100 protein-coding genes and 5 tRNA genes (2 of these 105 cut by a window edge) are annotated in these 115343 nt (G+C 34.1%); 57 read left to right on the forward strand and 48 right to left on the reverse strand.

The genetic code is table 11. From position 1 onward, the window contains the following. From RM51_RS02215 to RM51_RS02230, 5 genes are all read right to left on the reverse strand, one after another. Nucleotides 1–335 carry the beginning of an aldo/keto reductase gene (locus tag RM51_RS02215; protein WP_039364689.1) on the reverse strand. The gene continues 649 nt to the left of window position 1, outside the view, so 335 of the gene's 984 nt are visible here — the first part of the coding sequence; it begins with the start codon at nucleotides 333–335; its stop codon lies beyond the left edge, outside the window. Nucleotides 336–353: 18 nt separating this feature from the next. Next, complete coding sequence (locus tag RM51_RS19435) at nucleotides 354–512, reverse strand: hypothetical protein (protein WP_165584977.1); 159 nt, start codon at nucleotides 510–512, stop codon at nucleotides 354–356. A gap of 28 nt (nucleotides 513–540) precedes the next feature. Then, a complete protein-coding gene (locus RM51_RS02220) occupies nucleotides 541–1293 on the reverse strand; it encodes a type 1 glutamine amidotransferase domain-containing protein (protein WP_228375764.1) in 753 nt (250 codons plus the stop codon). 164 nt (nucleotides 1294–1457) lie between these two features. Further along, on the reverse strand, nucleotides 1458–1745 hold the full coding sequence (locus RM51_RS02225) for a putative quinol monooxygenase (RefSeq protein ID WP_039364691.1): 288 nt from the start codon (nucleotides 1743–1745) through the stop codon (nucleotides 1458–1460). Next, nucleotides 1745–2359, reverse strand: coding sequence for an NAD(P)H-dependent oxidoreductase (locus RM51_RS02230; RefSeq protein WP_039364693.1), 615 nt, complete (start codon nucleotides 2357–2359; stop codon nucleotides 1745–1747). The genes RM51_RS02225 and RM51_RS02230 overlap by 1 nt, the downstream gene beginning before the upstream one ends. 154 nt (nucleotides 2360–2513) lie before the next feature. Here RM51_RS02230 and RM51_RS02235 point away from each other — a divergent pair, with 154 nt between their 5' ends. Then, nucleotides 2514–3443: a bifunctional helix-turn-helix transcriptional regulator/GNAT family N-acetyltransferase gene (locus RM51_RS02235; protein ID WP_039364695.1), complete on the forward strand. Its 930-nt coding sequence runs from the start codon at nucleotides 2514–2516 to the stop codon at nucleotides 3441–3443. 97 nt (nucleotides 3444–3540) lie between these two features. Then, entirely contained in the window at nucleotides 3541–4458 is a 918-nt protein-coding gene (locus tag RM51_RS02240) for a LysR family transcriptional regulator (protein ID WP_039364697.1), read from the forward strand. A 96-nt stretch (nucleotides 4459–4554) separates the two neighbouring features. On the opposite strand, the gene RM51_RS02245 is transcribed toward RM51_RS02240, so the two are convergent. Beyond that, a complete protein-coding gene (locus RM51_RS02245) occupies nucleotides 4555–4989 on the reverse strand; it encodes a GNAT family N-acetyltransferase (RefSeq protein ID WP_039364699.1) in 435 nt (144 codons plus the stop codon). Between the two features lie 114 nt (nucleotides 4990–5103). Between RM51_RS02245 and RM51_RS02250 the strand changes: the two genes are divergently transcribed. Further along, a complete protein-coding gene (locus RM51_RS02250; RefSeq protein WP_039364701.1) occupies nucleotides 5104–5979 on the forward strand; it encodes an aldo/keto reductase in 876 nt (291 codons plus the stop codon). A 41-nt stretch (nucleotides 5980–6020) separates the two neighbouring features. Here RM51_RS02250 and RM51_RS02255 read toward each other — a convergent pair whose 3' ends face one another. The 8 genes from RM51_RS02255 to RM51_RS02290 all read right to left on the reverse strand — a co-directional run bounded on the left by RM51_RS02255 (nucleotide 6021) and on the right by RM51_RS02290 (nucleotide 12854). After that, nucleotides 6021–7358: a UDP-N-acetylmuramate--L-alanine ligase gene (locus tag RM51_RS02255; protein ID WP_039364703.1), complete on the reverse strand. Its 1338-nt coding sequence runs from the start codon at nucleotides 7356–7358 to the stop codon at nucleotides 6021–6023. 6 nt (nucleotides 7359–7364) lie between these two features. Then, entirely contained in the window at nucleotides 7365–7802 is a 438-nt protein-coding gene (locus tag RM51_RS02260; protein ID WP_039364705.1) for a hypothetical protein, read from the reverse strand. An 11-nt stretch (nucleotides 7803–7813) separates the two neighbouring features. Beyond that, on the reverse strand, nucleotides 7814–8620 hold the full coding sequence (locus tag RM51_RS02265) for a lysophospholipid acyltransferase family protein (protein ID WP_039364707.1): 807 nt from the start codon (nucleotides 8618–8620) through the stop codon (nucleotides 7814–7816). Nucleotides 8621–8647: 27 nt separating this feature from the next. Further along, entirely contained in the window at nucleotides 8648–9274 is a 627-nt protein-coding gene (locus tag RM51_RS02270; protein WP_039364709.1) for an NUDIX hydrolase, read from the reverse strand. Between the two features lie 83 nt (nucleotides 9275–9357). Further along, nucleotides 9358–9828: an OsmC family protein gene (locus RM51_RS02275; protein ID WP_039364711.1), complete on the reverse strand. Its 471-nt coding sequence runs from the start codon at nucleotides 9826–9828 to the stop codon at nucleotides 9358–9360. A gap of 66 nt (nucleotides 9829–9894) precedes the next feature. Further along, nucleotides 9895–11454, reverse strand: coding sequence for an Rne/Rng family ribonuclease (locus tag RM51_RS02280; protein ID WP_039364713.1), 1560 nt, complete (start codon nucleotides 11452–11454; stop codon nucleotides 9895–9897). 368 nt (nucleotides 11455–11822) lie between these two features. Further along, nucleotides 11823–12113 (reverse strand): HU family DNA-binding protein, encoded by a 291-nt coding sequence (locus RM51_RS02285; protein WP_002984212.1) that lies wholly within the window; start codon nucleotides 12111–12113, stop codon nucleotides 11823–11825. A gap of 138 nt (nucleotides 12114–12251) precedes the next feature. Beyond that, nucleotides 12252–12854, reverse strand: a complete 603-nt coding sequence (locus tag RM51_RS02290; RefSeq protein ID WP_228375765.1) for a response regulator transcription factor — start codon at nucleotides 12852–12854, stop codon at nucleotides 12252–12254. A gap of 239 nt (nucleotides 12855–13093) precedes the next feature. On the opposite strand from RM51_RS02290, the gene tssO reads away from it, so the two are divergent. The 18 genes from tssO to polA all read left to right on the forward strand — a co-directional run bounded on the left by tssO (nucleotide 13094) and on the right by polA (nucleotide 36559). Further along, the gene (gene tssO, locus RM51_RS02295; protein WP_039364725.1) at nucleotides 13094–13630 is read left to right on the forward strand and encodes a type VI secretion system TssO; all 537 of its coding nucleotides are present in this window, start codon (nucleotides 13094–13096) and stop codon (nucleotides 13628–13630) included. Between the two features lie 10 nt (nucleotides 13631–13640). After that, the gene (locus RM51_RS02300) at nucleotides 13641–14171 is read left to right on the forward strand and encodes a type VI secretion system transmembrane protein TssO (RefSeq protein ID WP_039364728.1); all 531 of its coding nucleotides are present in this window, start codon (nucleotides 13641–13643) and stop codon (nucleotides 14169–14171) included. A 56-nt stretch (nucleotides 14172–14227) separates the two neighbouring features. After that, nucleotides 14228–15136 carry a PKD domain-containing protein gene (locus tag RM51_RS02305; protein WP_039364729.1) on the forward strand — a complete coding sequence of 303 codons (909 nt, stop codon included), beginning with the start codon at nucleotides 14228–14230 and terminating at the stop codon, nucleotides 15134–15136. Nucleotides 15137–15186: 50 nt separating this feature from the next. Then, complete coding sequence (tssR, locus tag RM51_RS02310) at nucleotides 15187–17586, forward strand: type VI secretion system protein TssR domain-containing protein (protein WP_039364731.1); 2400 nt, start codon at nucleotides 15187–15189, stop codon at nucleotides 17584–17586. Nucleotides 17587–17810: 224 nt separating this feature from the next. Continuing rightward, nucleotides 17811–18215, forward strand: a complete 405-nt coding sequence (gene tssD, locus RM51_RS02315) for a type VI secretion system tube protein TssD (protein WP_039364733.1) — start codon at nucleotides 17811–17813, stop codon at nucleotides 18213–18215. A 160-nt stretch (nucleotides 18216–18375) separates the two neighbouring features. After that, complete coding sequence (locus RM51_RS02320; protein WP_039364734.1) at nucleotides 18376–20310, forward strand: type VI secretion system Vgr family protein; 1935 nt, start codon at nucleotides 18376–18378, stop codon at nucleotides 20308–20310. A 2-nt stretch (nucleotides 20311–20312) separates the two neighbouring features. Then, entirely contained in the window at nucleotides 20313–21989 is a 1677-nt protein-coding gene (locus tag RM51_RS02325) for a T6SS phospholipase effector Tle1-like catalytic domain-containing protein (protein ID WP_052248357.1), read from the forward strand. Nucleotides 21990–22050: 61 nt separating this feature from the next. Then, the gene (locus RM51_RS02330; RefSeq protein WP_228375766.1) at nucleotides 22051–23043 is read left to right on the forward strand and encodes a DUF2931 family protein; all 993 of its coding nucleotides are present in this window, start codon (nucleotides 22051–22053) and stop codon (nucleotides 23041–23043) included. 119 nt (nucleotides 23044–23162) lie between these two features. Beyond that, nucleotides 23163–25658 (forward strand): ATP-dependent Clp protease ATP-binding subunit, encoded by a 2496-nt coding sequence (locus RM51_RS02335; protein ID WP_039364738.1) that lies wholly within the window; start codon nucleotides 23163–23165, stop codon nucleotides 25656–25658. 46 nt (nucleotides 25659–25704) lie between these two features. Beyond that, a complete protein-coding gene (locus RM51_RS02340) occupies nucleotides 25705–26559 on the forward strand; it encodes a lytic transglycosylase domain-containing protein (protein WP_039364740.1) in 855 nt (284 codons plus the stop codon). Nucleotides 26560–26747: 188 nt separating this feature from the next. Then, on the forward strand, nucleotides 26748–27152 hold the full coding sequence (gene tssD, locus RM51_RS02345) for a type VI secretion system tube protein TssD (RefSeq protein ID WP_039364742.1): 405 nt from the start codon (nucleotides 26748–26750) through the stop codon (nucleotides 27150–27152). A 410-nt stretch (nucleotides 27153–27562) separates the two neighbouring features. Then, nucleotides 27563–29476, forward strand: coding sequence for a type VI secretion system Vgr family protein (locus tag RM51_RS02350; RefSeq protein ID WP_394330993.1), 1914 nt, complete (start codon nucleotides 27563–27565; stop codon nucleotides 29474–29476). Nucleotides 29477–29496: 20 nt separating this feature from the next. Further along, nucleotides 29497–30546 carry a hypothetical protein gene (locus RM51_RS02355; RefSeq protein ID WP_039364744.1) on the forward strand — a complete coding sequence of 350 codons (1050 nt, stop codon included), beginning with the start codon at nucleotides 29497–29499 and terminating at the stop codon, nucleotides 30544–30546. A gap of 4 nt (nucleotides 30547–30550) precedes the next feature. Then, on the forward strand, nucleotides 30551–31894 hold the full coding sequence (locus tag RM51_RS02360; protein WP_039364746.1) for a PAAR-like protein: 1344 nt from the start codon (nucleotides 30551–30553) through the stop codon (nucleotides 31892–31894). A gap of 6 nt (nucleotides 31895–31900) precedes the next feature. Continuing rightward, nucleotides 31901–32539 carry a hypothetical protein gene (locus RM51_RS02365; protein ID WP_039364749.1) on the forward strand — a complete coding sequence of 213 codons (639 nt, stop codon included), beginning with the start codon at nucleotides 31901–31903 and terminating at the stop codon, nucleotides 32537–32539. A 2-nt stretch (nucleotides 32540–32541) separates the two neighbouring features. Then, on the forward strand, nucleotides 32542–32994 hold the full coding sequence (locus RM51_RS02370) for a tetratricopeptide repeat protein (RefSeq protein WP_039364750.1): 453 nt from the start codon (nucleotides 32542–32544) through the stop codon (nucleotides 32992–32994). Nucleotides 32995–33020: 26 nt separating this feature from the next. Further along, nucleotides 33021–33602 (forward strand): hypothetical protein, encoded by a 582-nt coding sequence (locus tag RM51_RS02375; protein ID WP_131667039.1) that lies wholly within the window; start codon nucleotides 33021–33023, stop codon nucleotides 33600–33602. Nucleotides 33603–33718: 116 nt separating this feature from the next. After that, the gene (gene polA / locus RM51_RS02380; protein ID WP_039364879.1) at nucleotides 33719–36559 is read left to right on the forward strand and encodes a DNA polymerase I; all 2841 of its coding nucleotides are present in this window, start codon (nucleotides 33719–33721) and stop codon (nucleotides 36557–36559) included. A 71-nt stretch (nucleotides 36560–36630) separates the two neighbouring features. Here the strand turns inward: polA and RM51_RS02385 are convergent, their stop codons facing one another. The 5 genes from RM51_RS02385 to RM51_RS02405 all read right to left on the reverse strand — a co-directional run bounded on the left by RM51_RS02385 (nucleotide 36631) and on the right by RM51_RS02405 (nucleotide 39762). Next, the gene (locus RM51_RS02385) at nucleotides 36631–37452 is read right to left on the reverse strand and encodes a GLPGLI family protein (protein WP_039364754.1); all 822 of its coding nucleotides are present in this window, start codon (nucleotides 37450–37452) and stop codon (nucleotides 36631–36633) included. Between the two features lie 24 nt (nucleotides 37453–37476). Then, entirely contained in the window at nucleotides 37477–37875 is a 399-nt protein-coding gene (locus RM51_RS02390; RefSeq protein WP_039364756.1) for an immunity 22 family protein, read from the reverse strand. An 88-nt stretch (nucleotides 37876–37963) separates the two neighbouring features. After that, nucleotides 37964–38677 (reverse strand): hypothetical protein, encoded by a 714-nt coding sequence (locus tag RM51_RS02395; protein WP_039364758.1) that lies wholly within the window; start codon nucleotides 38675–38677, stop codon nucleotides 37964–37966. Next, nucleotides 38677–39234, reverse strand: a complete 558-nt coding sequence (locus tag RM51_RS02400; protein ID WP_039364759.1) for a YdeI/OmpD-associated family protein — start codon at nucleotides 39232–39234, stop codon at nucleotides 38677–38679. Before RM51_RS02400 ends, RM51_RS02395 begins: the two co-directional genes overlap by 1 nt. 48 nt (nucleotides 39235–39282) lie before the next feature. Then, nucleotides 39283–39762: a hypothetical protein gene (locus RM51_RS02405; RefSeq protein ID WP_039364761.1), complete on the reverse strand. Its 480-nt coding sequence runs from the start codon at nucleotides 39760–39762 to the stop codon at nucleotides 39283–39285. A 189-nt stretch (nucleotides 39763–39951) separates the two neighbouring features. Here RM51_RS02405 and RM51_RS02410 point away from each other — a divergent pair, with 189 nt between their 5' ends. Then, nucleotides 39952–42819 (forward strand): M16 family metallopeptidase, encoded by a 2868-nt coding sequence (locus RM51_RS02410; protein WP_039364763.1) that lies wholly within the window; start codon nucleotides 39952–39954, stop codon nucleotides 42817–42819. A 58-nt stretch (nucleotides 42820–42877) separates the two neighbouring features. Here the strand turns inward: RM51_RS02410 and RM51_RS02415 are convergent, their stop codons facing one another. The 4 genes from RM51_RS02415 to ligA all read right to left on the reverse strand — a co-directional run bounded on the left by RM51_RS02415 (nucleotide 42878) and on the right by ligA (nucleotide 48443). After that, complete coding sequence (locus RM51_RS02415) at nucleotides 42878–45019, reverse strand: S46 family peptidase (protein ID WP_039364765.1); 2142 nt, start codon at nucleotides 45017–45019, stop codon at nucleotides 42878–42880. Between the two features lie 89 nt (nucleotides 45020–45108). After that, nucleotides 45109–45756 carry an MgtC/SapB family protein gene (locus tag RM51_RS02420; protein ID WP_084110900.1) on the reverse strand — a complete coding sequence of 216 codons (648 nt, stop codon included), beginning with the start codon at nucleotides 45754–45756 and terminating at the stop codon, nucleotides 45109–45111. Between the two features lie 113 nt (nucleotides 45757–45869). Continuing rightward, nucleotides 45870–46331: a nuclear transport factor 2 family protein gene (locus RM51_RS02425; protein ID WP_039364766.1), complete on the reverse strand. Its 462-nt coding sequence runs from the start codon at nucleotides 46329–46331 to the stop codon at nucleotides 45870–45872. A gap of 108 nt (nucleotides 46332–46439) precedes the next feature. Then, complete coding sequence (gene ligA, locus RM51_RS02430; protein WP_039364768.1) at nucleotides 46440–48443, reverse strand: NAD-dependent DNA ligase LigA; 2004 nt, start codon at nucleotides 48441–48443, stop codon at nucleotides 46440–46442. Nucleotides 48444–48683: 240 nt separating this feature from the next. On the opposite strand from ligA, the gene RM51_RS02435 reads away from it, so the two are divergent. The 10 genes from RM51_RS02435 (at nucleotide 48684) to RM51_RS02480 (ending at nucleotide 63058) form a co-directional block, all read left to right on the forward strand. Next, nucleotides 48684–51788, forward strand: coding sequence for a TonB-dependent receptor (locus tag RM51_RS02435; protein WP_039364769.1), 3105 nt, complete (start codon nucleotides 48684–48686; stop codon nucleotides 51786–51788). A 63-nt stretch (nucleotides 51789–51851) separates the two neighbouring features. After that, nucleotides 51852–52598 carry a glycerophosphodiester phosphodiesterase family protein gene (locus RM51_RS02440; RefSeq protein ID WP_039364771.1) on the forward strand — a complete coding sequence of 249 codons (747 nt, stop codon included), beginning with the start codon at nucleotides 51852–51854 and terminating at the stop codon, nucleotides 52596–52598. A gap of 315 nt (nucleotides 52599–52913) precedes the next feature. Further along, the gene (locus RM51_RS02445) at nucleotides 52914–55886 is read left to right on the forward strand and encodes a SusC/RagA family TonB-linked outer membrane protein (RefSeq protein ID WP_039364773.1); all 2973 of its coding nucleotides are present in this window, start codon (nucleotides 52914–52916) and stop codon (nucleotides 55884–55886) included. A 44-nt stretch (nucleotides 55887–55930) separates the two neighbouring features. Then, nucleotides 55931–57394 carry a SusD/RagB family nutrient-binding outer membrane lipoprotein gene (locus tag RM51_RS02450; protein WP_039364775.1) on the forward strand — a complete coding sequence of 488 codons (1464 nt, stop codon included), beginning with the start codon at nucleotides 55931–55933 and terminating at the stop codon, nucleotides 57392–57394. A gap of 17 nt (nucleotides 57395–57411) precedes the next feature. Next, entirely contained in the window at nucleotides 57412–58995 is a 1584-nt protein-coding gene (locus RM51_RS02455; protein WP_084110903.1) for a calcineurin-like phosphoesterase C-terminal domain-containing protein, read from the forward strand. A 168-nt stretch (nucleotides 58996–59163) separates the two neighbouring features. Continuing rightward, the gene (locus RM51_RS02460) at nucleotides 59164–59877 is read left to right on the forward strand and encodes a 3-ketoacyl-ACP reductase (RefSeq protein WP_039364777.1); all 714 of its coding nucleotides are present in this window, start codon (nucleotides 59164–59166) and stop codon (nucleotides 59875–59877) included. Between the two features lie 591 nt (nucleotides 59878–60468). Next, nucleotides 60469–61296, forward strand: coding sequence for a 50S ribosomal protein L11 methyltransferase (gene prmA / locus RM51_RS02465; RefSeq protein WP_039364779.1), 828 nt, complete (start codon nucleotides 60469–60471; stop codon nucleotides 61294–61296). 16 nt (nucleotides 61297–61312) lie between these two features. Further along, nucleotides 61313–62155 carry an SH3 domain-containing protein gene (locus RM51_RS02470; RefSeq protein ID WP_039364781.1) on the forward strand — a complete coding sequence of 281 codons (843 nt, stop codon included), beginning with the start codon at nucleotides 61313–61315 and terminating at the stop codon, nucleotides 62153–62155. Nucleotides 62156–62228: 73 nt separating this feature from the next. Continuing rightward, the gene (locus RM51_RS02475; RefSeq protein WP_039364783.1) at nucleotides 62229–62510 is read left to right on the forward strand and encodes a hypothetical protein; all 282 of its coding nucleotides are present in this window, start codon (nucleotides 62229–62231) and stop codon (nucleotides 62508–62510) included. 140 nt (nucleotides 62511–62650) lie between these two features. After that, nucleotides 62651–63058, forward strand: a complete 408-nt coding sequence (locus RM51_RS02480; protein ID WP_131667040.1) for a hypothetical protein — start codon at nucleotides 62651–62653, stop codon at nucleotides 63056–63058. Between the two features lie 92 nt (nucleotides 63059–63150). Here RM51_RS02480 and RM51_RS02485 read toward each other — a convergent pair. The 7 genes from RM51_RS02485 to RM51_RS02515 form a co-directional block, all read right to left on the reverse strand. Continuing rightward, nucleotides 63151–63224, reverse strand: a tRNA-Arg gene (locus RM51_RS02485). A 30-nt stretch (nucleotides 63225–63254) separates the two neighbouring features. After that, nucleotides 63255–63329: transfer RNA gene (locus RM51_RS02490), tRNA-Pro, on the reverse strand. Nucleotides 63330–63579: 250 nt separating this feature from the next. Continuing rightward, complete coding sequence (locus RM51_RS02495; RefSeq protein WP_039364786.1) at nucleotides 63580–64440, reverse strand: thiopeptide-type bacteriocin biosynthesis protein; 861 nt, start codon at nucleotides 64438–64440, stop codon at nucleotides 63580–63582. A 12-nt stretch (nucleotides 64441–64452) separates the two neighbouring features. Then, nucleotides 64453–66657, reverse strand: a complete 2205-nt coding sequence (locus RM51_RS02500) for a lantibiotic dehydratase family protein (RefSeq protein WP_039364789.1) — start codon at nucleotides 66655–66657, stop codon at nucleotides 64453–64455. After that, the gene (locus RM51_RS02505) at nucleotides 66658–68892 is read right to left on the reverse strand and encodes a CocE/NonD family hydrolase (RefSeq protein WP_052248358.1); all 2235 of its coding nucleotides are present in this window, start codon (nucleotides 68890–68892) and stop codon (nucleotides 66658–66660) included. Between the two features lie 34 nt (nucleotides 68893–68926). Beyond that, entirely contained in the window at nucleotides 68927–69154 is a 228-nt protein-coding gene (locus RM51_RS02510) for a hypothetical protein (protein ID WP_131667041.1), read from the reverse strand. 114 nt (nucleotides 69155–69268) lie between these two features. After that, nucleotides 69269–71020: a helix-turn-helix domain-containing protein gene (locus RM51_RS02515; protein ID WP_039364791.1), complete on the reverse strand. Its 1752-nt coding sequence runs from the start codon at nucleotides 71018–71020 to the stop codon at nucleotides 69269–69271. A 303-nt stretch (nucleotides 71021–71323) separates the two neighbouring features. Here RM51_RS02515 and RM51_RS02520 point away from each other — a divergent pair, with 303 nt between their 5' ends. The 3 genes from RM51_RS02520 to RM51_RS02530 all read left to right on the forward strand — a co-directional run bounded on the left by RM51_RS02520 (nucleotide 71324) and on the right by RM51_RS02530 (nucleotide 75288). Further along, complete coding sequence (locus tag RM51_RS02520; protein WP_039364792.1) at nucleotides 71324–71731, forward strand: hypothetical protein; 408 nt, start codon at nucleotides 71324–71326, stop codon at nucleotides 71729–71731. Nucleotides 71732–71813: 82 nt separating this feature from the next. Continuing rightward, entirely contained in the window at nucleotides 71814–72632 is an 819-nt protein-coding gene (locus RM51_RS18985; protein WP_052248359.1) for a GLPGLI family protein, read from the forward strand. Next, the gene (locus RM51_RS02530; RefSeq protein ID WP_131667042.1) at nucleotides 72622–75288 is read left to right on the forward strand and encodes a TonB-dependent receptor; all 2667 of its coding nucleotides are present in this window, start codon (nucleotides 72622–72624) and stop codon (nucleotides 75286–75288) included. Before RM51_RS18985 ends, RM51_RS02530 begins: the two co-directional genes overlap by 11 nt. A gap of 240 nt (nucleotides 75289–75528) precedes the next feature. On the opposite strand, the gene RM51_RS02535 is transcribed toward RM51_RS02530, so the two are convergent. The 3 genes from RM51_RS02535 to RM51_RS02545 all read right to left on the reverse strand — a co-directional run bounded on the left by RM51_RS02535 (nucleotide 75529) and on the right by RM51_RS02545 (nucleotide 75810). Next, a tRNA-Arg gene (locus tag RM51_RS02535) sits at nucleotides 75529–75602 on the reverse strand. A 32-nt stretch (nucleotides 75603–75634) separates the two neighbouring features. Continuing rightward, nucleotides 75635–75709 (reverse strand) — tRNA-Pro (locus RM51_RS02540). A 16-nt stretch (nucleotides 75710–75725) separates the two neighbouring features. Continuing rightward, nucleotides 75726–75810 (reverse strand) — tRNA-Ser (locus RM51_RS02545). 137 nt (nucleotides 75811–75947) lie between these two features. On the opposite strand from RM51_RS02545, the gene RM51_RS02550 reads away from it, so the two are divergent. The 4 genes from RM51_RS02550 (at nucleotide 75948) to RM51_RS02565 (ending at nucleotide 80440) form a co-directional block, all read left to right on the forward strand. Continuing rightward, nucleotides 75948–76973 (forward strand): N-acetylmuramoyl-L-alanine amidase, encoded by a 1026-nt coding sequence (locus RM51_RS02550; protein WP_039364796.1) that lies wholly within the window; start codon nucleotides 75948–75950, stop codon nucleotides 76971–76973. A 71-nt stretch (nucleotides 76974–77044) separates the two neighbouring features. After that, nucleotides 77045–78445 (forward strand): aspartate ammonia-lyase, encoded by a 1401-nt coding sequence (gene aspA / locus RM51_RS02555; RefSeq protein ID WP_039364797.1) that lies wholly within the window; start codon nucleotides 77045–77047, stop codon nucleotides 78443–78445. A 76-nt stretch (nucleotides 78446–78521) separates the two neighbouring features. Continuing rightward, nucleotides 78522–79376, forward strand: coding sequence for a glycosyltransferase (locus RM51_RS02560; protein ID WP_039364799.1), 855 nt, complete (start codon nucleotides 78522–78524; stop codon nucleotides 79374–79376). Next, nucleotides 79373–80440, forward strand: coding sequence for a hypothetical protein (locus tag RM51_RS02565; protein WP_039364885.1), 1068 nt, complete (start codon nucleotides 79373–79375; stop codon nucleotides 80438–80440). The genes RM51_RS02560 and RM51_RS02565 overlap by 4 nt, the downstream gene beginning before the upstream one ends. Here RM51_RS02565 and RM51_RS02570 read toward each other — a convergent pair. The 7 genes from RM51_RS02570 to RM51_RS02600 form a co-directional block, all read right to left on the reverse strand. Then, nucleotides 80433–81911, reverse strand: coding sequence for a lipopolysaccharide biosynthesis protein (locus RM51_RS02570; RefSeq protein ID WP_039364801.1), 1479 nt, complete (start codon nucleotides 81909–81911; stop codon nucleotides 80433–80435). The two genes, RM51_RS02565 and RM51_RS02570, sit on opposite strands and share 8 nt — an antisense overlap. Before the next feature lie 8 nt (nucleotides 81912–81919). Continuing rightward, nucleotides 81920–82714, reverse strand: a complete 795-nt coding sequence (locus RM51_RS02575) for an FkbM family methyltransferase (RefSeq protein WP_039364802.1) — start codon at nucleotides 82712–82714, stop codon at nucleotides 81920–81922. A gap of 118 nt (nucleotides 82715–82832) precedes the next feature. Continuing rightward, nucleotides 82833–83495, reverse strand: a complete 663-nt coding sequence (locus RM51_RS02580; protein ID WP_039364804.1) for a DUF2461 domain-containing protein — start codon at nucleotides 83493–83495, stop codon at nucleotides 82833–82835. An 81-nt stretch (nucleotides 83496–83576) separates the two neighbouring features. Continuing rightward, nucleotides 83577–84806 (reverse strand): ABC transporter permease, encoded by a 1230-nt coding sequence (locus RM51_RS02585; RefSeq protein WP_039364806.1) that lies wholly within the window; start codon nucleotides 84804–84806, stop codon nucleotides 83577–83579. Between the two features lie 25 nt (nucleotides 84807–84831). After that, nucleotides 84832–85581, reverse strand: a complete 750-nt coding sequence (locus RM51_RS02590; protein WP_039364808.1) for an ABC transporter ATP-binding protein — start codon at nucleotides 85579–85581, stop codon at nucleotides 84832–84834. A gap of 73 nt (nucleotides 85582–85654) precedes the next feature. Continuing rightward, nucleotides 85655–86923, reverse strand: a complete 1269-nt coding sequence (locus tag RM51_RS02595; protein ID WP_039364810.1) for an efflux RND transporter periplasmic adaptor subunit — start codon at nucleotides 86921–86923, stop codon at nucleotides 85655–85657. 3 nt (nucleotides 86924–86926) lie between these two features. Then, nucleotides 86927–88237 carry a TolC family protein gene (locus RM51_RS02600; RefSeq protein WP_039364812.1) on the reverse strand — a complete coding sequence of 437 codons (1311 nt, stop codon included), beginning with the start codon at nucleotides 88235–88237 and terminating at the stop codon, nucleotides 86927–86929. Between the two features lie 230 nt (nucleotides 88238–88467). Between RM51_RS02600 and RM51_RS02605 the strand changes: the two genes are divergently transcribed. The 8 genes from RM51_RS02605 (at nucleotide 88468) to RM51_RS02640 (ending at nucleotide 96709) form a co-directional block, all read left to right on the forward strand. Continuing rightward, a complete protein-coding gene (locus RM51_RS02605) occupies nucleotides 88468–90171 on the forward strand; it encodes a DEAD/DEAH box helicase (protein WP_039364886.1) in 1704 nt (567 codons plus the stop codon). A gap of 150 nt (nucleotides 90172–90321) precedes the next feature. Beyond that, a complete protein-coding gene (locus RM51_RS02610; RefSeq protein WP_039364813.1) occupies nucleotides 90322–90960 on the forward strand; it encodes a DUF47 domain-containing protein in 639 nt (212 codons plus the stop codon). 20 nt (nucleotides 90961–90980) lie between these two features. After that, complete coding sequence (locus RM51_RS02615) at nucleotides 90981–92123, forward strand: inorganic phosphate transporter (RefSeq protein WP_039364815.1); 1143 nt, start codon at nucleotides 90981–90983, stop codon at nucleotides 92121–92123. 102 nt (nucleotides 92124–92225) lie between these two features. Beyond that, a complete protein-coding gene (locus tag RM51_RS02620) occupies nucleotides 92226–93197 on the forward strand; it encodes a polyprenyl synthetase family protein (protein ID WP_039364817.1) in 972 nt (323 codons plus the stop codon). Between the two features lie 94 nt (nucleotides 93198–93291). Further along, nucleotides 93292–94251 carry a GSCFA domain-containing protein gene (locus tag RM51_RS02625; RefSeq protein ID WP_039364819.1) on the forward strand — a complete coding sequence of 320 codons (960 nt, stop codon included), beginning with the start codon at nucleotides 93292–93294 and terminating at the stop codon, nucleotides 94249–94251. Continuing rightward, on the forward strand, nucleotides 94244–94771 hold the full coding sequence (locus tag RM51_RS02630) for a DUF4269 domain-containing protein (RefSeq protein WP_039364821.1): 528 nt from the start codon (nucleotides 94244–94246) through the stop codon (nucleotides 94769–94771). The genes RM51_RS02625 and RM51_RS02630 overlap by 8 nt, the downstream gene beginning before the upstream one ends. A gap of 5 nt (nucleotides 94772–94776) precedes the next feature. Then, nucleotides 94777–95541: a TatD family hydrolase gene (locus RM51_RS02635; protein WP_039364823.1), complete on the forward strand. Its 765-nt coding sequence runs from the start codon at nucleotides 94777–94779 to the stop codon at nucleotides 95539–95541. A 265-nt stretch (nucleotides 95542–95806) separates the two neighbouring features. After that, nucleotides 95807–96709 (forward strand): hypothetical protein, encoded by a 903-nt coding sequence (locus RM51_RS02640; protein ID WP_165584978.1) that lies wholly within the window; start codon nucleotides 95807–95809, stop codon nucleotides 96707–96709. Nucleotides 96710–96751: 42 nt separating this feature from the next. Here the strand turns inward: RM51_RS02640 and RM51_RS02645 are convergent, their stop codons facing one another. Then, nucleotides 96752–98062, reverse strand: a complete 1311-nt coding sequence (locus tag RM51_RS02645; protein WP_039364888.1) for a DEAD/DEAH box helicase — start codon at nucleotides 98060–98062, stop codon at nucleotides 96752–96754. 85 nt (nucleotides 98063–98147) lie between these two features. After that, nucleotides 98148–98639, reverse strand: coding sequence for a DUF6438 domain-containing protein (locus RM51_RS02650; RefSeq protein ID WP_039364827.1), 492 nt, complete (start codon nucleotides 98637–98639; stop codon nucleotides 98148–98150). A gap of 348 nt (nucleotides 98640–98987) precedes the next feature. Between RM51_RS02650 and RM51_RS02655 the strand changes: the two genes are divergently transcribed. Then, nucleotides 98988–100490, forward strand: coding sequence for a T9SS type A sorting domain-containing protein (locus tag RM51_RS02655; protein ID WP_039364828.1), 1503 nt, complete (start codon nucleotides 98988–98990; stop codon nucleotides 100488–100490). Nucleotides 100491–100567: 77 nt separating this feature from the next. On the opposite strand, the gene obgE is transcribed toward RM51_RS02655, so the two are convergent. From obgE to RM51_RS02670, 3 genes are all read right to left on the reverse strand, one after another. Then, on the reverse strand, nucleotides 100568–101551 hold the full coding sequence (gene obgE, locus RM51_RS02660) for a GTPase ObgE (protein ID WP_039364829.1): 984 nt from the start codon (nucleotides 101549–101551) through the stop codon (nucleotides 100568–100570). A gap of 80 nt (nucleotides 101552–101631) precedes the next feature. Continuing rightward, nucleotides 101632–102210 (reverse strand): adenylate kinase, encoded by a 579-nt coding sequence (locus tag RM51_RS02665; protein ID WP_039364831.1) that lies wholly within the window; start codon nucleotides 102208–102210, stop codon nucleotides 101632–101634. Between the two features lie 122 nt (nucleotides 102211–102332). Further along, nucleotides 102333–102887, reverse strand: a complete 555-nt coding sequence (locus RM51_RS02670) for a phosphoribosyltransferase (protein WP_039364833.1) — start codon at nucleotides 102885–102887, stop codon at nucleotides 102333–102335. A 668-nt stretch (nucleotides 102888–103555) separates the two neighbouring features. Between RM51_RS02670 and RM51_RS02675 the strand changes: the two genes are divergently transcribed. Then, a complete protein-coding gene (locus tag RM51_RS02675) occupies nucleotides 103556–105145 on the forward strand; it encodes an ABC-F family ATP-binding cassette domain-containing protein (RefSeq protein WP_039364835.1) in 1590 nt (529 codons plus the stop codon). A 79-nt stretch (nucleotides 105146–105224) separates the two neighbouring features. Here the strand turns inward: RM51_RS02675 and RM51_RS02680 are convergent, their stop codons facing one another. The 3 genes from RM51_RS02680 to RM51_RS02695 all read right to left on the reverse strand — a co-directional run bounded on the left by RM51_RS02680 (nucleotide 105225) and on the right by RM51_RS02695 (nucleotide 107687). After that, nucleotides 105225–106187: an alpha/beta fold hydrolase gene (locus tag RM51_RS02680; protein ID WP_039364837.1), complete on the reverse strand. Its 963-nt coding sequence runs from the start codon at nucleotides 106185–106187 to the stop codon at nucleotides 105225–105227. Nucleotides 106188–106429: 242 nt separating this feature from the next. Then, nucleotides 106430–106915, reverse strand: coding sequence for a type II toxin-antitoxin system VapC family toxin (locus tag RM51_RS02690; RefSeq protein WP_039364841.1), 486 nt, complete (start codon nucleotides 106913–106915; stop codon nucleotides 106430–106432). Beyond that, the gene (locus RM51_RS02695; RefSeq protein ID WP_039364842.1) at nucleotides 106905–107687 is read right to left on the reverse strand and encodes a hypothetical protein; all 783 of its coding nucleotides are present in this window, start codon (nucleotides 107685–107687) and stop codon (nucleotides 106905–106907) included. The genes RM51_RS02690 and RM51_RS02695 overlap by 11 nt, the downstream gene beginning before the upstream one ends. A gap of 183 nt (nucleotides 107688–107870) precedes the next feature. On the opposite strand from RM51_RS02695, the gene RM51_RS02700 reads away from it, so the two are divergent. From RM51_RS02700 to RM51_RS02735, 8 genes are all read left to right on the forward strand, one after another. Continuing rightward, on the forward strand, nucleotides 107871–109157 hold the full coding sequence (locus tag RM51_RS02700; protein ID WP_039364844.1) for an adenylosuccinate synthase: 1287 nt from the start codon (nucleotides 107871–107873) through the stop codon (nucleotides 109155–109157). A gap of 227 nt (nucleotides 109158–109384) precedes the next feature. Continuing rightward, entirely contained in the window at nucleotides 109385–110230 is an 846-nt protein-coding gene (locus RM51_RS02705; protein ID WP_039364846.1) for an energy transducer TonB, read from the forward strand. Nucleotides 110231–110394: 164 nt separating this feature from the next. Continuing rightward, nucleotides 110395–111168: a ParA family protein gene (locus tag RM51_RS02710; protein WP_039364847.1), complete on the forward strand. Its 774-nt coding sequence runs from the start codon at nucleotides 110395–110397 to the stop codon at nucleotides 111166–111168. 32 nt (nucleotides 111169–111200) lie between these two features. Then, nucleotides 111201–112091, forward strand: a complete 891-nt coding sequence (locus RM51_RS02715) for a ParB/RepB/Spo0J family partition protein (RefSeq protein ID WP_039364849.1) — start codon at nucleotides 111201–111203, stop codon at nucleotides 112089–112091. Then, nucleotides 112092–112739, forward strand: coding sequence for a DUF5683 domain-containing protein (locus RM51_RS02720; RefSeq protein WP_039364851.1), 648 nt, complete (start codon nucleotides 112092–112094; stop codon nucleotides 112737–112739). Nucleotides 112740–112790: 51 nt separating this feature from the next. Further along, the gene (dapB, locus tag RM51_RS02725; RefSeq protein WP_039364853.1) at nucleotides 112791–113492 is read left to right on the forward strand and encodes a 4-hydroxy-tetrahydrodipicolinate reductase; all 702 of its coding nucleotides are present in this window, start codon (nucleotides 112791–112793) and stop codon (nucleotides 113490–113492) included. A 113-nt stretch (nucleotides 113493–113605) separates the two neighbouring features. Then, on the forward strand, nucleotides 113606–115267 hold the full coding sequence (lepB, locus tag RM51_RS02730) for a signal peptidase I (protein WP_039364856.1): 1662 nt from the start codon (nucleotides 113606–113608) through the stop codon (nucleotides 115265–115267). Nucleotides 115268–115320: 53 nt separating this feature from the next. Next, nucleotides 115321–115343 carry the 5' portion of a WbqC family protein gene (locus tag RM51_RS02735; RefSeq protein ID WP_185094992.1) on the forward strand. 601 nt of this gene lie beyond the right edge of the window, so the window shows 23 of its 624 coding nt (coding positions 1–23); it begins with the start codon at nucleotides 115321–115323; its stop codon lies beyond the right edge, outside the window.

Raw genomic sequence — 115343 nt, forward strand, 5'->3', positions numbered from 1 at the left:
TATACAGGGATTTTTTTACCGTCTTCTTCCGCATCGAAGAAAAATTCTCCTTTTCCGTTGTTGCTTCCGTCCCAAACCAATCCGAATTTTGTCAATAACTGAATTTTCGAACGGTCTTTTCCTTTGATCGCTTCTCCAATCATTTCTTCGCTCAAGCCGAAACCGTAAAAAGGTGCGGTATCAATTGAAGTGACTCCATGATCCAAAGAAGCGTGGATTGAATGTATGGAATCTTGTTTTTCATTTCCGCCCCACATATTTCCACCGATGGCAAACGCTCCGTGAGTAATCACTGAAAGTTCCAGATCAGTGTTTCCTAATTTTCTATATTCCATTTCTTATCTTAATTTTGATTATATATAAAGGTTTTCAACTTTAAAATGATTGAAAATATTCTCAGTTTTGTCGTTTTGACGAAGAAAGAATCCAGGCTGTTTTATCGGAGATTCTTCACTTCGCTTTGCTCCGTTCAGAATGACAGGAAAAGTCATTGTACTAACTGATAATTTCAAACGATTTAATTAAAAAACTTTAATGATTTTATTTTTTTAGTTCTTTTAAAATAGCTTCACCAACACTTTTTGCAGACTGAGGATTTTGTCCTGTAATCACTCGTTGATCACTTACTACATGGTTCTGCCAAAGTCCTGATTTTTCAAATTTTGCGCCTCTTTCTTTCAGTTTATCTTCCAAAAGGAAAGGAACTACATTGATCAATTTTACTTCTGATTCCTCTTCGTTGGTAAAGGCATTGATTTTTTTACCGTCAACTAAATATTTACCGTTGTTCAGTTTGATATTCACCAAACCAGCAGGCCCGTGACAAACTCCGGCTACAATTCCTCCGTTTTCATAGATTTTTGAGGCAATTGAGGCGAGCTCTGTGTTGTCTGCAAAATCCCACATCGCACCATGTCCTCCTGCATAAAAGATGGTAGAGTAGTCATTCGGATTTACCTGTGAAGGCTGCAAAGAATGATCGATTTTGTTTTTGTATTCTTTATTTTCCCAGAATTCTTTGTTTACCGAATCTTTCAGATCAAATCCGTCAACAGGAGGAGTCCCGCCTTTCGGACTTACAAAATCGATTTCGTATCCTGCTTTGTGAAGAACTTCCCAAGGATGAGAAACCTCACCAAGATAATATCCCGTTTCCTGACCTGTATCTCCTTTTTTGTCATGACTGGTAACGACAAATAAAATTTTCTTTTTCATATTTTTAGATTTTTTGGTTTGCGCCTGAATGAATACTATAGTGAAAATAGAAAGGATGAGTAATGCTAATTTTTTCATAAATGCTGATTTGATCTTTTAAATTTAAACATTAAGTTTTCTTATAAGAAGTTTAGACTGTTAAGATTTAGTTTTGCTTTAACATATAGATAGTAAAATCTACAGTTTGCTTAATGAATCTTAATACCTAAATTTCCTTAATGGTTTAAATATTATTGTAATCATTAAATAATTTCAGTTAAATAAATCTGTGGTTTTTCCTGTAATTTTTCATCAACCAAAGCTCCGAAAGCCTGAATATACGGTTGCTGATTATGTTGGGCTAAACCTTCTTCACTTTTCCAGATTTCGTAGAAAACAAACTGGTTTTTATCTTCAATTCCCTGATGAAGCGTGTACAATTCATTAGCTTCCTCTTTTACGGTTTCTTTTACCATATTTTGAAGAGTTTCCAGTACTTCATTTCTGTGCTCTTCTTTTGCTTTAATAACGGCGGTTAAATAGATTTTCATTAGGCTAATTCTGGTTTTAATTCTTTTTCAAAAACTGTAGTAAGATGTTCTCTGTACAACTTCATATCACGATCGATATTGGCATTTTTTTCCACATCATGAAAGTGAAAACTTTCCATTTTTTCCAATGAGACAAAAGCGTTCATTCTATGGAATCCAAATAATGGTCCGTTATCCACACTTGTTTCGTTAAAGAATTCTCCGGGAAGCGTGAAAGCTGTTTCAGGAGCATTCCAACTTGTAGTCAGCATATATTTTCTTCCTTTCAGCATTCCGCCTGTTCCGTAGTTGATTTTCGGATTGTCGGCAGTTCTTCCGTCGCTCATATAAATTCCTTTAGCGTGACCTGCTGTGAAGACTTCATCAATATATTTCTTCAAACCGTTCGGTAACTGAAACCACCAGATTGGAGTATGATAAATAATATAATCTGCCCAGACGAATTTTTCTACCTCTTCATTTTTATCATAATTTTCGCTCACATTGGTAATTTTTACCTCTATATTTCCAAAGTTTTTCAGAACTTCCAATGTGTTGTCTGCGATTGTCTGATTATATTTTCCTCCAGAATGTCCGAAGTTTTGTCCACCGTTAATGATTAATACTTTTTTCATTGTTTTATGATTGTTTAAATTTTATGATGCAAAGTTAGGATGGACTATTGTATAATAAAAATAATATGAATTATAGTTAAGTATTATAAAAATAATAGGAGTTAAAATTGAATTAAATTAGTTGATTTTGTCAACTAATTTTTAATTTTGCTTCATGGAAAATATAATTCAACAAATCAGAGGCTTTAACAGATTTTACACATCGCATATCGGGATGTTGAAAAATAATTTTTTGGATAGTCCGTACTCATTGGCAGAAGTGAGGCTTTTATATGAAATAGGAGCGCATTTAACGATTACATCACAACAGCTGACAGAGCTTTTAAATCTTGATAAAGGGTATGTGAGTCGTGTTGTAAAGTTGTTTTTAAAAGATGGTATTGTAGAAAAAATGCAATCTGAAGAGGATAAAAGAGTTTTTTTTATCAAACTAACCGAAACAGGAAGTCATTTATTAAAGGCTCTGCATTCAAAATCAGATCAACAAATTGAAGATATTGTGAAACAACTTAATGGTGATGAAAAAGAGATGTTGGTCAATTCTATGCAGAGTATCAAAAATTTGTTGGTAGAAAATTATGACAAAGAAAATCTTGCCAAAAATGTTGAATTTAGAGAAGGGTTGAAACCTGGAGATATCGGTTATCTGATCCATCTTCATGGAAAACTTTATACTGAAGAATCGGGCTATAGCCAAGATTTTGAAAAATATGTGATTAAAACTTTTTCTGAATTTTTAGAAAATTATTCGGAGAAGAATGACAAAGTTTGGCTTGCGGAATATCATCAACAAATTATAGGATGTATAGCAATTCTTCACAGATCAGATGAAGAGGCACAGTTGAGATGGTTTTTAACTTTACCCATGTTTAGAGGTACAGGAATTGGAAAAAAACTCTTGAATACTGCCTTAGATTATTGTAAAGAAAAAAAATATAAAAATCTTTATTTATTGACCACAAATGTTCAGGAAAAAGCAATTGCGATGTACGAAAAAGTAGGTTTTGTAAAAACAGAATCTATAGAATCTTTGCAATGGGGGCAAAAATTGACGGAAGAACGTTTTGATTTGAAATTAGATTAGTTTTTAGAACACCAATCATCGATATAATCAATTCAATCTATGTATTATTAATCTGATTCTTTGTTAATTTTGTATCAAAATAATAATATCTAAAGTCATGGTCAATCTAGAATGGTACCGAACTTTTAAAGCAATTTATAAAACCGGGACTTTAACGGGAGCAGCTGATTCTCTGTTTATTTCGCAACCCGGAGTAAGCTTGCACTTAAGCTCTCTGGAATCTTATGTTGGATATAAGCTATTCGACAGAACCGGAAGGAAAATGATTCCTACGGAAAGAGGAAAAGTTTTATTCAATGCCGTTTCTGAACCTTTAGCAAAGTTAGAAGATGTTGAAAAGAACTTTCAGAAATCTACCGAAAAGCATACTCCAACCATAAGTGTAGGAATGTGTTTTGAAACGTTTCAGACGACTTTGGAGCAATATGTTTCGACTTTGCCTTTTAATTTAATCATCAGTTTTGGAGAATATCCTGAAATGCTGGAACAATTGGATAAAGGGATTTTAGACCTAATTATTACTCCTAAAAGAGGAACATCGCCCAATATCTTACATGAGGCATTTTCCTCGGAACAGATTATTTTGGTTGGCGGAAAAAATATAGATACGGATAGTTTCAATGAAGTGGTGAGAACCAAAGGTCCGGAACACGTTGAAGAATGGCTGAAACAGGAGAAATGGTACGGAACAACAGGTGATATGGAACACCTTTTCCAGTTTTGGATTCTGAATTTTGGACACAAACCTAATTTCCGTCCCAATTATATTGTTCCGAATTTAAATTCTATCATCCGTTGTCTGAAAGGCGGAACCGGATTAGCGGTCGTTCCTAATTTTTTATGTAAAAATGAAATTGAAAATGGGGAGATCAAATTAATTTGGGAAGGGGAGAAAAAACTGGAAAATACATTGTATTTCGGATGCAGAAAAAAGACCAACTATCAGGACGAAATAGATCATATTAAAAGCTTGTTCCGAAAAATGATGAGTGAAGAAGAGCTTTTGACGGTATAATTTTTCTCTGTGTTTTTGTCATTCTGACGAAGGAAGAATCTCGGCTTTATTTTCAGAGATTCTTCACTCCACTTTGTTGCGTTCAGAATGACAAGATTACAAACTCATATGAATAATAGGATAATCTTTTCCGGACCCGTCTTTCTCAGATCTTCCGGTTGCTTTGAATCCCATTTTTTCATAAAAACCAATTGCCTGTGGATTCTGTTCATTGACATCCACTTTTGTCAATCCGGTTTTGTCTTTCATAAACTGATATAATTTTTTCCCGAAGCCTTTTCCGCGGGTATCATCATGAATGAAAAGCATTTCCAGATTTCCTTCTGCAACGGACGCAAATCCTTGAGCTTCGTTATTTTCGGAAATTACATACACTTCAAGATTCGGTAAATATTCTTTTGGAATAATTTCTTTGAAATGCTGAAGGTCTTCTTCAGAAAGAAAATCATGGGTTACTCTTACTGCCGATTCCCATATTTCCATGATTCTTGGATAATCTTCTGAAGTTGCCAATCTGATTGGGTGGATCATAATTTTAAATTTCCACAAAAATAAATATTTAAAAACTAGTAAAAATGGTAACCGGTAATTTCAAAATTTTATCGCAAATTTGTTTGATTTTAATTGAAAAAATAAACCAAAATTATGGCACAAAAAATATATGCAGGACAACCTGTAATTACATTAAATAATGGCGTAGATATTCCGGCTTTAGGCTTTGGAGTTTGGCAGATGGAGGATTTGAAAGAATGTGAAAATGCTGTGATCAAAGCTGTTGAAGTGGGATATAGGATGATTGATACCGCTTCTATTTACCTTAATGAAACAGCCGTTGGAAACGCGATTAAGAACTGTGGAGTAGACAGAGATGAGCTGTTTGTAACTTCAAAACTTTGGGTTCAGGATATTGCTTATGATAAAGCAAAAGGTGCTTTTCAGAGAACTTTAGACAGATTACAACTGGAATATCTGGATCTGTATCTTATTCACTGGCCGTATGGAGATTTTATCGGGGCTTGGAAAGCAATGGAAGAATTGTACTATGAAGGAAAAATAAAAGCAATTGGTGTTTGTAATTTCCCTGTTGAAAAGATGGAGGAATTAAAAGCCAATTCTACGGTTCTTCCGGTAATTAATCAAATTGAGCTGCATCCTCTTTTCCAGCAAAAAGAGCTTCAGGTATATGACAGAGAAAATAATATCGTTACACAACCTTGGAGCCCGCTTGGAAACGGAAATGCCGGATTATTGGATAATTCAGAACTGAAAGCTATTGCTGAGAAATATGGTAAAACAGTGGCTCAGGTGATCTTGAGATGGCATCTTCAGGAAGGTTTCTGCGTGATTCCTAAATCTGTAACCCCTTCCAGAATTGAGGCGAATTTCAATGTTTTTGATTTTGAACTTTCAGAAGATGAAATGAACATTGTCCGTTCTTTAGACACCGGAAAAAGACTTTTCTTTGATCCAAAAGATCCGTCTTGGGAAAAGAAGATGCTGAATTCTGTAGCGGATATTTAAATAAAAAAAATCCTTTCATCAAAAAATGAAAGGATTTTTTATTATTTCGTTAAATCGAGTCCTCCGAAGTTACCCGAGCTCATCATCAGGTAAACTCCCTGAGTTTTGTCGAGTATTTCCCAATAGGCGTGAAGTTCTTCCGCATTGGTGAAAACTTTCAGATTTTCGTTCTTGAATTTTTCTTTGATTAATTCAGGAGAAATAGGTTCCATTCTTTTGATCTTCAAGGCATCTTCTGAATAGAATACAACTGCGTTATCCAAACCATCCATTGCATGGTCATATTGCTCTAGAAATGCCGGATTTAAGCTTGAATACGTATGAAGTTCAAGAAAACCGTATTTCTTCTCATTTTTAAATTGTTCACAGAACGCTTTTACAGCCGCTTTTACTTTACTTGGAGCATGGGCAAAATCTTTATAAAGTGTTCCTTTATCTTCTCTTTCTACCTTTTCAAGACGTTTTGAAGCTCCTTTGAAACTCATAATCGCTTCATAAAAATCTTCATCCATAATCCCTAAAGTCTGGCAAATATGTCTTGCTCCTTCAAGGTTTAGTAAATTATGTGCTCCGAAAATAGAAAGCGGAACATCTCCCATTTCAGTTTTCAGATACACTTTTCCGTTGTTGATCTCATATTCAGGAGTTTTGTAAGGGATTTTTCTGAAATAATTTTCAGCGGCTTCCACTACTTTTACCACTTCGGCATCTTCTTCGTTATAGACTAAAATTCCTCCTGGAGTAATGCTTGCAACAAATTTTCTGAACTGTTCAATATAATTGTCAAATGTTTTGAAAACATTAATATGATCCCACGCAATTCCGCTCATTAAAGCGATATTGGGCTGATAAAGCAGGAATTTTGAACGAAGATCAATAGGAGAGGAAAGGTATTCATCACCTTCCAAAACCATGAAATCGTTGTCCTGAGTCAATTTTACCATACAGTCGAAACCTTCCAGCTGAGCGCCTACCATGAAATCCACCTCTTTCTGATGGAAGTTTAAAACATGAAGGATCATAGAAGTAATAGTCGTTTTACCATGTGAACCGGCAATAACGACTCTGGTTTTGTTTTTTGACTGCTCGTAAAGAAATTCAGGGTATGAATAAATTTTTAAGCCCAGTTCTTTTGCTTTTGCCAGTTCAGGATTGTCCTGATGTGCATGCATTCCAAGAATTACAGCATCAATATCGGAAGTGATCTTTTCAGGAAACCAACCCATTTCTGTGGGTAAAATTCCTTTCTTTTCCAATCTTGATCTTGAAGGTTCAAAAATAGCATCATCCGAACCTGTTACCTGATATCCTTTATCTTTTAGTGCAATGGCAAGATTGTGCATCGCACTTCCTCCAATTGCTATGAAGTGGGTTTTCAATTGTATTTACTGTTTTTTTACATTGTTATTAATGATCTCCTGAAAAGCAGTCGTAATATTTGTCCAGTTCGTTTTGAAATTGGACATAATAGAACTTGCATCTGTTTTGCTGCCTTCATTAGCGCCTTTCTTTATGTTGATAGAAGTCGCGATACCATCATAGATTTTTTTATGATCTTCCTGTATTCTTCTGAAATTATTTTGAGAAAGGGTATTATCCAGTTTTTTTAAATCTTCATCGGTAAGGGTAAAGTTCTGATTGTATTTCTTCCCTTCTCCTTCAAATGAATAGTGAACATTGTTTCCTTTAATCAAAAGATTTTCATATACGGGAGAAAGACCTCCACTTTTTGAATAGCTGATGTCAAAGTCAGAATATACTTTCTGACTATTACAAGAAACCATGATTATAATTGTAAATATGATGGCTATTATTTTGCTCATATTACCTCGTTTTAATTTGTAGAATTGTTTTGTTCCTGCTTTTTAGCTTTAAGTTCTTGATCATAGCTGTGCAGTACATTGAAATCTTCCGTCTGCTCAATCGCGGTCATGATTTTTACTAAAATTTCCTGTGCATTTTCCTTATCGTAGTCAATATCCAGAGGAGCTTTAAATTCCATGGTAGGTTTTACCCCTGTTACTTTTACTCTCAGTCCTTTTTTGTCAAAAGCGCGTCTGAATCCGTTTATTTTGATAGGAATTACAAGAGGGCGTTGATTTTTTATCAATTTAGCAGTTCCTTTTCTTCCCTGTGCAAATGCAGAAGTAGTCCCTTGAGGAAAGGTTGCCACCCATCCGTTGTCGAGTGCTTTCATGATATTATCAATTTCACTCATATCAACCATTCTGTTGACATTTTTACCTTCTGCTCTCCAGGTTCTTTTTACTGTAACGGCACCTGCAATTTTGAAAATCTTAGGAAGAATTCCTTTATTCATGGTTTCCTCAGCAGCAACGTAATAAAAATCGATTTTAGGATTCAATAAATAGATAGGATTTTTAATGGTATTTAAATATCCGTTATTTACCGCACAAAAAGCGTGGTACATTGCGGCTACATCAGCAAAATAGGTTTGGTGATTAGACACAAACAATACGTTTGAATCCGGAAGATCTACAAGATGTTCAGTACCTGTTATTTTTAATTTATTAAAGCCGTTGAATCTTCTATAGGATACAAATCCCAGAATAAATATAATTAACCTTTTTAAAAAATAAGGTGTACCGAATGCATCGGTGAAAATGTTTTTCTTCGCCATCTCTCAATTAAACACGGTATTGCAAAGTTACATTTTTTTCAGCAACTGGCTGAATTCGCTTAATATCATAGCTGTAGCCCCCCAAATGATATATCCGTTGAAGTTAATTACAGGAACTTCATGATCTCCTGCGCTCGGTAAAGACATAATTTCCGGCTGATCGGGAAGATTCAAAAAAGAAACGATAGGGAATTCGATAACTTCTACAGCTTCCGTTTGTTGCAAGATAAAATCCGGATTTTTTTTAGTGTATGAAATGTACGGATATACATAAAAATTACTTGGTGGAATGTAAATAGGGGACATTTCCCGAATAATTCTCACATAATTTTTTTCAATTCCTATTTCTTCTGATGTTTCTCTTACTGCCGTTTCAGAAAAATCCTGATCCATTTCCTCACGTTTTCCTCCGGGTAAAGAAATTTGACCGCTATGTCTGTCGTGCTCATTAATCGTTCTTTGAATGAGTGGAAAATACCATTCATTGTCTTTTAAATATAACACGATATTAACGGCCGCAAACTTCGGGTTTTTGGATAAAACTTCTTCGTAAGTGAAAACAGGACGATAGGGTGGGGAAAAAACTCCATGGGCATGTTCTCCCGGTAAGGTTACATCTTTTATTTTTCGTAATAAATCTTTTCCAAAACTCATACATCAAATTTAGGAATATATCTTGAAGAAAAGAATAGGCTTAACATTAATTAACCAAGATTTGCATTATTCAATGGGTGATTTTAAATTCTTATTACAACTTTTGAGACGTGTTTTACAGGGAAATTAACCGAATTGGCAATGAAGCAAAATTCGTTGGCTTTTTGATGAAGTTCTTCAGCTTTTTCAATTTGGGTTTCATCAGTGATCGTAACAACAGGATTTAAAATGACTTCTGTAAATCGACCACTTCCCGTGGCTGTTTCTTCCATAATTCCTGTAGCATTGTCAATATAATCGGTAACGATAATTCCAGTTTCAGAACAAAAATGTAGATACCAAAGCATGTGACATGAGGATAGGGAAGAGAGTAGCATTTCCTCCGGATTGTATTTTGTTTTGTCACCACGAAATGCAGGATCGGAAGAACCTTCAATTATTGGTTTGTTTTCTACTGAAATAGTATGGCTCCTTTCGTAATCACGATAATTGCTCGTTCCGGAACCTTTATTTCCTGTCCATTCAATGGTGGTTTTGTAGTGATGGTGTTTCATTTTTATTTTGATTAAAGTAAATAAACAAAAAAACCTCCAGAAAAACTAGAGGTTTTGAATTTTGTATTAATTAGAATATCCAACCAATTCTTCTTTTTTTGAATTGTAAATTCTGTATTCTAAATATTTAAAAGAATCTCTTGGGATGATGGCTACTTTCTTTTTGTATTTTAAAAACCATTTCATCTGAATGCTCATGAGGCCTTTCGTAAGATAAGCTTCCACAAAAGGATGTACATGAAGGAATATTTTTCCTTTTTCCTTTTGCATGATAGATTTCAGAGCTTCACCCATTCTTTCTACAATAACAATCGGAGCGATGATTTCTCCGTCTTTGTTAGGGTTTTCTTCTTTGGTTTCGATCTGTTTTTCCGGACGGTTTCTTTGTCGGGTAATTTGTATCAGACCAAATTTACTTGGGGGAAGAATTTTATGACGTGCTTTATCACGTTTCATTTCTTCTTTTAGATGTTCATACAGATCTCTTCTGTGTTCAGGATTCGTCATGTCGATAAAATCAATGACGATGATTCCGCCCATGTCGCGTAGACGAAGCTGTCTTGCGATCTCTGTGGCTGCCATTTTGTTTACGTTCAGGGCATGTTCTTTGTTTACAGCGGCTCCTGTTGTAATATTGTTTCCTGAGTTTACATCAACTACGTGTAATGCTTCGGTGTGTTCTATAACGAGATAAGCTCCTTTAGAACTTGGAATATTTACATGTTTTCCGAAACTTTGTTTCAGTTGTTTTTCAACATTGTAATACTCGAGAAGAGGGATGTGAGAGTCGTAAAACTGGACGATATTCTTTCTTTCCGGAGCAATTACCTCCAGATAGTTTTTCATTTCGCTTACCATTTGTTCATCATCACAAATAATACTTACGAAATCCTGATTGAAATTGTCTCTTAATATAGCTGAAGCTTTGTCGTCTTCGCTTAAAACTCTTGACGGAACTTTATTTTTTTGAATATTTTTAAAAGTGCTTTCCCATTTCTGAATCAGCTGATTCATGTCATTGTGTAGGTCTGCCACTTTTTTTCCTTCGGCTACGGTTCTTATGATGACACCGAAACCTTCGGGTTTTATACTCTCAATAAGGGTTCTTAGTCTTTCTTTTTCCTCAGCACTTTTTACTTTTTTGGAAATCGAAACCTTATTGTCGAAAGGAATGAGAACCAAAAAACGTCCTGTTAAGGAAATTTGTGTAGAAATTCTAGGTCCTTTTGTTGAGATGGGTTCTTTGGTAATCTGTAGCAGAACAACGTCGTCTTTGGCGATGACTTTGTCTACCGTTCCGTTTTTGTCAATTTCGGGTTGTATCTCGAAATTTTTTAAGCTTGAAGTACCTTGTTTTTTGGAAATGGTATCTCGTAAAAACTTCCTGTAGGTAAGGTATTGTGGTCCTAAATCCTGATAATGCAGAAAGGCATCCTTTTCGTATCCTATATTTACGAATGCTGCATTTAGGTTGGGAGCCAGTTTTTTTACTTTTCCAATAAATAAATCTCCAACTATAAAATCACTCTTGTCCTCTTGCTCATGAAGTTCACATAGTCTTCCGTCTTCCAGCAGTGCAATCTTTGTAAGATCATCTTCATGCGAAACTATTAGTTCTTTCTTCATTTTGTTAAGATAAAATTGTTAAGATTTACAAAGGGTATATGTTTTTATTATCAAATTAATAATATTTTTAAATATAAGAATTAGTTGTTAATATTATTCTGTTTTGATGAAAAATAAAATAAAACATACATAGATCCTAAGAAATCTTATAGGGTTCAAAACAAAATATAGTCGGTGAATATTAAAATATTAAAAACACCAACTATATTATTATATTGTGAATCTCGAGAAAAAGAGATTATTTTTTCTTATGTCTGTTTGCTCTTCTTCTTTTCTTTCTTTTGTGAGTTGCAACCTTGTGTCTTTTTCTTTTCTTTCCGCTTGGCATAATTTTAATTTTTAGTAACTAGTTAATATTCCGTTAAATTTTATTTTACTGCAACTTTGGTTTTTACTTTCTCAACAAAAGATTTTGAAGGTTTGAAAGCAGGAATGTTATGAGCCGGGATTTCAATTGCAGTGTTCTTAGAAATGTTTCTACCCGTTTTAGCAGCTCTTGTTTTAATAATGAAAGAACCAAAACCTCTTAAGTAAACATTGTCTCCATTGTACATAGAAGTTCTAATCTCCTGCATAAAAGCTTCTACAACTTTCTGTGTTTCATTCTTTTCTGTTCCCAATTTATTTGAGATGGTGTTTACCAATTCTGCCTTTGTCATTTCCTTTTTAAATTTTAAATTTTAGGTGTGCAAATTTAGTTAAAAAAATTGAATACTAGCAAATTAGTGGTAAAATATTTTTAGATAGTTGATTGGATTTGTATGTTTATTTTGTGTTACTATTATATTAAGATCGCTTTATGTACTGGAATTGTAGTATCCATTTTCTACGCAAAACCTGATCAAGTGGAGCTTAGTCTTAAGTCCCAGCTTTTCTGTGAGCCTATTGATATAGGTATCAATGGTTCTCGTACTCAGATTAAGTTTTTCGCCAATTTCTTTATTACTGAAGCCTTCATAACAAAATTTCATGAGCTGAATTTCTGTAGGAGAAAGCTCTTCCTGACTCTTCTTTTGCCGGGTCATATATTCCTGTACCAAAAGAGGCTGCTTTTGCCATTCTTTATAGTAAGAATCATAATCAAAATTGTTGTCGGATATCCTTCCTTTTACAATATTCTTGATGATATTGCTGTTTTTCTGGCAGTAATAAATATTAGGAATCTTAGAAAGGATGTCGGCAATATCTTCCTGATAAGTCCCGGAATACGTGATAATCGGAGTTTCATTATTGTTTCTCCGGATAAATTTGATAGCTTCTATTCCGCTCAGTACAGGCATGAATAGTTCTATAATGAAAACGTCTTCCTGCCGCCTATACGTTCTGTTGATAAGCTCATGACCATTGTTGCAGTCATTGATAAGCATGTTGAAAGGCGTTTCCAAAAGCGTTTTGATCATTATTTTTTTAAAATAAAAATCACTGTCTGCTATTGAGAAGCGAACTCTTTTATTTAGGATTTGGTTCATTTTAATATTTCAATATCGATTTGGTGTAGATATTTAAAATTTAAGAGGTCTAATTTATAAAATTCTGACGAAACAGAAAATTAATATTCTCCAATTAGTGATTATGGGGAATAATTTTTGTGTATTTTTAATTTTTTTAATAATTTCACCGTCCAAACAAATCACAAAATATGTCTTCGAATAGGGAGAAAAAATTGAACCAATCTGACGTAAGGATAGGCATTTGGAAATTTGTTCTATCTTTTTTAGTCTTATCAGGCGTTTCTTTTATGTCTGTCTTCTTCTTTTTTAAAAGCTATAATCAGCAAGAGGAGGGGATAAGCAAGGAGATTGCCTCCTATCGTGAGTTACTTGAACGAAGTGACGTATTAAAAACCCATGTAGATAGTATTTATTATAAAATGGACCAGCTTGACATCAACAAGGTGGACAATGATATATTTCTTAGGAACTCTATATTAGAGAACGTAAGAGATGCCAGAAATATTATGGGAAAAGATAGTGCCGATAACTTTAAGCATTACGCAATTCTTATGAAACAGATCGGAAGCATGATCGATCTGAAAAATCAAATCATCATCGTAGAACATCAAAAAGAAATGGCTCGTAGGGATATTGAAGAATGTCTGGGTAAAGTAGGAAGAGCAAATGATGAACTGAGAATAGACCCTACCAGAAAATTTACAGGAAGTAGAAGACGAAGATAAAAAAAGAACTATGCAAGGACATATTACATTATCTAAAACAGAAAAACAGTATCAGTTCCTTTATCTTATACTGATGCTTGTGGCTGCCCTTATATTTTTAGGAGTTATCTTTTTAAAAGATTTTCAGTCTCCTTTTTCAGACGAAGATGTTATTTCAATTCAAAACCTTGAAGAGAAAGCAAGATTCGATCAGAAACAGAAATACAGCTACAAAATAATGGACAGTACCTACAATCAGATTAATCGTCTGACTAATGAAATGCCACAACCTTTTGTAGAAAACAGTATCATATACGGAATTAATGATATTACCAATTATTATGAAAGCGGAGATACTAAAGTACTTGATATAAGAAAAGATGCCTATCCGCAAATAGCCCTTTTTTACAAAATGTACTTTGATGACAAAAAAACGATTGCTACGGTAACGGAAGATATTGAGAAGTTTAAAAAACAGTTTGATGACTGTTCTATTGGATTTAAAGAAAAGAAAAGTCAATTATTTCAGCGTAACAATGAATTGAAAGCGAGGACGCAGTAATACTTCGCAACACCACCCAAACACCCAAAACCAAAAACACATCACAATATTAAAATATGAACTATTTTGAAAAGAACAAGAAGAATATTATCATTGGAGTTATTGCCACTTTACTTATAGCCGCATTGGTTGCATTATGGCTACAGAAAAAAGTAATCCACTCAAATGATGATATCGTAGGACTAGTGTACCCGTCTACACTTATGGTAGGAGATACTCTTTTATTTGAAGATAAAACTCAGTTTGCTAAGACCAAAAGATGGAGTTTCGGAGACGGGGCAACTTCTGATAAAAATAGCGGTATTCACTTTTACAATAAACCGGGATATTATCAGGTAACTTTAATTATTGATAGTAAATATTCAAAATCATTCCCGGTAATGGTGCGATCAAGAGAAGTTGCCAAGCCAAAAGATACGGCAAAAATCCGTACAACGATTGATGCTCAATCACAGGCAATGGTCTTTGAAAACGTACAGTTCCGTGCGATTTCTGAGGCTAAACAATTTACATGGAAGTTTGGTGAAACAGGAAACATCGATTCTAAAGAAAAATTTGCAACGTACTCTTATAAAAAACCGGGAGATTATGTGGTGACTTTATTTACGGATGAAAGTATAGAACCAATCATTCACCATATTAAAATTCTTCAGGGTTATGATGCTTTGCAAGAAGATGTAACAGTAGAAGATGCTTACGCGAAAATGGATAATGATTTTAAGTATCATTTGCAGCAAATTGCTAATGGCAGCAGTTTCAATACCCATTACAACTATTTATTAAGAAAATACCTTTGTAATAACGAAAATACGGTAGTAAAAGTTAACGATAGCAAGGCTAATAATTTTTATATGTACTGTGCAGGTCTTCAGTTTGATAAAAATAATGTAATCCAGACTGTAAAAGTAAATTTTGATGATGCGCAATCTTGTGTAACCAAAGTTGATATTACCCAAAGTAAATAATCGTTCATTTCTAAGAACAACACAACACCAATCATAAAAGAAAAATTAGGATGAAAAATAAATTTCCTCTAGCAGCATATTATATAGGTATTTCGGTATTGCTTACGAGTTGTCAGGTAAAGCTACCCTCAAAAAAAACACCTGAACCTGAGCATTATGGTCAGGTAGACAATTCTCCCGTTATCAATGGATTTCCAAAAAAATCAGCTCCGTGGATTGTGATTTCCGACAGATCAAGAAATACGGCGTATTTAGATAAAAGTGACGAAAAATCATACAAAGAAGTTAAGTTTTTAGAACCGCTTATGGTTTTGAAACACAGAGACGGAATGGTAAAAGTAGCGGAATACGTTCCGGATGCATTAATGAAAAAAGTTTCGTCAAAAACCATCAAAACTTACGGCTGGATTCCGGAATCTGAACTCTTATTGTGGAGTAATTCTTTAAAAAGCGAGAAAACAGGATATCCTGTAAGAGTCGCTGTAGTTCCAAGTAATAGCGATGTGATAAGAAGTGCCGAAAGATATTATAAAAATGATTCCATTATGGTTTTCAATTCACCGAGCTTAATTGAGCAGGCAAATGTGAAAATCCCGAACGGACAAATGGTATATGTCTACAAACAGGCAGAAAATAACAAGCGATTTTTAGTAGGAAAAAAGCCTTCTATTGATATTGACAGCATCAATCAAGGATTGTATGGATGGGTAAGCTCAAACGTGATTTCAGCTTGGGGAGAAAGATCAGCGATTAAAATGAAAAACCCTACAGGTGTTACAGAAACAACGTTGGGAATTCATGAAGGATCTCCGGGAGGATCTAATGTAGAAAACAGAACGGCAATTTTGCTTACGGATGTTAACAAAAGAACTCCACTGGAGAACATTTTCCCGGTTACTTTAGCTTTGGATACTGCTCCGACTCCCGATTCCAAAACAAAATATTTTACCAATATTTTGGACTACAGCAAAAACTATGTTTTCAATGTGCTAGGAGAGCGTATCATTTTTGATCGTTATAGAGAAATTACGGAAAGAAATAAAAAAATAAATATTGTTTTTGCATTAGACATAAGTGCTTCTAACGCGCCTTATGCTCCAATTGTAAAATCATTATTACAGGATCTGCAACTTAGATTTGAAAAACCGTCTTACTTCAATTCTGTAAAATATGGTGTTGTTTTGTATAAAAACAATTCTTGTGGTGACAATGTAGCTACTTCAAACTTAAGCACTGATTATAGCAAGATAACCACGTTTATTGATCAGAAAACCAATGAAATGAACTGTCCTAGTGTGAGCAGTTATCAACCGGTTAATGAAGGATTAATGGCGGCAGGTCGTCTTTTGGGAGACCGTCCGGATGAAACCAATATTGTCATCACGATCGGAACTTCATCCAATCAGGGAGGAAATATGTATGGAGTGATCAACTCTCTTACTCAGGCGCAGGCAAGGCTGATTATGTTCCAGACAAGTGCAAGATCATCGGATACTTACAATGATTTTGTTTTGATGTCTGAAAATGTAGTCACAAATACAGCTAAAAATATTGCAGAGCTTAAAAAGCAAAACATTATTAATCAAAGTGATGTACTTACCAGAAATAATTTTAGTCTGGTAGAAAGTGAAACAGGATTTTTCTCATTAGACTATCCGAAACAGAGTATGTCTCAAGGATTCGTTATTTTTCCTAAAAAAGGAGACATTGCTACACCGGGATATTTGAAAAAAGCTGTAGACAGTTTAATTGCTCAGGTAACTTTAGATAATGAAACCATAGATAAATCTCTTAATGATCATTTCCACTCATCAGTAGGAGCAGGAAGAACAGATGTAGATGTGAAGTACAAATATCTGTATCCGGGATTAACGAATCCTGTTTCAGCTGGTATTGCAGCGCAATTGGTAAACTATGGAAATCCGTTTTTGGTGAAAGGATATATCCCTTCAGAATTGAAAGAATTTAAGCAGGGAATGGAAAAAGGAATTCTGATTTCCGAAGCGGAATATGACAATTTGAAAGCTTTCTATACCGAAGTATATCAGAAAACCAATGCCGAAAGAACCGATTTCAAGCAGTCAAAAGCAATCAATGAATATGTGAAGCTTTTGAAAAAATACAATCCAACCATTAAATTTTTAGATAAATCAGATTTGTATGAAAAACCGATGTCTTATGTGGTAGGGGTGAGTACAGGTTTTGATAATTCTGAAGAAGAAATGATGTCAAAATACAATTTAAAAGCTTGGAAAAAATCTAACATTATCATCAACGAATCGGTGAGAACGTATTTTAAATACTATAAAGATTTAGCAGAAAGAATGTTGACGTATAGAAATAATCCTGCGGTGAAAATTCAGCAGAACGGACAAACTTTCTATTGGCTTAATGAATACTTTATGCCGACCATGCTTCCGGTAGATGCTCCGGAATATACGAAGCATTAAAAAATCATTAATTATAAATCAAAGACTGTCTCTAATGGCAGTCTTTTTTTGTGTAACTCATCTGAAAAACAAAAGCTTGTCGTAGAATTACGACATAAAATAGTAGAACTACTACAAAAAATGAAAAAAGAAGATAAATGTTTTTAAGATAAAAAATGCCGCTTTATATTTGTTTTACAATCACAGAGTTATAAAATATTATTAACGATTAAAATTTACAAACCATGGCACTAAATTCAAGAGGAATTTTAAAATTCAACGGAGGAGAAGGACAAAAATTATTAAAGCTGAACTACAGCGTATCAAGATCTACAGACGTTTCTGGTAGAGTAGCTTCAGACCCTTCTAACGCAATTATTAAACTTACCGTAGAAGCAACAGAAAAATCTGATATTCTGGAAAGCTTACTGAACGGAAAATACAAACCGACAAGTGGCGAAATTACATTCAACAAATCTCACGAAGAAGGAACATTGATTACTTTGAACTGGGAAAACGGATATGTAATTCAGCACGAAGTAGATTTTGATGCCGTAGACGAAAACTCTATGTATGTAAGCTTCATCGTAAGTGCAGAAAAAATCAATTATGGTAATTCTGCGTATGAAGGACTTTGGCCATCAGCTTAAGAGTAGAATCAGAATTCACAACATAAAGACTGTCCACATAAAGACGGTCTTTTTTGCCTGAAACAATCTTTATTAAAGTTTTTTAATATGCTAAAAATGCTTTAATAGAAACTTAGTTTGGATATTTTTTTTATCTTTAACTTACCACAATCACAAAATTATGTCAACTACATCTGAAAATACGCAAGAAGCGTATTTCCGTCCTACCCAAAATGCGGATGGAGTATCGGGTAACCATCATTCGGGGATCAACCGACTGGTGAAATTATCTCTGGTCATTGAAGGTCAGGTGATTAAATACTATAAATATTTTAAACTTACACAGAGTGCAATTCGTCATCATGAGTTTGCTCTTACTTTATCACACGATACTTTTGGCAACCGTCAATCCCATGCTTTGGAAGATGTCAATAAGCTCTTGGGAAAACGTCTGACAGCGGTTATTTCCTATAAAGATATTGAAAATAGCCCTGAAAGAACTTTTGTGGGAGTGATTACAGGAGTAGGATTCAGCCAAGAGAAAATGAGTTTGGGGAATATTGTTCTAACAGGACATAGCCCGACTGTTTTACTCGATGGCGCCCCTCATATCCAGAGCTTTGGAGGAAGTCAGCCTGTAAATATGGGTATCATAGCCGATAATATCATCAAACAAGGATTGGATAAAAGTAAGTTTGATGTAAGAATCGATACCAATGATTATTCTCAGATTATTTACAGCAGCCAATATAATGAGACCCACTACAATTATTTGGCAAGAATGGCTGAAGCTTATGGTGAACAGTTCTATTATGACGGCGAAGTTCTGCATTTCGGAAAACTCCCTCCACAGAATAAACCTATAAAATTACTGTATGGAAGCAATGCGGATAATATTAAAGTAGAATTAAAAGCAGTTCATACAAAGCCTGAATTCTATGGGTATAACAGCAGCCGCCACGAAAAATTAACTTCCGGAACTACACCAATAACCCATACCAGTGATCTGGCAAAAACAGCATACGGACATAACGATTCGATCTATAAAACTCCTGCATTACAAATAGCTCCTATTAAAGCTTCTACCCATCTTGATGTAGAGCATTCCCAAAGAAGTACTTCAGGAAGTGAAGCCGTAAATGTATTTTCTTTATCGGGTTCTACCACTGTACCATTTCTTCACCCGGGATGTATTGCAGACATTCAAATGAGAAAACCTGATACTAATGAAACTTCTTATTTCACCAAAATCATGATTACTGAAACAGTTCATGAGATTGACACGATTGGTCATTATACCGGAAGTTTTACAGGAATAGCTTCAGATACCGGATTTTTACCGAAACCTGAATTTTCTGCCCCAAAAGCAGAACCTCAAACTGCCACTGTGATTTCAAATACAGATCCAGAGGGACAAGGCAGAGTACAGGTAAGATTTGACTGGCAGACCAATGACACGACTCATTTTATCAGAATGATGAGTCCTGATGCCGGAGGAACAGATAGAATTACGCAAAACAGAGGATATGTGGCGATCCCGGAAGTTGGAGATCAAGTGATGGTGAATTTTGTACACAATCATCCCGACAGACCTTTTGTAATGGGTGGAATGTTCCATGGGCAGGTTGGTCTTGGAGGTGGAGCAGACAATAGAGTAAAATCAATTCAGACCAGAAGCGGTCATAAAGTAGTATTTACAGAAGATGAAAGCATCATTATTACCGATAAATCAGGAAATGAAATCCATTTAGATACTACAGGAAGTAATATTACCATTACGGCTCCGGAAACCATGACGCTGAATTGCCGAAATATGAATATCAATGTTGGAGAAAATATGAATACCAATGTGGGGATGAATAAATCAGACACCATCATGGCAAATCATACCGAAAGTGTAGGTTCAATGAAATATCTGACGACAGGTGCAGATTTTATGACCAATGTTGTCGGAAAAATGAGTCATTACGTGAAAGGCGATATGGAAGTGTATGGAGAGAAAGAACATAAATTGACCAGCCTTAAAGGGGTGGAAGTAAGCAGTCAGGGAAAGGTAGAACATCATGCTGAAAAAGAAGTGCAGAACAATAGTGGCGAGAAATCTAAAAATCACTAATCATGAGCATCGAATACTTTGTAGAAGGGAAGGTCGTCACGCAGACGGGAGGAGATTATAAAACCTATGCCAAAGAAGGCATAGTTCATAATAGTGCTCTATCCGTTCAGCAAAAAGGAAAAGAAACGGGAGTCAGTTATAGTGAAGCTCAAAAAATCCATCCCAACGATAAACCTGTTAACACGATTGATGTCAGTTTAAACTTATTTTTTGACGGAACCCAAAATAATAAATCGAATACAAGGCTTGGTGGAGATTTCAAAGAAGCAAGCAGTGATAAAGATGATAGCTACAACAACGAGTTTACCAACGTTGCTAAAGGTTATGATACAATAGATCCTAATGCTGATAATCAGGTTTCCTGGTATATAGAAGGTATCGGAACAGAAGATAAGAAGAGTGACAGTATTCTAAAAGGAGTCGCTCAGGGAACCGGTGACACCGGAGTCGTTGCAAAAGTGGCAAAAGGCTGTAAAAAAGGAGCCGAAGCTATTGTTGATAAGCTGAAAGGAAGTACTAAACCCATTGATATTCTTACAGTCAATGTTTTTGGCTTTAGTAGAGGGGCAACAGCAGCGAGACATTTCATTCATGTCGCTAACTCCAAAGCACTTATGTCATATGTTACCAGAGAAATCATTCAGGTTTTTCCGCCGGATATGATTAATAATGATAGGATTATTATTAAAGATAAAGACGGAACCCAGCAGAAATTTATCAATCAATACGGCTATTTTGGAGCCTGTCTTTTAGAACAGGGGCTTAAAGTAAATAAAATAAAATTCAGATTCGCAGGCTTGTATGATACCGTTGCTTCCTACGGATTGAATCACAGAGGAGGTTGGGGGATTGATAATGATACCAAGCAATTAGGGCTCGATACGATTGGAGGAGGCAAAGTGAATTTTGTTTTCCAATTAGCTGCAGATGATGAATATAGAGATAATTTTGATTTAACGAATATTGACAGTACAGGACTGTACGGATTAGAATTTACTCTTCCGGGTGTCCATTCCGATATTGGAGGTTCTTATGGGGAAGGACAGGAAATTTCTGTTTTGTATTGTGATTCTTATGACGCTTATGATAACGTAAATACCCACAAAGAATGTGAGGAATTTAAAAAAATTGTGGTAGAAGAAGGTTGGTATAACGAAAAGCAACTTGAAATTAAATATTTCAGACAAAAAGAAGTGAATTATGATAGATGGTGGAACAAAGCATCACTGTATTATGGCTTGGTGGGAACACGGGATTTATCTAACAAATATGATAAAATTCCGTTAAATTTAATGTTTCACTATTCCAAAGATAATGACGTGAAATATATTGAGGATTTAATTACGGAAGATCATGCTATAAATGATTCATTTCTGAAAGGAATTTACGGTCAGCTGGCTTCATATATGAATAGTTGTAATAATCTTAGAAACCAATATGTGGATGATTACAATGCAGGGAAAAAACCTTCCGCATCAAAATATATAGCGGACATAAAAGCACTTTCTTATTTGGGAAATATTGGCGAAAATGATCTGAAAACCCTCAGAAATAAGTATCTTCACTGGTCTGTAAAGGCCAACCAAATAGGTCTGGATGCACGTCCGAATGATAATGCTCCCAAAACAAGAGGTGCACTTGCTGCACAATATCGAAAAAGAAACATACAAAATGGCTAAAACCTTTTTTAAAATACTATTTTTTTTAATCCTCTTTTTCCAGAATATAAGCTGTCAGAAAATGAAAGAAGAAAAGTTAACAGAATTTCAGGTAGAAATTAGCAGCCCGAATAATAATATGATCGTGACTCCTGTTGAAGATAAAATCATCACGTTAGAAGGAACGTCTGCGGCATTACCTTATGGGAGCTCATCAGGAACTTGGGGGACTTCAGGGAAAGGCTGGACAGAGCAATACGGAACTCCGATTGGGGCAGATATTACTTATTTTTCAAGATATGAAGATACTTTCTACCATCTGAAAGCAGATTTTCCGCTGGATAAAGTAAAAGAATATATGCAGCGAGCCTATGCTCAGAAAGAAGCTTTTCTTTATGACAAACCTTTGGAAGAATATAAAGACTTGGGAAGAGGCGAAAAGTTCAGTGAAGCAGAAAATCCATATAACAGTTTTTCAACATTGGTTTTTGGTTTTGCACCGAAAGGGATGGTCGTTGTTTGGCTGAGATTCCGAAGTGTACAGATAGAATTGGGAAAATTTCAGGCGGAAATCATTAAAGAGGATAAAGATCTTGAAAAGAAATTTTTCTCTAAATTATCCGTTACTCGCGAAGAAATGAAGAAAAATAGATTCCAGGATATTTCTCCGAAAGAATGGGAAGATTACAGAATTAAGTACAGTTGGAAACCAGTTATTTCATCCGAAAATAAAACTCTGAGAAGATTTGAAATGAATATTATCTATTTTAATGGAGAAGCAGAAGCTGTATTACGACCTTGGATTGACAATGTTCCGTTAAAAGAGAGAGCAGTTCCAAAAGAAATTGCCATGTATTGGGAAACCGGTAAAGGAGAAGCTTTTGAAGGACGTGCTTTCTTTAATTGGGAAACTGCCAATGAAGTATTTAAGAAAACAGGGGGAAAACAACAGTTAGAATTCAAAATAGCAGCAGATAACAGTAATTTTGAGCTGCTGTTAAATAATGAACCTTTGAAAGCAGACAGTTTACGCGTTTATAAAAGTGAGGTAAAGTATAAAGACTCTTATAAATAGTAAACAATTTTTAAATATATGACAAGATAAAATGATTAGACAAAGAAGATTTGCCTAATTTTTGCTGTTAAACACCAACCAATCACAAACACAGATTATTAATATAGAAAAGAACATAAATGGGAGTACTAGTAACCAATGAAACAGTAAAACAACTGTTTCACATTGCACAGTCTATAGCGAGAGAAAATTATAACGGGACATATGGTGCGCCACACATCTTACAGGCTTTGATGCATAAAGATATTGGGCTGAATGAGTTTTTGAAAAGTATAGATAAAGATCCGGGTTATTTCTACGAATGGGCCGATGTAAGAATTGAAGATTACCCGAAAACAACACACCTTCCTGATGAGGTTGGTGAAGACGATTTTGTAGATAATATTATAGAAGAAGCAGATGATATTCGTTTAAAATTAGGATTAGACGAGATTACTCCAATATGTATTCTTACGGCTATTGTAAAACCGCAGGTTGCGTTTACTTTGCAGCAACTAAAATCTTTACCTCTTAGAGAACATGAGATTTTCAATTTATACAGAAAAGATACCCCATACGAAAGTTCAGAAAGCGGAGATTTCTCTTCCATTTTTTCAAACGGATCTGACTATTCAGATAATTCCTTCCCGTCTATTAAAAGTTACTGCGTCGACAGAACGGCTCAGGCGAGAAAAGGCGAGTTGGAAAACATTATCGGAAGAGATAAAGAACTCAGAATGTTGGTTGAAATTCTATGCCGAAGAAGCAAACCGAATGTAATTATTATTGGTGAGCCTGGAGTCGGTAAAACAGCTTTAGTCGAAGGTTTTGCCATTGAAATTACAAGAGGAAATGTTCCTGATATGCTGAAAAACGGAACTCTTTTAGAACTCGACACCGGAGCTTTATTAGCAGGAACTTCTTACAAAGGAGAGATTGAAGATCGATTGAAAAAAGTAATCAATGAATGCAAAAAGATTGAAAAAGCCATTCTTTTTATTGATGAAATTCATACCCTTTTAGATCCCAAAGGAAGCATAGGAAACGTTGCTAATTTGCTTAAACCTGAATTAGCAAGAGGGGAAATCACCGTAATCGGAGCGACAACTCAGGAAGAATACAGAAAAATCATCGAGCCGGAACAGGCTTTCAACCGTCGTTTTGAAGTGTTGACCGTAAATGAACCTGACGAAAAAACATGCGTTAAAATGATTGACGTTTTGTTAGAAGGTTATAAAAAACACCACGGAATTGAAGTTGAAAAAACAGCACTTCCTGAATGCGTTCGTTTAGCAAAAAGATATGCAAAAGGTAAAAAATTACCCGATGCGGCTATCGATTTGTTAGACAGGACAATGGCGGCCATCAAAATGCTTGATGAACTTTCAGAAAAAGAACTGGAAAGTTGGAAAATCAGATACAACGAAATTCTACAAGAAGAATTTTTTGATGAAAAAGACAAAGCAGATGAGCTGATCTGGACGTATAATTTATTAAGAGATAAAATCAGTCCGATTTTATGGGGATCTCTAAGTGAGCAACCTCAAATTGATAATTCGATGCCGGTAGATCAGATTCAGAAAATTATAGAAGATACCTACGCAGAACTTTTGCAACACGCCTCAGTAAAAAGAGAAAAAGTGGACCGTTTGGAATTGGCGGCGGTAATGGCAGCTAAAACAAACATTCCGATTGGGAAAATTCAGGCTCAGGAAAAAGAGAAACTATTAAATATGGAGTCTCTTTTAATGAACAGGGTTGTAGGACAAGATCATGCATTAAAAATCCTTTCAGATGCCATTGTTGAAAACCGAAGCGGACTAAACAAACCGGGACAGCCAATTGGTTCGTTCTTCCTTCTAGGTCCTACCGGAACTGGAAAAACAGAGCTTGCAAAATCTATGGCAGAATTGCTTTTCAACGATGAAAAAGCAATGGTTCGTTTCGATATGTCAGAATTTAAAGAAGAACATTCAGCGGCACTTTTATACGGTGCGCCTCCGGGATATGTCGGATATGAAGAAGGAGGAATGTTGGTAAATAAAATCAGACAACAACCTTACACCGTAGTTTTATTTGATGAAATTGAAAAAGCCCATCATTCTGTTTTTGATGTCTTTTTACAGATCATGGACGAAGGAAAAGTTCACGATAAGCTTGGTAAAGAAGGGGATTTTAGCAATGCCTTAATTTTATTCACCTCCAACATCGGAAGTGAAGAAATTGTAAAGCAATTTGAAGAAGGAGTTATTCCGGAATCAAAATCATTAATGCAGATCATGTCAAATTCAGGACGTTTCAGACCGGAATTTTTGGCGAGAATCACAGAAATTATTCCTTTTGCACCGATTACAGAATCTATTGCTGAGAGAATTTTTACTATTCAATTAAAATCATTGCATTCTTCATTATCTCGACTGGGAATGACATTGAAGATTTCTGATGAAGCTGTTAAAAACTTAGCTTTAGGAGGATTTAGTAGCAAATATGGAGCGAGACAGATCTCAGGTGTTATAAGATCTCAGTTGGCAAGACCCATCTCAAAAATGATTGTAAGAGAAGAAGTAAAAACCGGTCAGACAATTCATGTAGGCTGGAATCAAGAAGAGGAAAAACTGAGCTGGAAAGTAGAATGATACTTAGAGTAAATTCTGTTTTTAGTAAAGATTAATTTGATACAAAATGAAAATAAATTTCAAAAATATTTTTACAGGTTTCCTGTTGTTAGGATCTGTCTGTTTTATGAATGGGCAGTTTCTTTCCGCTTCAGATACCTCGGAAAATAGCGTAAAGAGATACAAGAATATTATTAATGCCAATAAAGAGATTGTTGATTTTATTGAAAATTCCCTTGCACAAAAAGGATTACCGAAGCATTTGAGAAATCTGGCTTTAATAGAGTCGCATTTTAATAGAAATATCACTTCGGGAACGGGCGCAGTCGGAGTTTGGCAGTTTATGACCGCTCATGCCAACCAATATGGACTTTCTGAACAAAACCGGAATGATATTTATAAAAGTACAAAAACGGCGGTTGTATCCCTTTCCAATTTATATAAGAAATATAATAATTGGGTAACGGTAGTAGCTGCATACAATTGTGGTGAAGGAAATATAGCAAAAGCGATGTCTGCAGCAGGATCAACTCAATACCATGTTTTTTATAAATTCTTGCCGAATGAAACCATTAATCATGTTAAAAAATATTTGAATGCATGCTATGCTACAGATGAGTTGCAAAGTGTTTTGACGGATTATAACAATGCCCGTCTTAATACGGTTTTCTTTGCAAACGAAGGCAGCGGAAGAAATAATAGTTCTTTATCCGAAACTGAAATCAATGCAGGGTTTAACCTAAAAATCATTGCAGATGAGCTTAAAGTAGATATGAATAAAATCCTGGCATGGAATCCCGGAATAGAAGAAGAACTGCAAAACAAAGGAGAAAGTACTTTGTATCTTCCTATGGATTTGATGCCTGATTTTCTTTTGCGAAAGAATAAAATATTATCAAGATCTATAAAAGAAGTAAAATAGATATTAAATCGTAATATTTTGTTTTCGAGGTTTTTACATTGGAATCGTAGAATTACGACATCAAATCGTAGAATTACTACAAAATCTGAAAAAGCCTCGTTGTAATTTTTTTATTGATGAGTATGGTTTTATCTTTGAAATATCAAATCACCAAATCACGAAATATTAACGATTAAAATTTACAGATCATGGCACTAAATTCAAGAGGAATTTTAAAATTCAACGGAGGCGAAGGTCAAAAATTATTAAAGCTGAACTACAGCGTATCAAGATCTACAGACGTATCTGGTAGAGTAGCTTCAGACCCTTCTAACGCAATTATTAAACTTACCGTAGAAGCAACAGAAAAATCTGATATTCTGGAAAGCTTACTAAACGGAAAATACAAACCGACAAGTGGCGAAATTACATTCAACAAATCTCACGAAGAAGGAACATTGATTACTTTGAACTGGGAAAATGGATATGTAATTCAGCACGAAGTAGACTTTGATGCCGTAGACGAAAATTCTATGTATGTAAGCTTCATTGTAAGTGCAGAGAAAATCAATTATGGTAATTCTGCGTATGAAGGACTTTGGCCATCAAGCTAGTATCCATCAACTAATTTACTAAAAAATTAAACTGAAACAGGGTAGTCTGCCAAACAAGCAGATTATTCTGTTTTCATGCTATACAGATGTTTCAAGAGAGATGAAAAAAAATTGTAAAACATCTTGTGATTTTTTAGTTATTCAATTCATTTCTATTTAAAATAATCCATTTTGGTGTGATATATGCTTTGGAAATTTAAATAGAAACTGAATTCAAAAAATAATCAAATAAAACACAAAATATTATGTTTCAGGATAGTAAAACAACGAAAGCACAACATAATGTTGTAAAGCAGGAGAAGTTTTTAGATGAGGCTAAGAAGAATATACAGGATGCTAAAGAAAATGTACTGAAGAAAACGGATACCCAAAGTATGATGAATCAGATTTCCACTTCAGGTACATCTCCTATGAATGAACAAAAAGTATGGGCTCAGCAACCGACTTCTAAAATTCACAATGCTGCTGCCATTCCGACAAGTGAAATTCTTGGGATCAACCGTGTGGTGAAGCTTGATATCGTAATAGAAGGAAAAGAAATACAACATTTCAAGCATTTTAAATTAACGCAAAGCGCCGTTAAACATCACGAGTTTTCTCTTACATTGTCTCATGATACATTAGGAAGTGCAGAGAATCATAATTTGGAAGAAGCCCAAAACTTTCTAGGGAAAAGAATTACCGTAATTTTTAAATATAAAGATGTTGTAGAAGGGCCGGAACGTAACTTCGTTGGGGTAATTACGGAAGTAGGATTCAGCCAGGAAAAAGGAAGTCTTGGAGATATTGTTCTTACGGGATACAGCCCAACAATTCTTTTAGATGTTGCGCCCAATATCCAAAGCTTTGGCGGAGCTCAGGAAGTAAGTCTGAATAGCATTGCAGACCAGATCATCAAAGAAGGTCTCGGACAAAATAAATATGATTACAGAGTAGATTCCAAATATGGAAACGTTACCTATAGTTCTCAATATGAAGAAACACACTATAATTATTTAGCCAGAATGGCGGAAGCTTATGGAGAACAGTTTTTTTATGATGGAGAAGTACTTCATTTCGGTAAACTTCCACCTCAGGAAAAACCTGTAAAACTTACTTATGGAAGCAGCGTGAATGATGTAAAGATAAAAATGAAAGCACAGCACGTGAATCCTACTTTCTATGGGTATAACAGCAGCAAAAATGAAAAACTGACTACGGGAAATTCTACCATTAAACATACTTCTGATATTGCAAAACGTGCCTATGAAATTTCAGAAAAAACCTTCCAGACTCCATCATTAAGAGTAGCTCCTATAAAGGCAGTATCTTTTATGGATATCGATGCTTCACAGAAAGGAACGGCAGGAAGTAAGGCATCTGAAGTTTTCATTACATCGGCAACTACCACAGTTCCGTTCTTATATCCGGGCTGTATTGCAGACATTGAGATGCGTAAAACAGATACCAATGATACGTCATACTTTACCAAATTAATGATCACCAGTGTTATTCATGAAGTAGATGCAAGAGGATATTATGATGGGCATTTTGAAGCGATTGCGGCAGATACAGGATTTATTCCCCGTCCGGAATTCCATCTTCCAAAAGCAGAACCTCAGTTTGCAAAAGTTATTTCTAATACCGATCCTTTAAATCAAGGAAGAGTACAGGTGCAATTCGATTGGCAAAATGGAAATTCTACGACCGAATTTATCCGCGTAATGTCTCCTGATGCAGGAAGCAGCGATAAAGTAAATAAAAATCGTGGTTTCATGTCTATTCCGGAAGTGAATGATCAGGTAATTGTAAATTTTGTTCATCAACACCCCGACCGCCCTTTCGTAATGGGAGGAATGTTCCACGGAGCCATTGGTGCAGGTGGAGGAACCGGAAATAATGTAATGAGCTTCAGCGGAAGAAGTGGAGCCGAACTCAAATATGACAACGGAGCAGGTTCAATGAATCTTAAAGATCAGGGAGGCGCCAATATGTTTTTTGATGGGGCAGGGAATTCCGAAACCAATGCAAATAACAATAAAACTGTAAATGTTGGAAATAATAATAACGTAAACGCAGGAACAAAACATTGTACAGATGTAGGAAAAGGGCAAAGTGTACTTACCATGGGAAAAGATGGAGTTATTGACTTGAGTGGAGCGCAAAAAGTAACCCTGAAAGTTGGAAATAGCTTTATTGAAATCACGGGAGAAAAAATTGTTATTTCAAGTACAGATATCGAAGTAACAGGATCATCATCATCTACCGTGAAAGGTTCTGGAAGTGCTAAAGCCGTATTCAAAGGAAATACTACGATTACAGGAGATAAAGTAGTTGAAAATTAATTTTTATAATTGTTAAAAGCTTGGAAAAGTATTTTATTAAAAATGGAGATTCATTACCATCAATAGCCGAAGAATTAGGTCTTACTATTGATGAACTAATGAACTTTCATAATATAAATTCAAAATTACACGATCAGATTAATAATATGAACTTGCCAAAATGGTCGGATCATATTCTGATACCTGACTCTATTGAAAATCTTAAATATAAAAAACATAAAAAAGAATCTTCAAACACGATCAGTTTTCCTCAAAAGGAAATCGAATCCACCCGATATGTAATTACTCAAAAAATTGATATGCAGGTTTCGGGTAATAGCATGATAGATTCTGAAACAGAGATACTCTGGAATCATAAGAAAACAAAAAACGGGAATAGCTTTTTGGCACATTTAAAACAAGAGTCACATGAGGTAAAATATATCAAATCTATTTATCGTGCTTTAGCAGAATATATGCAGAAGTTTAATGAGCCATTGGAAAATTTAGTTTTGAAACTTTCAGAAAAAGGAAATATTGAAGAACTTACCAATCAGCAAGAGATCAATCAGCGTTGGCAAAGTTTGAAAAAAGAACTTACTCCGCAGCTTGGCAATACTTTGGAAGAGCAAAATATGCTTGAAAGTGGAGATAAAGATTTTTCAGAAAGTCTTCCTATTATAAAGAATAATACTTTGTACAATCTTTTTTTTCCTGATGTGTATAAAGAACATGAAATTTCGGATACATTTAATGAAGAAGAAAAAAAATCATATGTCTCTCAAATTTTCAGTAATGAAAAAGTAAATATTACCACCAAAAAGAAAGTAGAAAAAGAGCATCAGATGATGAAGATTAAATTACTTTCTGAGCAAAATCATTCTGAAAATGATCATTTGAAAAGTATTTATAATGAGAAATTAAAACCTTTTTTTCAGGAAGAATATAAATATTCATTCACTTGGGCAGTAGAATATCACTATGATATACAAACGGGGAAAATGATTTCATGTAATTCTAAAATTAAAGAACAAACGGGCTCCAGTTACAGCTATGTTATGGAACATGTGATAGAATTGAAAAAAAACTAAAATTATGTCAAAGTTATACGTACCGGATGGAGCATGGTTAGTATGTTCTAATGGAATGAAAAAACAGCAGATAAAAGTTACGAGTCAATCTACGGTAACCATAGCTGGAGGATATTTAAAAGCGACCATTGATGATCGTCCCGGTGGTAATTTCATGTGTGGAAAGATGATGCTGATTGGTGCTATTGCAGGTGCTGTTCTAGGTTTGGCACTTGTTGCGGGTTCAGTTCTTACAGGAGGTGCATTGGCGGTTGCAGCAGTTGCAGCAGCAGGAGCGGCGGTAGGAGCAGGAGTTTCTATGATTCCTTCCATTTGTGGAATGTTACTCAAAAAATGGACTCCGTATGATACCAATGTTCTTACAGTGGGAAGACATCCTTTGTTGGAAAATTCCCAGATTCCCTGTATGTTGGGAGGAAATGTGATGATATTGTATTCCGAAAAAGCAGCTGATGAATTTACAGATCTTACCATTGGAAAAACAGCAATTAATGTAGTAGGAGTGATAGCCTTGTCTTATGTATTATATCCTGCATTAGCAGCAATTGGAAGTACAGCGGTAACAGCAAAAGCAACAGTAGCCACTTTTGGATGGGGTGCCGGAGCTAATTATCTTGGAGGAGTTGGGCTAACAACCGGAATTGCTTACGGAATAGGATACGGGGTAGACCAAGGAAAAGGGTGGGTGTATTCACAGATTCCTACAGGAGACGGAACAACATTGAAAACCTATGTAGACGGATTTGAATCTGACCCAGAGAAACTCATTGAAAACCAAAAATTAGCGAATGGTGATGGAGATAAAGCCATTTATGAACATACAAATGATGTAGGAGGGGCAAATGGTCCGGGAAGGGAGACTATTGGAGACCGAACGTCTCAATATAGTATGACGGAAAGATCAACTTCCGTTCGATTAGATGATATAGAAGAACACGGCCCCACAACCTATAATGAATCGGGAAGAGTACAAGGTGCTATTGAAGGAAGAAATCCTACCAATACTCAAGGTACAAATGTAATTGATCAGGATTATGGAGGAAGATATCAGGAAGTGGAACGAACTTCTACCACTACGAACTCACAATATTCACCATTAACAAGATCTGATATTCCTTCTACGATGGGGAATGCGGTAAAAAATACATATTTAGATCAAAAAGGACTTCCTACATTTTCTAAAGATGGACCCAAAGGAGGAGGTATCGTTATGGGATTGTTACAGGATGCTTATAAAGGAGTGACCAATTTTATTCTAAAAGGACAATCTGAAGATTTAATAGAAGCATTGCAAAAAGAAGAAGCTGCAGCAAGAGCAAAAATAACTGTATTGGCAGGGAAAGATTAATATTTTATGAAAAGAACGACAGAATCAAGAATATATCTATTTACCTTATTGTTGAGCCTATTGTATTTTATATACTCTATAATTATAAGTGCAGGTGATTTTGTAAATATTAAATATCTGGCTTGGGAAAAAGCAGAAAACCAAAGTACGGTGTATTCAAGCAGAAGAAGTACCACTGTTACCTATAATTTTGTCAAAGATAATATAAGAATCAGTCGCAAATATCCAGGGATTTTAGAAGGAATTAATACATGGATGTGGGGAATAGATAAGAAAGCCCTTGTACAGAATATATCCTTTTACATTCGTGAAAAAGATGATGAAAAAATTAAAAATAATCAAATACACCATAAAAAAGATATTTTAGGAAATAAGTTGAATGAAATAGAACCCATTCCGTTTTTTGGATTAAGAACAATACATTCCGAATCAAACATATTCTTACTATTCTTAGATATTTGGAAGTATAATTATTCCATTCTGATCGCGTTTATTTTACTTATCTTACCCTATCTCCTATTTTTTATTTTTAAAAAGATATTTAAAATGTCAATAGATAAAAATCAGGATAAGAATTTAGAAGGAAAAATAGGAGGTTATCAAATTGTATTTTTTATCCTTCTTGTTATTAATTTAATTATTTAGAAATGAAAAAATTGCTACAAATTATCATTGGCTTTATTGCTCTTGGAATTTTAATAGTCATTATTAAAAACAATTTCTTTACTTCTGCCGATACAAAATCATACGAAGCAGGTTGGGAAGCTTATGAAAAAAATCAATTTGAAATGGCTATTTTTAATTTCAATCATGTGGATAAAAATAAACATCCGGATGTATGGGTAGCTTTGGGATCTTCATATTTAAAAACAGGTGATTATACAAATGCAGTTCAACATTTACAAAAAGCCTACGATCTCAATTATAAAAAAGGAACTGAGGATTACAATAAACTTTTAGTTTCGTTGGGAATGAGCTATCTATATTCAGGAAATATAGAGAAAGCCAAATTGTATTTAGAAAAAGCAAAGACATTAGGATATGATACCTCTGTCAATTTTAAAATTCTAGATTCCATTCAACATTCACAAAAAATATAATATTGATATCAAATGCACTGGTAGAAATGAAAAAAATAACGGTTAGGAAAGTTGATTGGAGGATTTTTATTATTAATCTTGTTGCATCAGTCATTCCGTTATATTTCATTGCATCATATGCATATAAATTACAGAATACAACCATACAAACGGTATTTATAATAGGTTGTCTTTCTATCGTAGGCGGTATTAATTTTTTAATTGTAAAAAGTGGTACTTATCTTATTGATATTATTCTAAAAGATGATGAAATAGAAATTTTTAATAAAGATAAAGTAGTTTATAATTCAAAATACGCAGACATTCACAGCTATAATATCTACCATTTTATTAATAAAAGAGGTGGTTATATATTAAGAATAAATAATAAAAAACAATCCTTTTGCTCACTGTTAACTTGGGCAGAATTTAGTATAGTAACTGACAGTGATCGCAAGAATTATACGATCATAAAAGATACCTTAAACGCAAAAATTCCTGATAAAAAGAAAATAAATGGGAAAGATTATATTTTGAAGATCTTCTCAGCAATGCCTTATATTTTCTTAGGAATAGCAGTTTTAATTCTCATAGGAATATTTATTTATCTCATTTTTTATCTGAAATAAAGATTCGTAAAAACACCAACACTTATAAGTTTTTTCCGCTTTCAATCTCTGGTTCTTTTTATTCCAAGGCACAAAGGAAAAACACTTTTTTCTTATATTTGTTCTTTATGGAAAATATGGACGCAACTCAAGATAAAAGGTTATTTCTCATCGATGCCTATGCAATGATTTTTAGAGGATATTATGCATTGATCAGAAACCCGAGACTTACAAGCAAAGGACTGGATACTTCTGCCATTTTTGGTTTTACAAACTCTCTGATAGAATTGATTCGAAGAGAAAAACCTTCTCATTTGGCCGTTGTTTTTGATGTTGGGAGAGCAAGTGTAAGAACAGAGGATTTTGCGGAGTATAAAGCCAACAGAAGTGAAACCCCTGAAGCCATTAAAATTGCAGTTCCATACATTCATAAAATTCTGGAAGCCATGCATATTCCTATTTTGGGAGTGGAAGGATATGAAGCCGATGATGTCATCGGAACTATTGCCTGTAAAGCCGAAAAAGAAGGATATACCACTTTTATGGTAACTCCGGATAAGGATTTCGCTCAATTGGTTACCGATAAAATTAAAATGTATAAGCCGAGTTCAAAAGGTGGCGAAATTGAGATTTTAGGAGTAGAAGAAGTCAAAGCAAAATATGAAATCGAAAATCCGAAGCAGGTGATTGATTATTTAGCGATGATGGGGGATGCGGTCGATAATATTCCGGGATTGGATGGAGTCGGAGAAAAAACGGCTATGAAATTTCTGAAAGAATTTGGAAGCATTGAAAATCTTTTAGCCAATACAGATCAGCTAAAAGGAAAAATAAAAGAAAAAATAGAAGCATCTGCAGAACGCGGAATTTTATCTAAAAAATTGGCAACTATCATCTGTGATGTTCCTATTGAATTTCACCAGGAACAGTACGATCTGGAAACTCCTGATTTTGAGCAGGCAAAAGCCGTTTTTGAAGAAATAGAATTCACAAGATTATACGAAAATCTTTATCGTGCTTTTGCTCCGACAACGGTTACAACGACTGTTGCTGCTGAGGTTGAAGTAGCTGTAGCAGAAACGACTCCACAACAAAAAGTGGCACAGGCAGTCGGTCAGTTGGATCTTTTTGCAACCTATGAAGAACTGGAACAGGCAACATCTACAAAATCAACTATTGATCATAATGATCATTTATATCAGTTTGTTGATAATCCGAAAGCTCAGAAGATGTTAGTGAGTAATTTATTGAAGCAGCAAGTGGTTTGTTTCGATACAGAAACGACTTCTCTGAACGAATTGGAAGCTGAACTGGTAGGAATGAGTTTCTCTTATAAAAAAGGATTGGCATATTACATTCCTTTGTCTGAAAACAGAGAAGAAGTTTTACAAACCTTGGAAATTTTCAGACCTTTCTTCGAGAAAGAAGATTTGGTAAAAGTTGCCCACAATCTAAAATTCGATTATAAAATACTTAAACAATACGATATTACCGTGAAAGGAGCTATGTTCGACACTATGATCGCGCATTACCTTCTCAATCCGGACGGAAGACACGGAATGGACTATCTTTCAGAAGTTTATCTGAATTATAAACCCGTTTCCATAGAAACTATTATCGGTAAGAAAGGGAAAAAGCAGGGCAATTTCAGAGATGCGGACTTGAGAACTCAGACAGATTATGCGGCAGAAGATGCTGATGTGACGTTCCAGTTATACGAATTGTTTGCTCCTCAATTAAAAAAGGAAAACTTAGAAGACTTATTCTTCAGTATAGAAATGCCTTTGATGGAGGTCTTGGCAAAAATGGAACTGGCGGGAATTTCTCTGGATGAAAAATGGCTGGCTCAGGAAAGCATTGATCTGGAAAATGACTTAAAACAATTAGAATTAAAAATATTCGAATTGTCAGGAGAAGAATTCAATATGAACTCACCAAGACAGTTGGGAGATATTTTATTTGAAAAAATGCAGCTTGATCCGAAAGCGAAAAAGACAAAAACTGGGCAGTATGCAACTTCGGAAGATGTCCTTCAGAAACTGGCTTCAAAGCATGAAATTATCAAGCATATTCTTGAATACAGAACCTATCAGAAATTAAAATCAACGTATGTAGATGCATTGCCGTCACAGATCGAAAAAACGGATAACCGTGTTCATACCAATTTTTCTCAAACGACGGCTGCAACAGGTCGTTTGGCGAGTGTAAACCCCAATTTGCAGAATATTCCGATCAGAACATTAAGAGGTCAGCAAATTCGTGGAGCCTTTGTTTCCGGTGAAGGGAAAAAGATTATTTCTGCCGATTATTCACAAATTGAATTACGTTTAATTGCAGAAATTTCGGGAGAAGATAATATGATCAAAGCGTTTCAGGATGGGGAAGATATTCACGCTTCTACAGCGGCGAAATTATTTAAAATTCCGTTGGAAGAAGTTTCAAAAACACAGAGAAGCCAGGCAAAAACGGTAAACTTTGGGATCATCTACGGACAGGGAGCTTTTGCACTAGCTGAGCAAACCGGTTTATCAAGAACAGAAGCAAAGCAGATGATCGAAGCCTATTTTGAAACGTATCCGAAGTTGAAAGAATATATGGCTGAACAGGTTAACAAAGCCCGCGAAACAGGGTATGTTGAAACTATTTTAGGAAGAAAACGTCATTTAAAGGATATTAATTCCAACAACTTTGTTGTTCGTGGTCATGCTGAAAGAAATGCGGTAAATGCTCCGGTTCAGGGAAGTGCCGCAGACGTAGTGAAAATGGCCATGATCAAGATTCAAAAAGAGCTGGAAAAAGAAAAACTTCAGACCAAAATGTTACTTCAGGTACATGACGAATTGGTGTTTGAAGCGCCAATTGATGAAATTGAAGTCGCTACCAATATCATTAAAATGGAAATGGAAAATGCTATTGAAACGCAGGTTCCTTTGTTGGTGGAAATTGGAGTAGGAAATAACTGGCTGGAAGCACATTAATTTACTTTAAAAACATATAAAAATCCCTGAAATTATTCATTTCAGGGGTTTTTTATTGATGAAGATTAATATTAGGTCGCAGGATAAGGAATTGCCTTATCTTTTTCTATAGGATTATAATATTGCTTAATCATACTTTGAAGATGTTTCTTTTTTTGATCAAGCTGATCCTGAGTGGTTATCTTTTCTCCTGAAATAATAACGGTTCCGCCACTTTTTAAGCTGTTACTCATGTCTTTTACAGGATCGGCATAATAATCAAGTTTTACCTTATGATATTGCTTAAGGCTTACAGGAATAGGCTTATTACCGTAATGAGTTTCCAGAAAGTTAAGTGTAGAATAGTTTTCCGGAATATTGATGTTTTTTATAAGCTTATATTTAAAATCATTATTTACATCCGAAAGTTCAAAAATAAGTCCGGGTAATCCTTTAAACTTATAAGGTCCTTCCTGAAAAGGAATTTCTGTGGAAAACCATGCCGTCCATTCCCTTCCTCCGAAATTCGTTGTCGCTTTTTGCAGAGTGTATTGATCCGCTTTTTTTGTTTCAGTACCGATTTTCCAGTTCATTTTATCAGTAGAATTGATGACGAAATAGTCATACATATTGTCATGAAAAGACTGGTTTTCGAATGAATTGGCTTTTCGGATAATCAACTGATCACTCAATGTATTGGCTTGCCAATTTTGTCCGGTTTTCTTACTGATAGAATCCATTTCAAGAAATTTGTAATCGTAGAATTTTACAAAATCCTTGTCGATGTCCAGAACCATATTCATTTTTTTCTCCTTACCATTGAGTACGATTCCTAACTCATAAATAAATCTTTTGGTTTGGGAAAATACAGTGGTAAAGAGCAGTAAAAGAAATACTGCTAACGTTTTTTTCATATATATATATATTTTGTGTTGTGATTAATACTCAAATTCTATTCCGCCCAGATAGGTCAAAGAAAAATAATCGTTTTCTATGGATGTAGGCTTAGGAATTTGGCCTTGGCTTACAAAGACTAATGAATTGATATCAAACTTAAGGTCCATTTCATTAATTTTCTGGATCAATATTGGAAGCCATTCTTCTGCAAAAGAAAACTCCGCAAACTTTTCAAAAAGTCCCATATCGGAATCATCGAAACCGTATTCTATTAAATCCTGATCAAACCAAATAGTATTTTGAGACTCTGCAAACTTTGAAACAAAAATATCATCAGAATCTTCTTCCAGATAAAAGTTTTCATCCTCTTCTACAAAATTGTAAAAATCGTCCTCGCTATTGAAATTTCCTACCCAAAAATCTAGTACTTCTGTATTCATCTATGTAAACTTTACTTTAAAAACCAAAGGTATAATAATAAATATTTTAAGCAAAGTAATCTTTGAGGTCATTTAAGAATTTGACAATTTAAAGAGGTTGAAATAAATATTTCAGCAGCTCATTTGTCGTTACAGAATCTTTCTTTTGAATCCGAGAGCATTCAATATTATATTCTAAAGTTTTTTTCTTAGAATAAAGGTAATTTTTAAGCCAGAATTTCCCTTTTGATTGAATGAATTTTTGATCTAAAGAAGGACCTATTTCATATCGAAATTCAGAATGACAACTTAAACAATTATTTTCATAAACAACTATCCCCGGTAGTGAATTCGGAGCTGTATTTTCTTTAAAGTTAAATTTTAATGGTGTTTTTCGTATAGATTTTCCAAGTTTAATTGTTTTATAAATATCTAAAACGTCCTGAATATTTCCCTTTTTATTAAACATATACAAACCAACTGTAGAATCTACTTTAGGAATATAAATTGAAGCAAAATTTCTGTTTTTTGAAATTTCAAAAACAGCTTCTTTACCATCGATTGTAATCTGCTTTAAGATATTATCTCTTATTGAGTCTTTATATATTTTAGAATTATACATTCCGTATACGATACAAATTGTATCCCCATTTTTTGAGAGATAAGAGAAATATGAATCAATACTTTGCATTTTTGTCAGTTTCCAATCAGATGGATATTCAAACTTTACTTTTCCAACTTCCAGCTGATGAAAAGAAATATTTTCTTGTTTTGTACAAGATGTAAGAAATAATAGAATGAAAATTATTAAAATACGATTCATTACAAAACTCTTTTTCCCAATTCACTTTCCGTGATTGTCTTTTCCAATCTCGATAATCTTGTTTTCTCCTGTTTGGCGCTCATAATCCAGTGGAGTATTACTTTTTTATAAGACGGGGCTTGATTGTTAAAAAATTCCCACGCTTTTTTGTTCGCTTTAAATTGCTTTTCAAATTCTGCATTCAGTGTTGCTGGTTCTTTTTCGTGAGAGTAAATGGCAGACTTTTCTTCTTTTCTTAATTCAAAAGCTTTCAATCCTTGAGGAGTCATTAAACCAGCTTTTGTGAGGTCTTCAATTTTTTTAATATTGATAGCACTCCAAATACTTGTAGGTTTTCGGGGAGTAAAACGGATGCTGTAACTTTCAATATCAATCGACTTTCTCACCCCGTCTATCCAGCCAAAACACAACGCCTGATCCACAGATTCAGACCAGGTCATAGAAGGCTTTTTTGTTCCGACCTTGAAAAATCCAACGAGAAGCTCCTTTTCGTTTTGATGGTTTTCCTCAAGCCAGTTTCGGAACTCTTGTGGGGTTGGGAAGAATGTTGCTGACATGTTTATTGATTATAAGTTTGAATTTTCTTTTATATTTAAAGTTTAAGATTAATAAGATCTTCTGCTTTTACCATTCAATAAATTCTCAAACATGGAAACTTCATCAGGTCTTAATTTTTGCAAGGTTACTTTTCTGCTTCGGTTCATCAAATGACGAGGATAATAGACAAATTGAACGCTGTCATGATTAATTTTATATTCTCTGAGAAGAGTAGGTTTTTTAGTATGATTTACATCAGATCGTGAAAACAATAAATTAGTAATTCGTATAGGAATAAATCCATAGGCCTTTACAAATAGAAAAATAGAATTATCATTAATAAGTACATCAAAAGTATTAAATTCTAAATTCCAATTTAAAAAACCTTTATCTGTGACAGTTGTTCCATAAATATTTTGCAGTTCTCTGGAGTTTGTGAGTTTACAACGTGTCAAAATCTTTTGCTTTTCAATAGAGAAATAAATACCTAAAGCAATTGGAAATAAGATCAAGGCTGCGATGAAAAAAGGGAGTAGATTATTAGTCATTTTAAAAGTTGAAAAGATATTCATTCAAATTTAAAACATTTTATGGAAGCGATAGAGAATACAAAATAAAATTTTAACATTTTACAATCATTATAATAGATGCAATATTCAGGAAATTTTCAGAGGTTCTTTTTTGATTCCTTACATTTGTATACATTCTTGTTTTAAAGAGTGAAAACGAGTTTATTTATGACCAACGGAAGATACAACGAAACAATTCATACAGATCCCAATAATTACGAGTATATCACAATTTCTAATGACGAAAATAAAGTAAGAATTTACACATTAAAGAATGGCTTAAAGGTTTTTTTAGCCCAAAACTTTGATGCACCAAGAATTCAGACCTATATTCCGGTGAGAACGGGAAGTAATAATGATCCCTCTGATAATACAGGATTAGCACATTACCTTGAACATATGATGTTTAAAGGAACATCAAAGATTGGAACCCAGAACTGGGAAAAGGAAAGTGAATTATTACATCAGATATCAGAATTGTATGAGCAACATAAGGCTGAATCTGACACTGAGAAAAAGAAAGCCATCTATAAAAAAATAGACGAAATTTCTCAGGAAGCAAGCCAATATGCAATTGCCAATGAATATGATAAGGTAATTTCTTCGTTGGGAGCAACAGGAACCAATGCACATACCTGGTTTGATGAAACGGTGTATAAGAACAATATTCCGAATAATGAGCTTGAAAAGTGGCTGAAAGTTGAAAAAGAACGATTTTCAGAAATTGTTTTAAGGCTTTTTCATACCGAACTGGAATCTGTGTATGAAGAATTCAACCGTGCGCAGGATAATGACTCGAGACTGGTGAATTATGAACTGATGGATGCGCTGTTTCCAACCCATCCGAACGGACAACAGACGACATTAGGAAAACCAGAACATTTGAAAAATCCTTCGATGAAGGCGATTCACAAATATTTTGATGAGTATTATGTACCTAATAATTATGCAGTAGTTTTAGTTGGAGATTTAGATTTTGAAGAAACTATTCAGCTTGTAGATCAGTATTTTGGGGTAATTCCTTACAGAGAGCTTCCGAAAAAGACTCCGGTTACAGAAAAACCTATTACTGAAATTGTTAAAAGAACCGTAAAAAGTCCGACTACACCAAGAGTACAATTGGCTTGGAGAACGGAAAGTTACGGAACTCGTGAATCTATGTTAGCAGATATTGTAGCGAATATTCTGAGCAATAGAGGAGAGGCCGGACTGATGGATTTAAATATTAACCAGACTCAAAAATTACTTTGGGGACAGGCTTTTTCGGTAGGATTAAAACAATACGGATATTTTTCAATCGTTGCCGTTCCTAAAGAAACACAAACTCTAGATGAAGCTAAAGAATTGGTCTTGGAGCAGATTGAATTGGTGAAAAAAGGCGATTTTCCAGATTGGATGCTTCCTGCCATTATCAACGACTTTAAGCTGCAGCGAATGAAAACATTGGAAACTGCAGACGGGTTGGCAACCAATCTTTATGATACTTACATTAAAGGAAGAACTTGGGAAGAGGAACTCAACGAAATGGATGAATATGCCGGTTTCACGAAAGAAGACGTAGTAGCTTTTGCAAATGAGTTCTTTAAGGAAAATTATGTCATTGTTTACAAAGAAAAAGGAATCAATGACAGACTGATCCGAGTGGAGAATCCGGGAATTACTCCGGTGAAAATCAATCGTGAAGCACAGTCTGAATTTTTACAGCAGATTTTAGCCGAGAAAACGGAAGATATTACTCCTGAATTTATTGATTATCAGAAAAAAATAAAAACAGACGTTGTTAAAGACAAAAAGTTAAGCTTCGTTAAAAATAAGTACAATGACATCGCGCAGGTTCATTTTATTTTTCCTTTAGGAAGTGATCATGACCGTGATTTGGGAATTTCTACCCAGATTCTTCAATACTTGGGAACAGATCAGTTTTCGCCCGAAGATCTGAAAAAAGAATTCTTTAAAATTGGGGTTTCAAATGATTTTAAAACAACCAATGATCAGCTTCTGGTTTCTTTAAGCGGACTAGAAGAGAATATTGAAAAAGGAATTAAACTGCTGCAACACTGGATGTATGAGGTAAAACCTGATCAGGAAATTTACGGGCAATTTGTCGAAACCATTCTTGAAAACAGGGCAGCGGTAAAAAAGGATAAAGGAAGAATTATGTCGGCTTTGACGAACTATGCAAAGTTGGGAGAATCGTCACGTTTTACCAATATTATTTCAAAAGAAGAACTTGAAAACACTAATGTTGAAGTCTTTACCGACAGAATGAAAAACCTGTTCAAATTTCCTTATCAGATATTTTTCTACGGGAAAGATTTTGAACGCTTTATAGCTTATATCGGAAAATATACGGAGAACGAAAGTCTTTCAGTTCCGGAACCGAAACAATATCCTGAACAGGAAACCATTGGAAATGTATATTTTACCAACTATGACATGGTACAAATGGAAATGAGCAAGGTGGGAAAAGGACATTCGGTAAATATTGGAAACTTTGGAAAAATTAATGTTTTTAATGAATATTTCGGGAGAGGATTATCATCCATCGTATTTCAGGAAATCCGAGAAAGTAAAAGTTTAGCCTATTCTGCTTATGTTTCGTATTCTGCTAATTCAGAATTGAATCATCCGGATTATATCACAACATATATCGGAACACAGCCGGATAAATTACAGATTGCAGTAGATACGATGACGGAATTGATGAGCGAACTTCCTGAAGTTCAAAGTCAGTTTGAAAATGCCAGAAATGCGGCCTTGAAACAGATTGCATCAACAAGAATCACCAGAACTAATATCTTTTTTAATACATTGAGACTGAAAAAGCTGAATATTCATTACGATTTCAGAAAAGATATTTATCAGCAGATTCAAAGCCTGAATTTTGATGATCTGAAACAGTTTTATAATACAGAAATCAAACCAATTCATTTCAATACCGCTATTATCGGGAAAAAAGAAAACCTGAATAGGGAAGCGGTAGATCAGATGGGAACCTTTAAAGAAGTGAGTTTAAAAGATATTTTTGGACATTAAAAAACAAAAACCCCGAAATTTTTCGGGGTTTTATTTTGTCTTGATGTATTAAAACAAATTATTTCACAATTTTCATTTCATCAATCAGCCATTTTGAATCGGCAAATTTATCAATGATGAAAAGAATGTATTTGGTATCTACCATAATGTTTCGGCTGAAACGAGGGTCATAATTGATGTCACTCATAGTTCCTTCCCATTGTCTGTCGAAGTTCAATCCAACTAAATTTCCATTGGCATCCAAAGCAGGGCTTCCTGAGTTTCCTCCTGTAGTATGGTTGGTTGCCGTAAATCCTACCGGAACATCTCCTGTTTTGTCTTTATACACTCCGAAATCTTTTTTACTGTAAAGATCAATTAGCTTTCTAGGAACGTCAAATTCATAATCTCCGGGAACATATTTCTCCATTACACCGGCCAAATGCGTTTGGTAGTTATAAGAAACAGCATCTCTCGGGCTTGAACCTTTTACTTTTCCATACGTTACACGAAGCGTAGAATTGGCATCCGGGAAGAATTTTCTGTCTTTATCAGTTTCCATCTGCTGAGCCATGAATGTTTTCTGCAATTCATCGATCTTACCCTGCAAAGAAGTAAATTGAGGATCTGCCGTTTTCATATATGTTTCTCTTAAAGTAACATAAATTTGATAAATAGGATCCTTTTTCAGCGTTTTGATCAGCTTATCCTGATTAGAAAGGGCTTTTTCAATATCTTTAGAAGTAGAAGCTCCGTTTACTTCAGTTCTTCCTGTAATGATTGAGTTTTTAGAAGCTTCTTCAATGGTTTGGATATTCTGAGCTTCATTTTTATACTTGTCAAATCCTACAGGTAAGAATTGTGGAACGGTTTTATTAGCATATAACGCTAAAAGTTTTGCAGTAACCTTTGCATCTAATTCAGCACTGTAATCTTTGTAGAAAGAAGTCAATCTGTTTTTGAAAGCAGCTGTTGCTTTTTCATCCATTCTTCCGGCTTCTACAGAAGTCACATAATTGTAGTAAAGATTAGCCAACATCAATGTTTCTGCGTTTCTTAGAACTTCTGTATAATAAGCATTGTTAAGTGCGTAAGGAGCCTGATCGTTGTATAATTTATTAAGCTGATCTAATGTAGATTTGATCTCATGGTTTTTAGCTACCAAAGAACCTTCATACATTACTTTTTTCTCAACCGCATTAGATTTTTTCAATCCTTCAACTTCACCGATCCATTTTTTCCAGTAATTGGCTACTGAAGCATATTTTGAAGCATACTTGATACGTGTTGCATCATCAGTACGCATTTTTTCGTCTAATGTTTTTAAGGCTACATCTCTCACTGCAATTCTTGCCGGATCGATTTCCTTCATGATTTTTTCAACCGCAATTGCCGGTAAATATTCCGTAGTTCTTCCCGGGAATCCGAATACAAAAGTGAAATCATTTTCATTTTTATCCTTAATGGAAACCGGAAGATAGTGCTTCGGAACGTAAGGAACGTTATCTTTTGAATATTCTGCAGGCTTATTGTCTTTTCCTGCATAAATTCTGAACATAGAGAAATCTCCCGTATGTCTTGGCCAAACCCAGTTGTCGGTATCGCTTCCGAATTTTCCGATGCTTTGTGGCGGTGCTCCTACCAATCGGATATCTTTATACGTTTCAATAGTATAAGCATAGTATTTATTTCCGTAATACATAGATTTTACAGAAATAGACTGGTAAGATTCTGTTTTTTGAGAGTTTTTATAAACTTCAATATTATTTGCAATTTTTTTTGAAAGTTCAGGCTCTGTTAGCTTGTCTGTACCTTCAAGGATTTGCTGGGTAACTTCTTTGATGTCTACAATGAAATCTACGGTAACACCTGGATTGGGAAGTTCACCTTCTGTACTTTTAGCCCAGAATCCGTTAGATAAAAGGTCGTTTTCAACCGTAGAATGAGACTGTATTTGTCCGTATCCACAGTGGTGGTTGGTAAGAAGCAATCCTTTTGGAGAAATAATTTCAGCCGTACAGCCTCCGTTGAACTGTACTACAGCATCTTTAATACTTGGTTTTTGAACATTGAATATATCTTTAGCAGAAATTTTCATTCCCAAGTCTTTCATTTCCTTTTCATTAAGCTCTGTCGGGATCCACATTCCGCCATATTGCTGGGCAATTCCTAAAGAAAAACTAAAGAATGCCGAAGCAATGAGAATATTACGTTTTATCATTACAAAAAATTTTGCCTAAAAATACATAAAATTAATTTTTTACTAAAAGAAAAAAAGACTGCTTTTGAGGCTGTCCGTTTATTTTTTGATTAAAACTGATAGGCAATTATTTTTTCATCTTCCATCAGGTCTTTCATGAGTGCTTCATGATTGGTATTTTTACCGGTAATGATCCAGCTGGTTGCGAGATTACCTTGGGTATATTGTTGTTTTGAAACCACAAATTTTAAATCGTTTTTTTTGAAAAGCTCTTCACAGTGAGGGATTTCTTTGGCATTGATGACTGAAATTTTATATTCTCGGATTTTGTGCTTTCTGTCTATGAACTTTTCGAAATAAGTGAGTGAATGTAAAATTAATAATACTAATGCAGTCCCTAAAAGTGATAGATAGACATATCCGGAACCTATAGCCATACCAATAGAGGCTGTTGCCCAAATCGTGGTTGCGGTGGTGATTCCCTCAATTTTATTATCTCCTTTAAAAATAACTCCGGCCCCTAAAAAACCAATTCCGGTAATAATATTAGCCGCCAAACGATCTGGATTGGCAACTCCTATTTTTAAGGACAAAACAGTAAATAAGCAGGAGCCAAAACAGACTAAAATAAAGGTACGCAATCCCGCAGATTTATTCCTGTATTCACGTTCTGCACCAATAAGCAAGCCTAAAATCACAGAAATAAAAATGAGAACTAAATCGTTCTGAATAACGTAATGATCCTTTAAAAATTCCATTGTTTAGATTGTAAACTTCTTTGATTAAAATTACAATAAAATCTTTAATGATAAAGTAAGTTTATTGACGGGATAATCCGAAAAATTCTACCTATTAAAATTTTATAGTACTCTTAAAACATTGGATGTGCGTTGGCTGATTTTTCAGGAACAGTCTCATGAACATCCCAATGTTCTGCAATTTTTTTATTTTCTATTCTAAAAATGTCAATTACAGACTGTAATTTCCCGTCTGGCAAAATATTTTTGACATGAAGAAAGATCAGATCGCCCTCTGCTGCAATGTGCTGAACATCAATTTTCGTTTTTGGTTTGTTTTGCAACCAACCCTTTATAGCCTTTTCAAATGCTTCTGAACCATGAGCAACATTGGGATTATGTTGAATATAAGTTGGCAGAAGATAATGATCAATATTCGTAAAATCATGATCTCCGAAAATTTTCTGATAAAAATTGACTACCAGTTTTTTATTGTAGTCCAGATCAGACTGTGATGTTTTTTTACTTTGTGCATTCAATCCCACTGAAAGGAAAGAGAAGGCCAGTAAAGTGAAAATTGCAATGGTTTTTCTCATTTTTTAAATATTAATTTATAACAAAGATAATTAAATGTAAATATTTTTGTTACATTTAAAGTCGATATTTTGAATTCCTATAAAAAGTGATGTAAAAACTTAAGGCTATTATGAATTAATCAGATCCAAAAACTGTTGCTCATCCAAAATTTCAATGGTTCCGATGTCTTGTGCTTTTTTCAGTTTGCTTCCTGCTTTTTCGCCTACCACAAGATAATTAAGGTTTTTTGAAACGGCAGAAATATTTTTTCCGCCATGTTTTTCCACCATTTCTTCAGCAGATTCTCTTGTGAATAAAGATAATTTTCCGGTGAAAAGGAACGTTTTTCCCTCTAAAGCATTAGAAAGAATTTCATTGGTACTTTCCCCTTTTTCTAATCGAACTCCGTAGGATTTTAGTCTTTCGATCATTAAAAGGTTTTCAGAATTAGCAAAGAAATCTACAATACTTATCGCGATTTTTGTTCCGATATCTTCCACCTGACAAAGTTCTTCCACTGTTGCCGCTTTTAAATCATCAATAGTAGCAAAATTTTTGACTAATTTCTTCGCAACCGTTTCTCCAACGTGTTTTATTCCAATTCCGTACAATACTTTTTCAAAAGGAATTTCTTTCGATTTTTCGATCCCTGAAATAATATTTTGTGCAGATTTTTCAGCCATTCTTTCCAGTGGCAGCAACTGTTCTTTCGTTAAAACATAGAAATCCGCGGGATTTTCAATCAGTTTTTCTCTATAAAGCTGTTCGATGGTTTCGCTTCCTAAATTCTCAATATTCAGTGCTTTTCTGGAAACATAATGAATCATTCTTCCTACAACCTGCGGCGGACAGTGAAGTTCATTTGGGCAAAAATGAATAGCCTGATCTTCTATTTTTACCAGCTCAGTTCCACATTCAGGGCAGTGTTTGATGTACTCGATCTCTTTGCTTTCGTCAGTTCTTTTCTCAGTATTTACGCCGACAATTTTCGGGATGATTTCTCCGCCTTTCTCTACATATACAAAATCATTTTCATGAAGATCTAGCTTCTTGATGATGTCTTCATTGTGTAAAGATGCCCTTTTTACAATCGTTCCGGCTAATAAAACAGGTTTCAGATTGGCAACCGGAGTGATGGCTCCTGTTCTTCCTACTTGGTAAGAAACGCTTTGTAATTCGGTTTCCACTTTTTCGGCTTTAAATTTATAAGCCATTGCCCAACGTGGAGATTTTGCAGTATATCCAAGCTGTCTTTGTTGTTTTAATGAATTAACTTTTAAAACAATACCGTCAATTTCGAAAGGTAAATTGTGTCTTTCCGTATCCCAGTAGGTAATGAATTCTTTTACCTCGTCCAGTGTTGTACATAATTTTGCCTGTTGAGACGTTTTGAATCCCCAACTTTGCGCTTTTTGCAGTAATTCCCAATGAGATTCTGCGGGAATATCATCAGAAATAAATTGATATAAAACGGAAGAAAGTCCGCGTTTTCTTACCTCACCGCTGTCCTGCATTTTCAGGCTTCCACTGGCTGTATTTCTTGGATTCATGAATGGATCCAATCCGTCTTCTTCTCGTAGTTTATTGATTTTATCAAAGTTTTTTCTTGTCAGATAAATTTCGCCACGCATGAAGAAATGCTCCGGGAAATCACCCTTCAATTTTAATGGAATATCCGAAATCGTACGAACGTTGGCCGTAATTTCATCACCCTGAAAACCGTCTCCACGAGTAACTGCCTGTGAAAGCTTTCCATTTTCATACAAAATAGAAATGGATGCTCCGTCATATTTCAGCTCTGCAACAAACTCTACGGGTTCATCGATGGTTTTAATAATTCTTTTTTCCCAGTCTTCAAGATCGTTAAAATCATAAGAATTGTCCAGAGAATACATTCTGAATTTATGCTGAATCGTAGGGAAAACTTTGGTAATTCCGCCACCAACACGTACGGTAGGAGAATTTTCATCATAAAATTCAGGATATTTTGCTTCCAGATCACGTAACTCTTCCAAAAGGACGTCAAAGTCATAATCTGAAATAGTAGGCGTGTCTAAAAGGTAATAGTTTTCATTATGCTGATGAAGTTCTTTACGAAGTTCTTCTATTTTTTGTTGAATGTGTTCGGACATTGGGTTTCTATCTTTTAAGCAAAAGTAATTAAAGTAATTGCATTTAAAAAATAGGCGAATTAAATATTCTGAGAATATTAAAATCTATTAATACACCCTAACAGACTGATTGAATAGCCGATAGAATGCCTGTTTACAATGGTTTAACATAATGTTATCATTTAATTGAAAAAATGTTAAAATTCTCTTAAACACCTAGGTTTGAAGGTCAGTATACCTTTGCACAGCTAATTTGACAAAATGAGAAAAGTAAAAATTGTATTGGGATTGTTGTTCTTGAGTTTCGGAACACTGGCGTATGCACAAACCACGCAGGCGTCGATTGTAGGAAAGGTAACTGGCATTGGAAAAACCGCTCAGGAGAAAGTGAAAGTAACGATTATTAATGAATCTACAGGTTTTAAAACTGAGACGGAAACCAACTCAAAAGGAGAATATATTTTCAAAGAAATTCCTTTGGGTGGACCTTATACGGTGATGGTAAATGATGAGAAAAGAGAAGGTTATACGGTAAACTTTGGGGATCAGGTAACGGTAAATATGAATTTAGGAAGTGAAAAAACAATCGAAGAAGTGGTTGTTGTTGGAAATCTTAAAAATAAAATCGGAAACCTTGGTGCTGCAACATCAATGTCAGCTAAAAACATTGCGATGTTGCCGGTAAATGGAAGAAACTTTACTAATTTGGCAGAGCTTTCGCCTCTTAGTGGTAAAAATGGAAGTATTTCTGGGCAGTTGGGATCTTCTACCAACTTTACGATTGATGGGATGACAGCAAAAAATCCAACTTCTGCGGGGGCTACAACAAGCCGAAGCGGCGCTCCGTTTTCTATTTCTATGGAAGCGGTTCGTGAGTTTAAAATTACAACCAACCAATATGATGTGACGTTGGGAAGAAGTGGAGGAGGAACAATAAGTGCAGTTACAAAATCAGGAACCAATAAGTTTTCGGGAAGCGCTTGGGAATATTTAAGAACCAATTGGCTTTCGAGTAAATATGACATTAGAGGAAACAGAATCAATAATGATTTCTCAACTTCTCAGTTTGGTTTCTCGTTGGGAGGGCCAATTATTAAAAATAAGTTACATTTCTTCATGGCTTGGGATCATCAGTTAGATTCAAGACCATTGCAGATTGCAGATATCAAATCGCATGAAGATGAATTGAGATTAAATACAACTACAGCAACGCTTAATAAATTCTTAGATATTGCAAGAGCAAAATACGGCGTTGGAAATACCCCTCAGTTCGGAAGTTTCGATAAGGTAAGAAATTCTGATGCAGGATTTTTACGTTTAGACTGGCAGATCAATGACAAAAATTTATTGACGTTAAGAAATAACTTTACTTATGATTTAAATAAAAACGGTTTAGGAGACAACACAGCAATCAACGCTTTTGAATCTTATGGTAATGATAAAAACTTGGATAACAGTTTATTATTGACATTAAGATCGAATCTTAAACCTAACATGACCAACGAATTAAAGGCTCAATATCTTTACACAGCTCAAGACAGTTACCAAAATGATGAATTGGGGCACGCAATGCCAAGAGCAATCGTTGAAAATATTGTTTCTAGCATCGATGGAAAGGACAAAGCAACGAATATTCAGATCGGAGGTCACCGTTTCGGACAGGAAAGTTTTAGAAATAATGTTTTCCAGATTGTGGATAACTTATATTATAACACCGATAAAATTAAATATACTTTCGGAGCAGATCTTATGTACACTATGGCAAAATCGATCTACGGAAGTGAGGTGAACGGAAGATTCCATTTCAGAGAAAATCCTGCAGCGAATGGAGGAGATAATTTATATAATTTTAATAATCTTATCGCTTATAGATTTTACAGAGAAGTTCCTTTGATGGATGATCCTTCAGTGAAATCGAATATCTATAATTTAGGGGTTTACGGACAAATCCAGACTAAAATTGCAAAAGGCCTTGATTTGATGGCTGGTTTAAGATTAGATTACGGAGGGTATCCGAAAGCAGGATTCAACCAGAAACTGTACGATGAGATGGGAATCAGAACAGATAATCAGATCAAATCATTCATTATTCAGCCAAGATTCCAGTTTGACTGGAATATTAATGAAGGAAATAAAGACTTCTTAAAGTTCGGAGCCGGGATTTTCTCTTCAGATATTAACAATTATATGATTATCAATAATTTGGTGTTCGATGGAAGGCACTTGGCAACGGTAGATGTGACCGGTAAAGATGTTCCTGTCCCGGACTTCAATAGCTATAGAAATGATTACGGAACAGTTCCTACGTTGGCGCAATATCAGCTTCCTACCATCAATTACACAGGAAAAGATGCAAAAGTTCCTATCGTTTACAAAGCCAATATTTCTTATACCCACTTCTTTAATGAAAGATTCAGAGCGGGAGTTGCGGGCTATATGGCTTTAGGAAGAAACAACTATTTCTATTATGACAGAAACATGGCAGCAAATCCATATTTCACTTTGGATAATGAAGGAGGAAGAGGCGTTTATGTTCCGGCGGCTTCAATCGCTGCGAATGGAACTATGAGTTGGAAAGACGGAAGAATCAACAAGAATTTCGGAAGAGTTCTTGAATTGGTAAGTGATGGAAAGGTAAATCAGTTTTCATTTGTGGTAGATACAAGTTACCGTTACTGGAAAGATGGGGAGATCACAGCAAGTTATACCTGGGCAGATATTAAAGACAATACTTCTTACAACGGGAATGTGGCAAATTCAGCAACTTTATCTACTCCGGTTGCGAGTGATCCGAGAGACTTAAGAATGAGCTATTCGGATAACCAGTTCAGAAATAAAGTAGTGATTTATGGTAATTCACCTACGATTGCCGGATTTACTTTAGGAATCAGATATGCCGGAATGGGAGGAACCCGTTTCTCTGTCACTGCCGGTGGAAACGTAAACGGAGATTTCGTAGATACCAATGATCTGGCTTATATTTTCCCGAATCTTACACAAACATTGATTGATAATCCGGATGTAGGACAGGCATTGAAAAATTATATCACAGATTACAATAATAAAGTGGCGGAAAGAAATGGCGGGAAGAATGGATTCTACGGAGTTTGGGATCTTCGTATAGCAAAAAAGATCAAATTTGAAAAAATCGGAGCTTTTGAAATTTCGGTTGATATTTTCAACGTGGCGAATTTGCTTAATAGAGAATGGGGCGTTAATAAATCATACAGTAATATGTCTCTTTACAGAATCACAGGATTCGATCCGGTTACAAAACAGCTTAAATATAGCTTAAATACAAGTGGTTTAGAACCATTATCAGGAAATCCTTATCAGATTCAAATCGGGGCGAAGTATTCGTTTTAACAATTAAATATTACTTTTATCTAAAAGTTTCAAAGCTTTTTATATAAACTATCAAATTATATTATGAAAAAAATTATCTTAGGGTTAGCAGTTTTAAGCACAGTCATCATGAAGGCACAAACCCAGATTATTGCACACAGAGGTTACTTTCAATCAGAACCGGCAACAACGGAAAATTCACTGAAGTCATTGGAAAATGCTCAGAAATTGAAGATATACGGATCTGAATTTGATGTAAGAATGACAAAAGATGGTGTTTTGGTCATCAACCATGATGAGCACCACGGAAAAATGGAAATTTCAGAAACTGATTTCAAAGAATTGGAAAAACTGAAATTGTCTAACGGTGAGGATTTTCCAACGTTGAAAGATTATTTAAAGCAAGGAAAAAAAGACAAATCACTAAAATTGATTGTTGAGATAAAGCCTGATAAAACAAAGGAAAAAGAAGATGAACTGACGGCAAAGACGATCAAGATGATTAAAGATATGAAACTTGAATCTCAAAGTGAATTCATTTCTTTCAGCTTAAATATCTGTAAAGAAATTAAAAGACTTGAGCCAACATTTAAAGTTCAGTATCTGAGAGGAGAATTGTCACCTGAGCAAATTAAGAATGAAGGATTGGACGGATTAGATTACCATTACAGTATCTTCCAAAAAAATCCTACATGGATTGCCGAGGCAAAAGCTTTAGGATTGATTACCAATTCGTGGACAGTGAATGATGTTGCTGTTTATGACGAACTGAAAAAACAGGGAATAGGTTTTATTACGACCAATATTCCTAATCAACTCAAAGGTAAGTAAGATTTTACCGAATATCTATTATGAAGCCTGTTTCTTTGGAGACAGGCTTTTTTATTTTTAATTAAAGTATAGCTACAACGGCGTGTTGTATGGAAAAATTTCAATTTATCAGGAAAAGACAATAAAGTTAGAAAAATAAGAGCTAAAATTTACATTAAAAATTCTTAATTACTTTAATTTATTGGTATTCAGTGTGTTATTTGTTTTTGTTAAAAATGAATTAATATTCCGTTTAATGATTCTTTAATAAATGTTAAAACCTTGTTAAAACCCTTACGGGAAGGTCGTTCTAATTTTGCGCAAACAAAAAAGGATATGCGTAAAGAGACTCAAAAGTTACTGGTTTTGGCACTCTTAGGATTAGTCAGTGTCAATCTAGCGGCTCAGCAAAAAGCTAAAAAAGATACCATCAAAAGTATTGATGAGGTAGTTGTAACAGCATTAGGGATTAAAAGACAAGATAAATCTCTGGGGTATGTAGCTACAAAAGTAAACGGAGAAGAGTTTACAAAAACTCAGAATAACAACTGGGCACAAGCTTTAGAAGGTAAAGTGGCAGGTTTGAAAATTCAAACTGCGGGAGCCGGACCGTTGGGTACTTCGAAAATTACATTGAGAGGTGCAATTTCTATGAATCTGGATCAGAACGGAGCTCTTATCGTAGTAGATGGAGTGCCTTTAGGAGGAACCAGCACAAGTAATGGCAGTGACGCATATGCAGCAGGATCAGGAGGTGATGTACCGGTAGACTTCGGAAATAATTTTAACAGCATCAATCCGGATGATATTGAGTCGGTAACGGTATTGCAAGGAGCTTCTGCAGCGGCTTTATACGGTTCCAGAGGAGCGGGTGGAGCCATTATGATTACCACAAAATCAGGAAAAACTAAGAATGGAAAAGTAAATGTAACATTTAATTCTTCATCCAGCTTTGATTCTGTTCTAAAATGGCCGGATTATCAACATGAATACGGACAGGGAACTTTGACGAAAAATACGGCAGGACAGTTCTATTATTCTTATGGGGCTTCGGCTGATGGAGTAAGTACAGGAGGAACAAGTAGTGCTTTCGGACCTAAATTTGACGGACAATATTATTTCCAATACGATCCAACGATAGAAGCGCAAAGTAAATCAAGGCAGCTTTGGAGATCGTATGATAATAATGTGAAAGATTTTTGGCAGACAGGTACTACCTATTCTAATACATTAGGAATAGAAGCGTCTAACCAAAATACGGCCTTCCGAACCTCTTTAACCTACCAAAAAAATGAATGGATGATGCCTAATACGGGATTTGACCGTTTTAATTATGCATTGTCTGTAGACCATCAACTGAACCCAAAACTGAAAATGGTGGCGAAGTTTGCTTTCAATAGTACAAAAAGTGACAACCTTCCGGCAACGGGGTATAATAACCAGTCGATTTCGTATTTCATGATTTTCCAGAATCCGAATGTAGATCTAGCTTGGTATAAACCTATTTGGAAGCAGGGTCAATATCAGACTGCACAGATTCACCCATTCAGTAGCTTTATTGATAATCCTTATCTTATTGCCTATGAAATGCTGAATGGTTTAGATAAAAAGTTTATCACAGGTAACGTCACGGCTACTTATAACTTCTCGAAACATTTTGATGTAATGCTTCGTTCCGGGTTAGAATTGACCAACGAAGAAAGAACAACTAAAAGACCTTGGAATTCGGCAAACTATGCTCAGGGATATTACAGAGAACAGTATATTAAAAACTCTGAATACAACACAGACTTATTATTTACTTACAAGAATAAATTTGGCAAATTAAACTATAATATTTCTGCCGGAGGAAATATAAGAGCCAACGAATACGTTCAAAACGATTATAAAGCAATAGGTCTTAGAGTAGCAGGTATATATGAGCTTAACAATGCTGTTTCTTTACAACCTATTGTGCCAATTCCTAAAGATAAGGAAATGAACAGTGTTTATGGTTTGGTAAACTTAAGCTATAATAACATCTGGTTCGTGGATGTGACCGCAAGAAACGACTGGAGTAGTGCTTTACCAAAAGCAAACAGGTCTTATTTTTATCCGTCTGTAACCACTTCATTGATCCTTTCCGATGTATTGAAGTTAAAATCAAGATTATTTAATTATTGGAAATTAAGAGGTTCTTGGTCTCAGGTAGGGAATGATACAGATCCTTATAGCCTTAGACAATTCTTCAATCCTAGTGATTTTCCAGGCGGAGCAGAAACCAATAATCTTTTATTGAATGCCAATCTGAAACCGGAAATGAATACTAATATTGAAGCTGGGATGGATTTTGGATTCTTTAATAACCGATTAAATTATACTATAACCGCTTATCAAAATAATACCAAAGATCAGATTATTCCTGTACAAACCATTGCAGAAAGTGGGTATACTCAAAGAATAATCAATGCTGGAGAAGTAAGGAACAGAGGGGTTGAGATGATGCTTACTGCTACACCAGTAAAATCTAAAGATTTCTCTTGGAATCTTTCTGCAAACTGGTCTCTAAACAGAAATAAAATTCTTTCACTTCCTGCAGAATTTCAGGGAGAACCCTATACCATGTTTAGTGTTGGAGGAGTCTTATTTTACAACGCAGTTGTAGGAGGTTCTTTAGGTGATATGTATGGATATAAACTGCAAAGAGCTCCGGATGGGCAGGTAATTTACGGAGCAGACGGTCTTACTGCAAAGTCTACAGAAGTAGAATATGTAGGAAATGCTTATGCTAAGTGGAGGATCGGTTTACAAAATACTTTCAAATACAAGAACTTTGCGGTGAGTTTTTCTATTGATGGACAGTACGGAGGTAGAGCGTATTCGCAATCTCACCACAAAATGTCTGAGCAGGGTAAGCTTACCAATACTTTGATGGGAAGGGAAAATCCTAATGGAATGATTGTAGGGCAGGGTGTTGTACAGAATGCAGACGGAAGCTTTTCTCCAAATACAAAAGAAGTACTTCTTACTAGTTATTATGCAGATTATTACAGAAGAGCCAATATTGAGACCAACTCATTCGATACCTCTTTCGTGAAGCTAAGAGAAGCCACTATCACGTATTATTTCCCTAAAGACTTAGTAAAATCTTTAAAAATGACAGATTTAAGCCTTTCGGTTTTTGGTAGAAACCTTTGGATGTGGACAAAATTCCCACTTTTCGATCCTGAAGCTGCGACTTTAAATAATGGTTCTATTACTCCGGGAGCAGAAGTAGGGCAGTTACCGACAGCAAGAACAGTAGGAATTCAGCTTAATGTTAAATTTTAAAAATTTTTTATCAGATAACCTTTAACAACCATAAAATCTACATAATGAAAAATACAATAATTAAATTTTTTGGTCTTTTTGCAGTTGCCTGTACGTTGGCTTCTTGCGACAGAAATTTTGAAGAAATAAATACCAATACCAGTAAGATATTTAATCCTACCGCAGGAAGCTTACTTGCGCCTGTGCAGTACAATATGGCGTCAGTAGGATATATGAGAGCAAATGATTTTACGTTTGATATCATGCAGGAAGCTATTGATTTCCCTAATGAATCGGTAACCAACGTGAGCCGCTACTATATCAGTGAATCTACAGGAACAGGCTATTGGAATAATTCTTACAAATGGCTGAAGCAGGTAAGAGATATGTACAATCTTGCTACAACACAAAACAACAAAAACTATCAGGCAATTGCTATGGTAATGAATGCCTGGTTGTACGCTAATCTTACCGATACTTTCGGAGATGTTCCTTTTTCTGAGGCATCGCAGCTTGCAGAAGGAATCAGCCAGCCAAAATTTGATAAGCAAAAAGATATTTATGTAAAGCTTCTTGATGATTTAAAAACAGCAAATTCACTTTTTGTAACGACTACACCTCTTACAGACACCGATTTGTTTTACAATGCCAATAACGATGTAAGCGGAATTCTAAAATGGAAAAAATTCTGTAATTCACTTTCATTAAGATTGTTGACGAGAATTTTGAAAAAGAATGGTGAGGTTAACGTATATCAAAGAATAAACGAAATTGTAAACAACCCTACAACGTATCCTGTTTTTACGGCGAACGCAGACAGTGCAATGCTTAATATCACAGGAATTGCTCCTCTAGCCACTCCTATTGCGAGATATCAGGATTTTACCACAGGACGTGCTGCCGGAGAATTTTTAATCAATACTCTTAAAAATAACTCAGCTACTGACCCAAGATTGGCTAGGTTCTTTTCAACAGCGAAAGATCTTGCAACCAACGCAAGTTTAGGATATAAAGGAGCGCCTGTAGGATATGCAGCAGGAACTTCTTTTAACTATCAACCTTCTAACGTGAGTGCTACCAACCTAGCAATTGCACCATTTAATATTTTTGTTATGCACTATTCTGAATTACAGTTTATTTTGGCAGAATTAGCATTTAAAGGTATTATCACAGGAAACGCACAAACATATTATGAAAAAGGTGTTCAGTCTGCCCTGGAACAATGGAGCCTTACGATGCCTACAGGATATTTGACGGGAACCAATGTTGCCTACAACAATACCTTAGAAAGAATTATGCTTCAGAAGTACTTAGCTCTTTTCTTCGTAGATGAGCAACAATGGTTCGAGAAAAGAAGAACCGGTTATCCTGTATTACCTAATAACGGAGGATTGCTTAATGATGGTAAAATGCCTCAAAGACTTTTATATCCGCCACTTACAAAAGTGTTAAATGCAGAAAATTATCAGATGGCAGTTCAAGCAATGGGTGGAGATCATATTAATGTTGTTAACTGGTGGAATCAATAAATCTTAAAAAAATAAAAATGAATTTTAAATATATCATTCCTGCACTATTAATTTCTTCAATCGCTTTGGCACAAACTTCGGTTTCTGGCTATGTATACGAAGATGCTAATAAAAATCAGAAGAAAGAAAACAAAGAAAAAGGAATTGAAGGAGTAGCTGTTTCAAACGGAGCGCAGGTTGTTTTAACAGATAAAAACGGAAGATACAGTCTTCCGGTTCAGGAGGGGCAAACGATTTTTGTAATCAAACCTTCAGGATACATGACTCCGGTAAATGGAAACAATTTACCCCAATACTATTATCAATACAAACCTGCAGGTTCACCTACAGATTTTAAATACAAAGGTTCAGCGCCAACGGGAGAACTTCCGAAAGAAATTAATTTCGCTTTGAACAAACAAAATGAAAGCAAGAACTTTGATATTCTGGTGTTCGGAGATCCGCAACCTTATACAGAAAAGCAGTTGGATTACTTTAAAAGAGCCATTGTAAATGAGGTTAAAACGACCAAGAAAAACGCCGTATTGGGAATCAGTTTAGGAGATTTGGTGGGAGATAATTTAAGCTTACAGAAGCCTTATGCAGATGTAATGAAAGAAATAGGTTTGCCTTGGTACAACGTCATGGGAAATCACGATATGAATTACGAGGCTAAAGAAGATATGTTTTCAGACGAAACTTTTGAATCCAACTTCGGACCTGCCAACTATTCTTTCAATTATGGGAATGTTCACTTCATTGTTTTAGATGACATTTTATATCCGGATCCAAGAGACGGAAAAGGATATTGGGGAGGATTTCGTGAAGACCAGTTGAAATTTGTTGAAAACGATTTGAAACTGGTAGATAAAAACAAACTGATTGTTGTTTCTTTTCATATTCCATTAGAACATAAAAACGAAGATAACTTCAGAAACTCAGACCGTCAGAAATTATTTGATTACTTGACGCCTTTCCAGAATGCCTTGATCTTATCGGCTCATACGCATATTCAACAACAGCTTTTTTACGGAAAAGCAGCAGGTTGGAATGGCTCAAAAGACCTTCATGAATATAACGTAGGAACAACTTGCGGAGATTGGTGGTCAGGAACTTCGGATGATTTAGGATTGCCGACTTCTACCATGAGAGACGGTACTGCAAAAGGATATTCTTTCATCAGTTTCAATGACAATCAGTATAAAGTTAAATACAAAACTGCCGGAAAACCGGAAGACTATCAGATCAACTTATACGTTCCGAAAGTGATTCCTTATCCATCAAAAACATCTGCGAAAATCTTGGCTAATTTCTTTATGGGAAGCAAAAAAGACAAAGTAGAATACAGAATTGATGATGAAAAATGGGAGTCAATGGAATATGATGAAACCGTGGATCCGACTTTTGTAATGTCGGTGTTCAAATGGGATACCACACAAAACATTTTCCCGGGAAGAAGACCTTCAAATCCGGAAATTTCAAAACACATCTGGACAGGAGATTTCTCTAAAAAACTTTCTTTAGGAAAACATAAGGTTGAGGTAAGAGCGACGGACATTTATGGAAATCAGTTCTCCACATCACAGGAATTTGAGGTTCAAAACTCAATTCTTATTCCTTAGTTTTTCATTTTTTACTATACTTTCAAATGAAGCCGGCTCTTTTAGGGTCGGTTTTGCTTTTCCGCACTCATAAACGAAGTGTAAATTTCCTAAATAAATCTTAATCTAAACCTTTGTCTCAACGAATCTTTCGTAAATTTGCTTAAACGAATAAAAATACTATTTAATATGAATATAAGCGGAAAAAATGCCATCATTACAGGTGGTGGAAGAGGATTGGGTAAAGCGGTAGCATTAGCGTTGGCGAATGAAGGTGTGAACATAGGAATCACAGGCAGAAACGAAGAAAACCTTAAAAATACAGTAGAAGAGATCAAAAATATCGGTGTGAATGCTGCCTATGCCGTTTTTTCTGTTGATAATGAAGCAGAAGTAAAAGCAGGAATAGAGTCTTTAGCAGAGCGATTGGGTGGAGTAGATATCCTGATCAACAATGCCGGAATCGGAGACTTTGGTTCTATTGAAGAAATGCCTTCCGAAACTTGGGAACAGGTCATTCAAACCAATCTTTTTGGAGTGTATTATGCCGCAAAAGCAGTTTATCCGTTCCTGAAAGCAAAAGGAGAAGGAGATATCGTTAACGTAGCCTCTACAGCTGGGTTGAAAGGCGGACCTAATATGTCAGCTTACGCAGCATCAAAAGCAGCCGTAGTTTCATTATCACAATCGATGATGGCAGAATGGAGAAAGCAAAACATCCGTGTAATTACACTTACACCAAGTACCATTGCTTCAGATATGTCTATTCAGGGTGGTTTAACAGACGGAAATCCGGATAGAGTACTTCAGCCGGAAGACTTTGCAGAATGGGTAAGAGATATTCTGAAAATGAACAGAAGAGCGTTAATTGCAAACGGTTCTATTTTCTCTACAAATCCATAAGATAGAAGTTAGAAAAAAAACTAGAGATTAGAAATTAGTTTTTTAAACAGTCATATAAGCGAACCTAGGTTCGCTTTTTTATGCATACTATTTGTCATTATTCACAATCTATAATTTTTTTTGAAGCTATTTCCCGCTTTCCATTACAATCTTTTTTTCAAAAAGGATTTTCATTGCAATCGGGGCTATGGTTTTTATACGCAATTCAATAATTCAAAATAACCACAAAGAATGTCATTCCGAAGGAATCTAAGTAAGAATCCTAAAAACATCCTCTAAATTAAAACGTAGTTTTAAACTTAATCATCTTAAGAACTTAATTAAAACTTAATGGTTCATTTCCCATGTGCACCTTGTCATTCTGACGAAGGAAGAATCTCAGCTTTATTTTTAGAGATTCTTCACTGCGTTCAGAATGACATAACTTCTTAGCTAAGTCAAACGCCTTTGCGAACAAAAAATAGTCTCAATAATTTCAAAAAACTTGGCGTTCTTAGTGTTTCAAATAACAAACACTTCAACCCCACTCAATATAACACAGCTTATTAAACTATCCCATTAAATTCGTTATTTTTGCAACAAATTATTCACATGCAAAATTATTTAGAATTCGATTTCAAAATTTCTCCGCTTCAGCCTTGGAATGAAATATTAATGGCAGAACTGATCGAGATAGGTTTCGACAGTTTCACAGAAGAACTGGAAGGGATTTTAGGATATATTCAGAAAGACTTATTCAATGAAGAAGATTTGAAGGCACTTCCGCTTTTCCAGAATGAAGAGGTAAAAATAGGCTATACTTTTCAGGAAATGCCGAATATCAACTGGAATGAAGAATGGGAAAAGAATTTTGAACCCATTAATATCGATGATAAAGTACTAATCAGAGCAGAATTCCATGAATCTGTTCCGGGAATGCATGAAATTATTATTCAGCCCAAAATGTCTTTCGGAACGGGACATCATCCCACGACGCATTTAATGATCCAGCAAATGATGGATATCGACTTCAAAGACAAAAAAGTCTTGGATATGGGTTGCGGAACCTCAGTATTGGCTATTTATGCAAAACAAATCGGAGCCGGAGATACAAAAGCAATTGATATCGACGAATGGTCAGTGGAGAATTCAAAAGAAAATGCAGTAAGAAATGAGGTTGAGCTGGATATTGAATTGGGTACTGCCGAAAACTTAGGAAAAGAAAATTACGATATTATTTTAGCTAATATTAATAGAAATATCTTGATCTCAGATATTCCGACATATGTTTCGGTATTGAATGAAGGTGGTAAATTATTACTTTCAGGATTATGCTTCTTTGATGTGGATGATATTTTAGAAGTCTGCAAAGAAAACGGCCTTGAACTTAAAAAACAGCTTCAAAGAGAAGAGTGGGTGAGTCTGCTACTTCAAAAATAATCACACCAATATTAATATGAAAACTTTATTCACGGCTTTATTTATCTGTATTGTTCAGATTGTTTCTGCACAGGAAGAAAATGAAGTCTATGCTAACGGAATTTTCCATTTTGAAGACAATAAAGCGCAAAAAATATTCACAGATTGGACGAGGGTGAGGCTCGATCCTAATCTGAATGCTCAAATTGTAGATTCATTACAGACCAATCAGCAGATTCAGATCCTTAAAAAAGAAGAAACGATTCTGAAACTAGGAGAAAGAAGTGCAAACTGGTACAAAATTTCTTATCAGAAAGGAGGTAAAGCTTCCGAAGGGTATATTTGGGGCGGAAATCTTTGTGTAGGATATAGAAATAAAAATGGGTATGATTTTCTTTTTGGAATAACAAAAACAATAAAGAAAAAGGATAAAAACTCTACTCAGGATTATGATCAAAACATTGCAAGTGTAAAAGTTCTTGAAGGAAATATTTTGGTAGATGAGGCTTCTTTTGATACAGGTTCTGGTGAAAGCTTGAGCTATGGTACATTCAATATTGAAAGTAATCATAAACTTCAAAATGTAGAACTGACCTTAAAAGCAATGGTTTCGGGTGAAGCCTGTGGAATTGCGAGCTATGATCAGTATGTTCTTTTTAAAGACAAAAAACTGATTGTTCTGCCGCAATTAATGAACGTAGGAGATGCCGATGTATATTACCATAGTGAAGAATTTGTTTTCCCAAACGACAAAGGTGGAATTCCAAATGCTTTTATCTTTAAAATGGAAGAAATGGAAAAAGATGACAGAGACCGTGAAAAGAAGAAAAAGGCATCAAGAACCTACCTTTGGGACGGAAATTCTTACAAATTGAAATAAAATATTTTTTATAATAGATTTAAAAACCACTGTATATTTACGGTGGTTTTATTTTTATACAATGAAAAAAATAATGACAAAAGGAGAACTTTATGATCTAAAATATACGCTTTCAGATCTTATTTATCCAAGATTAAAAGAATTTAAAGACAAGGTGGATAGTAAAAATGCACCTACCATACCTGATCTTTCAAATGTCGAACATTTTACTAAAGATACTTCTTTTAAAGAAAAAGAAAAATATTGGAGTGAGATATTAGATGAAATGATTTTTCCCTTCGAATATCATGTTTATCCTGAGAATTTTGAACATTTGGAACTTCAAGATATTAATGAAAGAGTGGAAAAGGATTAAAGCTTTTTGCAAAGTATTTTACTAATCTTTGGTTTTAATTATACATGATGGATTATTTTATTTACTCGTTAGAGCATATTTATACGGACGAAACTCATCGTGATTGTAAATTTTTAGGATATTTCGACGATTCTGAAGAAATGGAAAAAGCAAAGCAAAGGTTACTGCTTTTACCAGGATTTTCAGAATATCCAAATGATTTTTATATAAAAAAATATGAACTCAATAAAGTGTATTGGCAGAATGGTTTTACAGAGGTTGTTGGTGAAATAGGAAGAGATTATTTACCCGAAGAAGATTTAGTTCCCGATTATAATCAAACAATTAAAAAACTAAACTTAAAGACGGTCTTTAAAATAAGTCATACTTACACGATTCATACATTTTTGGATGATGAAAGAGAAATAGGTGTGTTTTCTGATGAAAAAATGGCAAATGATGTTGTTGATTTTCTCAAACAAAAAGAAGGCTTTAATCATTGTCCAGAAGGTTTTATAATTGATGAAATTCTGTTGAATGACCAACAATGCACTTCCGGATTTGGATAATGTCTGAAAATTGTCTGAAAAGATAATGGCGAATCTTTAATAAAAGGAAAATAAAAACAAAAAACCTCACAATGAAAATTGTGAGGTCTATGTGAGCGCGAAAGGATTCGAACCTTTGACCGTCTGCTTAGAAGGCAGATGCTCTATCCAGCTGAGCTACGCACCCATTATAATTTTGAAAAAATTATGAAAACTGTCGGGGCGGCAGGATTCGAACCTGCGACCTCCTGGTCCCAAACCAGGCGCGATGACCGGACTACGCTACGCCCCGATTGAGGTCATCTTGTAACAAGAATTACCTTGTTTTTTGTGGGTGCAAATATAGAGTGTTTTTTTGAATTATAAAAATAAAATTGCAATAATTTTTTATTAATATTTTAGAGATCTTTTTATAATAGCTTTACATGATTAATAACCATTGTTTTATGCTAGATTTGGATGAGAAATAAAATTTTAACTTTAGTATTTTTGTTATTACTGATTATTACTGTTTTTAGGTTTTCCAAACTTAACCAAAGTGCTTATATAATCTTTTCATAATGATTATAAAATGGTAACGATTTATAATATCTCAATAAATAATCATAGATTATCATCTCAAACAGTCTCTGATTAGAAACAAATATCCTGTTGATATTCATATGGAAGATACTTTGAAAAAAATCTCGCATAGACATTTTTAAAGATTGATTTTGATAATGATGAAGAATATTCTGAAATGTGGAATTACTTTCTTGAATGTTAGAAATAATGATACTTTTTTCTTCTGAAAACTCTTCTGATTGAACAAAGTCTAAAAACGAGGGTTTAAATTTTCGGTATTTTTTATCTAATTGTGAGTTAAGTTTTTTATCGGCATTGAATTCCTGTTTAAAGCTTTCATTGAAATTTTTGATCCAATCTAGTTTTTCCTGAATAGAAAGGTTGAGTTTGTTTAAAATTTGATCAATATAGTAAAGGCTAACTATAATTTTTTCTTCATCGTCATATTGTAAATATTGTAGAGTAAGCTTACTATTTTTATAGAATAAAATTTCAGCTTCTTCTATGGTGTTTTCTCCATATCTCTCTATCTCCCTATTATAGGTGTCAACTATGATATTGGAAATCTCTTTACTGTTTGTGTATTTTTGAAGAGATTCGTTAATTCTATGTAAGATATTGTTGTAATTTTCTATATCACAAAGCTTAAATCTTAATCTTAAATGCGGTTTTGGGTCATTATAACGAATGAAAAACCATTTTGAGATATAATTGTTCTCTTGAAAGTGTTCTACTAAAGGTTGTACTACTTCTTCCAAAATAAGATCAGCTGTTTTCACTCCTGTATAAATCTTCAGGTATAGCCATTCAGTTCCGGGAATATATTTTCTTTTTATCATTGTTTTTCTTTTCTATCTTTTTCGATACATTGGAAATACAAACTCACGCTTAAAATCATCATTTTCATTATACAAAAACTCTTCAATTATCACTGATTTTTCACTTTTTACATTTTGTGCGAAAAGCTTTACCATATCATTATTTTCTAGGTTAATGGCGATTGTATTATCAGATTTCACCAATTGCACCCATTGAGGAATTCGTCTTTTTTTTCTCCAGATTTTAATCTCTTCTTTATTGTTTATTAATTTTTCTAAGAAAGCAATCTCTTTTTCTGTGATCTTCCACTGTGCTTTTGAAAGAATAATATTGTTGTATTCCACTCTTGGCAAGAATTGATAGATATGGCTTAAGCCTCCCCAATCAAAATACAATCCTGTTCTTCTATTTTGGGAATTCAGTTCTGATAAAAAATGATAAATCGGAAGGGTATTGGTATAATAATTATGGGCGTTCGTTAAATAAGGCTTTACTTCTCTGTTGAGTCTTTTAGAGCGTAAAACAATTTTGTCATTCTTTAAAGAAATGTTTAGATCATCAACAGGTATTTGGTTTTCTTCAGGAAGAGCAGATTGTGCCAGATAAGGAATTTCATACTGTCGTAGCGTAGGTCTTCTGATTACGTTTCCTATCCTTGCTTCAGGTAAATGAATGATTTCTGCTACAATATAGTCGGAATTGAGCTCCTGCTCTTTTTTTGTAATTGTTTTTGTCAGGTCTTGTACTTCTGATTTTTGAGAGCAAAACCTGCCTAATAGATTCGCAGCACTGCTTCCACCTCCATTCCCAATGTATATTTTTTCTTCATTATCTTCAGAAATTATTTCCGCCATAAAAGAAAAAGTATCAGGTAAATCGTGCCAGTTTTCTTGAAACTCTTTGAAGTCTTCATCTGATAATTTAATACTGAACTGATTTTCTAGCATTGCTTCCTGTAACTTTTCATTGAGGATTTTCTGAACAGGGGTAAGATGGATTGTAAGATTCTGTTTTTGCTGTAAGTGTGAAATTTGTAAATCTTCTAAATAGGGATGAACTCCTTTTGCTATATAGTTCTGCTTGTAGCCTATTCCTATCTCAGTATCTAAAACTACTGTTAAAGGTACTTCCTCTGACTCAAATCGCTCAGAAAAAGCTTTTTTGAATGCTGATAAATGAGTATCTTTATTAAATAGGGTTAATTTATTTAAAAAACTTATGGCTTTCTTAAGCTCTTTACTCCAACGAGATGGGAGCTTGAATTTTTCTTTATGATACAGATCAGTTTGAAAAAGATATTTTTGATCGTATTCAGTAATTACTGATTTAATAAGTTCTTCTATTTCGTGATACTTTGATATAGGATTTCCTATGTTTTCATCAAGCTCTTCAAGCTTATTTTGTATGGAGTGTAAGATTTCGGTTTCTGTTTTAGCTCCAATCTTATTTAATGCAGAAATGATGGTTTCTAAAAAGTCATTTCCGGAAACAGTAGGTTCAAGTTTGCTTATCAGTACCTGATTGTCTATTAATTCTCCTACAAACTCAATAGCTTCATCTTGTGTTATTTCTGAATTAACAAGAATGTTGGCAATATCACCAATGGTTTTTCCTTGCTTGGAAAATTCCAATATTTCCTGTAGCTCTCTGGAAATAGGGGCGGATGAAATAATGTACTCTCTTTTTCCGTTATTGTACTCGTATTCGATATAACGAATTTTTCTTCCTACAATGTAAATACTATTATTAGGATAAAAAGAGAGTTTATTTCTTATCTCAGGAACATTTACGAAATGCTGAGCTAAAGAAACAAGAAAATGCATATCCAGCTTAGTGTCTCTTATTTTGTTGTTGATTGTCGGTTGTAGATCATCATCTTCAAAACTGAGTTGATTTAAAATATCGTTGCTGAATTTTCCCAACCCGACCCCAGAAAACAAACCAAAAGGTGTACATCGTGTACTTATACGGCTGTAATATTTTAATAGCGTATGTTTTAATTTTTCAATTTCCTTTGGTGAAAGCACTTTTTCAGAATTTATCCACTTGTTTAATTCTTTATGTAAAGAAGGTGAAGCTAGATAAACAGCTTCTTGAAACACGGGGTTTACAAAAATATCTTTTAATTCTTCATCTGAAATTTCATCTTTATTTACTTTCTCCTGAAATTTTTTACATGATAATAAGTGAGTGCGGACAACAAACTCTTCGAAAAATTGATAAGGGAAATGAGACATTTAGTTTTGAAAAATAGGGATTTCTATATAGCTGTCATTATACCATTTGATCTCCAAAGGTTCTTTTGCATCAGCAATCGTTTCTTCACTCACATCTTTTCCTGTACCATAGTTTATTTGGACATCTGGACTTTTTCTAATTCCCAAAACCAGAACAAGTTTACTTCCTTTTTCTATTTTTCTACTGGTAAAAAAAGTATTATGCACAGGAATAGTCTCTATGGTATGTGGTTTTAATAATTTTCTTTTTCCGCTGTCTTTTGCATAGCTAGCTCGTGCAAAATATTCATGTGATAACTTGAAATATTGACCTGTTGCTAATTTCTCATAGATAGTTATCATAACATCCATATCTCTTTTATTGATGGATGTCTTTAAACTTCCGATAAAGCTGCCATTTATTTCAAAAGGCACATCAAAAGTATCACTCTCAAATACAAGTTTATCTTTTAAATTGGCTTTATATAGGGAGCTGTCCAATATTTTTTCTCCATCGAAACTTTGCATGGTATCTTCTCTTTTCATAAAATCTATCTTTTGAAAGAGGAAGGATAATTCAGGTTTTGATTCCTGTAATTTTGTTTTATTTAAAAATAACTTTAATTTTTTATTGCTTATTTTATCTATACTTACAACATTTTTCCATTGGTTAGAACCCATTACCTGAATATTAACTTTGTCTTTAAGAAATTCAGGTTTTTCTTTTCCTTTTAAAATATAGTCAAACCATTGATACGAAATAGCTTCTATATCAATCTTAGCGATAGGATCAATTTTATAGCCTTTGTATTCTTCGTCCACACCAGAGATTACTCCACTATGGCTATATGGTCCAATCACAAAGTAATGATTAGCATTTTTGTTATATTTATAATGCTCATTATAATAATACATTGCCCCCCTCTGATCTGCATCAAAGTAGCCAGTAAATGTTAAAACAGGAATGTTAATTTTTGCAAAATCTTTTTTATAAGGGATTTTTGATTGCCAAAATGCATCAAAAGAAGGATGATTTAACCATTTTTGAAAAACAGGATTGGTATTCCCAAACAGACTATCTAATGTATTAAATGCAATACCTTTTTTATAATAGGAATTATATAGGGAAATCCATTTTTTTTCATCACTAAAAAGCTTATTGTCTGTTTCCTTTTTTGCATAATTTAGCCATCGCAACATATAAGGGCTAAAACAATTATTGTACATAGGGAAATCTATTCCAAAACCAACGGATGCAGAAGGAATTATTGTCTTTAATGCCGGGTGCAAGTTTTTAGTAGCAGCCCATTGACTAAAACCATCATAACTTCCTCCTATCATTCCCACTTTACCATTGCTCCAAGGTTGTTTGATAATCCAGTCTATTACTTCATTTACATCTTCTGATTCAAACTCAAACGGACTAACTTCATCTTTGCTTAAATAAACTCCCCTACTATAAGCATAAACAATGGCATATCCTTTAGTCAAATTAAGTTTTTCTTTATAAGTAAACTGTCCTACGTTATAAGTACTGAAATTTAATATTGTAGGAGTCCGAAGTTCTGATTTATTATATCTAATAATTCTCAATGCAACTTCTTTTCCTTTTTTTGTTTTTACTATAATGCTATCTTTTACTAAAAACTCTTCCTCATCCAATTTTTTCAAAAGAGGCTTAGCTATAGAAAAAGTTTCAGTAATCATAGTATGATAGTTATAGTGCCTACACAGTAAAACTGCATTTTTTAAAGATATACTATCCTGTATTATACTGTCTTTTAAAATTTTATTTATTTCATTTTTATTATATCCTTCTTTAAATTTAAAAGAATCTGGAATGAAATTTTTGGATAACAAGGACAAGTTTGAATATTTCTCTCTAAATAATCTTTCATAAGTTGACCGAATATCATTGGTTTTTGCCTTCTTCATTAAAATAAAGAGTTCAAATTGAATACCCACTATTTTTGAGTAATCCGGGTAAGAATCTTTGTAGAAATTACGAACTTTATTTAATGTATTAAGAGCACCATCATAATCTTTATTCAAAATCTGAAATCTGAGATAATTATCTTTATACTTTAGAGAATCCTTCTCCTTATATATTTTCATAAGCTCCTTATTTAACTTAAGGAGCTTATTTTCAAATTCAGGGTTTTCAAGTTCTATTCTCTTAAAATATAGCTTTTGAGAAAAACAAAATGAAAATGAAAACAGAAATAATATCAACCAAAATTTCTTTTTTTTATTCATCCAGAAGAATAATTGTAAATACTATAACTTATTGTTATAATTTGTTTAGTCCTTTGTTTATTCCTTTACTTACATTGTCATCCCCTCCAAGAATAACAACGGGAGGTATTGCTGTGTCTGCTGGTTTTGGAGGGCAATTTTTACTTGTAGTAGTATCTTTGACAGTCATTGTATCATCATTTCCCTCGCCTCCTCTTATCATGTTCAATTTGGTTATTTGTATTTTTTTTAATGATAATTTTTTTTCAATTTGTTTTTTCATATTAATAAAATTTTTAATTATGACCGCAAAATAAAATTCTTTGTTCTTTTTTTCAAAAATAATGATATCGAAATTTATCAATTTCGTATACGGTATTTCGCAATCAATTCATTATCAATTGTTTTTATTTCCTGCTTGTTCCTGCAATAATTTAATATAATAAGAAGGTAGAGTGCCTGTAATCTTTTTAAAAGCATTCGCAAAAGACTCAGAACTGTTGTATCCTATGTCTTCTGCAATAGATACAATGGTATGTTTTCGGAGCTTTTCATTGCTATTTAGCTCTTCCACGATATAATTAATGCGTAATTCGTTTAAGTACTGAGGAAAATTCTTTCCTTTTAATTCATTAACTGATTTTGATAAGTAATCACGATTAGTATCAAAATCCTTGGCAAGGCTATCTACAGTAATATTTTTACGCAAAAATTCTTTATTATTTTCAAACTGTTCTAGTCTTACTTTAAAATCTTTGAGTTTTTTATCAGATAATATACTTTTGCTCTTTTCTCCTTTTAAAATTCTTTCTTTAATAATTTCATTATTATTAGGAGTAGATAAAACTGTTGGTAATTCTTCCTGTTTTTCTTTTGATTTTTCAAGCAATAGCTCTGCCTGTTTTTTATATTCTCGTATTCTTCTTTTATATAAGTAAATTAACAAAAGAATACATAAAGAGCCTATTCCTAAAAGCCAATATAACAGTGTGTTTTTATTATTTAAGTCTTTGATTAATGCTTCTTTTTTTTCTAATAGGATAGGAGTGTCGTATTTTCTATAAATTTCTTTAGACAGGTATTGTTTACTGTTATTGATAATACTGTCGGCATAAAATAGCTTATCAATATATTTTAGCTGGTTTTCTTTGTCTCCCGATTTTTTGTAATAATCTATTAGTACTTCATATCCATCTCTCGTGATAGGCTCGAAATCATTTGAAATAAATGATAATGAATCTGATTTTATAAAATATTGTATGGCTTCTTTTTCTTTCTTAGCTTTAAAGTTGGTTTTCCCTAAATAATAATATAAGATTGATAAATTTGAATAATCATTATTTTTTAAAAGAGCTTTTTCTACTTTTAGGAGATTTAAAGAAGCAGCTGAGAAATTTTTTAAATAATAGTCTGCAATACCTTCTGACATAATGAAGTAAATATAATGGGTATAGTCATTATATTTTTTACACTCGGCAATACCGATTTTATTGTACAATTTACTCTGCTCATACTTTTTATTTTTGCTGTAGGAATTTGCTATAGAGAAAATCGAACCTATATAGCTTTTAATATCTTTATCTGCTGTATTGATTTTCTGTTTCTCGTAATTATAATACTCCAAAAAAAGCGGAAGGGCTTCTTCGTTTTCTTCTGTGGCAGTTTTTAAAATCCCTACCAATTTTTTTATATAATAATATTGATCCTGATTTTTATTTTTAGATAATTCCTGTGCCTGAATATAATGATCTAATGCTTCACTATATTTAAATTCATTATATCGTAGAATTCCTTTAATGATATGGGCTTTTGCAGGGTATTCTTTATTGTCTATGTTTTGTGTTATTTTTAGTAAAGTGTCTGCATAAGGATGTCCGTTTTCAGATTTTAACCCTTTGACATGAGCGATTTTGTAATATCCCTCATAGATCATGTCATTATTCTTTTCCTTTTTTCCTTTACTGAGGATGGTATTGGCATATAGTTCCGCCTTGTTATTATCTATTCTGAATACCTTATCATAAGACTGTGCTAATTGTTCAAAACTTTTAGCTTTTAAAGAATCCGGGATATGAAATCCTTTTATACTTTGAGAAAGTATAAATTCAGGGAGAAAAAAGAACAGAAAAATGAGGGAGATTTTGTACATAATTTTTTTCCAATACAATATTACGCATTTTGGAGTTTTTTTATACCTAAATCTAGAAATACATTTAATTAATTACCATAGTATTTAGACTTTTATGAGAATTGATAAATTTCGTATGCAAATAACCCGAAATTTATCAATTCCGACATGCTTTTCTTGTTTGATGAAAAGAACACATGCATCTTTGCTCCAGGTAAAAACACAAATGTTTGTTTTTTGTTATGCGCATTTCAAAATCTACCTAAGAACCCATGTCAGGGATGATATGACAAAGTAAGTTATTAAATTCAAAAATTTTTAAACATGAAAAAATTCTTTTTAGCATTTATTGCAGTTTTTTTTATTTCCACTTTCTCTTTTGCTAAAACAACAAATGGGTCTTCTTTTGAGAATCAAAATCCGGGACAAATCGTATTGGATGTGGTAAACAAAGATGTAAAAGAAAATATCAAATTAAACTTTAATTCCTTAGAGGATCTTAAGCAATTTGATGAAAACCAATTAACAGAAATGTTGAGTGATATTGAAGATTGTACAGTAACAGCAACCGTAACTGTTTCTTATACTGCAAATGCAGGAGGTAGTATTGGAGTAGCAAATGTTGGTGGGTCAACTACAACTACTGTTTCTGCATCTATTACAGCTTCTTGTAGTGGAATAGCGGCAGCAGTTAAAAAACTTAAAGCAGAATTACTTGCTGCAATAAAATAATTCGATAAATATTATTTTAGCTGTTCATAACTATTATGGGCAGCTTTTTGTTTATCTTTCCTTAAATTTTTATTTCCTCATTATGAGAACTAATATATTAATCATTTTATTAATTACGATTTCAAGCATTTTTCAGGCTCAAATTATTAAACATTTTCAGCCTGTTGCCAAGATTGAGTATAATATGATCCTTACATTAAATGGGTATCAGAAATATAAGGCAGAGCTTTATTATAATGATGCAACTTCATATTACACTTATAAACTGGCAAACAATGAGGAAACAAAAGTTCTGGCAGATCAATCTGATGAAAAACACAACTCCAATACAAAAGTAGAATTATCAGTAAACAGTAGTTTTGATTTTATATTAATGGATGAAGAAAATAAAAAAATAAGGTCTTCTGTTTGGGATTTTAAAAACAAAAAAATCCATTACATTGAAGAAGATCAAACAAAAATTGACTGGAAACTATTAGATGAAACAAAACTTATTGGAGATTTCCTTTGTAAAAAAGCTACAGGAAAGTTTAAAGGCAGAGATTATATTGCTTGGTATAGTCCACAAATAAGTACAAGTTTTGGTCCCATGAAATTTGGGCAACTACCAGGACTTATTTTTGAAATAAGTGACACACAGAATAAGTTTTTTTGTCAAATTTCTAAAATTACGATACCATACACAACCATTTTAGATATAAATTTAGATACAACTCCGATTTCCAAAGCAGAATATACAGTATCATTAAAAAGCTATATGCAAGAGTTGAATGATAATATAAAGAAAAAAATGGAAAATACTATTGCCAAGATGAGTGGAGATGACATAAAAGTATCCAATATCAAAATAGAAACAAACGATAATAAAGTCGAACAACTGGAAATAGAAGATGTACCATAGATTATTATTTTTTTTATTGTTCTTTTCAGGCTGTTTTGTTTATTCCCAAAATGTTATTATACAGGGGATTGTTAAAAATAGTAACAACAATCTTCTGAATAATGTTGGGGTCTATGTTCAGGACAAAAATTCAGATAAAATTTTTGCAGGAACCTACTCTAATAAAATAGGTTTTTACAAGCTTGAAATAAATTCTGATATATTGAGAAAAAATCCGGTATTAAAATTCTCTCTTATTAATCATACAATAAAGTTAATTGACCTTTCTCAAACTGATTTAAAAAGTACTGGAAATAATGAAATTAATATCTCACTAGACGAAAATATTAAGCAAATAGATGAAGTTATTATAACTAAACAGAATCCTATAGAAACTAAAAAAGATACGGTTACATTCAATGTAAAATATTTTAAAAAAGGAAATGAGCAAGTAGTTGAAGATTTATTGAAGAATTTACCAGGTATTAATATTGATGCTGATGGTAAAATAAAGGTAGGCAATAAATTAATTGACAAGGTTCTTGTTGAAGGTGATGATTTTTTTGACAAAAGCTATCAAATAGTAACCAAAAATATGCCTTCTCATCCTGTTGAAAAAGTACAGGTAATCGATAAGTTTTCAGAAAATAAATTACTTAAAGGAATAGAAAACAGCGATAAAACTGTTATTAATATTGTCTTGAATAAAGATGCTAAATCTAAATGGTTTGGAAATGTAAATGGTGGGATTAATGCCAATTTAGATAAATTTTACGATGTAAGTGGAAACTTATTAAAGTTCACCAAAGATGATAAGTATTACATAATTGCAAATTTGAACAATACAGGATATAATTCTTTATCAGATATAAATCACGTGATTCGTCCTGATGATGAAGATGAATCTGGCTTTATCGGTGATGATCAGAAGATTACTGAGACTTTCAGTACCCTGCAACCTTGGGATATTCTTAACGGAAGGACAAATTATATAAAATCATACTTTGCTTCTTTTAACTCTATTCATAACCTGACAAAAAAAACAAAACTTAAAACTTTGATTTTTCTGAACAATAATGATAATGAATCCAGTAGAAGTACGATTAGTACTTATAATCTGAAAAATGATAGTTTTTCCAATCAAGAAAATTATTCTCTTTTTAACCGTACCAACACTATCTATACTAAACTTGATCTGGTTTCTAATTTCTCGGAAAAAGAATCGCTTAATTTTTCAACTGCTTTTAATTTTTCAGATTTTAATAGTAATTCAAATTTGGTTTTCAATAGTATTCAGAATAAAGAAAAGCTAAATTCCACAACCAATCGCATAGATCAAAAAATCAACTATACGAACAAGCTGAAAGAAAATAAGGCATTCATAGTAAACGTACGTTATTTTTATGAAAATCAACCCCAGGAATACAATACTAATCAGTTCTTTTTTTATGATATTTTTTCAGGGTTTGATCCTAATACTTATGGTAGACAAAATGTTAGAAATAATTTAAGCTTTTTAGGTGTTGAGGGAAAGATTTTGAATAAGTATAAAGATAATATGCTTTTGGAAGTCAGTTTAGGGAATCTTTATAGAAAGGATGGTTTTAAAAGTAATCTTAATTTATTTGATACTCAAAAAAAAGACGAAGTTGCTTTTAATAATACATCATACATCAATAATAATGTTTTCCTAAAAGCGAATTTTAGCTTTGATTATAAAAAATTTTCATTTGTTTCTAGTTTAACATTTAATCAATATATAAATAGTATCAATAACAAAAATGTAACTGAGCATCAAACACCGTTCTTCTTATCTCCTGTTGTAAATTTCAAATGGCAAGTCAATGAGAAGAACAAGATTTTTACAAATTTCTCAATCAATAACACTCTGTCAAAAATATCCGAATTATACACAGATTATGTACTTGCAGATTACAGGACGCTTATAACAACAAGGGGAGATTTTAGGAAAATGAGAAATACTTCGGCAACATTAAACTACCAATATGGAAAATGGAGTGATAGGTTTCTGTTAAATGCGTTTTTAATGTATACTGAAGATAATAATTACATTACGACTAATAGTAGAATTCAACCGGATTATATAATCAATCAATTAATATATGCAAAAGACAGAAAGTTTTTTAATTCTTCTTTAACCACAGATTATTTTATAAAAAAAATCAAATCAAATATTAAGCTAAAAGTTTCAGCATCAGATATACAGTACAGTAATATAATAAACAACAATAATCGAGATATTAATTCTAAAAATTATAGCTTGGGAGTAGAAACTAAATCAGTATTCAGATCATTCTTTAATTATAATTTAGGATATACTTTATTGATGAACAATATGATCTATTCTGATAATAATGTGAAAAATAAAGTTTCCAACAATATATTATTTGGAGATTTGAATTTCACTTTTAAAAAGTTTAATTTCAAAACGAAAATCGAAAGATATTCTTATGAAAATTATGAACCTTCTTACTTTTTTGATGCTGAAGCTAATTTTAATATAAAAGATGATAAGTTTGTACTTACTATTACAGGGAAAAACTTGTTTAATGCAAGGTATTTTACAAGCCAATATTTAACTGATACCAGTTCTTCTGTTACCCAATATAATCTTTTATCCAGATTTTTAATTTTAAAGTTGAGATACAGGTTTTAATAGTCAAGAGTAATAGAATTTAAAGAAATAGCTTTAATATGCTTAGTAATTAAAGATTAAATTAAACATTCATTATTTGTTATGCGCAATGCAAAGAATCTTTATGTAAGTGAACTTTAAAGAGCAATCAAGGTTTATATTAACTTTTCGAAGATAAAGTGTTCAGTATCTAGCAAGGTTTTAAGAAAATGACTAGCATATAAAACAAAAAAACTCACAATAAAAATTGTGAGTTTTATGTGAGCGCGAAAGGATTCGAACCTTTGACCGTCTGCTTAGAAGGCAGATGCTCTATCCAGCTGAGCTACGCACCCATTGTGTAATTTTGAGAAAATTACCAAAACTGTCGGGGCGGCAGGATTCGAACCTGCGACCTCCTGGTCCCAAACCAGGCGCGATGACCGGACTACGCTACGCCCCGAAGATATATAGAAAAGCGGAGGGTAAGGGATTCGAACCCTTGCGACACTTTCGCGTCGACAGTTTAGCAAACTGCTCCGTTAACCACTCCGGCAACCCTCCTGTTTATCTTGCTTTTTTAATGATCGTTGTTCTGTTATTGCGAGTGCAAATATAGAACAGATTTCTTTATTTACCAAATATTTTTCAAGAAAAATTTGTGTATTTTTACGCTAATAAACGATTAAAAAAGTAAACGAATGCGTAAAACATTATATATCATCGGCTTAAGTTTTTTTGTTTTTTCATGCACCTCACAGAAAAATGTGAAACAAAATACTTCTCGTACGAATAAACAAGTGGTACAGCCAAAAACTGCGGTGGTGAAGCCTACGAATGAGAAGCCAAAACCTCAAATTAAAAACGAAGGTGGAGTAGAATTTTTTACGACAAACATTGCAGATGCTACCAAAAATAACAATACTATAAGTTATGGTTCTATTGTATCGGCAAAACCGGCGGGCTACAAAGTGGTGAAAACGTATTTTCCTGCTGTAGGGCAGAATTTCAGACAACGCTATTTGATTCTTCATTATACCGCTTTACCGGATGATAAATCAATTACTGTTCTTACGCAGCAGGAGGTGAGTGCCCATTATCTGGTAAATAATACGGGAGATAATGAAATTTATCAGTTGGTAGATGAAAACAAACGTGCCTATCATGCCGGAATAAGTTCTTGGAGAAGCGATAAAAACCTTAACGATACCTCTATTGGTATAGAGATTGTAAATGCCGGATTTGGTACCGATTCAACGGGAAGTAGAGTGTTTGCTGCATTCAATGAAGATCAGATTAAAAAAGTGGCGGCATTGGCAAAAGATATTATTACAAGATATCAGATTCCTGCGACGAATGTTTTATCGCATTCAGATATTGCACCGACGAGAAAGCAAGATCCGGGACCACTTTTCCCTTGGAAAAAACTCTATGACGAATATCAGATAGGAATGTGGTATGATGAAGCGACTAAACAGACCTTCTTTGATCAGGCACAATTGGATTTTACGACAAGATACAGCGAGCCTGCTTTTATCTTTATGATCCAGACAGCGTTGCAGAAATTTGGGTACGGACTTGAGTTGAGCGGAGCTTGGGATGATAGTACTAAAAAAACAATTGAAGCCTTTCAATACCATTTTAGACCTCAGAAATACGATGGGATAATGGATGCGGAAACGTGGGCAATTTTACAGGCATTAAATCAAAAATATCCAATAAAATAAGTAATTTTGAAGTGCATCTTAACGATGCATTTTTTTTGAGATCATCACATTACATCTTAAACAATATTTTAATGGAAAATTACAGACAGGAAAGCGATCTTTTAGGAGAACTAAATGTACCGATCAACGCATATTATGGAGTACAGACTCAGAGAGCAATAGATAATTTTAAGATTTCCGGACAGTTACTGTCTTCATATCCGGAATTTATAAAAGGATTGGCTTTTGTAAAAAAAGCAGCGGCTAAAACCAACTATGAATTAGGACTTCTGGATGAAAACTTATATTTCAAAATTGCTGAAACCTGTGATGAACTTGTAAACGGAGAATTGCATGAGCAGTTTCCGGTAGATATGATTCAGGGAGGAGCGGGAACTTCAGTCAATATGAATGCGAATGAAGTGATCGCCAACAGAGTATTGGAAAAACTTGGAAAAAATAAAGGAGAATACGAATTCTGTTCTCCAAACGATCATATTAACCTTTCTCAATCGACCAATGATGCCTATCCTACAGCGATCAAAATGGGATTGTTGCAGATGAATGATACATTGGTGGAAAAGCTGATTAAAATTGTGGAAGCTTTCCGTGAAAAAGGGAAAGAATTTCAGGACGTCATTAAAATGGGGCGTACTCAGCTTCAGGATGCTGTTCCGATGACATTAGGGCAGGAGTTTGAAGCCTTTGCCGCTACGTTGGAAGAAGATATTTCTAAACTGAATAACAATGCGAATCTTTTTGTAGAAGTGAATATGGGTGCAACGGCTATCGGAACAGGAATCAATGCTCCTTTAGGCTATGCAACCTTGTGTGCTAAGAATTTGGCTGAAATTACAGGTTTCCCTGTGGTTTCTGCACCTGATTTGGTTGAAGCAACGCCTGATACGGGATCTTACGTGATTTATTCTTCTGCAATGAAGCGTCTTGCGGTGAAATTATCAAAAATCTGTAATGACCTAAGATTATTGTCTTCAGGACCAAGAGCAGGGCTTTCCGAAATTAATCTGCCTCCAATGCAGCCGGGATCTTCCATTATGCCGGGAAAAGTGAATCCTGTAATTCCGGAAGTGGTGAACCAGGTTTGCTTTAAAGTTTTTGGAAACGACCTTACCGTGACGTTTGCAGCAGAAGCGGGACAATTACAGTTAAATGTAATGGAACCCGTACTTTCCCACGCAATCATGGAAAATATTCATTTCCTGAGCAATGCATTAGATACACTTCGTGAAAAATGTATTATAGGAATTACAGCGAACAAAGAAGTTTGCTTAAACATGGTAAAACACAGCATTGGTATTGTAACGGCACTGAATCCTTACATCGGCTACAAGCAATCTACCCAGATTGCCAAAGAAGCATTAGTGACAGGAAAAAGCGTGTACAATTTAGTATTGGAAAAAGGAATCCTTTCTCAGGAAAAACTGGATGAAATTCTTGATCCTAAAAATATGCTGAAACCTCATAACAAATAAATAAAATTGATGAGTGATAAATGGTAGTAATGTCTATCATTTATCACTTATCATCCATCAAGTATAAAAATATCTCTTGAAGTTTTTAATCATCATTCCTGCGCATAATGAAGAAGCGCATCTGTCATTTACCTTAGAATCTTTACAGCAGCAAAGTTTCAGAGACTTTACCACAGTAATCGTTAATGATGGCTCTACGGACGGCACTCCTGAAGTGATTGGACGTTTTACAGAATCGGATTCGCGTTTCCAGACCATTAATCTTCAAAAATCGGCACATCAACCCGGTTCAAAAGTGGTTGCAGCTTTTAAAAATGGATTAAACACTCAAAATCTTGAGGAATTTGAAGTGATCTGTAAATTTGATGCAGATATTATTCTTCCTGAAAATTATCTTCAAACCATCAACGACGCCTTTCAAAACAATCCCAAATATGGTTTAGTGGGAGGATTGCTCTATGTAGAGAAAAACGGAGAATGGGTATATGAAGGCAATTCAAATAAAGGCCACGTTCGCGGACCGATGAAAGCATACAGAAAAGAATGCTTTGACGCGATGGGAGGAATAAGAGAAACGTTAGGATGGGATAATATTGATGCCATTCTGCTTGAAAATTTAGGCTGGAAAGAAGTGGTGTTACCTGAATTACAGGTAAAACTTTTAAAAGTGAAAGGAAGTGATTATACCATAAAACCGGCAGATTACTACGGCAGGTATTTTTACTTTTTGGGATTAAATAGGTTTCTGGCATATATTGCTTCGTCAAAAGAAGCTATGAAAATCAAATCCTTATCGTTTTTCTTACAGATCATTAAAGCTTATGAAAGCTGCCGTTCCCAACAATTGGAACTTAAAATTTCAAAAGATGAACAAAAAGCAATTAACGATCAGCGTTGGAATGCCTTAAAAAAGAAATGGTTGAAAATTTGAAAAAGATCGCCTACATAGAAATTGATACCCATGCTGAAATTGCGCAGAATTTCCTTGAATTGATGCAGGATTCTGAAAATTTTGCGGTGGATTACTACTTTTCCGAAAAGATTAAAAAGCAGATTCAAGCAGGGGAGGAAAACGTTTTCCTTTCAGACAGTTCGATGATTATTGAGCAACTGAAAGCGAAAAAATATGATCTGATCATTGTTGGAACCGTTCATCGATATTTTAATACCTTTCAGGCGATTGCTGAGAAATACAATACGGCTTTTATTGTTCATAATATCAATTTTACGACACTTTCAAAATTCAGTCTGTTCAGGAATGTTTTCAAGGAAGATTTTGTGTACAGGCTAAAGTTGTGGTGGAAAGAAGGGCTCTTCAGTGCTTCGGGGGTATATAAAAAAGCAAAAAAATTATTGGTATTAGATGAAGCATTTCGTTCTGAAAAATACAGGTTCTTACCGCTTTTTTGTACCACAGATTTTGAAAAGCAATCCGATCAAAAGTTGGTTATAGTGATTCCGGGAGGTGTCTCTCAGAAAAGAAGAGATTATAAAAGAATCTTTTCGAAGATACAAGAAATAGATAAAAACTCAAAAGAAGGAGAAATTACAGAAAAATCAATTGAATTTGTCTTTTTAGGAAAAGCAAAAGGATCTGAATTAAAAGAAATCACAGATTTAGAGCGATCTCTGGAATATATTACGATTCAGTATTTTTCGGAAAGAGTTTCTTCTGAGGATTTTGAAAAGTGGATGCAGAAAGCCGACGTTTTGTGGTGTCCGATTCAGCCAGAGACGGAATTTTTCAGTCATAAAGAAATCTACGGGGAAACGAAAATGACAGGAAATCTGGGTGATGCTATCAAATTCGGGAAATGGGCTGTTTTTTCGCGTAATTATCCTTCAAAATTAGATTTTATTATTCCTGAACAGGAAAATGTTATTGAGCAGTTTAAAACGCTTAAAAATACTTCGTACGACTTTCAGAAAAACTATAACAGGAAATCCGTTCAGAAAAATCTTGAGAATACGTTAACGAACTTAATTTCTATTTAAATTTAAAAATACTTTTGATAAAGTTTTTGTTCAGATAATCCTCGATCGGGAAAACCTTTGTGAAATAATTTCCGATAAAAATCAATACCAAAACTACTGAGGGTTTATAAACCAAATTGACAAAGTTGTTATCAAAATTAGGTAAAACAATTGCTACTGTGATCGCCAAAGTACAGATGATGGAAACAAAGATCATTTCTATCGTTAAAGGTGAAACCTTGAAGACGATGTAATTGAAAATGATTTTTACCACATTGTAAGTCGTTAAAGAAATCGCGGTTGACAAAGCAATTCCTACAAGTTTCAGCTCCGTATTTTTGATGAAATAAAAATTCAGACCAATCGTTAAACCTGCCAATAAAAGCATCACCAAAATATTGAAACGGTAATGTTTTGAAAGGGAAATGATATTCCCGTTGAATCCTGTTGCCAAATCGACTAAAACGGCAGAGCCCCAGATCCAGATCACCGGTTCATACATTCTTAGCATAACCCCGTTTTTAGGCATAAACTGAGTAAGGTAAGGGAAACCTACCATGATGCAGGAAAATAATACAGCCCCTAAGAAATATAAAGTAAGGGAAGTCTTTTTGTGGAATCTGTCAAGTCCTTCCATGTCGCCATCTGCAAGATGCTGACTAATGATAGGTGCTGAAATATTAAACAATCCAAGTTGGGGAATCGAGATCAGGGAAATCAAAGCATATAGAACAGAATAAATCCCGTTTTCTTCCATTCCCATGAATTCACCGATCATAAAACTATTAATCGCAAGATAGTTCCCGAAAGTTCCTAGAAACCCAAAGAAACTGTAGTTCAAGAATTCTTTCCAGAAATCATCTTTTTTGAAATAATCGGTACTTAGATCAAAGTTAATCTTCTGAAGTTTATTGGTGTAATAAATATACCCGAAAAGCATGAGTGCAAATATACCGAAGAAAAATGCCAGTGCAATATTTTGTGACAGGGAAAAATAAAAGAAAAGGCAAAAAGCTCCCAGATTGGCAATCTTAGGAAAAAGATTGTCAAAAATATTGGAAACTACGATTCTTTTGAAGTTGGAGACGTATTTATTGAAAATCGCACAGAGCGATAAGACTAAAATTAAGGGTAAGATAATTTCCTTGATTTTCCATGCCTCCGAATGCGCAAATTTTGGATAAAAATAGGGTAACGCGAAAAATACAATGGAAAATAGGAGAAAATTAATAAGAATACTTACCAATGAAAGGGAGAGCATATTCTGTGTTTTTCCGTCTTTTTGTAAAGCATGAAAAAATTTCACGTTCGCATAAGAAATTCCGAAAACAACGAAAGGGACAAGCATTTCAGCAGTCTGCATACTGTAACGAAGCTTTCCGTAAAATTCAAAATCATTGGGAAAAATAAAAAGTGCCGAAACCGTCCCCAGTAAAAAACCAATATACCCAATGATGGAATATTTGAAGCCCTGTCTTGCTACTAAACTCATAGGTTTTCTTATTGGGGTTTAGGGGTGAAAATAATATTATTGATGTATTCGGTCTTATTTTTTTCGTTGGCACTGTTTTTCAGCAAAACTTCTTCAGTCAGTTCTTCCAGTTCAAAGTTTTTTCTGTTCAGGTATTTTACATCAAATCCCCATGAAGCTACTTCTGCAATTTCGTTCCAGATAGGAGTGTTATGATGCCTTTGTTCCATTTCTACCATCAAGGTAGGCTGGAATTTTTGAATAGTTTCCTTAGCTCCGTTCAGGGTTTTCATCTCGTTGCCCTCAACATCTATTTTGATGAAGTCTAGTTGTGTGATGGCCTGTTTTTTTGCCCAATCATCCAGTTTTACAACGTCTACTTTTTCGGTGTAGCTTTTTTCTTCACCTTTTTCTTTATACGAAGTGTTCAGCGTTCCACGAGAAGCAATCATTTTTCCGTTGATGATAGGAACTTTAAATTCAGCGGTGGTATTTTCATCAGAAAGTGCTACCGAGTGAATGTGCATTGATGGAAACAGCCTTTTTAATCTACTGTTCAGTTTTTTATTGGGTTCGAAACCGTAAATATTCTGAGGTTTCAGTTTGTTTTCCAGTTGATATAGAAATGTCCCCACATTGGCTCCGATGTCAAAAATCACTGCATTGTCTTGAAGATATTCTTTAATCCAAACCAATTCAGGCTCTACATTGCGTGTAGAAAAGTTTTCTTTGCTAAGTTTATATAAGCTTTTGAAGTATCTCCTCTTATAAAAACTTGGACTTATGTATTGAAGATTTTCTGCAATCCTTTGATATAAAGACATTGGTGTAATTTTAGACGGGATGCAAAGATACACAAAAATGTTAAATTCCTGTTAAAAATATTGAATTGTATTAGATTGATTATCAGTATGTAATTTAGATTTTTTGTTCAGTGAAACTTTATGAAAAAGGAGCATTCAGAAAATCATTCAATGGTTTCATGAGTTTGAAAACTTTTGCAAGATTTTTTGCGGCATTTTTATTCAAAATCTCTTCATCTTTCAGATAATATACCACGATGAAATTTTTCAGTTTTAAAAATTCTGCCATCGGATCTTCCTTTTCAAAACCTTGCGGAACTTTTTTCAGTTTATCATCTTGATCCAATTCCGGGAAATGCTTTTTGAAGTCTTTATTTTTTAAGATAGCCAGAAACTCATTTCCGTACAAAGAAATTTCTTTTCGAAGCTCTTTTAAAACTGCAGATTCTGGCATGTAAATTCCTCCAGCGATAAAAGATTTTCCGGGTTCCAGATGAAGATAATAGCCACCTTTCTGACTTCCTTTTCCCATTCCAAGTGATGCTCCGAAATTGGTTTTATAAGGGATTTTATCTTTGGAAAATCTCGTGTCACGGTAAATTCTGAATAAAGACTTTTTTGCATCAATTTTAGCTAGCTCCTCATCAAACTCAGACATCTCCTTAAGCAGATCTTCCAAAAATGCAATCACATTCTGTTGAGACTCTGTGTAAAGATTTTTATTTTCTGTAAACCATTCGCGGTTGTTGTTTTTGTTAAGTTTCTTTAAAAATCCGAAAACTTCAGGAGAGAGTGTTGTCATAATTGGGGGAGAGTTTATAGTGTAAAGCTGAGTGTTTAAATACTATTATTGTGATTTGCTTTTTATTCAAAATTACAAAAACTATTCATATCTCAGCGCTTCAATCGGATCAAGTTTTGAAGCTTTTAAAGCAGGATAATATCCAAAAAACACTCCGGTAATGGCGCAGACAATAAATGAAACAATGATTGAAGATTCGGTAATAAAAGTCGGCCAGGAAAGGAAAAAAGTAACCAGTTCTGAAGCAAGGATTCCCAGCAAAACACCGAGGATTCCGCCGGTAACACTGATCATAATGGCTTCAATTAAAAACTGATATAAAATATCTTTTCCTCTTGCGCCGATTGACATTCTCAATCCGATTTCTTTGGTTCTTTCGGTTACGGAAACGTACATGATGTTCATAATTCCGATTCCTCCTACAATAAGGGAAATTCCGGCAATGGCAGATAAAAGCACTGTTAAAAGCTGACTGGTGGAGCTCATGGTAGAAATCAATTCAGCCTGAGTTCTTACAGAGAAATCATCGTTACTTCCGTCTTCGGGAAGTTTATGTTGTTTCCTTAAAATTTCTGAAACCTGATCAGTAGCCTGTTCAGAAGTATCTTCGCTGGTAGAGGAAGCATAAATAGTTTGAACATAAGTAATTCCCAAAAATCGTCTCTGTACTGTATTAAAAGGAGCAACGATCACATCGTCCTGATCCTGCCCAAATGCATTTGAACCTTTGGAGGCTAAAACACCGATCACTTTCATCGGAACCTTATTAAATCTGATAATACTTCCTATCGGATTTTCTCCATTGGGAAATAGGTTGGTGACAACGGTTTGACCAAGTAAACAGACTTTATTAGATGAAGTGACATCTTTTTTGGTGAAAAGCGAACCAGAAGCAATTCCCCAGTCTCTGATACTGAAATAATCTTCATTGACTCCCTGAAGCTGGGTTGGCCAGTTATTGGCACCGCTTATGGCCTGTCCGTTTGTTTGAACCGCCGGAGAAACGTAAGAAACATCGGGAGCACCTTTGGCAATGGCATCTGCATCTTGGGTTTTCAAGGTTTGTAAACCTGTCGCTCCGATTCTTGCTCCTCCGGAAACATTCACATTACTCGATGGTCGAATCGTAATCATATTTGAACCCATAGATGAAAGCTGATCGCTGATACTTTTTTTTGATCCCTCTCCAATGGCAGTCATTGCGATTACAGAGGCAACTCCGATAATGATTCCGAGCATGGTAAGAAATGCACGGAGTTTGTTTCGTAAAAGTGCTTTCCAGGCGATTCTGAAGAGATTTGAAAGATTCATTTCGTTTCAGGTTTAGGATTAACAATTATTTATAATCATCATTTGTAGGAAGATTTTCCAGTGCTTCTCTTGCAGATTTTATATCTTCATTTTTAATGTCTTTAATGACTTTTCCATCTCTGAGTGTAACGGTTCGGCTGCTGAAAGTCGCAATATCCGGTTCGTGGGTGACAAAAACGATTGTGCTTCCCTGTTGATTTAAATCTTGCATCAATGCCATGATTTCGTAGGAAGTTCTTGTGTCTAGGTTTCCTGTGGCTTCATCTGCCAAAATCATTACAGGTTCGTTGACTAAAGCTCTTGCAATAGCGACTCTCTGTTGTTGTCCTCCAGACATCTGATTAGGTAAATGATCAATTCTGCTTTCCAATTTTACGGCAGTCAATGCTTTCAAAGATCTTTCATGTCTTTCTTCTGATGAAATTTTAGGATTGTATAAAAGAGGAAGCTCTACATTTTCTTTGGCTGTTGTTCTAGGTAAAAGATTGTATGACTGAAAGACGAATCCGATTTTTTTATTTCTTAAAATGGCGAGTTCATCACGATCCAGATTTTGGATGTTAATTCCGTCAAGGAGATAATCTCCGCCTGAAGGTTTGTCAAGGCAACCAATGATGTTCAGTAAGGTAGATTTTCCTGAACCGCTGCTTCCCATAATCGTCACAAATTCACCTTTTTCTACGGTAAATGTAACGCCCTTCAAAGCATGAACGACTTCATCACCCATCCTGAACTCTCTTTTCAGATCGTGTATTTCGAGAATTTTATCAGCCATGACAGTTTGTTGTTAATTGGTTGCTTATTTCTAGCCATTTTTTAAATTATTAAAACTCAAATTAAAAATCCTGCTATCTAGGACCGCCTCCACCGGATCCGCTACTCTTATTTCCTGTATTTCGTCTTTGAGGCATAAACGGACTTTTTGCAGAGCCTCCGGAAGATTTTTTAGATAAGCTTTTGTATCCGGTAATGATGTTATCGCTTTTATTTAAGCCGGAAACTACTTGTATTTCCGTATCATTATCCATTCCTGTTTTTATTCTTTTGCGGGTGACAATGCTGTCTTTTCCGATGACCCAAACACTGCTTTCGTTTTCAGTATCCGCTTTTTCTTTTATTTGTTCACTGCCTTTTCCTTTTTTACCCTTTTTGCCATTCGCCAAAGGAGGATTGGTTTTATATTTTTTTATCACCAAGCTATCAGGTTTGAAACTGGTTGCTGAAGCAGGGATTTTCATAATATTATCCAAAACCTCAGTGTAAATAGTGATATTGGCAGTCATTCCGGGTTTTAATTTTAAACTTGAATTGTCTGCATTAATCATGGTGGTGTAATTCACAACATTTGATGAAACGGTAGGTTGAAGTCGTACTTCTGAAACACTTCCGTTAAAAGTTTCATTAGGGAAAGCATCGACGGTAAAGGTGGCTTTTTGTCCCACTTTTACATTTCCTATATCAGCTTCATCAACAGATGCACGAATCTGCATTTTAGTTAAATCTTTTGCAATACTGAAAAGAGTAGGAGTGCTGAAACTAGAGGCGACGGTTTGTCCTTCACTTACATTTCGGTTTAAAACCGTGCCGTCGATTGGAGAGTAAATATTGGTTAATGATAAATTTTTATTAGCGGTAGAAAGTTGAGCATTCACAGAATTTACCTGTGCTCTTGCGACATTGATTTGATTTTGTGCTACATCATAATCTGCTTTACTGATGGCTCCGACTTTATATAACTGACTTTGGCGGTTGAAGTTGATTTCATTATACGCCAGATTACTTTTTGCATTTTGTAAATTGGCATTGATCTGCTCTGTTTGAAATTGCAAAAGATCGGGATCTAAAGTGGCCAAAAGCTGTCCCTTTTTTACGGTAGAATTGAAATCAACATAAATATTTTTAATAATTCCTGAAACCTGTGTACCCACTGCAACGGTATCTACAGGTTGCACTGTTCCTGTTGCGGTAATGGAATTTGAAATTTCACCCATTTCCGGTTGTACAGTTTCCAACTGAATATTTACCTGTTCTTCTTTGATGAAAAAATACCAAATCGCACCCAAAACAATGATCCCAGCGGCGATCCAATACAGCCATTTTTTACTTTTTGCTTTCATAGTTTATTTGATATTTATGGGGTTTCCTGCATAGAATTCGTAGATCTGTTTATTGAGAACTGCTGAATATTTTACCTGCAGATAATTCTGTATAGATTGAATGTAAGTCAGTCGTTGCTGTTGAAGCTGTACATAATCAATGCTTCCGATTTTCATTTGAGCATTTACGATGTCATAGCTTTGTTTGTTGAGGTTCATCTGCTTGGAAGCAGATTCGTATTGAGAAAGAGAATTTTGAAGATTAATATAAGATTGCTCAATTTGTTGATTGAGGACGGTCTTAGTATTTAATAAATCCAGATTGGCCTGTTCAATTTCAATTTTTGATTTTTCAACAGAGGTTTTATAGATTCTGTTGTTGTAAATCGGAATTCCTAAGCTTAATCCAACCGGTAAATAGAAATTGTTTCCTAACTGACTAAAATAATTTCCGCTGTTATAAGAATAATTGGTTGAAATATTTCCTGTTACACTTAAAGTAGGAAGAATAGAAGCCTGAGCCATTTTCAGATTGGTATTGGAGTTCTCAATATTCAATTCTCCATACTTTACTTCCGGACGTTGGTTTTGCGCCTGATTCTGAACTTCGGATAAGGATTTTAAATTTTCATCAACACTAATGCTTTCTGGTTTTACGATTTGAAAATCATAAGTAGTGGGAAGCTGTAAAATCTGTTTCAGATTAACAATATTGGTTCTTAAACTATTTTGGGCGGCAATTAAATTATATTCATCTTGTGCAACCTGTGCCTGTATCTGTAAATAATTCAATTTGGAAATATTTCCTGCTTTATAAAACTGATCTCCCTGTTTAAGCTGAGTTTTTGTTGTGGTTAAGATTTCCTGAAGAGCAATAATATTTTCTTCAGTCATTAAAATGTTGAGGTAGGCTTGAGTAATGCTTAGTGTGATATTATTCTGTGCTTCCTGAACGGAAAGATCTGCCATTTGAACGAGCAGGTTTTTTGAAGATTCATTATTTCTGATATAACCGGCATGGTATAAAGTCATGGATGAATTGGCTCCGATGCTTTGAGATTGTGCACCATTTACATGAAGCCCATCATTTCCGTTTACGGCAAACAAACCCTGAGAAACACTTCCGCTAAGATTAGGATATTTTGCTTCTTTAGCCTGAAGAAGATCCTGTTCTGCTGAATTTTTTGAAAGCTTTAAAGAATTAATAGAAATATTATTCTCTTTTGCGTATTCAATGCAGTTTTCAAGTGTCCAGCTAGGTGGATAGTTATTAGTTTGTGCGAATATTCCGAGCGTTTTGAGGAGAAGGATCAAAAAGAAAAATTTGCATGTCATAGCTTATTTTTTTTGAAGATTCATAGATAACACAGAAAAATCAATTCGAATTTAATAAAAAAAAATGATGTTTGACAGGTTTTTAACACAGGGTCTGTTTTTTTGCGGTAAATTTTCTAAAAAATAAAAAAATGTTAAAGGATTCTGAATTTAAGTTTACTTATTTAACACTTTGTTCAAAAACAAGTCAAAAATTTATTGTATCTTTGCAAAAATTTTATAAATATTTAATGAATTTATTTACGGAAACCAATTTAAGTCCTGACATTCTTAAGGCAATTGGCGAACTGGGCTACGAAAGCCCGACAGAAATCCAAAAACAGACTATCCCTTTTATTCTTTCAGATATTCGCGACTTGATCGCACTTGCGCAGACGGGGACAGGCAAAACAGCAGCATTTTCGCTTCCGATTTTGGATATGATTGACGATACGAGTCGCAAAATCCAATTATTGGTGCTTTGTCCGACACGAGAATTATGTCTTCAGATTACAAAAGACATAAAGAATTATTCTAAATATATGAAAGACATCAAAACTACTGCGGTTTATGGTGGAAGTAGTATTATGGAACAGATCAGATCTTTGAAGGATAAGCCACAAATCATTGTAGGAACTCCGGGAAGAGTGATCGACTTAATTAACAGAAAAGCATTAGATTTTTCTGCAATTCATTGGTTGGTTTTAGACGAAGCTGATGAAATGCTTTCAATGGGTTTCAAAGACGAATTGGAAACAATTTTGAGCGAAACTCCTGAAACAAAACAAACTTTCTTATTCTCGGCGACGATGAGCAAAGAAGTAGAGAGAATTTCTAAAAATTATTTGACAAAACCTCACAGAATTTCTGTTGGTTCTATTAACGAAGTTAAGAAGAACATCAAGCACGAATATTATGTAGCTGGTTACCGTCAGAAAAAAGAAGCTCTTAAAAGATTAATTGATTCAAACCCGAATCAGTATTCAATTATCTTCTGTAGAACAAGAATGGAAACCCAGGAAGTTGCTGATTTCTTAATGCAGAACGGATATGCAGCAGATGCACTTCATGGTGACCTTTCTCAGGCGCAGAGAGATACGGTAATGAAGAAGTTCAGATTGAAGAATATCGATATCTTGGTAGCAACAGATGTTGCAGCTAGAGGTTTGGATGTGAATTCACTGACTCACGTTATTCATTACTCTTTACCTGATGATCCGGAAGTATTCGTTCACAGAAGTGGTAGAACGGGTAGAGCAGGAAAAGACGGGGTTTCAATTACTTTAATTAAGCCTGAAGAAAGCAGAAAACTAAAACAAATAAAATCAGTTACCAAAATTGAGATCAATGAAGCTAAAATTCCTACGGGAGAAGAAGTGATCAAAGCTCAGGTTGGTGGCGTTTTTGAAAGTCTTTTTGAAGTACACGAAGATTTCTTTGAATTTGATGATGCTTTAATCCCTGATTTATCGGCATTCACAAAAGAAGAATTGGTTCACAAGTTACTTCAGTTCCAGTTGAAAGATCTTGCTCTTTATTACAAAGACAGACATGATCTTATTGAGCAGAAGCTGAACAACAGAGACGATGACAGAGGATCTAGAAGAGACCGTGACAGAGACAGAGGAAGAGACCGCGACAGAGGAGATAGAAATGACAGAGGAAGAGACCGTGGTGAACGTGGAGGGAAGCCAAGAAGAAGAGATGAAAACATGGTAAGATTCTTCTTCAATTTGGGTAAAAAAGATCAATTGAAGAAATTGGATGTGTTGGATATCATCAACAAAGCAACATCGAACGGAAAAAGCAAAAAAAGAGCTGAAATCGGAGATATTGAAATTTTAGAGAAATTCTCTTTCTTTGAAGTTGAAAAATCGTTCAAAGGAGATCTTTTGAATAATATTTCGAGCATGAAATTTAGAGGTAAAGATATGAGAGCTGAAGAAGCTAACTAATCACCTAAAAATAATATAGGAACCGGCTACAAGCCGGTTTTTTTATTTGATAATTATATGTTAACCCAATGTTAACAAAACTTAATGTTATACTCTTTCAGGTAAGGCGGTTTTTTAAGAAATTTGCACACGAATTATAAAAACTTAAAAATGGGAATTGGTAATATTTTCCACGCTTTTCAACCAAAAGATAAAATCTTCTTTGTGCTTTTCGAAAAAGTAACAGAAAACCTTGTAGCAATGTCTGAGGAATTCAACCACGGAATCAAAGACTTCGATCTTAACGACGATTCTATGTTGAAAAAGATGAGCGATTATGAACACAAAAATGATGAGCTTACTCACGAGATCTTCGTAGAATTGGGGAAAAACTTCATTACGCCATTCGATAGAGAAGACATCCACACGTTAGCAACAGGATTAGACGATATCGCAGATTATATCTACGCTTCTACAAAATATATTTTCCTTTACAAGTCGCCGGAAATGAAGGCGTATTCAGATTTCTCTTTACTGATCCACAAAGCATGTCTTGAAATTCAGAATGCGATGAAAAACCTTAAAGGGTTCAAAAATATGGAGCAGGTAAAAGAAGCTTGTATCAAAGTAAACTCTATTGAAAACATTGCTGATGATTTGTTGTCAAATTCTATGGTAGAATTGTTCGAAACAAACGATGCAATCAATATTATCAAAGTTTCATCTGTACTTAATTATCTTGAAATCGTAACTGATAAAGCAGAAGATGTTGCCAACACGATTGAGAACATCATGATTAAATACGCTTAATTAATAATTATAATTAAACAATGGAATTTCCGATTTTACTTATAGTTATTATTGCGTTGGCTTTAATCTTCGATTACATCAATGGTTTTCATGATGCTGCCAATTCAATTGCGACTATTGTTTCTACAAAAGTTTTAACTCCCTTCCAGGCTGTACTTTGGGCAGCACTTTGGAACTTTGCGGCTTTCTTTATCGCTGCTTATATCATTGGAGAATTTAAGATTGGTAATACAATTGCCAAAACAGTTAATGAGAATTTTATCACCCTTGAAGTTATCTTTTCAGGTCTTGTTGCGGCAATCGCCTGGAACCTTTTAACTTGGTGGTTTGGTATTCCTTCTTCATCTTCACATACATTAATTGGTGGTTTCCTTGGAGCAGCTTTAATGCATGCTTTTATGATGGATTATCATGCTGTTGCGGCTGCACAACCAGATTTAGGAATGTGGGATACTATTAAAGAAGCTTTTAGTCAGGTTACGCATCAGAGTGTTGTGAAATTTGATAAAGTAATCCCTATTTTCTTATTCATTTTCATGGCGCCGATTATCGGGATGATTATTTCGATCATTATTACTTTAATTATCGTTCACCTTTATAAAAGATCAAACCCACATAAAGCAGATAAATCTTTCAAGAGATTACAGTTGGCATCTTCAGCGTTGTTCAGCTTAGGACACGGATTAAATGATGCTCAGAAAGTAATGGGTATTATTGGGGCAGCAGTGATTTATTATCACGTAAATATGCTTCAGGATGCTCAATATTTAAATATTGCTTCTGCTGACCGTTTCGATTATTTTGCTTCTCATTATATCTGGGTTCCGTTGGTTTCGTTCATCGCGATTGCTTTAGGAACAATGAGTGGTGGTTGGAAGATCATCAAAACAATGGGTACTAAAATTACGAAAGTAACTTCTCTAGAAGGAGTAAGTGCTGAAACTGCAGGTGCCATTACGTTATTCATTACAGATCACTTTGGTATTCCTGTTTCTACAACACATACGATTACAGGATCTATCATCGGGGTAGGATTAACGAAAAGAATTTCTGCTGTAAGATGGGGAATTACGGTAAGCTTACTTTGGGCTTGGGTGTTAACCATTCCAATCTCGGCAATTGTTGCCGGAATTACTTATCTGGTGGTAACATGTTTATCTTAGATTAAAGATTTAAAAATATAATTAAACTTTGCTCATTTGGGCAAAGTTTTTTGTTTTATAAAGCCCTGAAAAATCGTATTTTTGTTCAAACTATTAGAATTTATGGAATTTTTAGACAGATACCAACAGCTTGTTGCTGATGCTATTCAAAAGTATACTTTCAAAGATAAGCCTGCAGAATTATATGACCCGATGAACTACATCATTTCACATGGTGGAAAACGTCTTCGTCCGATTATGGTATTAATGGCGTGTGATCTATTTGGAGGTGATTTGAAAGAAGCAATTAAGCCTGCTTTGGCAATCGAGTTTTTCCATAACTTCACGCTGATTCATGATGATATTATGGATGAAGCTCCTTTGAGAAGAAATAAACCTACCATTCATACGTTGCATGGAATTAATACGGGAATTCTTTCAGGAGACGGATTGATGTTGAAGGCATATAAGTTTTTCGAAGACCTTGAACCTGAAATTTTCAAAGCTTGTGTCAGAATCTTTACCCACACTGGTTTACTTTTATGCGAAGGTCAGCAATATGACATCAATTTTGAAACTCAGGAGAATGTAACTTTTGATGATTACATCAGAATGATTACTTATAAAACAGGAGTTTTAAGTGCTTCTTCATTCGAAATCGGAGCCATGATCGCAAAAGCTAATTTTAAAGATGCTAAAGCGATTTTCAATTTCGGAAAACACATAGGAATCGCATTCCAGATCATGGATGATTATTTGGATGTATTCGGAGATCAGGCGCAGTTTGGTAAAAAACATGCCGGAGATATTTACGAAAATAAAAAGACGGTTCTTTATCTAATGGCGAGAGAACACGCAACAGAAGAAGAAAGAAAGGAGCTTGATTACTGGTATTCTAAAAAGACCGATAATATTGATAAAGTATACGGAGTAGAAAAGATTTTCAGAAGAACAAAAGTGGACGAAAAAGCATTGCGTTTGATTGAAAAGCATAACGAAATCGGACAAAGCTATCTTCAGAAAATCGATATTCCGGAAGAAAAGAAAAAGCCGTTTGCTGAACTGGCAAATTATTTATTGAGAAGAGAATCATAATTTGATAATTAGTCAATTTGAAAATTTGAAAATGAAAAGAGTAGACGTTTTTAATTTTCAAATTGGCACATTCTCAAATTTTCAAATGTAGTGAATGAAATTCAGGACAGAAGTTGATATTAAAGAATCGAAGAAGAAGATCGAGGTTGAAGATAAAATATTTTCAATAGGTTCCTGTTTTGCTTCCGAAATGTCAGATTTGCTTGCTCAAGGTCAATTACAGACGATCAACAATCCATTTGGAACTATTTTTAACCCCTTTTCGATTAATTACGCCATCAAAAGATTACATGATGCCGGATTTTATGAAGAAGAGGAATTAATTACTTTTAACGACGAATTTATCTCTTTAGATCATCATACAAGTTTCGATAAGAGATATATTCATCAGACACTGAATAAAATCAATAATAAAATTGAAGAAGGAAATTCTTTTCTTCAGAATTCCAACTGGATTATCATCACGTACGGAACCTCATTTATTTATGAGTTTCTTCCGAAACAAAAACTGGTAGCCAATTGCCATAAAATTCCGCAAAAATTCTTTGAAAAAAGATTACTTACCCATCAGGAAATTACGGATTCTATTCACCATACCGTTTTAAATTTAAATGATATCTGTAAAGATGATGTTCAGATTTTGTTTACCGTTTCTCCGGTTCGTCATACCAAAGATGGAATGGTTGAAAATCAGTTGAGTAAATCAAAATTGATCTCGGCAATTCACGAAATAATTCCGCAATTTGATAACTGTCATTATCTTCCTGTTTATGAAATTTTAATGGATGATCTTCGTGATTACCGTTTTTATAAAGAAGATATGATTCATCCTAACAATCAGGCGGTTAATTATATTTTTGAAAAATTCGGCGGAGCTTATTTCTCTGAAAAAGCGAAACACTTTATCAAAGAAAATTTTAAGATTTGTAAAGCGTTGGAGCACAGAACAGATGACGAAAAAGATCCTAAATATATTGAGTTTAAAGAAAAATTAAACCAGAGAATTGAAATCCAAAGAGAAAAAGTGAAACATCAAATCTTTCCCAATGATTGATTTCACCGCCATCGATTATTTAAAAGAAGGAAATGAGAGACAAAAAAGAGCTTATGAAGTTCTTTTAAAGTATAAAATATTCGAAAAGTTAAGTAATTATTCACCACTTTTAGCCGGAACAATTCCTATTGAAATTGATATTGAAGGAAGTGATTTGGATATTATTTGTGAAGTCGATTTAAGGTTTGAAGAGGATTTTCTTGAAGAAATGACTTTTAATAAATTAATTCCCAACGAAATTGATGTAAAGGTTGAGACTCCTATTATTAAGGGAGAAAAATGTATTATTTTGAATTTTATATTAGAAGAATTTCCCATCGAAATTTTCGGACAAAATAAACCGACCATTGAGCAAAATGCTTACCGTCATATGATTGCTGAACACAAAATAATACAGGAGAAAGGAGAAGAATTTAGACAAAAAATAATAGAATTAAAGAAAAAAGGAATCAAAACGGAACCCGCTTTCGGAATGTTGATGGGGCTTGAAAATCCTTATGAAGATCTATTAAAATTTTAAAAACAATGATTGATACACATACACATTTATACGCAGAAGAATTTGATGAAGACAGAAAAGAAGCCATTCAGAGAGCTATAGATAAAGGAATTACTGAATTTTATCTTCCTGCAATAGATTCTGAATCGCATGAAAAAATGCTTCAGTTGGAAGCGGAATATCCTAACAAGATTTTTTCCATGATGGGATTACATCCTTGTTATGTAAAACCGGAATCTTGGGAAAAAGAACTTGAGATTGTAAAAAATTATCTTGATCAGAGAGCTTTTCCAGCCATCGGAGAGATTGGAATCGACTTGTATTGGGATAAAACGACTTTGGATATTCAGGTAAAAGCTTTTGAACAGCAAATTGACTGGGCCATCGAAATGGATTTGCCGATTGTTATTCATACCAGAGAAAGTTTTGATGAGACTTTTGAGGTATTGGAAAGAAAAAAGCATCCAAAATTGAGAGGGATTTTCCATTGTTTCTCAGGGAATCTGGAACAGGCAAAACATGCTATTGATCTAAACTTTATTTTAGGAATTGGTGGAGTCGTAACATTTAAGAATGGCAAAATTGATCAATTTTTGAGTGAAATTCCTTTAAATAAAATTGTTCTGGAAACAGATTCTCCGTACTTAGCACCGGTTCCGCACCGAGGAAAGAGAAATGAAAGTTCATATCTTGATCTGGTTGCCGGAAAATTAGTGGATATTTATAAAGTAGATTTTTCTGAGATTGACAGGATTACTACCGAGAACGCGAAAAAATTATTCAATAAATAGAAAGTGAATGATTAATAAAGTATTTGATTTTTTTGAAAAAGAAACGACAATGAAATATATAATGTTCTTTATATATTTTATTATTAATGCTTTATTTTTGATTAAATATGGAATAAGACAGGATAAAGTTCCTGTGTTAATTTTAATAGTACTGTTTTGTGTTTTTCACCTTCTAATTTTTGAAGGCTATAATTTCTTTATTAAAAGGTTCAAAATAACTAAACGAATTATTTATTTATTCATTCTTTTTAGTGGGATTTTTTATGTGGTACTATCACATTTGGTTAAAGATCCTTTTCAGCTAAAGATTGATAGATGGCAGACGATAGAGTATTCCTTAGATTATTGGCTGCATGGGAAATATATTTATGCTACTAAAAATTTCATGGGAAATATTCCTTCGTATTTGCCCGGACAGCTTCTGTTATTAGTCGTTTTTAAGTTTTTAGGAAATGTGGGATATATGCAGGCTGCAAGTTTGGTGTTATTCAGTTTTGCTATCATTAAAGAATTCAAAAATAATAATAATATCCGGTTTTTTGGAATTTTGCTGTTAGTAGCTTCTTTATCATTTATTTATGAAGCTGTCTGCAAAAGTGATTTTATTTCTTCATTTATTATTACTTCAGCTGTTATCATATTTTGGCATAGGAAGTTTGAGGGAGATTATTTTAAAAAACCTATTTTATTAGGAGTGATCTTAGGTATCATATGCCTTACAAGAAGTGTTGTTGTTATTCCCCTAATATTATTTTTATTTAAACCTTTTCTCGATACCAATTGGGAGAATAAGATCAAATTTTCTGTCACTTTTTTAATAGTTGCGGGAGCTTTGCTACTATCTGTTCTTTTACCGGCTGAAGATTTTGAGTATATATTGCAGTATAATCCACTGCAGATGCAAGGTCAGTCAAATACTTTTGTCGTATTGTTTTTCCTTGTTTTAACAGTCATTTTTTCTTTGTATGTAAAGAATATTCAACAGATTTTTTATTTATCGACCATTATTATTTTCTGTTTAATGGGAGCTCATCTTATTGAACAGGGAATCCGAGGAAGCAGTTACAATTTTTTTAATATTACCTATTTAGCAGCTGCATTGCCATTTTGTATTATCAGCTCATGTTTTCTTTTAGATAGGAAAGCAAAAATTGAATCAGAAATTTAATTATATACATAAAAAAGCCTTCCAATTTGGAAGGCTTTTTATTTATTTCTTTCTGGTGAAATTCTTATTCTTAGGCTTTTTAAATCCTACTGAAGCAGTCGGAGAGCTTGGTTTCTTCTTGTTTTTATTAGGTCTTGAAGAAGAATTGTTAGAATTTTGTGGTCTTCCACTTCCTGCTGCAACCGGTTTATTATTCGAATCTCTCTTCTGGGCAACCAAATTATCTGTATGGAATGGGTGATCCTTTACAATCGGGATTTTCATTCCAATCAATTTTTCAGTATTTTTTAGATTTAGTAAATCCAAACCATCTACAAACGAAATAGAAGTTCCTTCTGCACCCGCTCTTCCTGTTCTTCCGATTCTGTGAACATAGGTCTCGGAAACGTCAGAAAGCTCGAAATTCACTACATATTTCAGTTCGTCAATATCAATTCCTCTTGCAGCAATATCGGTTGCAATCAAGACTCTGGTTTTTCCGGACTTGAAATTATTTAAAGCATTTTGACGGGCATTTTGAGACTTATTTCCATGAATAGCTTCAGTCGTAATATTGTCACCTTGAAGTTTTCTCGCGATTTTATCTGCACCATGTTTAGTTCTTGCAAAAACCAGCACAGAATCGGAAATATCGTTCTTTAAAATGTGTGTTAAAAGATTTAATTTGTTCTCTTTTTCAACAAAGTAAACAGATTGTTTGATCGTTTCTGCTGTTGAAGAAACTGGTGTAACTTCCACTTTTACAGGATTGTTCAAGATAGAATCTGCCAACTTCTGAATTTCAGAAGGCATGGTTGCAGAGAAAAATAAAGTCTGTCTTCTTGGTGGCAAAAGTTTAATAATTCTCTTTACATCATGTACAAAACCCATATCAAGCATTCTGTCAGCTTCGTCTAAAACGAAAATTTCAAGATTTTTTAAGCTGATGATTCCCTGAGCGATAAAATCTAATAATCTTCCCGGAGTGGCTACTAAAATATCAACGCCTTTTCTCAAGGCTGCTTCCTGATTTCCTTGTTTTACCCCTCCGAAAATCACCAAATGCTTCAATGGAAGATGTTTTCCGTACGCTTTGATATTTTCCTCGATTTGGATTGCCAATTCTCTTGTGGGAGTAAGAATTAACGCTTTTATACTTTTATTATTTCGTAAATCTTTTTTGGTTAAATTTTGTAAAATTGGAATAGAAAAAGCCGCTGTTTTTCCTGTTCCCGTTTGTGCGCATCCCAAAAAATCTCTCCCCTTCAATATTTCAGGAATTGATCTTTCCTGAATCGGAGTAGGGTTGGTATATCCTTGTTCCTCAATTGCTTTTGCAATAGGTTCTATTAAATTTAGATCTGTAAAATTCAAATGAATTATTTTTAGTTTAAATAAAAATTCCTTCAAAATGAAGGAATTATATTTTGCAAAGGTAGCTTAAATATTTTTAAGTGGGTTATTTCACTTTTGTCCATTGTTGGTTGTGTCTCAGATCTTCAAAAAACTTGTACACTTCAATGAGTTTTTCAGTTCCTTTCTTCCCATAGTCTTCTACTTGTTTAGAAGCTCCATCTGCGAAATTTACTCTAAGGTATGAAGTTGCCATATCAGTTACATTTCTGTTTCCATATTTATCATCAAGATTTTTTACATCTAAATTGTCAAGTAATACTGTGAGTTTTTTATAATCCTCTTCTTTGATAGTCGCTTTAAAAGTTCCTTCTCTTGGTTTTGAAAACTCAGCTTTTGAAAACTCTTTAGAAAAATTAAAATGTTCCGCTTCCAACACTGCTGTTCGATCAGGGTTTATGGTGATTTTAAATATAGGACAAGATCCAAAACATGCACCTGCTTCATATTCTATAGTTGAATATTTTGAAGTGTTTTTTTGAGCTGTGCATGAGAACAAAAGTAATGCTGCAGTGAGAAAGGTGAATAAATATTTCATAGTTTAAAATTTAAAAAGTTTTCTTTCAAGAATTGTTCCAAAAAATTAAATGAGAGAAATTGTTTTTAATTTATTAATAAATAATCAATTCTTCATTATGTGAAATAATTATGTAATAAATAGTAAAAATTATGTAATTATAATAATACGACTAAAGCTATTTTTGAGGCAATCAAATTAACAGTATTTTATGAAAGAAACCATTACTTCATTGGAGGCATTCTGCTGTTCCAATACAAACCTTCATTCCTTCCGGAATTTCTCTGTCTTCTCAGATGTATATGTAAATGCTCAATGTGAGTTTAATTAGAAAAAACTTAATAATCAGTAATTAAAAATGAAAAATTTATGAACACAAAAAATATTTTTTTATTCCTTTTTTTAAACTTAGGAACAAGTCTGCTTTTTGCTCAAGGAGAAAACGATAATTGGTATTTTGGAAATAAAGCGGCAGTCAACTTTTCGAATTCTACGCCTGCAGCTATAACTAACAGTGCTATGGAAACTATGGAAGCTTGTGGTTCTGTAAGTGATAGCAATGGAAATCTACTTTTTTATATGAGTCCTGAAAGTATCTGGAACAGGGATAATCAGATAATGACTAATGGAAATCTGGTTTCCTATATGGATACGGCTCAACAACTTGCGATTGTGAAAAATCCAGCAAATGATAACCAGTATTATGTATTTACAACTGGAGTAGGTGGTATTGTAACATCTACTTATCGAATCAATTATTCAATTGTTGATATGAGTCTGGGGAATATTGGGACTAATGGAAACCCTCTTGGAGAAGTATTATACCGATTTAAGCAAATTCCTGTGTTGGATGATGCAGGTAATCTGTTTACTTCTGAAGCGATAACTATTGTTCCTAATACAGATGGAGTTTCATATTGGGTATTAATTCCGAATGATAAAAGGTTATTTGCTTATCGTCTTGATGCTAATGGCTTTGATAATGGAAATCCTGTGATCAGTAATCTTAATCTCCCGATAAGTGGTAATCATTATGCTATAAAAGCCTCTCCAAAAGTTTATTATAGTAATTATACCCATTATATATGTATTTCTCCATGGGCAGATACTTATGCCGGCTTCACTTTGCCGGATAATTATTTTACCAACCAGGTATATTCTTTTAACGCTGCAACAGGTGAGATTGCTCCAGATTTTTATCTGGAAGCAAATGCATTAAGAACCTATTCGGCTGAGTTTAATAGAGATGCTTCTGTACTTTTTTTAGGAGCTCATGACCTTTATGCTGTTGATTTAAATAATTCATTTGGTACATCAGTTAATTATATGATGGTCTATGATAATCCTCAGCCTTATTCTTCAGGTACGGGTATGGCTATCCAGAGAAATGCAAAAGATGATATTTATTTCAGCAAGAATTTTCAATTGTATTTAGCTCAGATACTAAAGCCAGATGTATTTGGACCGGGTATTGGATATGATCTGAATGCAATATATTTAGGCGGTACAGGAAATACTGAATCAGGATTACCTCAGTTAATTCCGTCATTAGATTTAGAAGGTCACAGAACGATGCTTAAACAGTCAAATCCTAATCAAAAAAGAATGGTTTTAATGTTGGATCAAGAGGAAAGAAAACAAAGATTACAGATGAAAAATATAGACATCTATCCTAATCCTGTTTCTGATCTTCTTACAATTAAAACTGATTTGAAAGTAGAAAATGTAAATGTTAATGATATTTCAGGGAAAAATATGAATGTAACTCTTCGTGATAATAAAGTAGATGTAAGAAATCTTCCTGCAGGATCTTATATCATTACTATTGAAACAAAAGAAGGAAGAACCACTAAGAAATTTATTAAAAAATAAATTCACTTTAAATTTTAGAGTAAAAAAGGAGAAACATACTGTTTCTCCTTTTGTATTTTATTTAAGTATCTGGTTTTCTATCCATGCAATTGTTTCCAGATCGCATCCTTTAATTCCACAAGACCTTCACCTGTAACTCCTGAGAAAAACAAAGGCTGTTTATTTTCAGGGAATTCGGCAGAGATTTCTTTTTTCAGTTCATCATCCAAAAGATCGGCCTTTGAAACAGAAACGATAAAATCTTTATCCAATAATTCAGGATTATATTCTTTCAGCTCGTTTTCCAAAATTTTAAACTCCTGGAAATGATCTTCAGAATCCGCAGGAATTAAAAATAATAGAATTGAATTTCTTTCAATATGTCTTAAGAATCTGTGTCCTAAACCTTTACCTTCTGCGGCGCCTTCAATAATTCCCGGAATATCTGCCATTACAAAAGATTTATAATTTCTGTAATCAACGATTCCTAGGTTTGGAGTTAAAGTGGTAAATGCGTAATTGGCAATTTTTGGTTTTGCAGCAGAAACAGACGCTAATAAAGTAGATTTTCCAGCATTAGGGAAACCAACAAGACCTACATCAGCTAAAATTTTAAGTTCGAAAACGACATAACCTTCCTGTCCGTCCATTCCCGGTTGTGCAAATCTAGGCGTTTGGTTGGTAGAAGATTTGAAATACTCATTTCCTTTTCCACCCATTCCTCCTTCCATCAGGATGATTTCCTGACCATCTTCCATAATTTCACCGATGATTTCACCGTCTTCATTTTTAGCGATAGTCCCGATGGGAACTTCGATGTAAACATCTGCTCCGTAAGCTCCTGTTAATTGGTTTTTACCTCCGTTTTCACCACGTTCAGCTTTTACGTGACGGGTATAACGAAGGGGCAGTAAAGTCCATTCATTGCCATTTCCTTTCATAATGATGTGTCCTCCACGACCTCCGTCTCCACCATCGGGACCACCTTTAGGAATATACTTTTCACGGCGAAGATGCGCAGAACCTGCACCTCCATGACCGCTTTTACAATGAATCTTTACGTAATCTACAAAATTTGACATTTCTTATAATTATGAGTTATGAGTTATGAATTATGAGTATGAATTTTAAAAACTTATAACTCATCACCCATAACTTTTAACTATTTTACTTTTTCTACTTCAGCGAAAAGCTTTTCAGAGATTTCGTTGATGTCTCCAACACCGTTGATCTCTACATACTTACCTTGTTGTTTGTAAAGCTCGGCTACTTCAGCTGTTTTTGCGTAGTATTCTTTTATTCTGTTTTCAATGATTTCTACATTGCTGTCATCAGATCTTCCGCTGATTTCTCCTCTTTTTAATAGTCTTTCAACCAAAATAGTATCTTCCACTACCAAAGAAAGACAAACGTCTATCTCATCATTTAATTCCTCTTTTACGATTTTTTCCAAAGCCTCTGTCTGAACAGCAGTTCTTGGATATCCGTCGAAAATAAATCCTGCAGCATCGGTCGGTTTTCTGATTTCGTCAATCAGCATATCTGTTGTTACCTGATCCGGAACCAATTCTCCTTTATCGATGTAAGATTTTGCTAGTTTCCCAAGTTCAGTATCATTTTTCATGTTGAATCTGAAAAGATCACCTGTTGAGATTTGCTTTAAATTGAATTTCTCGATTAAGTTTTGAGCTTGAGTTCCTTTTCCACTTCCTGGAGGGCCGAACAGAACAATGTTTATCATAATGTTGTTTCGCTTAGGCAATCAGCATTTGAGTTTGCTTTCAGCTTTTTTAAGTTATTATTAAATGTATTTCTTTATTTTACTTTTTAAGCTAAAAGCTATCAGCTAATAGCCAACAGCGTTTAATGGTTGATTTGTCCGTCTTCTAATTGGTATAAATTCGATAAGTTTCTACCTAATTCATCGTAATCCAATCCGTAGCCTAAAACAAATTTGTTTGGAATCTCTTTTCCAATATAATCCAGTTTGAAATCTTTCTTATACACTTCCGGTTTCAATAGGAAAGAAGCTAGTTTTACAGATTTCGGACGCTGAGTTTCCTTAAAATATTTGAAAAGACTTTCAACAGTATTTCCAGTGTCTACAATATCTTCTACAAGAATAATATGACGGTCTTTTACGTCTTTCGTTAATTCCATTTTCTGGTAAACAATTCCTGTAGACTCAGTTCCTACATAAGAACTCATTTGGATGAAAGCAATTTCACATTCTCCCGGATAATGTTTCAAAAGGTCTGAAAAGAACATGATTACTCCGTTCAAAACCCCAATAAAAACAGGAACTTCATCCTTATAATCTTCATAAATTTTTAAAGCCGTAGCTTTTACAATCTCCTGAATCTCGGCATCCTTCAAATAAGGAACAAAAGTTTTGTCGTGAACTTTAATACTCTCCATAAAAATTTTTAGTAGGCTGCAAAGTTACGGATTTTTGATGAAAATATTTTATTGGATTTAAGACTTTGATAATCTGTGTTGTTGTTTAAATATGAATCTCCATAAATATTTTCAAAATATCTCTATAACTGTCGTCCTCTGTGTTATTCTTGCCGATGCGTAGCGAAAAATCTATTCTAAAATATTCTTTGGAATAATTTTATGAGATTGTTTCGTCACTTCGTTCCTCGCAATGACAACGTTGCTAAAATTCCCATCCTTTGGAGGGGTGGCGAAAATTTCAAAGAAATTTTTGACGGGGTGGTTTTATTTTCAATTTTTTTATATCACAACTTTCATGGAGTTTATCATTCCGTAGGAATCTAAACACAGATTTATAATAATTATGTTTCTAATAATAAGTCGAGATTCCCACGGAATGACAAACTTTGCAATGATCTCAAACTTTGAAAAGAATTACTAAAATCCTAGCCCCGATTGTAGAGAAAATCCTTTTTGAAAAAAAGATTGTAACGGAAAGCGGGAAAAAGCTTCAAAAAATAAATTTCCCTATCTTTGCAATTCACAAAACCCAAAATATCAGGATGTAGGATACAATTTCTTTCAGATTTTATAAACAATAACAACCAAAGTTATTGCAGTTTTAATTTTAATTACAGAAAGAAATTATGTTTTTTTTACACAATATATCCTTTGGGTTTCCAGCGGGAAATCTGCTATTTAATTCTATCAACTTAACGATACAAACTCACTCAAAATCGGCTTTGGTCGGAAGTAACGGCATGGGAAAATCTACCTTACTGAAAATCATGACGAATGAAATTGAACCTTTGGAAGGTAATATTAATATTCAAGGTGATTTGTTTTATGTTCCACAGATGTTTGGCAATTTTAATGATTTAACGATTGCCGAATGTTTGAAAATTGATAAAAAACTAGAATCTCTTCAAAAAATTACGAGTGGGGAAGTGGATGAAATTTATTTTGAAACATTGAATGACGATTGGGACATCGAAGAACGTTGTCAACAGGCGTTACAATACTGGAAACTCGAAAATTTAGATTTAAACCAAAAATTAAAAAGTCTGAGTGGCGGACAAAAAACAAAAGTTTTTCTTGCAGGAATTCAAATCAACCAGCCTGAAATTATTTTACTGGACGAACCGACGAATCATCTCGATCCGGAAGGTAGAAATCTCTTGTATGATTTTATTGAAAAAACGATTTCAACCGTTGTGATTGTCAGTCATGATCGTACTTTGCTGAATTTGGTCGATACAATTTTTGAACTGAGTAATCAGGGAATTTCAGCGTATGGAGGAAATTATGACTTTTATGCCGAGCAAAAAGAGATTGAAAATGAATCTTTGCAAAACGATATTCATTCTAAAGAACGGGCGCTGAAAAAAGCGAAAGAAAAGGAACGAGAAACGATCGAACGAAAGCAAAAACTCGATGCGCGAGGAAAAGGTAAGCAGGAAAAATCGGGTGTCGCGAGAATTATGATGAATACATTACGGAATAATGCCGAGAAAAATTCTTCAAAATTAAAGTCTGTTCATGCTGAGAAAATCAATGATATTTCCGGTGATTTGCGGGATTTGCGTTCGTCGGTAAGACATGCGGATCAGATGAAAGTGAATTTTAATGATTCGAATTTACATTCGGGGAAAATTTTGATTTCGGCGGAGGAAATTAATTTTAAGTATGATGAAGAAAATCTTTGGAAAGAAAACTTCAATCTTGAAATCCGAAGTGGTGACAGAATTTCGATTAAAGGTTCAAATGGTTCAGGAAAAACAACTTTAATAAAGCTGTTGTTAGGAGATTTACAGCCTTCTGTCGGAACAATTTCGAGGTCGGATTTTCAGCCGATTTATATTGATCAGGAATATTCTTTGATTGATAAACAGGCAACGATTTATGATTTTGCTCAACAATTCAACGACAATGCATTACAGGAATCTGAAGTGAAAACCTTATTGTCAAGATTTTTATTCGGAAAGGAAACCTGGGACAAAAAATGCGATGTTCTGAGTGGTGGAGAACGATTGCGATTGCTACTGTGCGGACTTTCAATCAGCAATAAAGCTCCCCATATGATGATACTCGATGAACCGACGAATAATTTAGACCTTCAAAATGTGGAAATTCTCACGAATTCTATTAAGGATTATCATGGAACTTTGGTGGTGATTTCGCATGATGAAGTGTTTTTGGAGGAGATTAAGATAGATCGGGAAGTAAAACTAGTTTAGAGGATGGTGCTTATATTCAAAAGGAAAGTAAGAACGGCCTTTAAGAGCCTAAAATTATCATAATAAAGATCCTGGATGATTATATCTGGGATTTTGTTTTATTTTCTAAAAAGATGTTTCTTTTTAAAATCCAGCCATAAATTTCATTCAGGACTTCTTCTCGTATTTTCTCATTTAAAATCTCATGACGCATTTCGGGATAGATTTTTACCTCTACATTTTGAAAACCATCAGCTTTTAAATTGTTGACAGTATGCATCACTCCTTTACCAAAATCACCAATTGGATCATTCTGTCCGCTTATGAATAAAAAAGGAAATGACTTAGCAATAGAAGAAGCCCAGTTTCTTGCGGTAGCTTTTTTATAAATGGTAAATAAAGTATAAAAAGCATTATTGGTGAAAGGAATTCCGCAAAGCTCATCCTGTTCAAAAGCTTTTTTGTTTTCAGGATTGATACTTAGCCAACTGGTTTTACTGAAATCTTTATCCTTTTTAAAATGTCGGTTATTGACACTTGTAAAAACAGAATTTAAAAAAGTACGATGACGGGGTGAGATAGCATTAGCCAATGATAAATAGGCTATCAAAATATTTATTCCAGATAAAGGTCCGCCAGTTCCTGTAATGATTGCTCCTGAAAATTTGTTACTTGCCTTTTGAAGAAGACAGCGGGTGATAAAGGATCCCATAGAATGTCCCAAGATAAAATGCGGAACATCCGGAAACTGCTCTGCAAGATGATTAGCCATCATTTCTGAATCTGCAATAAGTCTTTCATCAGGTTTTTCAAGTTGGAAAAAACCCATATCCTTTTTCTCTTTTATCGATTTTCCATGTCCTAAATGATCATATGTCAATACAGCAATCCCATGAGCTGCAAAATATTCTGCAATCTCTGCATATCTTTCGCTGTGTTCCTGCATGCCGTGAACAATAAGCAGAGTTGCTTTTGTCGTTTCAGGAGAAAACAGAGTGTAAAAAAGCTTTGACTCATTGTTTATTTTTGATGAGAGGTAGGCTGTGGTTTGGGATACTGACATTAAGAGCTTATTTAGATGCTAATCAAAGATATGGAATACTATATAATTATATTTGATAAACCAGCGAACAATTTACACCTCCAAAATGTGGAAATTCTGACGAATTCTATTAAGGAGTATCATGGAACTTTGGTGGTGATTTCGCATGATGGGGTGTTTTTGGAGGAGATTGAGGTTGTGCGAACGGTCGGGTTATAATCATTATACTTTTAGGTTTTGTTCAAGCAAAACTTAAAAGTATTTTATAAATCTAAATAACCAAAATATTCATTTGGTGGAATATTTAAATCTATAAAATTAAAATTAGGCTTTTGTCCTTCATCTTGAAGAAGGTTGTAAATTTTAATACTTTCAGTATCTGAAGATAAATAATAAACGATGTTTGTTTCTACATCAGCTTGAGAAAATAATTTTGAGTCATTTGGAATTATATTTCTTTCAGCAAGTTTCAATTTTCCTTTTCTTGTGAAAACTATTTTAGCAATTTCTCCTGTTTTAGTAGCATGATTCAAATTAAATGGAAGAATAGCTAAATTTCTTAAAGGTAGTTCTGATATTGATCCTCCAACACAATATTCAGCAATTGAAATTGTTGAAATATACATTTTAACGTCATTGCTTAGAAAGTATTTATAATATTCTAAAGCATTTTTAAATAATGGATCAGCATCATTTAAAAATCTAATAAAGAAACTTGTATCTAGTAAAACTCCATTATTAACTTTCATAGCTTCCTCTTATTTGTCTTAACCATTCATCTGGATTAATATTCGAAAGCCAAGATTGTTTTGCCTTATCTCTTAATTTTTTCAAATAATTCTCATCAAAAATGGGATTATAATCAATTAACTCAATGAATTCTAAATTTGTAAAGTCAATTTCTCCGTTTTCGGAATGTTGGTTTCCTTTAGCTCTAATGCCTAAAGATTTATATAGGATATTTTCTTCTTGTTTTTCTAGGAATGAAATTGGAGTTTGAATTCTGACTGTTCCATACTCATCAGTCAATAAATGAATATTAGCTTTATCTTTACCTCCTGCATTTGTTATTTTTCCATAAAAATAAAATTCAGCTTCAGCCCAAATTGCTTCAGTTCTTTTAAAATCAGAAAATTTGTCAATCCGAATGTTGTTAGAATTTTCAAGTGATGTAGTAATGTCAAGTGCAAAATCCTTTTTTGTTGCTAAATCTTGAAGGCTTTCAATAGCTTTAGCTGTTGCTAAATCTAAATAGTCAATTGTATTAGTTTGGGAAATTAAGCCTAATACAGCATTAAAGCTATATATATATTGTATTCCGGTTTTAAAAATATTTCTAACGGAACCTTCTTTAATATCATAAGAAATTAGGGGTCTATTTTTTTTATCTCCAGAATATAATAAATTGTCAACATTGTTTAAAATAGAAACTATTTCCTTGATATCAAAGTTATCAGGGTTTATATCTACGTTTCCAATTTTTCCAGAAACCTTTATTTCTATTTGGCCATGTTTTTCCACAAAACAAAAGTAAACAAAATTTTATTTCAAAAAATTATACGACATGACTTTATTATTTTATAATTAATTACTTTAATTCCTCAACCACATGATTTCCACCCACCCAAAAATAAAATTCACCACAAATTTGCGCACCCAATTTTTTAAAAGTAATTTTGCATGAATCTAAAATAAAAGAAAAATATGTCAACTTACGTAGTTGTAGGTCTTCAGTATGGAGATGAAGGTAAAGGAAAAATCACGGATGTTTTATCGGCAAAATCGGATTATGTTGTACGTTTCCAAGGAGGGGACAACGCTGGTCACACGGTTTATGTAGGTGAAGAGAAATTCGTTTTGCACCTTCTTCCATCGGGAGTTCTTCAGTGCAAAGGGAAGTGTATCATTGCAAACGGAGTAGTGGTAAATCCTAAATCTTTCATTAAGGAGGTGAATCAGATCGAAAGCAAAGGCTTGAAAACTGACCACATTTTCATCAGCAGAAGAGCGCATGTGATCATGCCTTACCACATTCTTTTGGATACTTACCGTGAAGAAGAGCACGGAGGAACGCAGATCGGAACGACGAAAAAAGGGATCGGACCTTGCTATGAAGACAAAATTGCAAGAGTTGGGATTAGAATGATCGACCTTCTGAATCCTGAAATTTTAAGAGACAAAATCGAGAAAAACTTAAAAATTAAGAATTCTCTTTTTGAAAAATACTACGGAAAACCGACATTAGACGTTGAAGAAATCTACAACGAATATTTAGAAATCGGAAAACAGCTTCAAGACAGAATCGTTGATACGGAACTGGAACTTAATGAAGCGATCAGAGACGGTAAAAACGTTTTATTTGAAGGAGCGCAGGCTTTAATGCTTGATATCGACTTCGGAACCTATCCATACGTAACTTCATCTTCTCCATCTACAGGAGGGGTTTGTTCAGGAGCAGGAGTTCCGCCAACATCACTTCAAAACTTGATCGGTGTGGCAAAAGCATACTGTACAAGAGTTGGAAACGGACCTTTCCCTTCAGAATTGGACAATGAATTAGGAGAAAGCATCAGACAAATCGGTGGTGAATTCGGAGCTACGACAGGTAGACCAAGAAGAACAGGTTGGTTAGATCTTGTTTCTTTGAAACACGCTTGTATGATCAACGGTATCAATAACTTAGTAATTACGAAATTAGACGTTCTTACAGGAATTGAAAACCTAAAAGTAGTTACGCATTACAAAACTGAAGACGGAAAAATCATCGATTATTTCACTTCTTCAACAGAGAAATTATACAACTACGAACCAATCTATCAAGATTTACCGGGTTGGAAAGAAGACATCACAAAAGCAAGAAGCTACGATGAACTTCCACAAACGGCTCAGGAATACATCGAGTTTATCGAGAAGTATTTAGGAATCAACGTTTACTTAGTTTCTGTTGGTCCGGAAAGAAGCCAGAACATTATCAGAAAAGAATTATTCTAAGATAGATATTCAATTGAAAATCCCGCTTTTAAGCGGGATTTTTTGTTTTTATTCTGCTGTCTTTATGGTATTTATTACATAGTTAATTTAAAATATTTTTACAAATTGTTTTAGTTTGGTATTGGGTTGATAATTTTTTGGCAAATATTTTGATAGACGTTTGGTGATTAATTATCAGTAGTTGAAAAACTGATAATTTTAATTTTAACAGTTTAAATTTTTTAGTGATGAAACACCTACACCAAAATCAAGAATTTCGTTTTAATGAAGTTTTATTTGAGCACCGTAATAAGGAGTACGGAGCCTATGTTTTAAGAAATGAATCAGACAAAATATTAACTAGAGCACTTTTTGTAGGTGTAAGTTTATTGGCGGCTGTTTCTATTACGCCATTTGTGATTAATGCATTTAAAGCAGATGTTGTTATAGAAGATCATGGACATGATATTCCAAGAATTATTCAAATCGTTGAAACACCTGAAAGGCATCCACCTGTTCAGGTAAAACCTCAAATAGCTCCCGAAAAAGTTAAAACAATTGATGATAGATTACCGGAACCTAAAAAAATAGTTACTAACGAGAAAAAAGTTGCAACTCCTGAAGAAAAAATAAATGCCGTTTCGGGAACACAGACTTCTGAAGGTAAGGAAATTACAACACCAACATATGTTCCTACATCTACAACAATTGGTACAGGACCTGTTATTAATACTCTCCCTCCAAAGGAACTTCCGAAACCATTTGATAAAAATAAAATAGAAACTGAGCTAAGTGCAGAAGCTAATTTTAGTGGAGGAATAGAATCTTTCAGAAATAAAGTAATGAATAACTTTGACGGGTCAGATTTCGAGTCTGGTGATATCATGAGAACAACGATTACTTTTATTGTAGAAATTGACGGAACAATTTCAGGAGTTAAAGCAAACGGAACTAATGCAGATTTTAATAATGAGGCCATTAGAACCATAAAGGCTATCTCAGCAAAAGGAAAATGGACTCCTGGGAAAAATAAACAAGGAGAGTCTGTAAGAAGCTCTTTCAGATTTCCAATATCAATGAAGTTTGATAATTAATATCTCGAAAACAAATCTAAACAGTTATCCACAAAGAATTTTTTTTGTGGATAATTTTTTTTATTGATAAAAACCTTATTAACAGTATTTTAACGCTATTTTTGATTTTGTTGTTCACTAAGAGCAAAGAAAAAAGTGTATTTTTGAATCTTAAAGTTCTAAGAATGGCAAAAATCATAGGTATCGCTAATCAAAAAGGAGGTGTTGGAAAGACTACAACCGCTGTAAATTTAGCGGCAGCATTAGGGGTATTGGAAAAGAAAATATTAATCATTGATGCTGATCCTCAGGCGAATGCTACCTCAGGTTTAGGCGTTGAAGACGTTCAATATTCTACATATAATTTATTGGAGCATAGTGTTGATACAAGAAGCTGTATCAAGCAGACCGCTACACCCAATCTGGATATTGTACCTTCTCATATCGACTTGGTAGCAGCAGAAATTGAGCTGGTAGACAAAGAAAACCGTGAGTATATGCTGAAAAAGGCATTGGAAAGCGTAAGAAACGATTACGATTATATCATTATCGATTGTGCTCCGAGTTTAGGACTTATCACGGTAAATGCGCTTACTGCAGCAGATTCTGTGATTATCCCGATTCAGTGTGAGTATTTTGCATTGGAAGGATTAGGAAAGCTTTTGAACACGATTAAAAATGTTCAGAAAATCCACAACAAAGACTTAGATATTGAAGGACTTCTTTTGACGATGTATGACAGCCGATTGAGATTGTCTAATCAGGTTGTAGAAGAAGTAAACTCGCATTTCCCTGAAATGGTATTTGAAACTATTATCAGCAGAAACGTAAGATTAAGTGAAGCTCCGAGTTTCGGAGAAAGTATCCTGAACTACGATGCTGAAAGTAAAGGAGCAGTTCAGTATATTCAGTTAGCTGAAGAAGTTTTGCTGAAGAACGAAAAATTAGTGAAGAATTAAAAAGCAAATAGCCAAAAAGCTAAAAGCAAAATATGAAGGACAAAAAAAGAGCGATGGGGCGCGGTTTAGGTGCTATTCTTAGTGCAGAATCCAAAGCGACAATTAACTCTGCTACCGATGTGGGAGCAGATAAATTTGTGGGAAATATTGTAGAAGTATCTATCGAAGATATTTATCCGAATTCGACCCAGCCAAGAACTTATTTTGATGAAAAAGCATTAAATGAACTTGCTCAGTCTATTCAGAACTTAGGGATTATTCAACCGATTACTCTAAGAAAAGACGGAGAAAGATTCGAAATTATATCTGGGGAAAGACGTTTCAGAGCAAGTAAAATTGCAGGTCTTACCAGTATTCCTGCCTATATTCGTTTGGTGAATGATCAGGAGCTTTTGGAAATGGCTCTTGTTGAAAATATCCAGAGAGAAGATCTGGATGCCATTGAAATTGCGCTTACTTACCACAGACTTTTAGAAGAAATTGGTTTGACACAGGAAAATCTTAGCCAAAGAGTAGGAAAGGATAGAAGTACCATTACCAACTCAATAAGATTGTTAAGATTAAGTCCGGATATTCAGAACGCAATCAGAAGCGGAGAGATTTCTGCAGGACACGGTAGAGCGATCATTAGTTTAGAAAGCGAAGAACATCAACAGATCTTATTTGATTTAATTATCAAAGAAAAGTTGAACGTTCGTCAGGCTGAACAGGCGGCTACAGCGTTGAAAAATCCAAAATCACCTGCTGCCAAAAAAGCAAAAGCAGAACTTTCTAATAATTATAAAAGAGTTCAAAAAACAATATCTGATATATTAGATGTAAAAGTGGAGATTAAAACCTCCGGAAATGGTAAAAAAGGTAAGCTGGTTCTGGATTTCAAAAATGAAGATGAACTGGAGTATATTTTATCCCATATAAAATAAATGAAGAAAATATTTTTCACATTTTTTCTGTGTCTGTTCGTAGTGGCTTATTCACAAGTAATACCTAATGATACTATTAAGGTAGATTCTGTTGTGATTAAAGAAAAGCCCACTGTTCAACCTAAAAGAACAGTTAAATCTGAAGCGAAAATTGTAGAAGATTTAGAAAGTGCAAACGGACCTACCAGAAAAACAGTAAAACTTAATCCGACAAGAGCAGGATTGTATTCTGCCGTTTTACCGGGATTAGGTCAGTACTACAATAAAAAATACTGGAAGATTCCTATCGTATGGGGAGCAGTAGGAACAGGAGTAGGAATCGCGATTTGGAATGATAATCAGTATAAAAAATACCGTGAATATTATATTGCCAAATTAAATGGTACTCCGAATGAATTTGTTGACAGCAAACCTTGGCTTGATAAAACAGCTTTAGGAAACGTACAGGATAGAGCAAAAAGACAAAGAGATTACGCTATTGCAATTACTGGATTGATTTATATTCTGAATATTGTAGATGCCGTGGTAGACTCTCATCTTTATGAAAGCCGTCATGATCCGGATTTGTCTTTTGCACCTGCAGTCATTCAGGATCAATTTGGAATTACCCCTCCTAAAACGGGGTTGAGTTTAAGTTATAGATTTTAATAAATTATACAGAATTTTTGATTGTTGTATAATTAAAATAATAAAAAACATATGAGAATAGCATTAGTTGGATATGGTAAAATGGGTAAAATCATCGATGAGATTGCTCAGAAAAGAGGTCACGAAGTCGTAGCCCGCCTAAAAGAAACTCCAACTGCTGAAAATCTTAATAATCCGGATGTTGTTATTGAATTTTCACTTCCTGAAGTGGCTTTTGAAAATGTAAAAGCATGTTTGGAAAATAACGTTCCGGTAATCTGTGGTACAACAGGATGGCTGGAAAAAAGAGCTGAGATTGAAAAAATATCTGTTGAAAATAATACAGCATTTTTATACGGTTCAAACTTCAGTTTAGGAGTAAACTTATTTTTTGCTTTAAACGAAAAATTGGCTGATCTCATGAAAAATGTAGATGAATATTCTTGCCAATTGGAAGAAATTCACCACATTCACAAAAAAGATGCACCAAGCGGAACGGCGATTTCAATTGCAGAAGGAATTTTCAAACACAATTCAAAGTTTGATGCGTGGAAATTGGATGAAACGAAAGATAACCAATTAGGTATTTTTGCTATTCGTGAAGATGAAGTTCCGGGAACTCACAGTGTGTTCTACAGAAGTGAAGTAGATGAAATTGAGATCAAACATACCGCTTTCAACAGAAATGGTTTTGCATTAGGAGCAGTAGTTGCAGCGGAGTGGATTAAAGATAAAAAAGGAAATTTTGAAATGAAAGACGTTTTAGGTCTTTAATTTTGTAACAAATTCCCATCATTGTAAACTAACTAATAGTAAATGATCAATAAATACAATGACCTATTGTTCATTACATATTATTTATATTATAGATTAGGCACAGAAATTTTATGAATTACTTTTTAACGTATACGGTTTATGTTCTCATTTTATCTGTATTGATGGGACTTTCCACATGGAAGCTGTTTAAGAAAATGGGATATAGCCCTTTATTTGCTTTCATTCCATTTTATAACTATTTCATTATTCTAAAAGAAACAAAACATCCGAAGTGGTGGGCGGTTCTGTCATATTTGCCTATTGTAGGGCCAATTATGATGTCTGTTTTTCATATTTATTTAATGAAAAAGTTTGGAAAAACTCTTTTCCAGAACCAACTTCTTACGGTAATTCTTCCGTTCATTTACATGGCAAGTGTAAACTATTCTAAAGACGTAGAAATAGAAGATGAAGATACCAATGATGTTTTCTTAACAGACGAAGAAAAAGGAACAAAGAAAAAAGATACGTTCATTGGTTCTATTACTTTTGCAGTAGTTTTCGCAACTATTATCCACGTTTTTGTTACGCAGCCCTTTGGAATTCCGACAGGATCTATGGAAAGAACGCTTTTAGTAGGTGACTTCCTTTTCGTAAACAAATGGAGCTACGGATACAGACTTCCAATGCGTCCAGTTGCAATTCCTTTCTTACAGGGAACAATTATGGACACCGGAGAAAAAGGAAATCCTAAAGATGATCCGAAATCTTATGTAGAAGGTATTAAATTACCCTATTCAAGAATTTTACAATTCAACAAGCCTCAGAGAAATGATGTGGTGGTGTTCAACTATCCTCAGGATTCTGTACACACAGCAATCGATAGAAAAGACCCTTACGTAAAAAGATGTGTGGCTGTTGCTGGAGATACTTTTGAAATGAGAGGAGGAAGACTTTTTGTAAACGGGAAACCAGAAACGGTTTTGGGAGATCAGGAAGTTCAGCACGCTTATACAGTAAACGCAGGATCTCAGCTAGATATTCCTTCTTTATATAATACGTACGGATTTTTACCGGTAAGAGAAATGCAGACTGATAAAGGATTTATATATGCATTTCAGGGTCTGACAGATAAAACGGCTGCAGAAATAAAAACTTTACCAAATGTGGTAAGTATGGAGGAAAGCATTTTCCCTAAAGATTCTGCAACAGTTTCTTATAAATTAAATGCTGATAAATCTGCATATACTAAAAGTATAGACACAACTCAATCTATTTTCCCAATCAACAAACCTTGGAATCAAGATTGGTATGGTCCTTTGAAAATTCCTAAAAAAGGAGATGTTGTTACTATTAATGAAGAAACACTTCCTGAATATCAGTGGATTATTAAAAAATACGAGCATAATACATTAGAGAATAAAAACGGGAAAATCTTTATCAACGGAAAAGAAACAAACCAGTATACAATTCAGCAGGATTATTATATGATGATCGGAGACAATAGAGATGCTTCATTAGATGCTAGGTTCTTTGGTTTCGTTCCAGAAGAAAATATTGTAGGAAAACCAATGTTTACTTGGATGAGTGTTCAGGGAGCATTCTCAGATGCAAGTTCAACATATCAGGCTCCTAAAAAAATCCGTTGGGACAGAATGTTTAAAGCAACCAATACAGGAGAGGCGAATAAAACTTCCTATTGGTGGATTGCAGCAATGATTCTTATTCTGTTCTTCGGTTGGGAATACTTTGTGAAACTATTCAGAAAGGATAAAAAAGAAGAAAATTTATAACGAAATAAATGAAAAAAAATGGAGTATTTGAAAAAATACTCCATTTTTGCATTATGAATATGACGAATGTATTATT

This window comes from Chryseobacterium taiwanense, assembly GCF_000813825.1.
GTDB lineage: Bacteria > Bacteroidota > Bacteroidia > Flavobacteriales > Weeksellaceae > Chryseobacterium > Chryseobacterium taiwanense.

Bases quoted from the DNA above. Each gene is read 5' to 3' on its own strand.
- RM51_RS02245 (WP_039364699.1), bottom strand. From the start codon at position 4,989: ATGATCCACCCAATCAGATTGGCAACTTCAGAAGATTATCCAAGAATC.
- RM51_RS02435 (WP_039364769.1), top strand. From the start codon at position 48,684: ATGAGAAAAGTAAAAATTGTATTGGGATTGTTGTTCTTGAGTTTCGGA.
- RM51_RS02350 (WP_394330993.1), top strand. From the start codon at position 27,563: ATGAATGAACAAAAAGTATGGGCTCAGCAACCGACTTCTAAAATTCAC.
- RM51_RS18985 (WP_052248359.1), top strand. From the start codon at position 71,814: ATGAGAACTAATATATTAATCATTTTATTAATTACGATTTCAAGCATT.
- RM51_RS02265 (WP_039364707.1), bottom strand. From the start codon at position 8,620: ATGGCGAAGAAAAACATTTTCACCGATGCATTCGGTACACCTTATTTT.
- RM51_RS02470 (WP_039364781.1), top strand. From the start codon at position 61,313: ATGAAAACTTTATTCACGGCTTTATTTATCTGTATTGTTCAGATTGTT.
- RM51_RS02530 (WP_131667042.1), top strand. From the start codon at position 72,622: ATGTACCATAGATTATTATTTTTTTTATTGTTCTTTTCAGGCTGTTTT.
- RM51_RS02240 (WP_039364697.1), top strand. From the start codon at position 3,541: ATGGTCAATCTAGAATGGTACCGAACTTTTAAAGCAATTTATAAAACC.
- RM51_RS02225 (WP_039364691.1), bottom strand. From the start codon at position 1,745: ATGAAAATCTATTTAACCGCCGTTATTAAAGCAAAAGAAGAGCACAGA.
- tssR (WP_039364731.1), top strand. From the start codon at position 15,187: ATGAAAAATAAATTTCCTCTAGCAGCATATTATATAGGTATTTCGGTA.
- RM51_RS02230 (WP_039364693.1), bottom strand. From the start codon at position 2,359: ATGAAAAAAGTATTAATCATTAACGGTGGACAAAACTTCGGACATTCT.
- RM51_RS02415 (WP_039364765.1), bottom strand. From the start codon at position 45,019: ATGATAAAACGTAATATTCTCATTGCTTCGGCATTCTTTAGTTTTTCT.
- RM51_RS02620 (WP_039364817.1), top strand. From the start codon at position 92,226: ATGGAATTTTTAGACAGATACCAACAGCTTGTTGCTGATGCTATTCAA.
- aspA (WP_039364797.1), top strand. From the start codon at position 77,045: ATGGAAAATTACAGACAGGAAAGCGATCTTTTAGGAGAACTAAATGTA.
- RM51_RS02290 (WP_228375765.1), bottom strand. From the start codon at position 12,854: ATGATCAAAACGCTTTTGGAAACGCCTTTCAACATGCTTATCAATGAC.
- RM51_RS02665 (WP_039364831.1), bottom strand. From the start codon at position 102,210: ATGATAAACATTGTTCTGTTCGGCCCTCCAGGAAGTGGAAAAGGAACT.
- RM51_RS02605 (WP_039364886.1), top strand. From the start codon at position 88,468: ATGAATTTATTTACGGAAACCAATTTAAGTCCTGACATTCTTAAGGCA.
- RM51_RS02710 (WP_039364847.1), top strand. From the start codon at position 110,395: ATGGCAAAAATCATAGGTATCGCTAATCAAAAAGGAGGTGTTGGAAAG.
- RM51_RS02510 (WP_131667041.1), bottom strand. From the start codon at position 69,154: ATGAAAAAACAAATTGAAAAAAAATTATCATTAAAAAAAATACAAATA.
- RM51_RS02680 (WP_039364837.1), bottom strand. From the start codon at position 106,187: ATGTCAGTATCCCAAACCACAGCCTACCTCTCATCAAAAATAAACAAT.
- RM51_RS02455 (WP_084110903.1), top strand. From the start codon at position 57,412: ATGAATTTTAAATATATCATTCCTGCACTATTAATTTCTTCAATCGCT.
- RM51_RS02570 (WP_039364801.1), bottom strand. From the start codon at position 81,911: ATGAGTTTAGTAGCAAGACAGGGCTTCAAATATTCCATCATTGGGTAT.
- RM51_RS02655 (WP_039364828.1), top strand. From the start codon at position 98,988: ATGAACACAAAAAATATTTTTTTATTCCTTTTTTTAAACTTAGGAACA.
- RM51_RS02365 (WP_039364749.1), top strand. From the start codon at position 31,901: ATGAAAAGAACGACAGAATCAAGAATATATCTATTTACCTTATTGTTG.
- RM51_RS02595 (WP_039364810.1), bottom strand. From the start codon at position 86,923: ATGAAAGCAAAAAGTAAAAAATGGCTGTATTGGATCGCCGCTGGGATC.
- RM51_RS02635 (WP_039364823.1), top strand. From the start codon at position 94,777: ATGATTGATACACATACACATTTATACGCAGAAGAATTTGATGAAGAC.
- RM51_RS02450 (WP_039364775.1), top strand. From the start codon at position 55,931: ATGAAAAATACAATAATTAAATTTTTTGGTCTTTTTGCAGTTGCCTGT.
- RM51_RS02440 (WP_039364771.1), top strand. From the start codon at position 51,852: ATGAAAAAAATTATCTTAGGGTTAGCAGTTTTAAGCACAGTCATCATG.
- RM51_RS02420 (WP_084110900.1), bottom strand. From the start codon at position 45,756: ATGGAATTTTTAAAGGATCATTACGTTATTCAGAACGATTTAGTTCTC.
- RM51_RS02305 (WP_039364729.1), top strand. From the start codon at position 14,228: ATGAACTATTTTGAAAAGAACAAGAAGAATATTATCATTGGAGTTATT.
- RM51_RS02585 (WP_039364806.1), bottom strand. From the start codon at position 84,806: ATGAATCTTTCAAATCTCTTCAGAATCGCCTGGAAAGCACTTTTACGA.
- ligA (WP_039364768.1), bottom strand. From the start codon at position 48,443: ATGTCCGAACACATTCAACAAAAAATAGAAGAACTTCGTAAAGAACTT.
- RM51_RS02700 (WP_039364844.1), top strand. From the start codon at position 107,871: ATGTCAACTTACGTAGTTGTAGGTCTTCAGTATGGAGATGAAGGTAAA.
- RM51_RS02285 (WP_002984212.1), bottom strand. From the start codon at position 12,113: ATGACAAAGGCAGAATTGGTAAACACCATCTCAAATAAATTGGGAACA.
- RM51_RS02405 (WP_039364761.1), bottom strand. From the start codon at position 39,762: ATGACTAATAATCTACTCCCTTTTTTCATCGCAGCCTTGATCTTATTT.
- RM51_RS02250 (WP_039364701.1), top strand. From the start codon at position 5,104: ATGGCACAAAAAATATATGCAGGACAACCTGTAATTACATTAAATAAT.
- RM51_RS02460 (WP_039364777.1), top strand. From the start codon at position 59,164: ATGAATATAAGCGGAAAAAATGCCATCATTACAGGTGGTGGAAGAGGA.
- RM51_RS02385 (WP_039364754.1), bottom strand. From the start codon at position 37,452: ATGAAAAAAACGTTAGCAGTATTTCTTTTACTGCTCTTTACCACTGTA.
- RM51_RS02590 (WP_039364808.1), bottom strand. From the start codon at position 85,581: ATGGCTGATAAAATTCTCGAAATACACGATCTGAAAAGAGAGTTCAGG.
- RM51_RS02500 (WP_039364789.1), bottom strand. From the start codon at position 66,657: ATGTCTCATTTCCCTTATCAATTTTTCGAAGAGTTTGTTGTCCGCACT.
- RM51_RS02600 (WP_039364812.1), bottom strand. From the start codon at position 88,237: ATGACATGCAAATTTTTCTTTTTGATCCTTCTCCTCAAAACGCTCGGA.
- RM51_RS02395 (WP_039364758.1), bottom strand. From the start codon at position 38,677: ATGAATCGTATTTTAATAATTTTCATTCTATTATTTCTTACATCTTGT.
- RM51_RS02705 (WP_039364846.1), top strand. From the start codon at position 109,385: ATGAAACACCTACACCAAAATCAAGAATTTCGTTTTAATGAAGTTTTA.
- RM51_RS02335 (WP_039364738.1), top strand. From the start codon at position 23,163: ATGGGAGTACTAGTAACCAATGAAACAGTAAAACAACTGTTTCACATT.
- RM51_RS02370 (WP_039364750.1), top strand. From the start codon at position 32,542: ATGAAAAAATTGCTACAAATTATCATTGGCTTTATTGCTCTTGGAATT.
- RM51_RS02270 (WP_039364709.1), bottom strand. From the start codon at position 9,274: ATGAGTTTTGGAAAAGATTTATTACGAAAAATAAAAGATGTAACCTTA.
- RM51_RS02675 (WP_039364835.1), top strand. From the start codon at position 103,556: ATGTTTTTTTTACACAATATATCCTTTGGGTTTCCAGCGGGAAATCTG.
- lepB (WP_039364856.1), top strand. From the start codon at position 113,606: ATGAATTACTTTTTAACGTATACGGTTTATGTTCTCATTTTATCTGTA.
- RM51_RS02690 (WP_039364841.1), bottom strand. From the start codon at position 106,915: ATGAAAGTTAATAATGGAGTTTTACTAGATACAAGTTTCTTTATTAGA.
- RM51_RS02275 (WP_039364711.1), bottom strand. From the start codon at position 9,828: ATGAAACACCATCACTACAAAACCACCATTGAATGGACAGGAAATAAA.
- RM51_RS02340 (WP_039364740.1), top strand. From the start codon at position 25,705: ATGAAAATAAATTTCAAAAATATTTTTACAGGTTTCCTGTTGTTAGGA.
- RM51_RS02575 (WP_039364802.1), bottom strand. From the start codon at position 82,714: ATGTCTTTATATCAAAGGATTGCAGAAAATCTTCAATACATAAGTCCA.
- RM51_RS02300 (WP_039364728.1), top strand. From the start codon at position 13,641: ATGCAAGGACATATTACATTATCTAAAACAGAAAAACAGTATCAGTTC.
- RM51_RS02220 (WP_228375764.1), bottom strand. From the start codon at position 1,293: ATGAAAAAATTAGCATTACTCATCCTTTCTATTTTCACTATAGTATTC.
- obgE (WP_039364829.1), bottom strand. From the start codon at position 101,551: ATGTCAAATTTTGTAGATTACGTAAAGATTCATTGTAAAAGCGGTCAT.
- tssD (WP_039364733.1), top strand. From the start codon at position 17,811: ATGGCACTAAATTCAAGAGGAATTTTAAAATTCAACGGAGGAGAAGGA.
- RM51_RS02610 (WP_039364813.1), top strand. From the start codon at position 90,322: ATGGGAATTGGTAATATTTTCCACGCTTTTCAACCAAAAGATAAAATC.
- RM51_RS02375 (WP_131667039.1), top strand. From the start codon at position 33,021: ATGAAAAAAATAACGGTTAGGAAAGTTGATTGGAGGATTTTTATTATT.
- RM51_RS02715 (WP_039364849.1), top strand. From the start codon at position 111,201: ATGAAGGACAAAAAAAGAGCGATGGGGCGCGGTTTAGGTGCTATTCTT.
- dapB (WP_039364853.1), top strand. From the start codon at position 112,791: ATGAGAATAGCATTAGTTGGATATGGTAAAATGGGTAAAATCATCGAT.
- RM51_RS02475 (WP_039364783.1), top strand. From the start codon at position 62,229: ATGACAAAAGGAGAACTTTATGATCTAAAATATACGCTTTCAGATCTT.
- RM51_RS02580 (WP_039364804.1), bottom strand. From the start codon at position 83,495: ATGACAACACTCTCTCCTGAAGTTTTCGGATTTTTAAAGAAACTTAAC.
- RM51_RS02630 (WP_039364821.1), top strand. From the start codon at position 94,244: ATGATTGATTTCACCGCCATCGATTATTTAAAAGAAGGAAATGAGAGA.
- RM51_RS02670 (WP_039364833.1), bottom strand. From the start codon at position 102,887: ATGGAGAGTATTAAAGTTCACGACAAAACTTTTGTTCCTTATTTGAAG.
- RM51_RS02625 (WP_039364819.1), top strand. From the start codon at position 93,292: ATGAAATTCAGGACAGAAGTTGATATTAAAGAATCGAAGAAGAAGATC.
- RM51_RS02280 (WP_039364713.1), bottom strand. From the start codon at position 11,454: ATGAAGAAAGAACTAATAGTTTCGCATGAAGATGATCTTACAAAGATT.
- RM51_RS02360 (WP_039364746.1), top strand. From the start codon at position 30,551: ATGTCAAAGTTATACGTACCGGATGGAGCATGGTTAGTATGTTCTAAT.
- RM51_RS02650 (WP_039364827.1), bottom strand. From the start codon at position 98,639: ATGAAATATTTATTCACCTTTCTCACTGCAGCATTACTTTTGTTCTCA.
- RM51_RS02445 (WP_039364773.1), top strand. From the start codon at position 52,914: ATGCGTAAAGAGACTCAAAAGTTACTGGTTTTGGCACTCTTAGGATTA.
- RM51_RS02400 (WP_039364759.1), bottom strand. From the start codon at position 39,234: ATGTCAGCAACATTCTTCCCAACCCCACAAGAGTTCCGAAACTGGCTT.
- RM51_RS02495 (WP_039364786.1), bottom strand. From the start codon at position 64,440: ATGATAAAAAGAAAATATATTCCCGGAACTGAATGGCTATACCTGAAG.
- RM51_RS02720 (WP_039364851.1), top strand. From the start codon at position 112,092: ATGAAGAAAATATTTTTCACATTTTTTCTGTGTCTGTTCGTAGTGGCT.
- RM51_RS02235 (WP_039364695.1), top strand. From the start codon at position 2,514: ATGGAAAATATAATTCAACAAATCAGAGGCTTTAACAGATTTTACACA.
- RM51_RS02260 (WP_039364705.1), bottom strand. From the start codon at position 7,802: ATGAGCAAAATAATAGCCATCATATTTACAATTATAATCATGGTTTCT.
- tssD (WP_039364742.1), top strand. From the start codon at position 26,748: ATGGCACTAAATTCAAGAGGAATTTTAAAATTCAACGGAGGCGAAGGT.
- RM51_RS02550 (WP_039364796.1), top strand. From the start codon at position 75,948: ATGCGTAAAACATTATATATCATCGGCTTAAGTTTTTTTGTTTTTTCA.
- RM51_RS02330 (WP_228375766.1), top strand. From the start codon at position 22,051: ATGAAAGAAGAAAAGTTAACAGAATTTCAGGTAGAAATTAGCAGCCCG.
- RM51_RS02325 (WP_052248357.1), top strand. From the start codon at position 20,313: ATGAGCATCGAATACTTTGTAGAAGGGAAGGTCGTCACGCAGACGGGA.
- RM51_RS02615 (WP_039364815.1), top strand. From the start codon at position 90,981: ATGGAATTTCCGATTTTACTTATAGTTATTATTGCGTTGGCTTTAATC.
- polA (WP_039364879.1), top strand. From the start codon at position 33,719: ATGGACGCAACTCAAGATAAAAGGTTATTTCTCATCGATGCCTATGCA.
- RM51_RS02520 (WP_039364792.1), top strand. From the start codon at position 71,324: ATGAAAAAATTCTTTTTAGCATTTATTGCAGTTTTTTTTATTTCCACT.
- tssO (WP_039364725.1), top strand. From the start codon at position 13,094: ATGTCTTCGAATAGGGAGAAAAAATTGAACCAATCTGACGTAAGGATA.
- RM51_RS02410 (WP_039364763.1), top strand. From the start codon at position 39,952: ATGACCAACGGAAGATACAACGAAACAATTCATACAGATCCCAATAAT.
- RM51_RS02390 (WP_039364756.1), bottom strand. From the start codon at position 37,875: ATGAATACAGAAGTACTAGATTTTTGGGTAGGAAATTTCAATAGCGAG.
- RM51_RS02425 (WP_039364766.1), bottom strand. From the start codon at position 46,331: ATGAGAAAAACCATTGCAATTTTCACTTTACTGGCCTTCTCTTTCCTT.
- prmA (WP_039364779.1), top strand. From the start codon at position 60,469: ATGCAAAATTATTTAGAATTCGATTTCAAAATTTCTCCGCTTCAGCCT.
- RM51_RS02505 (WP_052248358.1), bottom strand. From the start codon at position 68,892: ATGAATAAAAAAAAGAAATTTTGGTTGATATTATTTCTGTTTTCATTT.
- RM51_RS02515 (WP_039364791.1), bottom strand. From the start codon at position 71,020: ATGTACAAAATCTCCCTCATTTTTCTGTTCTTTTTTCTCCCTGAATTT.
- RM51_RS02480 (WP_131667040.1), top strand. From the start codon at position 62,651: ATGGAAAAAGCAAAGCAAAGGTTACTGCTTTTACCAGGATTTTCAGAA.
- RM51_RS02320 (WP_039364734.1), top strand. From the start codon at position 18,376: ATGTCAACTACATCTGAAAATACGCAAGAAGCGTATTTCCGTCCTACC.